Origin of the sequence: Treponema phagedenis, assembly GCF_008153345.1 — a bacterium.
Lineage (GTDB): Bacteria > Spirochaetota > Spirochaetia > Treponematales > Treponemataceae > Treponema > Treponema phagedenis.
Map to the genome: position 1 here is coordinate 576,713 of NZ_CP042818.1, position 115,343 is coordinate 692,055.

At 40.8% G+C, this 115,343-nt stretch carries 85 protein-coding genes, 4 tRNA genes and 3 pseudogenes (1 of these 92 cut by a window edge); 38 read left to right on the plus strand and 54 right to left on the minus strand.

Going from position 1 to position 115,343, the window contains the following annotated elements; all coding sequences use genetic code 11:
• Positions 1 to 770, plus strand: partial view of a DNA mismatch repair endonuclease MutL gene (gene mutL, locus FUT79_RS02545; protein WP_024752072.1) — the final stretch only. Its footprint begins 1,072 nt before the window's first position; the window shows 770 of its 1,842 coding nt (coding positions 1,073–1,842); the start codon falls outside the window, past its left edge; it ends in the stop codon at positions 768 to 770.
• Between the two features lie 15 nt (positions 771 to 785).
• Here the strand turns inward: mutL and FUT79_RS02550 are convergent.
• The 3 genes from FUT79_RS02550 to FUT79_RS02560 form a co-directional block, all read right to left on the minus strand.
• Positions 786 to 857, minus strand: a tRNA-Pro gene (locus tag FUT79_RS02550).
• Positions 858 to 908: 51 nt separating this feature from the next.
• Positions 909 to 982, minus strand: a tRNA-Asp gene (locus FUT79_RS02555).
• A gap of 69 nt (positions 983 to 1,051) precedes the next feature.
• Positions 1,052 to 1,125 (minus strand) — tRNA-Arg (locus tag FUT79_RS02560).
• Positions 1,126 to 1,679: 554 nt separating this feature from the next.
• Here FUT79_RS02560 and FUT79_RS02565 point away from each other — a divergent pair.
• The 3 genes from FUT79_RS02565 (at position 1,680) to FUT79_RS02575 (ending at position 4,742) form a co-directional block, all read left to right on the plus strand.
• Entirely contained in the window at positions 1,680 to 2,597 is a 918-nt protein-coding gene (locus FUT79_RS02565; RefSeq protein WP_002694765.1) for an SPFH domain-containing protein, read from the plus strand.
• Complete coding sequence (locus FUT79_RS02570; RefSeq protein WP_002694763.1) at positions 2,594 to 3,541, plus strand: SPFH domain-containing protein; 948 nt, start codon at positions 2,594 to 2,596, stop codon at positions 3,539 to 3,541. The genes FUT79_RS02565 and FUT79_RS02570 overlap by 4 nt, the downstream gene beginning before the upstream one ends.
• A gap of 319 nt (positions 3,542 to 3,860) precedes the next feature.
• The gene (locus tag FUT79_RS02575) at positions 3,861 to 4,742 is read left to right on the plus strand and encodes an NAD(P)-dependent oxidoreductase (protein WP_024752076.1); all 882 of its coding nucleotides are present in this window, start codon (positions 3,861 to 3,863) and stop codon (positions 4,740 to 4,742) included.
• Positions 4,743 to 4,930: 188 nt separating this feature from the next.
• Here FUT79_RS02575 and FUT79_RS02580 read toward each other — a convergent pair whose 3' ends face one another.
• Positions 4,931 to 6,778, minus strand: coding sequence for a phosphoenolpyruvate carboxykinase (GTP) (locus FUT79_RS02580; protein ID WP_002694756.1), 1,848 nt, complete (start codon positions 6,776 to 6,778; stop codon positions 4,931 to 4,933).
• Between the two features lie 731 nt (positions 6,779 to 7,509).
• Here FUT79_RS02580 and aspS point away from each other — a divergent pair.
• The 4 genes from aspS (at position 7,510) to FUT79_RS02605 (ending at position 13,366) form a co-directional block, all read left to right on the plus strand.
• Positions 7,510 to 9,273 (plus strand): aspartate--tRNA ligase, encoded by a 1,764-nt coding sequence (gene aspS / locus FUT79_RS02585; protein ID WP_044634777.1) that lies wholly within the window; start codon positions 7,510 to 7,512, stop codon positions 9,271 to 9,273.
• Positions 9,274 to 9,835: 562 nt separating this feature from the next.
• Positions 9,836 to 11,101 (plus strand): ABC transporter substrate-binding protein, encoded by a 1,266-nt coding sequence (locus tag FUT79_RS02595; protein WP_148879583.1) that lies wholly within the window; start codon positions 9,836 to 9,838, stop codon positions 11,099 to 11,101.
• A gap of 506 nt (positions 11,102 to 11,607) precedes the next feature.
• A complete protein-coding gene (locus tag FUT79_RS02600) occupies positions 11,608 to 12,519 on the plus strand; it encodes a carbohydrate ABC transporter permease (protein ID WP_002700385.1) in 912 nt (303 codons plus the stop codon).
• A gap of 16 nt (positions 12,520 to 12,535) precedes the next feature.
• Positions 12,536 to 13,366 carry a carbohydrate ABC transporter permease gene (locus FUT79_RS02605; protein ID WP_002700387.1) on the plus strand — a complete coding sequence of 277 codons (831 nt, stop codon included), beginning with the start codon at positions 12,536 to 12,538 and terminating at the stop codon, positions 13,364 to 13,366.
• Positions 13,367 to 14,029: 663 nt separating this feature from the next.
• Here the strand turns inward: FUT79_RS02605 and FUT79_RS02615 are convergent.
• From FUT79_RS02615 to FUT79_RS15860, 3 genes are all read right to left on the minus strand, one after another.
• Positions 14,030 to 15,844 (minus strand): DNA topoisomerase IV subunit B, encoded by a 1,815-nt coding sequence (locus FUT79_RS02615; protein ID WP_148879276.1) that lies wholly within the window; start codon positions 15,842 to 15,844, stop codon positions 14,030 to 14,032.
• Positions 15,845 to 16,169: 325 nt separating this feature from the next.
• Positions 16,170 to 16,469 (minus strand): ABC transporter permease family protein, encoded by a 300-nt coding sequence (locus FUT79_RS02620; RefSeq protein ID WP_425329144.1) that lies wholly within the window; start codon positions 16,467 to 16,469, stop codon positions 16,170 to 16,172.
• Positions 16,444 to 16,620 (minus strand): IS3 family transposase, encoded by a 177-nt coding sequence (locus FUT79_RS15860; RefSeq protein WP_002700397.1) that lies wholly within the window; start codon positions 16,618 to 16,620, stop codon positions 16,444 to 16,446. Before FUT79_RS15860 ends, FUT79_RS02620 begins: the two co-directional genes overlap by 26 nt.
• Positions 16,621 to 16,854: 234 nt before the next feature.
• On the opposite strand from FUT79_RS15860, the gene FUT79_RS02630 reads away from it, so the two are divergent.
• Together FUT79_RS02630 and FUT79_RS02635 are read left to right on the plus strand one after the other, a co-directional pair.
• The gene (locus tag FUT79_RS02630; RefSeq protein WP_024752084.1) at positions 16,855 to 18,387 is read left to right on the plus strand and encodes an AbgT family transporter; all 1,533 of its coding nucleotides are present in this window, start codon (positions 16,855 to 16,857) and stop codon (positions 18,385 to 18,387) included.
• A gap of 418 nt (positions 18,388 to 18,805) precedes the next feature.
• The gene (locus tag FUT79_RS02635) at positions 18,806 to 19,993 is read left to right on the plus strand and encodes a MalY/PatB family protein (RefSeq protein ID WP_148879585.1); all 1,188 of its coding nucleotides are present in this window, start codon (positions 18,806 to 18,808) and stop codon (positions 19,991 to 19,993) included.
• A 311-nt stretch (positions 19,994 to 20,304) separates the two neighbouring features.
• On the opposite strand, the gene FUT79_RS02640 is transcribed toward FUT79_RS02635, so the two are convergent.
• Both FUT79_RS02640 and xseB read right to left on the minus strand, forming a co-directional pair.
• The gene (locus FUT79_RS02640) at positions 20,305 to 21,360 is read right to left on the minus strand and encodes an NAD(P)H-dependent glycerol-3-phosphate dehydrogenase (RefSeq protein ID WP_148889228.1); all 1,056 of its coding nucleotides are present in this window, start codon (positions 21,358 to 21,360) and stop codon (positions 20,305 to 20,307) included.
• 747 nt (positions 21,361 to 22,107) lie between these two features.
• The gene (gene xseB / locus FUT79_RS02645) at positions 22,108 to 22,344 is read right to left on the minus strand and encodes an exodeoxyribonuclease VII small subunit (protein WP_024752087.1); all 237 of its coding nucleotides are present in this window, start codon (positions 22,342 to 22,344) and stop codon (positions 22,108 to 22,110) included.
• 899 nt (positions 22,345 to 23,243) lie between these two features.
• Here xseB and FUT79_RS02650 point away from each other — a divergent pair.
• On the plus strand, positions 23,244 to 24,695 hold the full coding sequence (locus FUT79_RS02650; protein WP_024752088.1) for a carbon starvation CstA family protein: 1,452 nt from the start codon (positions 23,244 to 23,246) through the stop codon (positions 24,693 to 24,695).
• A gap of 250 nt (positions 24,696 to 24,945) precedes the next feature.
• Here FUT79_RS02650 and udp read toward each other — a convergent pair whose 3' ends face one another.
• The 5 genes from udp to FUT79_RS02675 all read right to left on the minus strand — a co-directional run bounded on the left by udp (position 24,946) and on the right by FUT79_RS02675 (position 27,641).
• The gene (udp, locus tag FUT79_RS02655) at positions 24,946 to 25,725 is read right to left on the minus strand and encodes a uridine phosphorylase (protein ID WP_024752089.1); all 780 of its coding nucleotides are present in this window, start codon (positions 25,723 to 25,725) and stop codon (positions 24,946 to 24,948) included.
• A 121-nt stretch (positions 25,726 to 25,846) separates the two neighbouring features.
• Positions 25,847 to 25,930 (minus strand) — tRNA-Leu (locus FUT79_RS02660).
• A gap of 175 nt (positions 25,931 to 26,105) precedes the next feature.
• The gene (locus FUT79_RS02665; RefSeq protein WP_024752090.1) at positions 26,106 to 26,750 is read right to left on the minus strand and encodes a YoaK family protein; all 645 of its coding nucleotides are present in this window, start codon (positions 26,748 to 26,750) and stop codon (positions 26,106 to 26,108) included.
• 34 nt (positions 26,751 to 26,784) lie between these two features.
• Positions 26,785 to 27,135 carry a nitrous oxide-stimulated promoter family protein gene (locus FUT79_RS02670; protein WP_002700416.1) on the minus strand — a complete coding sequence of 117 codons (351 nt, stop codon included), beginning with the start codon at positions 27,133 to 27,135 and terminating at the stop codon, positions 26,785 to 26,787.
• A 32-nt stretch (positions 27,136 to 27,167) separates the two neighbouring features.
• A complete protein-coding gene (locus FUT79_RS02675) occupies positions 27,168 to 27,641 on the minus strand; it encodes a hypothetical protein (RefSeq protein ID WP_148879264.1) in 474 nt (157 codons plus the stop codon).
• Between the two features lie 238 nt (positions 27,642 to 27,879).
• Between FUT79_RS02675 and FUT79_RS02680 the strand changes: the two genes are divergently transcribed.
• A complete protein-coding gene (locus FUT79_RS02680) occupies positions 27,880 to 29,070 on the plus strand; it encodes an acetate/propionate family kinase (RefSeq protein ID WP_024752092.1) in 1,191 nt (396 codons plus the stop codon).
• Between the two features lie 182 nt (positions 29,071 to 29,252).
• On the opposite strand, the gene FUT79_RS02685 is transcribed toward FUT79_RS02680, so the two are convergent.
• Positions 29,253 to 30,614, minus strand: a complete 1,362-nt coding sequence (locus FUT79_RS02685) for an MATE family efflux transporter (RefSeq protein WP_024752093.1) — start codon at positions 30,612 to 30,614, stop codon at positions 29,253 to 29,255.
• 834 nt (positions 30,615 to 31,448) lie between these two features.
• On the opposite strand from FUT79_RS02685, the gene FUT79_RS02690 reads away from it, so the two are divergent.
• Positions 31,449 to 33,986, plus strand: coding sequence for a ribonucleoside-diphosphate reductase subunit alpha (locus FUT79_RS02690; RefSeq protein WP_024752094.1), 2,538 nt, complete (start codon positions 31,449 to 31,451; stop codon positions 33,984 to 33,986).
• Between the two features lie 390 nt (positions 33,987 to 34,376).
• Here FUT79_RS02690 and FUT79_RS15675 read toward each other — a convergent pair.
• The 7 genes and pseudogenes from FUT79_RS15675 to argS all read right to left on the minus strand — a co-directional run bounded on the left by FUT79_RS15675 (position 34,377) and on the right by argS (position 43,227).
• A pseudogene (locus FUT79_RS15675) lies at positions 34,377 to 35,204 on the minus strand (hypothetical protein).
• Between the two features lie 65 nt (positions 35,205 to 35,269).
• Entirely contained in the window at positions 35,270 to 35,764 is a 495-nt protein-coding gene (locus tag FUT79_RS15680) for a hypothetical protein (RefSeq protein ID WP_252714374.1), read from the minus strand.
• A gap of 236 nt (positions 35,765 to 36,000) precedes the next feature.
• Entirely contained in the window at positions 36,001 to 36,939 is a 939-nt protein-coding gene (gene arcC, locus FUT79_RS02700; RefSeq protein ID WP_024752098.1) for a carbamate kinase, read from the minus strand.
• A 9-nt stretch (positions 36,940 to 36,948) separates the two neighbouring features.
• The gene (argF, locus tag FUT79_RS02705; RefSeq protein ID WP_024752099.1) at positions 36,949 to 37,941 is read right to left on the minus strand and encodes an ornithine carbamoyltransferase; all 993 of its coding nucleotides are present in this window, start codon (positions 37,939 to 37,941) and stop codon (positions 36,949 to 36,951) included.
• A gap of 22 nt (positions 37,942 to 37,963) precedes the next feature.
• Entirely contained in the window at positions 37,964 to 39,187 is a 1,224-nt protein-coding gene (gene arcA / locus FUT79_RS02710; RefSeq protein WP_024752100.1) for an arginine deiminase, read from the minus strand.
• A gap of 424 nt (positions 39,188 to 39,611) precedes the next feature.
• Positions 39,612 to 40,808, minus strand: a complete 1,197-nt coding sequence (locus FUT79_RS02715) for an IS630 family transposase (RefSeq protein ID WP_148878912.1) — start codon at positions 40,806 to 40,808, stop codon at positions 39,612 to 39,614.
• Between the two features lie 646 nt (positions 40,809 to 41,454).
• The gene (gene argS, locus FUT79_RS02720; RefSeq protein WP_148879261.1) at positions 41,455 to 43,227 is read right to left on the minus strand and encodes an arginine--tRNA ligase; all 1,773 of its coding nucleotides are present in this window, start codon (positions 43,225 to 43,227) and stop codon (positions 41,455 to 41,457) included.
• A 1,010-nt stretch (positions 43,228 to 44,237) separates the two neighbouring features.
• Here argS and FUT79_RS02730 point away from each other — a divergent pair.
• The 5 genes from FUT79_RS02730 (at position 44,238) to FUT79_RS02750 (ending at position 50,895) form a co-directional block, all read left to right on the plus strand.
• Positions 44,238 to 45,185 carry a PhoH family protein gene (locus FUT79_RS02730; protein WP_024752103.1) on the plus strand — a complete coding sequence of 316 codons (948 nt, stop codon included), beginning with the start codon at positions 44,238 to 44,240 and terminating at the stop codon, positions 45,183 to 45,185.
• Positions 45,166 to 47,427: an HD family phosphohydrolase gene (locus FUT79_RS02735; RefSeq protein ID WP_024752104.1), complete on the plus strand. Its 2,262-nt coding sequence runs from the start codon at positions 45,166 to 45,168 to the stop codon at positions 47,425 to 47,427. The genes FUT79_RS02730 and FUT79_RS02735 overlap by 20 nt, the downstream gene beginning before the upstream one ends.
• Positions 47,420 to 47,890 carry an rRNA maturation RNase YbeY gene (gene ybeY, locus FUT79_RS02740; protein ID WP_024752105.1) on the plus strand — a complete coding sequence of 157 codons (471 nt, stop codon included), beginning with the start codon at positions 47,420 to 47,422 and terminating at the stop codon, positions 47,888 to 47,890. The genes FUT79_RS02735 and ybeY overlap by 8 nt, the downstream gene beginning before the upstream one ends.
• Before the next feature lie 2 nt (positions 47,891 to 47,892).
• Positions 47,893 to 48,681 (plus strand): hemolysin family protein, encoded by a 789-nt coding sequence (locus tag FUT79_RS02745; RefSeq protein WP_002701410.1) that lies wholly within the window; start codon positions 47,893 to 47,895, stop codon positions 48,679 to 48,681.
• Between the two features lie 228 nt (positions 48,682 to 48,909).
• Positions 48,910 to 50,895, plus strand: coding sequence for a tetratricopeptide repeat protein (locus tag FUT79_RS02750; protein ID WP_024752106.1), 1,986 nt, complete (start codon positions 48,910 to 48,912; stop codon positions 50,893 to 50,895).
• A gap of 48 nt (positions 50,896 to 50,943) precedes the next feature.
• Here the strand turns inward: FUT79_RS02750 and FUT79_RS02755 are convergent, their stop codons facing one another.
• Both FUT79_RS02755 and FUT79_RS15865 read right to left on the minus strand, forming a co-directional pair.
• The gene (locus tag FUT79_RS02755) at positions 50,944 to 51,858 is read right to left on the minus strand and encodes a tetratricopeptide repeat protein (RefSeq protein WP_148879587.1); all 915 of its coding nucleotides are present in this window, start codon (positions 51,856 to 51,858) and stop codon (positions 50,944 to 50,946) included.
• 337 nt (positions 51,859 to 52,195) lie between these two features.
• On the minus strand, positions 52,196 to 52,429 hold the full coding sequence (locus FUT79_RS15865) for a DUF5655 domain-containing protein (protein WP_262373117.1): 234 nt from the start codon (positions 52,427 to 52,429) through the stop codon (positions 52,196 to 52,198).
• A gap of 138 nt (positions 52,430 to 52,567) precedes the next feature.
• On the opposite strand from FUT79_RS15865, the gene FUT79_RS02765 reads away from it, so the two are divergent.
• Positions 52,568 to 53,050, plus strand: coding sequence for a hypothetical protein (locus tag FUT79_RS02765; protein WP_002701421.1), 483 nt, complete (start codon positions 52,568 to 52,570; stop codon positions 53,048 to 53,050).
• Between the two features lie 208 nt (positions 53,051 to 53,258).
• Here FUT79_RS02765 and FUT79_RS02770 read toward each other — a convergent pair whose 3' ends face one another.
• Genes FUT79_RS02770 through FUT79_RS02780 form a run of 3 tightly spaced genes read right to left on the minus strand, consistent with a single transcriptional unit; the run spans position 53,259 to position 56,231 of the window.
• Positions 53,259 to 54,266 carry an electron transfer flavoprotein subunit alpha/FixB family protein gene (locus tag FUT79_RS02770; RefSeq protein WP_002701423.1) on the minus strand — a complete coding sequence of 336 codons (1,008 nt, stop codon included), beginning with the start codon at positions 54,264 to 54,266 and terminating at the stop codon, positions 53,259 to 53,261.
• A 15-nt stretch (positions 54,267 to 54,281) separates the two neighbouring features.
• Positions 54,282 to 55,067, minus strand: a complete 786-nt coding sequence (locus tag FUT79_RS02775) for an electron transfer flavoprotein subunit beta/FixA family protein (RefSeq protein ID WP_024752108.1) — start codon at positions 55,065 to 55,067, stop codon at positions 54,282 to 54,284.
• Positions 55,068 to 55,085: 18 nt separating this feature from the next.
• Complete coding sequence (locus FUT79_RS02780; RefSeq protein WP_002701426.1) at positions 55,086 to 56,231, minus strand: acyl-CoA dehydrogenase; 1,146 nt, start codon at positions 56,229 to 56,231, stop codon at positions 55,086 to 55,088.
• A gap of 1,108 nt (positions 56,232 to 57,339) precedes the next feature.
• Here FUT79_RS02780 and FUT79_RS02790 point away from each other — a divergent pair.
• Positions 57,340 to 58,545, plus strand: coding sequence for an NAD(P)/FAD-dependent oxidoreductase (locus tag FUT79_RS02790; protein WP_024752110.1), 1,206 nt, complete (start codon positions 57,340 to 57,342; stop codon positions 58,543 to 58,545).
• 428 nt (positions 58,546 to 58,973) lie between these two features.
• Positions 58,974 to 59,423, plus strand: a complete 450-nt coding sequence (locus tag FUT79_RS02795; RefSeq protein WP_024752111.1) for an Hsp20/alpha crystallin family protein — start codon at positions 58,974 to 58,976, stop codon at positions 59,421 to 59,423.
• Positions 59,424 to 59,523: 100 nt separating this feature from the next.
• On the opposite strand, the gene FUT79_RS02800 is transcribed toward FUT79_RS02795, so the two are convergent.
• The 3 genes from FUT79_RS02800 to FUT79_RS02810 form a co-directional block, all read right to left on the minus strand.
• The gene (locus FUT79_RS02800; protein WP_024752112.1) at positions 59,524 to 60,441 is read right to left on the minus strand and encodes a nucleotidyltransferase family protein; all 918 of its coding nucleotides are present in this window, start codon (positions 60,439 to 60,441) and stop codon (positions 59,524 to 59,526) included.
• Between the two features lie 546 nt (positions 60,442 to 60,987).
• Positions 60,988 to 61,965 (minus strand): UDP-glucose 4-epimerase GalE, encoded by a 978-nt coding sequence (galE, locus tag FUT79_RS02805; protein WP_024752113.1) that lies wholly within the window; start codon positions 61,963 to 61,965, stop codon positions 60,988 to 60,990.
• A 71-nt stretch (positions 61,966 to 62,036) separates the two neighbouring features.
• Positions 62,037 to 62,747, minus strand: coding sequence for a queuosine precursor transporter (locus FUT79_RS02810; protein ID WP_024752114.1), 711 nt, complete (start codon positions 62,745 to 62,747; stop codon positions 62,037 to 62,039).
• A 188-nt stretch (positions 62,748 to 62,935) separates the two neighbouring features.
• Between FUT79_RS02810 and FUT79_RS15870 the strand changes: the two are divergent.
• Both FUT79_RS15870 and FUT79_RS02815 read left to right on the plus strand, forming a co-directional pair.
• Positions 62,936 to 63,154: pseudogene (locus FUT79_RS15870) on the plus strand (transposase family protein); the annotation flags it as partial.
• The gene (locus FUT79_RS02815) at positions 63,114 to 63,713 is read left to right on the plus strand and encodes an ISAs1 family transposase (RefSeq protein ID WP_215905134.1); all 600 of its coding nucleotides are present in this window, start codon (positions 63,114 to 63,116) and stop codon (positions 63,711 to 63,713) included. The pseudogene FUT79_RS15870 and the gene FUT79_RS02815, both read left to right, overlap by 41 nt.
• Before the next feature lie 323 nt (positions 63,714 to 64,036).
• Here FUT79_RS02815 and FUT79_RS02820 read toward each other — a convergent pair whose 3' ends face one another.
• The 3 genes from FUT79_RS02820 to FUT79_RS02830 all read right to left on the minus strand — a co-directional run bounded on the left by FUT79_RS02820 (position 64,037) and on the right by FUT79_RS02830 (position 68,656).
• Positions 64,037 to 66,220 carry a methyl-accepting chemotaxis protein gene (locus FUT79_RS02820; protein ID WP_187426850.1) on the minus strand — a complete coding sequence of 728 codons (2,184 nt, stop codon included), beginning with the start codon at positions 66,218 to 66,220 and terminating at the stop codon, positions 64,037 to 64,039.
• A 397-nt stretch (positions 66,221 to 66,617) separates the two neighbouring features.
• The gene (locus FUT79_RS02825; protein WP_002696734.1) at positions 66,618 to 67,241 is read right to left on the minus strand and encodes a flavodoxin family protein; all 624 of its coding nucleotides are present in this window, start codon (positions 67,239 to 67,241) and stop codon (positions 66,618 to 66,620) included.
• Between the two features lie 527 nt (positions 67,242 to 67,768).
• The gene (locus FUT79_RS02830) at positions 67,769 to 68,656 is read right to left on the minus strand and encodes a LysM peptidoglycan-binding domain-containing protein (RefSeq protein WP_244951124.1); all 888 of its coding nucleotides are present in this window, start codon (positions 68,654 to 68,656) and stop codon (positions 67,769 to 67,771) included.
• A gap of 255 nt (positions 68,657 to 68,911) precedes the next feature.
• On the opposite strand from FUT79_RS02830, the gene FUT79_RS02835 reads away from it, so the two are divergent.
• From FUT79_RS02835 to recR, 6 genes are all read left to right on the plus strand, one after another.
• Positions 68,912 to 69,529, plus strand: coding sequence for a periplasmic-type flagellar collar protein FlbB (locus FUT79_RS02835; RefSeq protein WP_044634692.1), 618 nt, complete (start codon positions 68,912 to 68,914; stop codon positions 69,527 to 69,529).
• Positions 69,530 to 69,532: 3 nt separating this feature from the next.
• On the plus strand, positions 69,533 to 71,002 hold the full coding sequence (locus FUT79_RS02840) for an MBOAT family O-acyltransferase (protein WP_148889230.1): 1,470 nt from the start codon (positions 69,533 to 69,535) through the stop codon (positions 71,000 to 71,002).
• 8 nt (positions 71,003 to 71,010) lie between these two features.
• Positions 71,011 to 72,513, plus strand: a complete 1,503-nt coding sequence (locus FUT79_RS02845; RefSeq protein ID WP_024752121.1) for an SGNH/GDSL hydrolase family protein — start codon at positions 71,011 to 71,013, stop codon at positions 72,511 to 72,513.
• 236 nt (positions 72,514 to 72,749) lie between these two features.
• A complete protein-coding gene (dnaX, locus tag FUT79_RS02850; RefSeq protein WP_044634694.1) occupies positions 72,750 to 74,519 on the plus strand; it encodes a DNA polymerase III subunit gamma/tau in 1,770 nt (589 codons plus the stop codon).
• Positions 74,516 to 74,833 carry a YbaB/EbfC family nucleoid-associated protein gene (locus FUT79_RS02855; RefSeq protein WP_002696752.1) on the plus strand — a complete coding sequence of 106 codons (318 nt, stop codon included), beginning with the start codon at positions 74,516 to 74,518 and terminating at the stop codon, positions 74,831 to 74,833. Before dnaX ends, FUT79_RS02855 begins: the two co-directional genes overlap by 4 nt.
• Positions 74,833 to 75,426, plus strand: coding sequence for a recombination mediator RecR (recR, locus tag FUT79_RS02860; RefSeq protein WP_002696753.1), 594 nt, complete (start codon positions 74,833 to 74,835; stop codon positions 75,424 to 75,426). The genes FUT79_RS02855 and recR overlap by 1 nt, the downstream gene beginning before the upstream one ends.
• Positions 75,427 to 75,498: 72 nt before the next feature.
• Here recR and FUT79_RS02865 read toward each other — a convergent pair whose 3' ends face one another.
• A complete protein-coding gene (locus FUT79_RS02865; RefSeq protein ID WP_024752123.1) occupies positions 75,499 to 76,107 on the minus strand; it encodes a phosphoribosyltransferase in 609 nt (202 codons plus the stop codon).
• Positions 76,108 to 76,704: 597 nt separating this feature from the next.
• Between FUT79_RS02865 and FUT79_RS02870 the strand changes: the two genes are divergently transcribed.
• From FUT79_RS02870 to FUT79_RS02885, 4 genes are all read left to right on the plus strand, one after another.
• The gene (locus tag FUT79_RS02870) at positions 76,705 to 77,391 is read left to right on the plus strand and encodes a phosphoribosylaminoimidazolesuccinocarboxamide synthase (protein ID WP_002696759.1); all 687 of its coding nucleotides are present in this window, start codon (positions 76,705 to 76,707) and stop codon (positions 77,389 to 77,391) included.
• A 26-nt stretch (positions 77,392 to 77,417) separates the two neighbouring features.
• The gene (locus FUT79_RS02875) at positions 77,418 to 81,071 is read left to right on the plus strand and encodes a phosphoribosylformylglycinamidine synthase (RefSeq protein ID WP_148889231.1); all 3,654 of its coding nucleotides are present in this window, start codon (positions 77,418 to 77,420) and stop codon (positions 81,069 to 81,071) included.
• A gap of 146 nt (positions 81,072 to 81,217) precedes the next feature.
• Positions 81,218 to 81,712 (plus strand): 5-(carboxyamino)imidazole ribonucleotide mutase, encoded by a 495-nt coding sequence (gene purE / locus FUT79_RS02880; RefSeq protein WP_024752125.1) that lies wholly within the window; start codon positions 81,218 to 81,220, stop codon positions 81,710 to 81,712.
• Positions 81,709 to 82,992: an amidophosphoribosyltransferase gene (locus FUT79_RS02885; protein WP_002696765.1), complete on the plus strand. Its 1,284-nt coding sequence runs from the start codon at positions 81,709 to 81,711 to the stop codon at positions 82,990 to 82,992. The genes purE and FUT79_RS02885 overlap by 4 nt, the downstream gene beginning before the upstream one ends.
• A gap of 936 nt (positions 82,993 to 83,928) precedes the next feature.
• Here the strand turns inward: FUT79_RS02885 and brnQ are convergent.
• From brnQ to pdxR, 4 genes are all read right to left on the minus strand, one after another.
• Positions 83,929 to 85,278, minus strand: a complete 1,350-nt coding sequence (brnQ, locus tag FUT79_RS02890; RefSeq protein ID WP_002696772.1) for a branched-chain amino acid transport system II carrier protein — start codon at positions 85,276 to 85,278, stop codon at positions 83,929 to 83,931.
• Between the two features lie 255 nt (positions 85,279 to 85,533).
• Complete coding sequence (locus FUT79_RS02895) at positions 85,534 to 86,709, minus strand: aminotransferase class I/II-fold pyridoxal phosphate-dependent enzyme (protein WP_024752126.1); 1,176 nt, start codon at positions 86,707 to 86,709, stop codon at positions 85,534 to 85,536.
• Complete coding sequence (locus tag FUT79_RS02900) at positions 86,706 to 87,200, minus strand: Lrp/AsnC family transcriptional regulator (protein ID WP_044634697.1); 495 nt, start codon at positions 87,198 to 87,200, stop codon at positions 86,706 to 86,708. The genes FUT79_RS02895 and FUT79_RS02900 overlap by 4 nt, the downstream gene beginning before the upstream one ends.
• A 352-nt stretch (positions 87,201 to 87,552) precedes the next feature.
• Positions 87,553 to 88,890, minus strand: coding sequence for a MocR-like pyridoxine biosynthesis transcription factor PdxR (gene pdxR / locus FUT79_RS02910; RefSeq protein WP_024752128.1), 1,338 nt, complete (start codon positions 88,888 to 88,890; stop codon positions 87,553 to 87,555).
• A 107-nt stretch (positions 88,891 to 88,997) separates the two neighbouring features.
• Here pdxR and pdxS point away from each other — a divergent pair, with 107 nt between their 5' ends.
• Positions 88,998 to 89,858 (plus strand): pyridoxal 5'-phosphate synthase lyase subunit PdxS, encoded by an 861-nt coding sequence (gene pdxS, locus FUT79_RS02915; RefSeq protein ID WP_044634698.1) that lies wholly within the window; start codon positions 88,998 to 89,000, stop codon positions 89,856 to 89,858.
• A 1,265-nt stretch (positions 89,859 to 91,123) separates the two neighbouring features.
• Here pdxS and FUT79_RS02925 read toward each other — a convergent pair.
• On the minus strand, positions 91,124 to 93,118 hold the full coding sequence (locus FUT79_RS02925; RefSeq protein WP_002696795.1) for an ATP-dependent helicase: 1,995 nt from the start codon (positions 93,116 to 93,118) through the stop codon (positions 91,124 to 91,126).
• A 274-nt stretch (positions 93,119 to 93,392) separates the two neighbouring features.
• Here FUT79_RS02925 and FUT79_RS02930 point away from each other — a divergent pair, with 274 nt between their 5' ends.
• From FUT79_RS02930 to FUT79_RS15455, 3 genes and pseudogenes are all read left to right on the plus strand, one after another.
• Complete coding sequence (locus FUT79_RS02930; RefSeq protein ID WP_024752132.1) at positions 93,393 to 94,886, plus strand: TIGR02677 family protein; 1,494 nt, start codon at positions 93,393 to 93,395, stop codon at positions 94,884 to 94,886.
• Positions 94,883 to 96,019 carry a TIGR02678 family protein gene (locus FUT79_RS02935; protein ID WP_024752133.1) on the plus strand — a complete coding sequence of 379 codons (1,137 nt, stop codon included), beginning with the start codon at positions 94,883 to 94,885 and terminating at the stop codon, positions 96,017 to 96,019. The genes FUT79_RS02930 and FUT79_RS02935 overlap by 4 nt, the downstream gene beginning before the upstream one ends.
• A 222-nt stretch (positions 96,020 to 96,241) precedes the next feature.
• Positions 96,242 to 96,994, plus strand: a pseudogene (locus FUT79_RS15455) (MvaI/BcnI family restriction endonuclease).
• A 24-nt stretch (positions 96,995 to 97,018) separates the two neighbouring features.
• Here the strand turns inward: FUT79_RS15455 and FUT79_RS02945 are convergent.
• The 3 genes from FUT79_RS02945 to FUT79_RS02955 all read right to left on the minus strand — a co-directional run bounded on the left by FUT79_RS02945 (position 97,019) and on the right by FUT79_RS02955 (position 98,968).
• Entirely contained in the window at positions 97,019 to 97,828 is an 810-nt protein-coding gene (locus FUT79_RS02945; RefSeq protein WP_198283053.1) for a DNA methyltransferase, read from the minus strand.
• A 61-nt stretch (positions 97,829 to 97,889) separates the two neighbouring features.
• Positions 97,890 to 98,783 (minus strand): DNA-methyltransferase, encoded by an 894-nt coding sequence (locus FUT79_RS02950; RefSeq protein ID WP_148889232.1) that lies wholly within the window; start codon positions 98,781 to 98,783, stop codon positions 97,890 to 97,892.
• Positions 98,780 to 98,968, minus strand: a complete 189-nt coding sequence (locus tag FUT79_RS02955) for a hypothetical protein (RefSeq protein ID WP_002696813.1) — start codon at positions 98,966 to 98,968, stop codon at positions 98,780 to 98,782. The genes FUT79_RS02950 and FUT79_RS02955 overlap by 4 nt, the downstream gene beginning before the upstream one ends.
• Before the next feature lie 565 nt (positions 98,969 to 99,533).
• Between FUT79_RS02955 and FUT79_RS02960 the strand changes: the two genes are divergently transcribed.
• On the plus strand, positions 99,534 to 100,727 hold the full coding sequence (locus FUT79_RS02960; protein WP_024752136.1) for an IS4 family transposase: 1,194 nt from the start codon (positions 99,534 to 99,536) through the stop codon (positions 100,725 to 100,727).
• 291 nt (positions 100,728 to 101,018) lie between these two features.
• Here FUT79_RS02960 and FUT79_RS02965 read toward each other — a convergent pair whose 3' ends face one another.
• The 12 genes from FUT79_RS02965 to FUT79_RS03015 all read right to left on the minus strand — a co-directional run bounded on the left by FUT79_RS02965 (position 101,019) and on the right by FUT79_RS03015 (position 114,952).
• Positions 101,019 to 103,139 (minus strand): methyl-accepting chemotaxis protein, encoded by a 2,121-nt coding sequence (locus tag FUT79_RS02965; RefSeq protein WP_148889233.1) that lies wholly within the window; start codon positions 103,137 to 103,139, stop codon positions 101,019 to 101,021.
• A 336-nt stretch (positions 103,140 to 103,475) separates the two neighbouring features.
• The gene (locus tag FUT79_RS14970; RefSeq protein ID WP_187426851.1) at positions 103,476 to 103,622 is read right to left on the minus strand and encodes a hypothetical protein; all 147 of its coding nucleotides are present in this window, start codon (positions 103,620 to 103,622) and stop codon (positions 103,476 to 103,478) included.
• A gap of 23 nt (positions 103,623 to 103,645) precedes the next feature.
• Entirely contained in the window at positions 103,646 to 104,143 is a 498-nt protein-coding gene (locus FUT79_RS02970; protein WP_044634793.1) for a hypothetical protein, read from the minus strand.
• A gap of 429 nt (positions 104,144 to 104,572) precedes the next feature.
• Positions 104,573 to 105,406: a hypothetical protein gene (locus FUT79_RS02975; RefSeq protein WP_024752142.1), complete on the minus strand. Its 834-nt coding sequence runs from the start codon at positions 105,404 to 105,406 to the stop codon at positions 104,573 to 104,575.
• Entirely contained in the window at positions 105,400 to 106,035 is a 636-nt protein-coding gene (locus FUT79_RS02980; protein WP_162147450.1) for a C39 family peptidase, read from the minus strand. Before FUT79_RS02980 ends, FUT79_RS02975 begins: the two co-directional genes overlap by 7 nt.
• Positions 106,036 to 106,136: 101 nt before the next feature.
• Positions 106,137 to 106,739 (minus strand): hypothetical protein, encoded by a 603-nt coding sequence (locus tag FUT79_RS02985; protein ID WP_024751687.1) that lies wholly within the window; start codon positions 106,737 to 106,739, stop codon positions 106,137 to 106,139.
• Positions 106,724 to 107,305, minus strand: coding sequence for a hypothetical protein (locus tag FUT79_RS02990; RefSeq protein ID WP_024751688.1), 582 nt, complete (start codon positions 107,303 to 107,305; stop codon positions 106,724 to 106,726). The genes FUT79_RS02985 and FUT79_RS02990 overlap by 16 nt, the downstream gene beginning before the upstream one ends.
• Before the next feature lie 259 nt (positions 107,306 to 107,564).
• Positions 107,565 to 108,650 (minus strand): HNH endonuclease family protein, encoded by a 1,086-nt coding sequence (locus FUT79_RS02995; protein ID WP_002701562.1) that lies wholly within the window; start codon positions 108,648 to 108,650, stop codon positions 107,565 to 107,567.
• Positions 108,640 to 109,818 carry an adenine-specific methyltransferase EcoRI family protein gene (locus FUT79_RS03000; protein WP_244951126.1) on the minus strand — a complete coding sequence of 393 codons (1,179 nt, stop codon included), beginning with the start codon at positions 109,816 to 109,818 and terminating at the stop codon, positions 108,640 to 108,642. Before FUT79_RS03000 ends, FUT79_RS02995 begins: the two co-directional genes overlap by 11 nt.
• A gap of 175 nt (positions 109,819 to 109,993) precedes the next feature.
• Entirely contained in the window at positions 109,994 to 111,850 is a 1,857-nt protein-coding gene (locus FUT79_RS03005) for a methyl-accepting chemotaxis protein (RefSeq protein ID WP_148889236.1), read from the minus strand.
• A gap of 220 nt (positions 111,851 to 112,070) precedes the next feature.
• A complete protein-coding gene (locus tag FUT79_RS03010; RefSeq protein WP_024751683.1) occupies positions 112,071 to 114,176 on the minus strand; it encodes a methyl-accepting chemotaxis protein in 2,106 nt (701 codons plus the stop codon).
• Positions 114,173 to 114,952, minus strand: a complete 780-nt coding sequence (locus tag FUT79_RS03015) for a cache domain-containing protein (RefSeq protein WP_244951127.1) — start codon at positions 114,950 to 114,952, stop codon at positions 114,173 to 114,175. The genes FUT79_RS03010 and FUT79_RS03015 overlap by 4 nt, the downstream gene beginning before the upstream one ends.
• Positions 114,953 to 115,343: the final 391 nt, after the last annotated feature.

Sequence of the window (115,343 nt, forward strand, 5' to 3'; positions counted from 1 at the left end):
ATCAAATAAATCATGCATGGAGTCAGTCTAATAGAGAGTATACGGACCGTATCGGCGGCAAATTCGGCATCGCTGCGAGAGATTTCACCTATTCTGAAAAACCGATGCCTTCATTTGACACCGTCCAAGATTATCGGGAAAATTATACAAGCGGAAAGGTTTCATCAGATTTTTTCTCAAGGAATATTTTGCCTGAAAACTCTGCCGCGCCGCCGCAGCTCCCTCAATCCGATTTCAAGTTTCTTGGGCAGGTAGCCGGCACCTTTATTGCTGTAGAAAAAAACGATGCCTTATACCTTATTGATCAACACGCCGCCCATGAGCGTATTCTTTTTAACGAATTAAAACAAAGTCTTGGCATCTCTCAAGAGCTGCTTATACCGTATAAAATCGTAACAGAGTCCGACAAGGACGATCAAACAATTCGCAAGGCACAAGAAGCGCTTACGCAAGCAGGGTTTAAATTGATTGATGAAGGCGACGGTATTTGGCAGGTAACAGCGGTGCCGATACGTTGGGTAGGCACGGAACAACAGCTCACAGAGGATATAATCGAAGCGGGAAAAACTTCCGAAGATATTCTGGATCACATCCTCGCAACATCCGCTTGTAGGGCTGCGTGCAAAGACGGTGCCATTCTTGATCCCGTAACCGCAAGAAAACTTGTTGAAAAGACTTTTGCATTGCCTGAACCGCTTTGCCCGCACGGAAGACCATTGTGGATCGTGATCGACAGAGAAGAATTGTTTAAGCGGATAAAAAGAACATAGACCGGAAAAGAAAAATCGGGCAGGGGGGATTTGAACCCCCGACTTCTTGGTCCCGAACCAAGCGCGCTACCCCTGCGCTACTGCCCGTATTTTTAATTGGTAAAGAAAAAAAAGCCCACCGGAATGGTGAGCTTTTAGCGGGAGCGACGGGGCTCGAACCCGCGATCTCCGGCGTGACAGGCCAGCGCGATAACCAGCTTCGCTACGCCCCCGTAAGGATTTAGATAGTATACAAAACCTTAAAAAAAGTCAATAGACTTTATATCTTTTTTTAATTTTTTTGACCCATAGACGATTCGAACGTCCGACCTGCTGCTTAGGAGGCAGCCGCTCTATCCACCTGAGCTAATGGATCATATAATTTCTAATAACACTGCCTCTAATAACACTGCCTCTAATAACACTGCCTCTAATAACACTGCCTTTACTATACTTAAAATGTAAAATTAATTCAAGTAAGAAATTCAATTTTTGCCAGCCACTATAAAAAATTGATTAGCATAACGTATTTCTGATAATCCGTTTTCAATACCTCTTACAAAAATCGCAAAAAATTTTATAAAAAAAAAGAGTCCGACACGGCGCAAGGGCGAGACCTTGGAATTGCTACCTTTGGTTCGCCTACGGTGAGTAATTTACCATAGCCTTTTTTGGTAATACACTATGTAACTACTATCACGTTAATCATGGAACGCTATACTCGCAGCTCAACTGCAAAAAGTTGTTCAAAAGTGCAAAGCCGGTTTTCCGTAAGCTTCAAACCGAATGCCCGTATGAAGAATCTTTTCCTTATGTTCATGCATATGCCAGACAGTTTTTTTCTCTTTCTTTTTATTTTTATTTCTGCTATACTTATTTTACTTAGTGTAATGTCAAATACGACGGCATTATATAGGAGGTATAAAAAAGATGATTAATTATGTGCTTTTATATCTTATCGTGATTGTTGCTATTGCAGTACTTTTTAAGATCGCGGTTGTCGTACCTGAAAAAGAAAGTTATATCGTTGAGCGGCTCGGTAAATATGCCAATACTTTGGAAGCGGGTTTTCATTTATTGGTTCCGTTTATTGATCGTGTTGCCTATAAGCAAACGCTCAAAGAAGAGGCTCTTGATGTTGATCCGCAGGTGTGTATTACAGCGGATAATGTGCAAGTGCAGGTTGACGGAATTTTGTATTTACGAATTTTTGATCCGGTAAAGGCAAGTTACGGTATTGAAAATTATCGATATGCGGTTGCACAGCTTGCAAAAACAACTATGCGCAGCCAAATCGGTAAGATGGAGCTTGATAAAACTTTCTGCGGGCGAGAGGGAATTAATGACAGTATTGTACGGGCTTTGGATGAGGCTTCCGATAACTGGGGAATAAAGGTAACTCGATACGAGATCCGCGATATTACGCCTTCGCATACTATTCTTGAGGCAATGGAAAGTCAAATGCGTGCCGAGCGGGAGAAGCGGGCAAATATTCTTTCGAGTGAAGGAAAACAGCAAGCAAGGATTAATATATCGCTCGGTAAAAAGCAGGAAGCAATTAATAAGGCTTTGGGCGAAAAAGAACGTAAGATAAATATCGCAGAAGGAAAAGCGCGTGCGATTGAAATTACCAGTGCCGCAACGGCTGAAGGTTTGCAGCTGGTTGCCGAAGCACTTGCAACTCCCGGCGGAGAAACCGCAATGAAAATACGTCTTGCGGAAAACTATATTGCACGTTTTAAAGAATTGATGAAAAATAATCGCATTTCTATTTACCCGAAAGATGTTGCGGCGGTCGCCTCTCTTGCAGCAATACTGAAAAAAGCACATGACGGAGGTGCAAAATGAGTTTCGGTTTTTATATTTTACTTCCTTTAGTTCTTGTGATGGTCGCATTTGCGCTCGTCTTTATCTTTACGTTAATTCGCAGTATTCGTATTGTACCGAATAAAACCGCCTTAATTGTGGAGCGACTCGGTAAATATTATACCACCTTGGAAGCAGGGTTTCATATTCTGTTTCCGTTTATTGATAAGGTTCGTTATACGCAAACCTTAAAAGAGCAGGCAATTGATGTTCCAGCTCAGGATTGTTTTACAAAAGATAACGTGCAAGTGCGCATTGACGGTATTTTATATTTGCAAGTATTTAATCCGGTGCATGCAAGCTACGGTATTATGGATTATCGGTATGCAACTATTTTGCTTGCACAAACAACCATGCGTTCGGTTGTCGGACAGCTTGATTTAGATGAAACTTTTGAAGCACGGGACCGCATGAATGCACAAGTTGTAAAAGCGGTAGATGAGGCTTCCGACCCGTGGGGCGTAAAAGTAACTCGCTATGAAATCCAAAACATTCGCGTTTCAAACTCTATTATGGATGCAATGGAAAATCAGATGAAGGCCGAGCGTGAAAAACGGGCGGAAATTGCCCGTTCTGTTGGAGAGATGGAAACGGTTATAAACCTTTCCCGAGCGGCGTATGAGGAAGCGGTTAATATCAGTGTGGGCGAAAAGGAGCGGATGATAAACGAAGCGGAAGGGCAAGCAAAGGAGATTGTTGCCGTTGCACAAGCCACTGCCGAAGGTATTAAAAAAATTGCAGAGTCAACACTGCTGCAAGGCGGTGTGCATGCAGCCAAATTATCGGTTGCGGAAGATTGGATTGCATCTCTTTCAGCGCTACAAAAAAATGCTGATATCATTATGACTGCGGATCTTAGTAGCATTAAAGATATGACGGGTAAGGCGGCAACCGAAATGCTTAATGATGAGACAAAACTTTTCTAGCCGAGAGTAAAATCCGGTGCAGCGTTTGGTAATTAACTTACTGTTATGCAAAAAAAAACAGCGACAGGTAGTTTATGGATTCAGCATTACTGTGGTAAATTGCCCACCGTTGCGCCGTGTCGGACTCTTTTTGATAAAATTTTTTATGATTTGTATAAAATACATTAAAAAAGCGGATAGTATCGCTTTTATTCCGAACTCTGCCTCGCTGCACGGTAGGGTATTCATTGTTATATGAAAAGCGGGTAAAAGTTGTTTTCTGTGTGATACTTGATATAAAATATCGGTTTTATAAAAACGAAGATGGAGGATATAAGTTATGGAAATCAAAAACACAAAAATCGGATTTATCGGGCTTGGTGTTATGGGTAAAAGTATGGCGGAGAATTTAAGAAAATCCGGAGCGGAAATGCATGTATTTACCAGGACAAAAACTTCTGCCGATGAGATTGTTTCAAAGGGTGCTGTTTGGCATGACAGCCCTGCCGACGTTGCAAAAAATTCGGATGTTGTTTTTACTATCGTAGGGTATCCCGCCGATGTTGAGCAAGTATACCTTGGAGAAAATGGACTGATCAAAAACAGTAAAAAAGGAACTATTTTGGTTGACATGACAACCTCATCACCTTCCCTTGCGGTGGAACTTTATAAAACCGCAAAAGAGCAGGAGGTGCAGGTATTGGACGCTCCCGTTTCAGGCGGAGACATAGGTGCTCAAAACGCTACACTTACTATTATGTGTGGAGGAGAGCAAGAGACCTTTGATGCCGTGTTGCCGTTTTTTGAGTGTATGGGAAAAACCTTTACTTTAATGGGAGAGGCCGGTGCCGGCCAGCATACAAAGGCGGCAAATCAAATACTTGTTGCCGCAAATCTCATCGGAGCGATTGAAGCAATTCGTTATGCCGAAAGTTCTGATCTTGATCCGCAAAAAATGATTGAAGCCCTTTCAGGCGGTGCGGCAGCAAGTTGGCAGCTAAGCAATAACGGAAAGAAGGTCATTGATCGTGATTTTGCTCCCGGTTTTTTTGTAAAGCACTTTTTAAAAGATTTGAATATTGCGCTTAAAGCAGCAGAAGAGGTTGATTTAAATCTGCCAATGCTTGAGCTGGCGCAAAGCTGTTTCCACGCAATGTGCGATAAAGGCTTTTCAGATGCGGGTACACAAGCGCTTTACGAATACTATAAACGCTATTTATAATCCGCTTTTTCTGACTACATAAATATAAAGGACGATATCTCTTGAATAGAAAACCTCTTTGAAGCTCATGACCGTAATTTTTAGAGGTTCTTTAGCTTCATCAAAAGAGTCGGCCGAATGCAAAAAAATGCCGGCTCCCTCAAAAGAGAAAGCCGGCTGCCAAAGGAGTTTTACAACTGGTGATATCGCTATTGTTTACAGCAGCAAGAGCCGGAAGCGTTTATACGTTTTTCAAGCGTATCTAAGGCTTCGGTGAGCTCTTTCGGGAGTTTTTTGCCGAATTTCGGATAGTGATTTTCCCGTATGTCTTTGATTTCTTTTTTCCAGCCTTCAACATCAACCGAAAGAATTTCTTTCATTTGTTCTTTGCTTACGTCTAAGCCGTCGGTGTTGATTGCGCCTTCTTTGGGCATCCAGCCGATTGGAGTATCGACCGCATTGTCTTTTCCATCGCAGCGGTCAAAAATCCATGCGAGGACGCGGCTGTTTTCGCCGTAGCCCGGCCAGATAAAGTTATCGTTTTCATCTTTTCTGAACCAGTTTACATAGAAGATTTTCGGCAGTTTATCCGCCGAGGTTTTTTTGCCGATTTCAATCCAGTGTTTAAAATAATCACCCATGTGGTAGCCGCAGAAGGGCAACATTGCAAAGGGGTCGCGGCGCACTTGTCCTACCTGATCGGAAATAACCGCTGCGGTAACTTCGGAGCCGACGATTGAACCGAGGAATACGCCGTGGTTCCAGTCGCGGGACTGATGTACCAGCGGGATTGTGCTGGGGCGGCGTCCGCCAAAGAGGAATGCGTCAATCGGCACCCCTTGCGGGTCTTCCCAGTTGTCCGCAATAACCGGACACTGCCGCGCGGGAGCGGTAAACCGTGCATTCGGGTGAGCAATCTCCTCTCCTTTCGGGCTCTTATCTTTTTCGGGAGCGGGGCGTTTTTTCCCGTGCCAGTCAATCAGCTCACCCTTTGCAGGGTAGCCGATCCCTTCCCACCAAATATCTCCGTCTTCAGTCAAACCGCAGTTGGTGAAAATCGTATTTTCTTTAATAGATTCCATTGCATTCTTGTTGGAAAAGTCTGAAGTTCCCGGAGCAACACCGAAAAAGCCCGCCTCGGGGTTAATTGCATACAGCCGTCCGTCTTTGCCGAATTTCATCCAGGCAATATCATCGCCGACTGTTTCCACCTTCCAGCCCGGAAGAGTCGGTATAAGCATTGCAAGGTTTGTTTTTCCGCATGCGGAGGGGAATGCGCCGGTAATATATTTTACCCTACCTTCGGGGTTGGTGATTTTAAGAATAAGCATGTGCTCGGAAAGCCAGCCTTCATCACGGGCAAGCACCGAAGCAATACGGAGCGCAAAACATTTTTTGCCAAGCAGGGCGTTTCCGCCGTAGCCGGAACCATAGGACCAAATCAAGCGCTCTTCGGGAAAATGAGAAATATACTTATGCTCCATATCCGCACAGGGCCATTGTCCTTCGTCCGTCTGTCCCGGCGCAAGCGGTTTGCCGACCGAATGCAAACAGGGAACAAATTCTCCGTCGGTACCCATCACGTCAAGAACCTTTGTGCCGACTCGTGTCATAATGTGCATATTACATACCACATACTCGGAATCGGTTACTTCAATACCGTTTTTTGCAATATCGGAACCAACCGGCCCCATCGAGAAAGGAATAACGTACATAGTTCTGCCCTTCATACAGCCGGTGTAAAGACCTGTCATGGTCTTTTTTAATTCAGCGGGGTCTGTCCAGTGATTGGTAGGGCCTGCATCTTCTTCTTTTTTAGAAGCAATAAAAGTACGCGCTTCCACGCGGGCAACATCGGAAGGCTGCGAGCGGAATAAAAAACTATGCTTGCGTTTTTTAAGCGGGGTACCCAAACCGGCGTCAACCAGTTTTTGCATTAAACGGTCATATTCTTCCTGAGAACCGTCACAAAGATACACATCATCCGGTTGGCACATCTTTATAACGTCTTCAATCCATGCTTTTGCTTTAGTATGTTTTAAATCGTCCAGTTTCATATTATTTCTCCTTAATGATTTAATAAAAATTAAAATATAGTGTCTTTTTTTACTATATATATCATACCGCATTTTCAAAAAATGCACAAGGAGAAAATAGCGAAAGACAGGGCTTACGCAAGAACAAGGGGCTGCCGTCCCTTAGCCCCCGGATTGCAGTTGCTGCTGCGCAGGGGTTTTTGGCTTATGCTTCGCCGTGATTCTGTCCCTTGCACCCCGCCGTTGATACCGCGATTTTTATAACAGGAAGTTAATTACAAAACGCTACACTAATTATCAATGATGTTTTAAAGCAAAGTAATTTGCAAAGCTTTAAAACTCGAAGGTCAAAATGTTTTTGCAACATTTTCCAAGCAAAAACATTTTGACCCGTGTTAGGCATACGGAGGGCGGCGAAGCATTTTTTCAAAAATGCGAGGCCGGATCCTTTTTGCGCGCCTAAAATAGCGCAAAAAGAGCCGCAGGCGATAGCCGGAGCCCGTAGTACGCCGCCCCTCCGCATGGCGTTGACCAAAAAGCAAAAACGCCATGCGGAGAGGAACACCCGAATAATTTGTATCTATTTATAAAATAAACCGAGTTATAAACCGGCGGTGTGTAACTGTTGCGGCGCGGTCGATTGTGCGAAAAGCTTTGATCCGTGATGCGGTTGTTGTTTACTCGTGCAGGATTTTTTGGGGAGCTTTTTTCTTTTTTCGGGATATGCTATACTCCCGCTCATTATGGAAGAAATGAAAAGAACTCATACCTGCGGAGGGATCCGGAAACAGGATATCGGAAAAAACGTTGTATTAAACGGCTGGGTGTATCGCAAGCGCGATCTCGGCGGAATTGCTTTTATAAATTTGCGCGACCGCTACGGGGTTACACAGGTTGTTATCGATGAGGATGCAAGCGTTGAGCTGAAAGACTTAACCGCCAAGCTTCGGATGGAGTTTTGTATTGCGGTTGAAGGTGTGGTGCGGGCGCGGCCGGACACTATGATAAACACGGCAATGTCCACCGGCGAGGTGGAAGTAAAGGTGAATAAGCTTGAGGTGCTTTCAAAAAGCGAAGTTTTGCCTTTTCAAATTGATGAAAAAACAAACGCAAATGAAGACCTGCGGTTACGGTATCGCTATCTTGACTTGCGCTCCGAATCAATGCAAAAGCATATTATTCTGCGCTCAAGGGTGAGTTTTGCGGTTAGGGAATTTTTTACCAATCACGGATTTCTTGAAATCGAAACTCCTACATTCATAAAATCTACTCCGGAGGGAGCGCGCGATTATCTTGTGCCGTCGCGGTTATACCCGGGAAAGTTTTACGCATTGCCGCAGTCTCCGCAGCTGTACAAGCAAATATTGATGGTTTCAGGTTTTGACCGCTATTTTCAGATCGCCCGCTGTTACCGCGATGAAGATGCGCGCGGAGATCGTCAGCCGGAGTTTACGCAAATTGATGTTGAAATGAGTTTTGTTTCCCGCGATGATGTATTGCGCATTACCGAAGAGATGATGCAGTTTGTTTTCCAAAAAACAATGAATATTACGCTGCCGAAAACATTTGAGCGGCTTTCGTATGACGATGCAATAAACCTGTACGGAACCGATAAGCCCGATTTGCGTTTTGATATGCACATGCAGGACGCCGCCTTTATGGCGCCGCTCGGCTCTTTTTCGGTGTTTACCGATGCGCTTGCCGCGGGGGGCTCAATAAAAGCGCTGGTAGTTCCGGGACAAGCAGAGCAATACAGTCGCAAAAAGATTGAAGAGCTTGAAGCAAGCGCAAAAATCTATAAGGCGAAAGGGCTTGCATGGTTTAAAGTGGGAGAGCAAAAACTTGAAGGCGGTATTGCGAAGTTTTTTGAAGGGAAAGAAAAAGAAATTACCAAAACACTGAATGCACAAAAAGGAGATTTAGTTCTTTTTGTTGCCGACCCAAGCCATAAAACCGCCTGCACCGCACTCGGCGCCGTGCGCAGCAAGTTGGGAAAAGACCTCAACCTGCTTAACCCAAATGAATTCCGCTTTGTATGGATTATTGACTTTCCGCTTTTTGAATGGAATGAGGATGAGCAAAAATGGGATCCCGCACATCACATGTTCTCGGCGCCGCAGGAAAAATACCTTGCCACGCTGGAAACAAATCAGGCTGAAGTAAAAGGCGATTTATACGATCTTGTTTTAAACGGGTATGAACTTGCCTCGGGCTCCATCCGTATCCATGACCCGGAATTGCAAAAACGGATATTTAAAATTGTGGGCTTTGACGAATCCGAGGCGGAAGCAAAGTTCGGCTTTTTAACCGAAGCCTTTAAATACGGCGCACCTCCCCACGGCGGCATTGCTCCGGGGCTTGACCGGCTTGTCATGCTCATGGCGGGAGAAACTTCCATTAAGGAAGTAATCGCCTTCCCCAAAAACACTTTCGCTGTCGGCCCTATGGAAGACTGCCCGAGCCTTGTCGACCAAAAACAGCTTGACGAACTTCACTTACAAATAAAAGACAAATAATAAACACTTTTCCGGGGCAGTCTAAAAAGTTACGCTCTTGCGATTTTTAAAACTGCCCCTTTTTATGATTTATGTAAAATGTATTAAACGGATCGAGTTATCAAAAAAGCATGTAGTGTCTGTGAATCTATGTACTACTTGTGTAGAGTGAAAACGTAAAAAATTTTATAAAAAAGAGCCCGACACAACGGTTTGGTTTTGCCGTCCGTGGCAAAACCAAACCTGCGAGTTTTAAAGCTTTGCAAATTACTTTGCTTTAAAACGTCGCTTCTGCGTGGAACCACCGCCATCCGTGGCGGTTCTGATTTTGACAACGGTGGGCAAACTTACCATAGTGATGCTGAATTCGCAGGCCATTATTGTTGATACTCCGATTTTTATAACAGGAAGTTAATTACAAAACGATATACTACTTGTGTAGAGTGAAACCGTATAGTTTGTGAAAGTGACAAAATTGCGTATAGAGAATAAAAAATTGACAATTAGCCTAAACTGTGAGATACTTAATCCAGATTATTATTAATCTATCACTTTCTTTTTCGTAATTATTTGGAGGCTTATTATGAAAAAAATTATTCTTACCATGCTTACGATTTTTATCGCATTTGCATGTTTTTTCGGTTGTACAAAAACTGAGGATAAAAAAGACGAGCAGGTGGTGTTAACAATGGGCTCATGGCGCGCCGATGATGTTGCTGCATGGGAAACTATTCTTGCCGAGTATAAAAAAATCTCCGGTGTTGAAATTCAGTTTAAACCGACAAACCCGCCGGATTATAATGCAACCTTAAGATTGCAGCTTGATAACGGCACAGGACCGGATTTAATGTTTGCGCGCTCTTATGCCACCGGTGCAGAGCTTTTTGCTAAAGGTTTTTTTGAGGATGTAAGTGATTTACCCGGCTTGCAGGAAAACTTCAGTGCAACCGCAAAGGCGGCATGGCAGGATTCGACAGGCAAATCTTTTGCCGTACCGGTGGCTGCCGTTATCCAAAGTGTTTTTTATAATAAAAATATCTTTAAGCAAGCGGGGATCGCAATACCCGAAACATGGGAAGATTTTTTAGCCGCATGCAAAAGTTTAGCGGGAACAGGAAGAACTGCTCCTCTTGCCAATGGCGTAAGTGAAGAGTGGGATATTAACGAATGCTTTATGATGGGAATCTTACCAAACTTTATTGACGCCGAAAAGGGAAGACTCGCATATGAAAACGGTGAGCGCCCCTTTAATGATGCAGATATGGTTAAAGCTTTTCAAGCAATGGCTGATGTGGCTCAATATTGTCCGAAAGGATTTGAAGCATTAAGTTATAATGATTCAAACGCATTGTTTGCTACCGGAAAAGCGGCAATGTTTGCGGACGGATCATGGACATTGGATACCTTTAAAGACCTTCCGTTTGAGTGGGGCAACTTCGCCTTTCCTCCGCCTAAAGGGAAAACTCCGGCAATTTGCTTCCATGTCGATATGGGAATCGCCATGAATGCAAACGGTAAGCATAAGGAAGAGGCAAAAGCATTTTTGCGATGGCTTTGCACACCCGAAGGTGTTGCGATTGTTGCAAAAGGTTTGCCAGGAGGTTTTTATCCGATGATCCAAGCTGATATTAAAATTGAAGATCCGCACAGTGCCGAACTCTATTCTCTCATAAAAGGACGGGAACAGGATGTCCGCTTTGTATGGCCGAAATTGATGAACGGAGATCCATCCGGATATGTTCTGATGAATCAGGGTGTTATCGCTGTAATGAAAGGAGAAAAAACCGCTCAGCAAGCGGCGGATGAAATGGCGGCAGGACTTGCAAAATGGTATAAACCTTCAAAATAAGGTTTTTCTATACCATGCCGTAAATCGGATTTATCCGGATACATAGTAATTGAACAGCCTCAAGCTATGAGACTATACGGGCTGTTCAATTATTCAAAACGTTTTGAGTGTGATTTGCCTGAATAAATATCCGCAGTATGCGCATGCAAATTCTTTTATCATTATTTTGTGTAACACAGTTTGTAGAGACAGTTTAGTATCCCAGCGCTTAAAAAAGGCTCTTAAGAGCTGAAAGGATGTTTTTCAACGTTGCTTTAATTTCGCTTACGGGGTTTGGAAATTCCGGTTTTATATCTCATCGGGGATGCTTTTAACCATCGTTGAAATTTTCAGTGTTATATGGTCGGTTCCGCTTTCATGCAAGGATGAAAAGTCAATGTTCGAAGCTCCTGTTCATGCATAAACTTCCGAGCAAGTGTCGCTTCAATAATCATTCGATTTACGTAAAGGTCTCTTTTATTTTATGCAGGTTTACACTATACTCATCAAAAAAGAAGGTTTTATATATGCTTAAAAAGAAAAAATTTTCTCAAAGCGGATGGTATCTCTATCTTGTACCTGCGCTTTTCTTCTATACAATATTTATGGCGTATCCGTTAATAGGATCAATCCGCTTAAGTTTTTTTAAAACTACCGGCGGAGAATATAGTTTTGCGGGGTTATATAACTATATCAATCTCTTTACAAACGATGAGTATTCCACGCGTTTTTGGGGAGCCTTTAAAAATACGTGGTATTTTTTCTTTATTCATATGTTGGTTCAAAACTGCCTTGCGGTTACCTTTGCCCTAATGCTCACCGAAAGAACAATGAAATATTCCAGAGTATATCAAACTATTATTTTTATTCCGGTTACTTTTGCGGTGCTTGTAACCGGCTATTTATGGAAGCTTTTATTAAATCCTCAATGGGGCGCGTTTGCCGTTGTGCTTAACAGTCTCGGCTTTGATTTTCTTGTGTATCCGTGGCTGGGTGAACAAAACACCGCATTAACAGCTGTCTCGCTTGTTTCTACCTGGCAGTGGATGGGAATTCCGACTATGATGTTTTATGCCGCCTTGCAAGGGATATCGGACGATATTATGGAAGCATCCGAGCTTGAGGGAACGAGTAAACTGCAAAGAACTTTTTATATTCGCCTTCCGCTCATCTTACCGATTATCGGAATTGTGTCGGTGCTTACGTTTGTCAACAACTTCAATGCGTTTGACGTTGTTTTTGCAATGGAAAATGCAAACGGTGCGCCGCAATACTCAACTGATATAATGGGGACATTATTTTACCGAGTTGGAATTGCGGGGCAGCATCCGGTAGGTATTCCCAATCCGGGACTGGGGGCAGCTATTGCAACAGTTACCTTCTTGCTGCTATTAGCCGGTGCACTGCTTATTCTCAAGTTTACCCAAAAAAATAAATAAGGAGGACAATAAAAAAATGGCGTCTTCACAAAAAAATCTAAATATAAAAAGCCATGCAGTATTGATTTTATGGTCAATTATTGTGCTGGTGCCGATATGGGTTATGATTATTAATTCATTTAAAAGTAAATATGATATTTATCAGGCTCCTTTTAGCCTTCCAAAAAAATGGGTTTTTGAAAACTATACGGCAGTGTTGCGGAGCAGCGAATTTTTAATTTATTTTAAGAATTCCGTTTTAGTAACGGTTTGTTCAATTGTTTTAATTATTTTGTTCGGTTCAATGGCGGGATATGCCATCGTAAATAAAAAGAATAAAATTACAAAATTCTTTTATTTCTTTTTTATTGCGGGGATGATGCTTCCCATCAAAATCGGCAGCATACAACTTTTACATATAATAAAAGGGCTGGGGCTTCTTAACACGCTTTGGGGACTTTATCCCATTTATATTGCAATGGGCATTCCGATAGCTGTTTTTGTTTTAACCGAATTTATTTCCGATATTCCAAAAGATGTTATCGAGGCTACCGTTATGGACGGTGCGAGCAGCCTCACCATATACGGGAGAATTATCATACCGATGATAAAACCGGCAATCGCAACGGTTTCGATTTACAACCTTGTTCCTATTTGGAATGACCTCTGGTTTCCGCTTATTTTTATCAGCAACGAAAAATCAAAAACGCTTTTGCTGGGTGTTACAAGACTATTCGGTCAATACATAACCGACTGGGCGAAAATACTTGCGGTGTTAACACTTTCGGCAATTCCCGTGATTATACTCTATCTTGCAATGAGTAGGCACTTTATTAAAGGTCTTACCGCCGGAGCGGTAAAAGGATAGCGGGGAAATTACACGCAATTTTCCGCTGCAATTTTTGTAGTACCTGCACATAAATCCTCATGTAAAAAACAACGATTGAGCTAAAAACTTAATCGCTGTTTTTTTTAAATATAACTGCAGCTGGTGTTATCCCATCGTTTTTATAAAAAAGAGTCCGACACAACGGCTTGGTTTTGCCTTCCGTGGCAAAACCAAACCCGCGAGTTTTAAAGCTTTGCAAACAGTCTTGCTTTAAAACATCGCTGCTGCGTGGAACCACCGCCATCCGTGGCGGTTCTGTGTTTGACACGGTGAGCAATTTACCATAGTAATGCTAAATCTGCAGTCCCTTATCGTTGATACTCCGATTTGTATAACAGGAAGTTAATTACAAAACGCTACACTACTGTCGCTAATGCTCGCAGGCGAAGTTAAAAGAGAAATGTCGAAACTTCGCCCATTGTTAAGCATTGTACATGGACGTACAATGCTTAACATGCGTGAGGCATACGGAGGGCGGCGAAGCAATTTTTCAAAATTGCGAAGCCGGATCATTTTGCGGCGGCAATTTCCGCCGCAAAATAGCCGAAGCGATAGCGGAGCCCGCAGTAGGCCGACCCGTAGTGCGGCGGTTTGAAGGTTATTGTAAGAAAGCGCCGCACGGAGGGGCACGCCCTGAATCGTTTAGGCATCAATCTCGGCGAGGAGGTTTTTCATAATGAATTCTTTTCGCTGCGGGGTGTTTTTGCCCATGTAAAATTCAAGGATTTGCGGAACTTTTTTGAGGGTTTGTACGGTTACCGGCAAAAGTTTTATGTCTTTGCCAATGAACTGGCCGAATTCCGAAGGGCTTATTTCGCCTAATCCTTTAAAGCGGGTAATTTCCGCGCCGGCGCCGAGCTGCTTAAACGCAATGTCGCGCTCTTTTTCCGAGTAACAATAGATGGTTTCTTTTTTTGAGCGCACGCGGAACAGGGGCGTTTCCAATATAAAGATTCTGCCCGAGGTGATCAGCTCCTCAAAATAAGTTAAAAAGAAAGTAAGCAAAAGATTCCTGATATGAAAGCCGTCGTTATCGGCATCCGTTGCGATAATGATTTTGCTGTAGCGCAGCCCTTCGATATCATTTTCGATGCCGAGCGCCATCATCATATTGTATAGCTCCGCATTTTTGTAAATTGCGGCTCTTTTTTTGCCCTGCATGTTTTCGGGTTTGCCGCGCAGAGAAAAAATAGCCTGCACCATAACATCGCGGCTTGATACCATAGAACCCGAGGCGGAATCGCCTTCAGTAATGAATATCATTGTTTCGTCGCCGTATAGTTTGTCTCCCAGATGAAACTTGCAGTCTTTAAGCTTAGGGATTTTGATTGCGATTTTTTTTGCCGCAGCCCGCGCCTCTTTTTTAACCGCATTCAGTTCCGTGCGCAGCCGCTCATTTGCGACAATTTTTTCTTCCATTTTGCGCGCCGCCTCCGCATTTTTTTGCAGCCATTCGACAACGGCGGCTTTTGTATCGTTGACAATCCAGGTGCGCACCTCAGTGTTGCCGAGCTTGTTTTTTGTCTGACTTTCAAAAATAGGTGCCTGTATTTTTACCGCAACGGCGGCGCATGTGCCTTCGCGCACATCTTCGCTTTTATAATTTTTTCTGAAATATTCGTTAATTCCTTTAAGTAAACCTTCCTTAAAAGCGGAAAGATGCGTGCCGCCGTCGGATGTATACTGGCCGTTGACAAACGAAAAATAAGTTTCGCCGTAATTGTTGGTATGCGAAAAAGCAAATTCAAGCCGGCTTTCTTTGAAATATCCGACATCGTACAAGGTGGAGCCGCTTACGTTGGCGTTAAGCAAATCAAGTAAACCGTTTTCAGATTTGAATTGAGCTCCGTTGAAGGTGAGTAGTAAGCCTGAATTAAGGTAGGCATAATTCCACATTCTTTTTTCAATAAAATCGCGGTTAAATTCGTATTGCCCGAAAATTTGCTCGTCGGGGACAAATTCAACCAATGTACCGTTTTTGATGCTCGGTTTTGTCGCTCCCTGTTTTTGACTTTTTAAGGAGCCTTGCTCAAAAACCGCTTCGGAAAATTTACCGTCGCGTATGGAAACAACCCGAAAATGCGTTGAAAGTGCGTTGACCGCCTTTGTTCCAACGCCGTTCAGTCCGACTGAAAACTGGAAAACCTCATCGTTGTATTTTGCGCCGGTGTTAATAACCGAAACGCATTCCACTACCTTGCCGAGCGGGATTCCCCGCCCGTAATCCCTGACAATTACTTTATTACCGTCAAGCTGCACATCGATTCTGTTTCCGTTTCCCATGATAAATTCATCGATGGAATTATCGATTACCTCTTTCAGAAGAATGTAGATTCCGTCATCCGGATTAGAGCCGTTGCCAAGCCTGCCGATATACATTCCGGTTCGCAGCCGAATATGCTCCAACGAGCTGAGCGTTTTAATTTTTGATTCATCATATGTATTTTTTGCAGCCATACCATTCCTCGCATAAAGATAAGAGTAAATATTGTAGCACATATAAGCCGGCTTGACTATACGCAAGATAATTGAGAGCAGGGTATACGTATGAAAATTTTTGTATTTTTATGGTGAGTTAAGCATTAGTGTAACGTTTTGTAATTAACTTCCTGTTATACAAATCGGAGTATCAACAATGAGGGACTGCGGATTTAAGCATTCCTATGGTAAATTGCTCACCGTTGCGCCGTGTTGAACTCTTTTTTATAAAATTTTTTACGTTTTTGGTAAGATGTATTAAAAAACGAATCGACTTATTAAAAAAACGTTATATTAGTGAATACTACTCTTTTAATGCCCCTTCACCGAAACCTTTGATAAGCTGGGCGTGAAAAATAATATAAAATAAAATCATCGGTACAACACCGATAACCAATGAGGCGTATTGTAACCCGTAATCTATATTTAATCTTCCAGCAAACTGAGTGATGGCAACCGGCAAACTTTTAAGTGCCGCCTTTGTGGTAAAAACAAAGACAAATAAAAATTCATTCCAGTGATGCAAAAATGATAAAATATGTACTGACCCCCATTTTTTGGACACGAAAGTTATTTTTTTAAGCAACCTGCGTTCTAAAATCAACAGGTGACTTCCAACCCAATTTTTTTTGAATTCTTTTTTTGTTAAAGAATTCAATGTACTTACTTATAAGTTCTTCCATCTGTTTATAAGTTAGTAATCCATTTTTCAATGTATCATAATAACCACTTTCACATTTAATGGTTCCAAACACGATGTTTTAAAGCAAAACTTTGCAAAGCTTTAAAACTCGAGGTTTCGTTTTTATAAAATTTTTTGTGCTTTGAATTAAAAGATACGATAAATACGATCGAGTTATCAAAAAACGTTGCAGCAGCATGCCTTTTGATGCTTGACCGGTTAGAGGCGGTTTTATTTTTTTATTAATTTACAAAAAAAATATTTGCATAACCGCTTTTTAGCGTATATACTTGTTAAGGAGGCTTACATGGAAAATAATAAAAAAGAAGTAAAGGGTTTTTTAAAGGGTGTAGAGAAGATCGGTAATAAACTTCCTCACCCTGCAATGTTGTTCATTATTTTGTCGCTAATAGTGATTATCATTTCTCATTTTGCGGCAAAATATGGAACCCCTGTTACGTATTATGATGCGAAATTAAAAAAAGAAGTTACAAAAGGTGCGGTGTCTCTGCTTAATGCGGATGGACTAAGGTATATTTTTAAGTCAGCCACATCTAACTTTACCGGCTTTGCACCGCTTGGAACAGTACTTGTTGCAATGCTCGGTGTCGGTGTTGCTGAATGGACGGGATTATTCAACACATCGCTTAAAAAATTATTGCTAAATGCAAACCCGAAAATTTTAACGCCGATTATTGTTTTTGCCGGTGTTATGAGTAATATTGCATCCGATGCCGGTTACATAATCGTAGTTCCGCTTGGAGCAATGCTTTTTGCAATGGCAGGTCGGCATCCGCTTGCGGGACTTGCCGCCGCATTTGCGGGAGTATCAGGCGGGTTCTCAGCAAACCTGTTGCTCGGAACAACCGACCCGCTGCTCACCAATATAACGAATGAAGCGTTAAAAGCTGCAAGCATTGATATGAACTTACCCGCAACTTGTAACTGGTACTTTTTAGCCGCTTCAACTATTTTTTTGACAATTGTAGGAACTTTTGTAACCGATAAAATTGTAGAAAAGAATTTAGGCGCATATCACGGAACTTATGTTCCCGACCAGGAACCTATCAGCGAGATTGAAAACAAAGGATTACGGAATGCACTCATTGCGCTTGTACTCTTTGTCGTTATCATGGGTATTTTAATGTTTCCGTCAAATGCGTTGTTTAGAGAATTGCAGAAAGATACCAATGAGTACACCTTAAAGTCGTTCCTGCATGACGGATTAATTCCTTCAATGTTGCTGTTGTTTTTAATTCCGGGACTTGTGTACGGTATGACAATCGGCAAAATTAAAAAATCTCACGACCTCGTTACTGCCATGACTGCAGGAATGAAATCGATGGGAGGTTACATGGTGCTTGCATTCTTTGCAGCGCAATTTGTTGCATACTTCGGTAAAACAAACCTCGGAACAATTTTATCGTATCGGGGTGCGGAATTTTTACAAGGAATAGGATTGCAAGGGCTTCCACTGATTCTCCTTTTTATTCTGCTGTCAGCGTTTATCAATTTGTTTATGGGTTCAGCATCCGCTAAATGGGCGATCATGGCTCCAATCTTTGTTCCGATGATGTACCTTCTCGGTTTTAATCCGGCGCTCACACAAGTTGCCTACAGAATCGGAGATTCATCAACCAATATTATTACGCCCTTGATGTCATACTTTGCAATGATAGTGGTATTCATGCAAAAATATGATGAAGATTCCGGGCTTGGAACACTTACCTCAATGATGCTCCCATACTCAATAGGATTTTTAATATTCTGGTCTGTACTGATGTGCATATGGTACGTACTCGGTCTTCCCTTAGGACCCGGAGTTACAATGTTCTTATAAACAAAATCGCAAGATACTTGCCGTCCTTGCCCCCAGTGCAAGGGCGCTAAATATCTCAATTCCGGATAAAGCCGTTATAGAAAAACTGCAACCTTACGGCAAAGTTTTTAATTATGCGCTAACCCTACTGTGTATAGCACGAAGGAGAGAAGCCATGAATAAAATCTTTTTGACAAGGAATCAAAGACAGCGAAAAACAGACTGTCCATTTAATTGAATTAGCATTCTCCCAATAAACTCCGGCGCATAAATCTACTAAACGTATTTATACAGCATCAAATCTAAAAGATAGCTTCCAGGAGCGCAGTTGATAAAAACATTCTTTTCTTCTATCATATGCATAATGCTTGAATATCCGCTTTAGACGGCCATAAGCATTTTTCAATCACCACACCATACTTAAAAAAAGGAAATAAAAATGAAATACGATTTTACAACAAAAGTTAATAGAAAAGGACAGGGCTCATACAAGTGGCAAGACATGTATAAAAAGAACCCGAATGTGAGTGAAGGGGTTGTGCCACTTTCTGTTGCCGATATGGAATTCCTAACTCAACCTGAATTAAAAGCGGGATTAAAAAAAACAATCGATGAAATGATTTTAGGATATACGGGACCAACCAGCGAATACAAAACTGCCGTAATTTCGTGGATGCAGCGGCGCCATAATTTTCATATAGAAGCTGATTGGATTGTAAATACTGCGGGGGTTGTTCCCGCAGTATTTACCGGCATCCGAGAATTCACCAACGAAGGTGACGGCGTTATTATTATGAGTCCTGTTTACTATCCTTTTTACAATGCAATCAAATTACAAAATCGAAATATTGTTGACTGCCCATTGATTGAAAAAGACGGATACTACACAATCGACTACAAACTTTTTGATAAGCTCGCTCGGAATCCTAAAAACAAAATTTTGCTTTTCTGCTCACCGCATAATCCGGTTGGCAGAGTTTGGAAAAAAGAAGAATTGGAAAAGCTTTCTGACCTGATTATTAAAAATGATCTTTTGCTTTTATCCGATGAAATTCATTTTGACTTGGTAATGCCGAATTATAAACACACGGTGTTTCAAACACTCAGTGATGACCTCGCGGAAAAAACACTTACCTTTACCGCTCCTTCCAAAACATTTAATATTGCGGGAATGGGATTAAGCAATGCGATTATCAAAAACAAAGAACTTCGGACTCGGTTCATTGCGGCGCTCGACACTATTTCCGCATCACCGATGACAGCGCTTGGGTTCAAAGCTTGCGAAATAGTATACAATGAATGTGAGCAATGGCTGGAAGAATGTCTGAAAGTAATTGATACAAATCAACGATTACTGCATACATGGTTTAAAGCAAACCATCCGGCAATAAAGGCGCCGCTTATTGAAGGCACCTATTTGCAATGGGTTGATTTTCGTGCGCTCGGACTTGATAATGAATCGTTAGAAAACTTTATGATACACGAAGCTGAATTGTTTTTAGATGAGGGATACATCTTCGGTAAAAACGGTTCCGGCTTTGAACGATTTAATCTTGCCGCTCCAACCAAAATACTTGAAGAAGCACTCGACAGATTGGACAGGGCACTGAAAAAATTAGGAAAATAAAAACAGCGGTTTGACCGGAGCAAGCGGAATAAAAATCTATTGCAAACAAGAAAAGTCTTTTTTATGTTCCCTAATACATAAAATTGAGCTCGACACAACGCAACGGTGGGCAAACTTACCATAGGAATACTGAATCTGTAAGCCGTTACGGTTAATGCTCCAATTAGCATAACAGCAACGTAATTACAAAACGCTCTATTAGTGCATGTAAGCGTCTGCTCAAGCAGTTTTGCTCCGTATCGGAAATACTGCTTTTTGCGGCAAAGGAATTCTGTAATGTCCGCTTTGGTAAAACCGCCGGAGTTGTTCATTTATACCAATATCTTTTCAACAAAACCTTGGGGACTTTCTTCCTTATTTAAGATTGAGTAGAGTCCGGTGCAAATAGGTAGTTTTAAACCGTGGTTTTCCGCAATTATTTTTACATATTTGCAGGCGATAACGCCTTCGGCAAGATACTGCACTTCGGGAAGGCGTTTTATGAGGTCTTCAATATTTTTAAACGGAGAAAGAATGTTTTTGTGAACAATGTCTCTGCCGAAGCGGCGGTTCCGTCCGTATTTACTGCGGCAGGTAACGTCCAAGTCTCCGACGCCCGCAATCGAGGTGAAGGTTTCAGGATGGGTTGCACCGAGCGCTCTGCCGATAATTTGTATTTCGTTTAAGCCCGCCGCCAGCAAAAGGGATTCAGTATTGTCACCGAAAATTTCCGATGAGTCGGTGATGGCGTCCAGAATGCCGAAAGCTACGGCGATAACATTTTTTACGGCGGCGCAAACCTGCACGCCAATCGGGTCTAAGCTGGAATATACTTGCAAACTTTTTGAGCGCAAGAGCTCCCGCACTCGAATTGCCGACATCGGATTATTGCTTGCGGCGATTAAGCCAGTTACTTTGCCTAAAGCAACTTCTTCGCCGTGACTCGGACCTGAAATATATACTAAATGATTTTTGTAAAAATCGGGGAGAATTCTTTCAAGCTCCTGCGTGATAAGTTTCGGTTCTCCGTTTGAATCGGTGACAAAGCCTTTAGTCAAAATTCCGATAGAAGGAAAGGATTCATTGGTAAGATTGCTGAATGCGGCGGTTTTTATCATTTTTTTGACGATGTCCGCCAGATATAGCGAAGGAGGCGCCAGAATAATCAAATCTTTTTTCGCACATACTTTTTCTAAATCGGTTGAGGCTTTTAAGTTTTTCGGCAAGTTTATGCCGGGAAGATATTTCGGGTTGATATGCTCCGCATTGATTAAGCGGCATACCTGTTCGCTGCGCCCCCAGAGTTCAACGGTTTGACCGTTTTTTGCAAGTGAAACCCCGACGGCGGTTCCCCATGCGCCGGCGGATATAATTCCAATTTGAGCCATATGGTTCTCCTCATTATAACTATTTAATAAATGGTTTTGGTAGCCTTTTTAAGTTTGTAAATTACTCTTTCTGTTATGTTCGAATACACAAAAAGCTGCTAATAAAGCGCCGGCACTACTGTACCCAATGTTGAGTAATTTGTATAGTGAACATGTCGATTCTTAGAAGGCTTACGCATGAACAAGGACAGCCACTCCTTAAACCGCGCTTTTAAGTGCTGATCCCAAACAATGTTTAAAAGCATCAATACTGCTTTGTAAAATTGAAGCGTTTAAACTCACAGGTTTAGTTTTTGACAAGGACGTCAAAAATCAGAACGGGCGCGGACGCCCGTGGTTCCAAACAGCAGCGACGTTTTAAAGCAAAAGTATTTGTAAAGCTTTAAAACTCGTGGTTTGGTTTTGACAAGGACGTCAAAACCAAACCGTTGTGTCAAACTCTTTTTTATAAAACTTTTTACGTTTTGGTAAGATGTATTAAAAAACGAATCGACTTATTAAAAAAAACGTTATACTACTGCGATTTTAATTTGATTTTTCGCCGAAGAGGGGTTGCCAGGGCGACCCGATGGTATAACCGGTTTTATAACGATAACCGAACGGAAAGATTTTTTATTCTTTCGCTTATTTTCTTTTGCGGTTTCCCATCTATATTAATAATCTTTTTACAGCGACGATGCATGCAAAAATTATCTTTCGGTTTAAATGTTCAGTAGCGAAGGCAATAACACAAAATTTATAATAAGTTTATTTTAAATCTTCTTGTGAAAAAAGCTCCAATTCCGGTTTTTCGTTTTCTTCTGTCGGCTGATTCATTAAAATTTGAATCTTTCCTTCAATTTTATCAATATCTTTTTCTAAACTTTTTGCAAGTTTAATACCTTCTTCAAACATTGTAAGGGCATCTTCCAAGGGAATATCCGTGTTTCTGATAGAGTTACTTAATTCTTCTAACCGTGAAAGCCTTTCTTCAAATTTTTTCATAGCAACCTCGTTTTGAAGTATACTAAATTTCTTTTTTTTGGTACAGGAGTTTTTATGAAAGAGATAAAACGAAAAAGTATTTTTCTGAATCAAAATTTAGGCAGATAGCAGGAGTTTAAAAATTCTTTATATCGCGATTCTGAAACTTAAAATGACAGAAAGCGGATAAACTACTGTAGCGTTTTGTAAGTAACTTCCCTGTTATAAAAATCGGGGCATCAACAATAAGGGACTGCGGATTTAAGTATTCCTATGGTAAATTGCTCACCGTTGTCAAAATCAGAACCGCCACGGACGGCGGTGGTTCTAAACAGAAACGACGTTTTAAAAGCACAACCGCTTTCAAGTGCTTTTAAAACTCGTTGGTTAGTTTTTGACGCGGACGTTAAAACCGTGTTTAAGCATTCCTATGGTAAGTTTACTCGCCGTTGCACCGTGTCGGGCTCTTTTTATAATAGGGAGTTTTTAAACTCGCAGGTTTCATTTTGCCACGGACGACAAAACTCAGAACCGCCACGGACGGCGGTGGTCCAAACAGAATTGAGTTTGAAAACTACCACAGCGTACTCGGAGTTTTCAAACTCATAGGTATAATTTTGCCACGGACGGCAAAAACTCAGAACGGGCACGGACGCCCGTGGTTCCAAACAGAAACGATGTTTTAAAGCAAAAGTATTTGTAAAGCTTTAAAACTCGCAGGTTTCATTTTGCCACGGATGGCAAAATGAAACCGTTGTGTCAAACTCTTTTTTATAAAATTTTTTACGTTTTGGGTAGGATGTATTAAAAACGAATTGACTTATCAAAAAAACGTTATACTGCTTTATTTTATAAAGAATTTGCGTTTTTAAAAAAACGGGAGTATAATTAGGGTAGATTTCAGTGAGGAGGTTTTGAGTATGCTCACTTTCTTTATTTGTTTGGCAATACTTATCGTTGGGTATTTTCTTTACGGTAAGTATACCGAGATGGTGTTTGGTCCTACTTCTGATCCGACTCCTGCCATGACGATGCAGGATGGGGTGGATTATATTCCTTTGAGTACCCCGAAGGTGTTTTTAATTCAGCTATTAAACATAGCAGGTTTAGGACCGATTTTCGGCGCGATTGCCGGAGCTTTATGGGGTCCATCAGCATTTTTATGGATAGCGCTCGGCACAATTTTTGCAGGCGGTGTCCATGATTATCTTTCCGGCATGATTTCAGAAAGGCATAACGGGGCAAGTATTTCGGAGCTTTCCGGCATTTACCTTGGACCGATTATGAAATTTATTATGCGCATTTTTGCTATTGTGTTGCTTGTCTTGGTAGGAACAGTCTTCATGAAAGGACCTGCCGATTTATTGGCAAAACTGACACCCGAAGCGCTTAATGCAAATTTCTGGCTTATCGTTGTATTAATCTACTACTTTTTAGCAACATTACTTCCGATAGACCAAATTATTGGAAAGATTTATCCGGTTTTCGGTGTTGTTCTCATTATCATGGCGCTTGGTATCGGCGGCGAAATTCTGTTTCATGCATTTAGCGGAACAATGACTATTCCCGAATTCAGCTTTATAAACCCGCATCCAAAAGGATTGCCGCGCTGGCCTTTGCTTTTTATCACCATTGCCTGCGGGGCTATTTCAGGCTTCCATGCAACTCAATCACCATTGATGGCTCGCTGTATTAAAACCGAAGCAGACGGACGAAAAGTTTTTTACGGAGCAATGGTAGGAGAGGGAATCATCGCACTTATCTGGGCAGCAGCCGGTATGACTTTTTATAACGGAACTGCAGGACTTGCCCAAGCTCTGTCAAACGGCGGTCCCGCTGCGGTTGTCTATGACATTTCGTTCAGTTTATTAAAACATGCTGGAGGCTTTCTTGCGATACTCGGAGTAATTGCCTGCCCGATAACTTCCGGCGACACCGCATTCCGCAGCGCCCGATTAACTATTGCGGATTGGTTCAAAGTCGATCAAAAACCTTGGAAAAGCCGGTTGCTTATTTCAATTCCATTGTTGGGAGTAGGAGGACTTCTCACTCGGATAAATTTTGACATTATTTGGCGGTATTTTGCTTGGTCAAATCAAACCTTGGCGATGATAGCGCTATGGGTAGCAGCAATGTATCTTTTCCTCAACAAAAAGAATTATTTCATTGCAGTTGTTCCTGCAACATTTATGAGTGCGGTAAGCATGACCTACATCTTAATAGCGCCGGAAGGGTTCCGACTTCCCCAAACTATCGCTTACCCTGCCGGTATTATTTTTGCAGTAGCCTGTCTTTTAACCTTTGTTATTGTGATAATCAATAAAAAGAAAAAAGGACTTGTGGTGCCACCTACTCCGGTAACAAGCGTATAGCGCAAGCTCAATAGCATGAACAAAAACCCCGCCATATAGAAATTATTCTTATGGCGGGGTTTTTTATTATAAAGCTTTCTCCTGCCATCCGTAAGGGTTACCATAGGGACAGCGAATCCGCAAAGCCTTTGTTGCTGATGCTCCAGTTAAGATAATAGCAACATAATTGCAAAATGCTATAATAAAGATGCAAATATAAAGATACAAAATTAAAAACTAAAACAATTATACTGAAATTTGCTGATAGAAATTATTTTCTTTTATCTGATTTAATAAGAATTTTGACAGCCTCTATCGCCGTTTTAATTGCAGCTTCCGTGTCGTGCACTTGCGTATCTTCCAAACCCTTTTCGCGGCGAACCTGATTTCCTACCACCAAGAGCACCGCCCCGGTGCGTACACGCCGAACGCTGCCCACAATAAAAAGTGCTGCAGATTCCATTTCAGATGCAAGAGCCCCGCACGCAATCCACGCATTCCACTTTTGATTCAACTCATACGAAACCGGCATAGTATCCGGTGAATGCTGCCCGTAAAAATTATCCTTACACTGCGCAACTCCAAGATGATAAGGCAGATTGAGTCCTTCGGCAGCATCCTTTAATGCGGTCGTAACGTCAAAGTCCGCAATCGCCGGATACTCAATCGGAGCGTACTCCTTCGTTGTTCCTTCAAACCGAATTGCACCGGTTGCAACAACCAAATCTCCGGCGAGAATATCTTCCTGCATACCTCCTGCAGTTCCAACACGAATAAAAGTATCCGCCCCGCAATGAATTAACTCCTCCAAACCGATTGCGGTAGAAGGGCCGCCCATTCCGGTTGACATAACCGTTACACGCTCTCCGGCTAAAGTACCTGTATAGGTTGTGTATTCTCGATTTTGACCAACCTTCACTGCCCCGTCAAAATGCTTTGCAATTTTTTCGCTGCGTCCGGGGTCGCCGGGCAAAATCACGTACCGCCCTACATCTTCTTTACTCAAACCTATATGATACTCTTTATTTCCCTGCATATATACTAACGCCATACAACCTCCATATAAGTATATTATTATACAAAGTAAAAAATAAAACAATAGGAAAAATAATTACAATGCGATGAAATTGAAGATAAACCGAGAAAGAATTTGATTGCAAAACGTTAAAATATGCCGGCGAAGGGACTTGAACCCTTACGAGGTTGCCCTCAATAGATTTTGAGTCTATCGTGTATACCAATTTCACCACGCCGGCGAAGATGTTGCTATACTAGCAAAAATTAATTCTTTTGTAAAGAGGTGATTTTTATATTACGCTGGAGTATCAGACAAAACATCGCTTGGAATTGAGCAACGGTGGGCAGTTTACCATAGGGTTGCTGATGGCAAGCCTTAGCCTCGCCTTGTTTCAGTTGTTCTTATGACGCTCCTTATCGTATAAAAAAGGAAAGCACAAAAAGTAAGAAGCTGTCAAACCAGATGGCGTGTACGCCAAGCAGTCTCGAAAGGATGCCACCAATGCCTGCCCCAACTGCAAATATGCAAATAACAAGATAAATGGTCAGCGCTTTGTTTCTGACAGACGGTTCACCTTTATGGTGATAATCGCTTAAGAATTCGGTTGCCTTTCGTAAATTACCAACGCACATGGTTGTGGCAAAGTTCAGCTCGCCGAAAGCGTCAAAGCCGACGGTCTGAAGGGCACAGGCAAAGTTGAGCATAACGTTTGCGAGAATATTATATTCTTGCGGTAGAAAACCAACCAGCAGCATAACAAAGCTTTCAAAAAGCACAATGATTCTTCTGTAATGAATTCTCTGCAGATCTTTGTATCGTCGTTTTATATAACTCGCCGCATACACACCGAGTATGAAAAAGCTGATAGGAAAAATATACCGGAGGATTTTAAGCGCATTCCCTTCGATAATCGCTTGCGCTAAAAATATAATATTGCCGGTTTGCGCATTTGCAAAAACCTTGTCTCTGACAAAATAAGAATAGGTGTCCATAAAGCCGCCGGCAATGGTTAAAAATCCGCCCAATATTAAACTTTCAGCAAAATGACTCTTTTTCAAAAACCACCTCTTTTTATAAATAATGAAACACAGCTCACTTTTGCAATTTTTTCGGCAAGGGCGGCGGGTGCTTTTTGCTTTTCAGCGTACTTATTAAATGTGCAATACTCATAATCGGATGTCGAAAAAGCAAGCGCGGCCCGCTATACCGCATAACCTTTTTTATTTCTTCCCGCATATTTTTTGCGTAACAATGAATCGGACAAACATTGCAAAAGGGTTTAAAATCTTCCTCTTTATAAAGGCAGTGCTCAATCCGTAAATGCGCATAGTTTTTCAGCTCTTCCGCATTGAACTGCGCGCCGCCCTTATGCCCCCTTACGTACATATCAATCATGAGGTCAACCAGTTTTTTTTCTTGCTCGATACGTTTGCGTTTTTTCATTGACGGACTTCCTTGCAATACTGCAAAACAAGTTATGAGGTTTTGCGAGTAAGCATTATTTCAACCTGCTTTTTCATTGCCGTTACTTTTACCGTGAGATTGCATGTTTTTTCATCAAAACTTCCACTTAAAAATGCTGCCTTTTTTGAAGCAAGCACTGAGTAGGTTCCCTGTATTTCTTTTAAGTCATATAGCCCTTCGTCATTACGCTCAAGATTTTCTTTAGGGATGATGAATTTAAATGAAGAAGAAAAAGGCATTTTGCCGAGTTTAAAACTGCCTGACTCTATGAGCAAACTGCCGTCTTCATATTTTTTAAACACAAGCAGGATTTTGTTTGTTGTTTTTTGTTTATCGATTTTTGCATAAATTATTTTTTTCGTTCCGTTTGAGCTTGCAAAAACATCGCTTGTATACTGCCACTCTGCATTTTCCGCATAGCAGGAAAGCACCGAAAAAATAAAGCAGACAGCCATCAAAAAAAGATTTCGTACATGAGTTTTCATAAAGAGAGTATAATAAAAGTACCGGAAAAAGTATATTACCGGAAATCTTACCTACGTCGATTTTTACGGCACAAGGCTTTACGCATTTAATTTTAAAGATTAGATTAAAGGCCGCTAAAACTTGCAATAAAAAAACAAAATATTTATGTGTAAATTCATTGCTTTTATATCTTGAGATAGACTCTTACCGGTTTTTACGATATGATAGAGCGAAAATTCAACTTTTAGGAGAATTAAGATGAAAATTTTAGTTATTAACTGCGGCAGCTCTTCGCTGAAATATCAGTTGATTGATATGTCAAACGAAAGCATTTTAGTAAAAGGTCTTGCGGAACGGATTGGCATTGATGGCTCCCGCCTTAAGCATGAAAAAAAAGGAATGGATGCGGTTGTTATTGAAAAGCCGATGCCGGATCACACAACGGCGGTAAAACTTGTACTTGATGCGCTGGTTGATAAAAATCACGGAGTCATACAATCCATGGATGAGATTGCGGCGGTGGGACATCGAGTTGTACACGGCGGCGATAAATTCAAAGAGCCGGCAATTATTAATGATGCAGTTATGAAGGATATTCGCGCCTGTATTCCGCTTGGCCCGCTTCATAACCCCGCAAATATTATGGGCATTGAAGCATGTATGAAGCTTATGCCGAACACACCGATGGTTGCGGTATTTGATACTGCCTTCCATCAAACTCTTTCACCCGAAAATTATATGTATGCAATTCCGTATAAATATTATGAAAAACTTAAGATAAGAAAATACGGCTTTCACGGAATTTCACACCGCTTTGTTTCTCAAAGAGCTATAGAGATGTTGGGAAATAAGCCGAATTCAAAGATTATAACCTGCCATCTTGGAAACGGTTCAAGCTTAGCTGCAGTAAAAGATGGAAAATGTATTGATACTTCGATGGGACTTACTCCTTTGGAAGGTTTAGTGATGGGCACCAGATCCGGAGATTTAGACCCGGCGATTATCGGTTTTATTATGAATGAGGAAAAAATTTCTGCGGATCAGGTTAATAATATTTTGAATAAAGAATCCGGTGTGCTTGGCATTTCAGGTGTCAGCAGTGATTTCCGCGATATTGATGTAGCGGCGGCCGAAGGAAATGAGCGCGCACAACTTGCGTTGAGCATGTTTGTTAATCAGGTAAGAAAATATATCGGCTCGTATATTGTACAGCTCGGCGGTATTGATGCCTTAGTGTTTACAGCCGGAATCGGCGAAAACGCCGCCGATATCCGCGAAAAAGTTTGCACCGGCTTAGACTTTTTAGGACTTGAAATAGATCCGCAAAAAAACAACATCCGCGGCAAGGAAGCAGTGGTCAGCAAAGATTCTTCGCCAAAAAAGATTTTTGTTATTCCCACCAACGAAGAACTGATGATTGCAAAAGATACCATGTTGCTGGTAAAGTAAAAACTAAACCACGAGTTTGAAAACTCCGAGTACGCTGTGGTAGTTTTCAAACTCAGTTCTGCTTGGAACCACCGCCGTCCATGGCGGTTCTGATTTTGCCGTCCTTGTCAAAACCAAACCTGCGAGTTTTAAAAGCACTTGCAAAAGGTTGTGCTTGAAAGCTCAACTTACCAAAAGAACGGCTACATTAATGTAATATTCCGTATCATTTTATTATACACTTTTTTAAACATAACAATGCTCATAAAAGCTGCCGCTAATTCCGCAATGGGGAATGCCGCCCATACAACGTCGATACTGAAGAGTTTTGAAAATATGTAGGCAAGCGGCAAAATGATTACCAGCTGCCGCATAATCGAAATATACAAGCTGTATCTTCCTATGCCGATTGCTTGGAACAGAGAAGACAAGGTAATACCGATTGCAGCGAGCATAAAGGACAGCGAAATAATACGAAGTGCGGGCACTCCGATTTTGAGCATCTCTTCAGTTGCGGAAAACATACTCAATAATTGTTGCGGCATTACCCAGAATAAAAGCATCCCGATTGCGGTAATAATAACGGCAATAATCAAACCGTAACGCAAGGTTGTCATCATGCGCTGCCTTTTTTTTGCGCCGAAGTTGTATCCGAAAATAGGCATAATACCCTGCATTAAGCCGAACACCGGCATGTACACAAATGATTGCAGTTTAAAATATACGCCGAGCACGGCAACTGCCGCTTCCGAAAGCGCGATTAAAATACCATTTAACATGGTAATTAACAATGAAGCAATAGATTGCATTATAATTGCCGGAAAGCCTACGGTGTAAATTTCTTTTGCAACCGCAAAGCTCCATTTATATTTTTTCATGCTGATATGCACTTCGTGATCCTTCTTCCACAAAATATAAGAAGCAAACACAAGTGCAAAAAACTGACCGATTACGGTCGCTAAGGCAGCTCCCGCAACACCCATCTCGGGACAACCGAGTAAACCGAAAATCATAATCGGATCTAAAATAATATTGGTGATTGCTCCGGTTAATTGAAACAGCATGGGATAAATCATATTGCCGGTAGCTTGTAGAATTTTTTCAAAATTGATTTGTAAAAAAACGGCAAAAGAGCAAATACATACAATCTGCAAATACACGGTTGCATTTTCGCTAATGTACGGATCATCGGTAAACGATGCTATAAAGTGCCTAACGCCGAATATGCCGATGAGTGCGAAAATTGCACTGTTTATTAAACCCAAATACACGCCGTGCGTTGCCGCGAGGTTGGCTTCTTCTTGGCGCTTTTCGCCCAAGCGGCGGGAGATTAAAGAGTTAAGTCCGATTGCAGTGCCCACAGACAGAGCCAGCACAAAAATTTGTATCGGAAAGGCAAGGCTTACCGCCGTTAAAGCTTTGCTGTTGTACCTTGCTACGAATATACTGTCAACCACATTGTAAAGAGATTGAATCAGCATGGAAAACATTGCCGGTAAGGACATTTTTACGATAAGAGGTAATACGGGGGCGATGCCCATTTTATTTTCTTTTACTTGTTCCATATACCCTATAACTTTTATCACTTTTGCGGATATTATGGAAGTGTTCTAAAACTGTAAGCAGGGCTTGCGCATGAATAAGGGGCGGCTGCCCCTTAGACCCTGCTTTGGTGTGCTGCGCACCACTTTGTTGGAGGTTTTGTAAAATTTATTCGCTTATGCTTCGCATGCAGGGCGTTACGGCACCCCTGCACCCCGCCGTTAGGAGGAAGAGGGCACACTTGTTCAGAGCAAGTTTTCCCTCTTCCTCCTAAGACCTCCATCTCCCTTTCAACGCTGCTTAGGGCTCTGCCCTAAGAACCCGTCTTGGTGGCCAATGGTTTGCAGTATCCGCCGTCGAGTAAATAGGTTTTCAGTTGTGGTGGGCACGTAATAGTGGATGTGTATTGTGGAAGTTTTCAGTAGCTGCTGCGCAGGGCTGTTCAGGCTTATGCTTCGCATTAAGGGGCGGCTGGCACTTTACCGCAGAGTATAAGCGAGTAAGCTTTTGATACTATGGTAAGTTTACTCACCGTTGCTAAATTCCAAACGATGTTTTAAAGCATCAACACAAAACGGTAAAATTGAAGCTTTAAAACTCGTTGGCGAAGGTACAGTAAATTTTCAAAACTTCGCCGTTGCGCCGTGTCGGACTCTTTTAAAAAAAAGCGGTAGTTTTTTAACATGAGTTGGGTTAGGCGGGGTATTTTCCCATTTATCCGCAGTTTTAGTTTTTGCCTTGACAATCCCGTATCTTGTGTATATAATCGGAAAATCTTAAATAACACACAATATATAGCGTAATCCTAATGCGGGATTACGTTTTGTTTTGTCTAGTATAAACAGAAAGGACGGAAAATGGAAATTATAAAAAGAAACGGCGAGCGGCGCCCGTATGAGGCGGAGAAGATTGGGCGGGCGATTAGGGCGGCTTTTGACAGTGTGCCCGCTTCTCCGCATACGGATATCGGAAAAATTGTTGACAGTCTGACGATGGAGATTGAAGGCGATATTAAGGATTTAAGCAAAAACGGTAATCTTGTGCAGGTGGAAACTATTCAGGATTTGGTGGAAAAAACTCTGATAGAGCATAATTATTATGCGGAAGTAAAGAATTTTATTTTATATCGGGTTGACCGAACTAAAAAACGGGACGCGCGGAAGACAATCGAACAGAGTTTTCCGACTATCGATGTTCGCAGTGTTTTGCTTGAAGTCCAAAATGATTTTACCGAAGATGAATACAATCTTAATCTCCTTTCGCATAAATTCCATTCGTTTAAAAAAAATGATATGAGTGAGCGGGAGTGTTTAAATTTGCTGATAAAAGCGGCGGTGGAGCTGACCGCACAGGAAGCGCCGCGCTGGGAGCTTATTGCATCTCGTCTTTTGATGTTAAGTTTTACGGAGGAGCTCTCCGTTGAATTGGAAAAGCGAAACATTCACTCTTTTTACGAAAAAATAAGTTATTTGGAAGAGAATGGTTTATACGGCGACTATATCAGAAAGCATTATACAAAAGAAGAGCTTGAGACCGCTTTTTCGTATATTGATACTGAGCGGAATAAGCTGTTAACGTACAGCAGTTTGGATATGCTTTTGCGGCGTTATGTGATCAGGACGCGCGGGCATATTCCGCTTGAAACGCCGCAGGAAATGTTTTTAGGTATTGCGCTGCATTTGGCGATGCTTGAAAAAGAAAAGCGCATGTATTGGGTAAAGCAATTTTATGATATGTTGAGCAAGTTGCAAGTTACAATGGCAACGCCGACTATTTCCAATGCGCGTAAACCGTATCATCAGCTTTCTTCCTGTTTTATCGATACCGTACCCGACTCGCTGGACGGGATTTACCGCAGTATAGATAATTTTGCAAAGATATCCAAATTCGGCGGCGGTATGGGCTTATACTTCGGAAAGGTGCGCGCAGTGGGTTCTCCGATACGGGGGTTTCAAGGTGCGGCAGGCGGTATTATCCGCTGGATTAAGCTTGCAAACGATACGGCGGTTGCCGTTGACCAGCTTGGCGTTCGGCAGGGCTCTGTTGCGGTGTATTTGGATATTTGGCATAAAGATGTGCCCGAATTTTTGCAGCTGCGCACCAATAACGGCGATGACCGTATGAAAGCGCACGATGTGTTCCCTGCCATTTGTTACCCCGACCTTTTTTGGAAAACCGTCCGCGATGATATTAACGCTTCATGGTATTTGATGTGCCCGCATGAAATCCTTTCGGTAAAGGGGTATTCGCTTGAAGATTATTTCGGCGATGAGTGGGAAAAGCGATACAAGGATTGCGTGCAGGATTCGCGCATATCAAAACGGGAAATTCCGATAAAAGAGTTGGTGCGCCTCATTCTTAAATCTGCGGTGGAAACCGGCACTCCTTTTGCCTTTTATCGAGACGCTGCAAACAAAACAAACCCGAACGGGCATAAGGGCATGATTTATTGCTCTAATCTTTGCACGGAAATTGCGCAAAATATGAGCCCGATACAATCGCAAAGTCAGGAAATAAAAACAGTTGACGGCGAAACGGTTGTGGTAACCACCACCAAGCCCGGAGATTTTGTTGTTTGCAATTTAGCCTCGCTGGTACTTGGAAATATCGAAGTTACCGACCGAAAAGAATTACAGCGGATTGTGTATTCGGTTGTGCGCGCTCTCGATAATGTAATTGATTTAAACTATTATCCGGTGCCCTATGCGAAAATTACCAACGGGCAATACCGCGCAATCGGGCTTGGCACCTCAGGTTATCACCACATGCTTGCAAAACAGAATATCGCTTGGGAGAGTGAAGAGCATTTACGCTTTGTCGACAAGGTATTTGAAGATATCAATTTTGCCGCGATTGAAGCGAGTATGCAAATTGCAAAAGAGAAGGGAAGCTATTTGTATTTTGAGGGCAGTGATTGGCAAACCGGTGCGTATTTTACCAAACGAAACTACACGTCCGAGCGCTGGCAAGCCTTGCAAAAAGAGGTGCAGACTTCCGGAATGCGCAACGGGTATTTACTTGCCATTGCGCCGACAAGCTCAACCTCCATTATTGCGGGAACCACCGCAGGCACCGACCCGGTTATGAAGCGCTACTTCCTTGAAGAAAAAAAAGGCGCCCTCATGCCGCGCGTAGCCCCCGCACTTTCGATGAAAACTTTTTGGTTATATAAAAATGCGCACCTTATTGCCCAAGAATGGAGCATGCGCGCCGCAGGCGTCCGCCAACGCCATGTTGATCAGGCGCAATCGGTAAACTTATACATCACCACCGATTACACGTTCAAAAAAGTGCTCGGCTTATACCTGAAAGCTTGGGAAGAAGGCGTAAAATCCATCTACTACGTGCGCAGCCAATCCCTCGAAGTGGAAGAATGCGAAACCTGTAGCTCCTAACCAAACCTACGAGTTTTAACGCTTCTATTATAAGAAGAGCTCGACACGGCGCACGGGCGAAACCTTGGAATTGCTACTATAACGTTTTTTTAATACGTCGATTCGTTTTTTAATACATCTTACCAAAAACGTAAAAAATTTTATAAAAAAGAGTTCGACACGGCGCAACGGTGGGCAATTTACCATAGGAATGGCGAAGTCGGTAAGTAAAAAAGGCTTCCGCTTTTAAAACATCGCTGCTGCATGGAACCGTCGCCATGACGGCAGCGGATGTATAAAAACTAATTAAGGGAGCAAAAAGACAGCGCGCTTATACAAAAAAAGACAGCACCGAGAACTCGGGCTGTCTTTTTTATTGCTTGCAATAAAACGCTTTGACGCTATTTACACTTATTTAAAAATGAGCATTGATGCGCTTAATATAACAATGTTTAAAAGCGCAATAATTATCATTGGTTTTGTTACAAACTTAACCCATGTCGTATAATCTACCTTGGACATTTGCAATCCGCCCATTACTACTCCCGAGGTCGGGGTAACAAGGTTTACAAGACCGCAACCGGCAGAGAAAATCATAATCATAATTTCAGGGCTTAAACCGATTGCTGCTGCAAGGCCTCCCATTACCGGAATAGATACGGATGCCAGACCGGAAGTCGAAGGGATTAAGAACGATAAGAGCAAATAAAGAATATATGATCCGATTACAAAAATAATCGGATTTGTTCCCCTGAGCGCACTTGCCGCTCTATCAAGGATAAGTGCATCAATATGAGTTGACTGCATGAGAACAAACACTGCTCATGAAACTACAATAATAAGAACAACAGAAAGAATATCAGCGGCTCCTGCCATAAAGTTTTTTATAAGCTCTTTTTCATCCATTCCTGCAACGATTCCTATAATAATTTCCATCACAAAGAACCACATAGCAATTTCTCCAAAGTACCAGTTACCGTAATCAGCACCGGTCAGGAACGATGACCATCCGTCAAATACATGCACCCCAAGATCGTTCCACGGAATTAAAGAGCCTATCATTACTATGAAAGTGATAGCAAAAATGATTAAAATTGTCTTATGCTTTCCGGTAAAATCAATCGTTTTGCTTTCGTCAAACTTAAACTCTTTTTCCATATTTTCTACTTCCTGTAATGAAAGCAGTGTGGAACCTTTATCGCGTTGAACTTTTTTGGCATATTTTACGACAACGATCATACAAACGATTACGGTTGAAATCCATAGGATAACGCCAACAGGCAATATTATCGATTGATTACTCGTTATATTATAGACTTGAGCGCATCGTTTGCAGCACCAATTGCGAACGGGTTTACCGTTGAGCCTAAAACACCCGCTCCTGCGCCTAAACAGATTGTACCGACTGCAACAAGCGAATCAAATCCGGCAGCAACCATGGCGGCTGTTACAACGCCGTAAAAGGCAACGGTCTCTTCCGCCATTCCGTAGGTTGTTCCTCCAAGGGAGAACAGTGCCATCAGCGTTACAATTAAAAAGACTTCTTTTCCCTTTGAGTTTTTAACTAATCTTTGAATTCCCGCTTCCAAGGCACCGCTTGCCTGTACTATTCCCAGAAATCCGCCAAGAACCAATACAAATATCGAAATATCTATTGCATCAACAAAGCCATTGTATGGTGACATGAACAAGTTCGCAAATGATGAACGGGCAACCTCGCTCACCGGTTTTTCGGCCCCTTTCGGCACTACCGGCGTAAACGTTTGACCATTCAGAATCCAAGAGATAATAAATATCACAAAAGTATGATAAATAAAATACTAAATGCGCTTAAGGATCTCCTTTTTGATTTCTTTCCCATAATTTTACTCCCATAAAAAGTTTGAAGGAATTATGCAATCCCTAAAAATCATGTGTTTTATAAAACAAAATATCTCAAAACACAGTTAATAAACGATCTTTTGCTACAAAAGCAAAACTCACTAACAATAAACAAGCAGGCTTTTTAGCCTGCTTGTTTGTCACTGTTTCCTTATTATTTGGTAATAACGGTACCGGTATTTCCTTTGATTGCTTCCGCCGCTTTTTCAAGCGATGTAATAATCGCAACCGCATTTCCGCCGCTTTGTGCAACAAATCTTTGACATGCCTCAACTTTTGGAAGCATTGAACCTTTTGCAAAATGCCCTTCCTTAATATACTTGTCTATTTCAGCAAGATTTAATTTTGAAAGGTTTTCCTGATTAGGTTTATTAAAGTTTATTGCCACTTTTTCAACAGCAGTCAAAATGATCAGCATATCCGCCTTAATATCAAGAGCAAGTTTTGCACTTGAAGCGTCTTTATCAATAACGGCGGGAACACCTTCAAGACCTTTATCGGTTTTAATAACCGGTATTCCTCCGCCGCCAACGGTAATTACAACGTTCCCTGTTTTAACCACAGACTCAACCGTGTTAAGCTCCACGATTTCAACAGGCAAGGGAGATGCAACCACTCTTCTATAGCCTCTACCGGAATCTTCAACAAAGGTATAGCCTTTTTCCTTTGCAATTTTCTTTGATTCTTCTTCCGAATAGAATGAGCCGATCGGTTTTGTAGGATTTGAAAAAGCTTTATCGTTTTTATCAACTACTACCTGAGTCACAAGCGTTACACAGGTTTTATCAAGCTTTTGTTTTTTCAGCTCATTTCCTATTGCTTGCTGCAGGTGATATCCGATATAGCCTTGACTCATCGCACCGCATTCGGGAAACGGCATTGCCGGAATCTTTTCGTTCTCATTTGCGGCTATTTCCATCGCAAGGTTAATCATTCCGACTTGCGGACCGTTTCCGTGCCCAATAATAATTTCATAGCCTTCTTTGACAAGATCGACTATTGCCTTAGCCGTATTTTTTACAAGCTCTAATTGCTCTTCGGGAGAATTACCGAGAGCATTGCCTCCGAGAGCAATTACAATTCTTTTACCCATAGAGACACCTTACTTGAGCGTTGCATACATAACCGCTTTAATAGTATGCATCCGGTTTTCGGCTTCATCAAATACCTTCGATTGAGGGGATTCAAAAATTTCATCGGCAACTTCCATTTCGGTTACGTGAAATTTCTTTGCTATGTCAGCTCCGATAGTTGTATTGGTGTCGTGGAATGAAGGCAAACAGTGCAAGAAAATTGCATCCTCATGTGCCATTGCCATTACCTTTTTATCAACTCGATACGGCTCCAGAAGTTTAATTCTTTCCGTCCATACCTCATCCGGCTCGCCCATTGATACCCAAATATCGGTATAAAGGACATGGGCACCTTCGGCTCCCTTTTTGAGGTCATCAGTGAGGGTGATCGTGCATTTATTTTCTTTTGCGATTTCCTTGCACGTCTGAACAAGCTCGTCTTTCGGCATCAACTTTTTCGGACCGCAGGCGGTAAAGTTAATTCCCAGCTTAGAACATACAACCATCAATGAATTGGCAACATTGTTTCTTGCATCACCAAAGAAAGTAAGGTTTAAACCTTTTAAATATCCGAAGTTTTCTTCAACCGTCATAATGTCCGCTAACATTTGCGTCGGGTGAAAATCATCGGTAAGTCCGTTCCAAACCGGCACTCCGGCTTTTGCGGCGATTTCTTCCACAATTTCTTGTGAAAAACCTCGGTACTCAATACCGTCGTAGAATCTGCCAAGTACCCTTGCAGTATCTTCAATAGACTCTTTTTTGCCCATTTGCGATGTTCCCGGCTCAAGATATGTTACATTCATCCCAAGATCATACGCACCGACTTCAAATGAACACCGAGTCCTTGTAGACGTTTTTTCAAATAATAGAGCGATGTTTTTTCCCTCTAAATATCTGTGCGGGGTTCTTGTTCGTTTAAGATTTTTAAAATCTTTTGCCAAATCCAAGAGATATTTAATCTCATCTGTTGTAAAATCGAGTAGTTTTAAAAAACTTCTACCTTGTAAATTTATAGGCATTTTTCCTTCCTTAACCTGGTGTTTAATTTTCTCTATATAACGGCATGCTCATGCATCTCGGACCGCCTCTGCCTCTTGAAAGCTCAGCACTTGGCATTTCAATAACATTAAGCCCTTTTTCGCGTAGAACCGCATTAGTTACCGTATTTCTTTCGTATACAACAATAGTACCCGGCTTAATACATAGTGTATTTGAACCGTCATTCCATTGTTCCCTATCGGCAGCGATTTGATCTCCGCCGCCGCAAAGAATTAATTCGACATCATGACCTACATACTTTTTTAATATATGCTCCAGTGTATCTTCAATGAGTTTGACTTTTACCTCTTCCTCATTATTTGTCTTTGTAATTTCAAACACTTGTAAAGTTCCAAGTATTCCGGGGTGAACGGTAAATTTGTCTGTATCAATTTGAGTGAATACTGTATCTAAGTGCATGAAAGCTCTTGTAGACGGGATATCAAATGCAAGGATTTTTTCAACCTTACATTTTGAATGATAGAAAATATTTTTTGCTAATTGGTCAATTGCGTCAGGTTCAGTTCTTTGAGAAATACCTATCGCTAAAACCTTTTCATTGATATTAAGAATATCTCCGCCTTCGATATGAAATGCATTATTTCTATCGTAAAGAAATTCAACTTGCCCTTTATAGTCTTTATGATGTTTAAAAATGTAGTCGGCATAAATTGTTTCTCGATTGCGTGTAACCGAATACATTCTATTAAGCACTACGCCGTCTCCTACCGAGGCAAAGGGGTCTCGTGTAAAATATAGATTTGGCATAGGATCAAGTACAAGCGTTGAAGGATCGCTTACAAGGTCATCTAAAGAGTTGCTCTTATCAAGTGTAAGCTCGTTTAGGTTAATTCCTTCCATTGTTTTAAGAATAAATTGTTTTGTATCCGTAATTTTATTAAAGAAATCTAATAAAATCTTTTGATACTTTTTAGTATTCATTCCTCCTTCAACAATAAATTGTTTTGTAAACTGTTCCCGTAAACCCTTATTTTGATCAAGAGTTTCGGTAATTAAGTCCTCAAGGTATACAACTTCTACACCGTTGTCCTTGAGAATCTTTGCGAACACATCGTGTTCTTGTTGGGCTGTCTCGAGGAAAGGAATATCATCAAATAGTAATTCTCCCAACCTTGACGGAGTCAGATTCAGTAACTCTTTGCCCGGTCTGTGAAGTAAAACCCTTTTTAAAGGCATTATTTCACTTGTAACGTTAATAACTGCTATTTTAAACCTCCTACATGGTAGTTTAGGTGTAAAACCTATTAGGTAGAGTATATAACAGAATTTCAATATGTCAAGAAAAACTTATGAATTTATTGCATTAGTAAAATTTAGGATGAAAGGAGTCTGCATAAACTTTTTATTTTACACAATTTAGACTTTATTCTTTTGCCCTTTACTTACAGAGTTTATGTTTTGAAATTATGATTACTTTTCAAGCTTTATTATCCCACACTTGTCTAGTGTAGCGTTTTTTAATATTTGATTTTTTTTGTTAATACATCTTATACAAATCAAGACAATTTTATAAAAAAGAGTTCGACACGGCGCAACGGTGAGCAATTTACCATAGGAATGCTTAAATCCGCAGTCCCTCATTGTTGATACTCCGATTTGTATAACAGGAAGTTAATTACAAAACGTTACACTAGTATAACGTTTTGTAATTAAGTTCATATTTGAGAGCGTCGGTTATAACTGCTTCAGAAACATCGAGATCATCAAGATTGTATTTCCAATGGAATACGACTGGCTCTTCATTAATCTCGTCAAAGTATTTATACAGTCGATTAACTAACTCTGTTTTTGATTTTACTCTCATGCCCCGCAACAGTTGTCTTGTTAGTTTGCTGAAAAATCCTTCAATCATATTTAACCAAGAACCATGCTTTGGCGTAAACACAAACTCAAATCTTCCCGGTACCGTTGAAAGATATCGAATGGTTTCTTTGGAGGTATGTACTTTTAAGTTATCCAAAATGATTCTAATTTTATCTTCTTGCGGGTATCGTTCATCAAGTATTTTAAGAAATTGCACATAATCTTTACTGGTGTGACTGTCGCTTACAAGAGGAATGGCATCCCCCGTCTGTAAATCAATGCCTGCTAAAAGTGAGAGCGTGCCAAGCCGTTTGTATTCATAATCACGGCGAATGCATTGATGGGTTTCATCAGCAGGTAAATCATCGCTTGTCGTCGCGATAGCTTGTATGCCGGGCTTCTCATCATACGAAACAACATGGATATTCTTCCCTTCTTCTGTCTGTAATGGCTTATTTTCCTCAAAATAAAGTTCAAGTTGCTTATAAACGAGCAAAACATTGTGCATTTTTCTATCAAAGTCAGGGTCTCTGTTTTCACAGTAATATTCTATTTTGTAAGGTTTAATGTCTGCTTCAGTTAGTATTTTAAATACCGTTGTTTTATGGATAGTAGCGAGCCGTAGGTATCCTGCACTTTCAGCGGTGGTGTTAATATGCTTTGTTAACAGTGCGTAAGTCCATGTTTCTGCAGCATACCCAAAAGTAGTCGGTTTTTGACAAGCGAGATTTATAATCCACGATTTCTCTTCATCGGTAATTTCCGGATTGTTTCCGCGTCCGGGTGCATCGGTGAGAGCATGCTCTACGCCGCCCTGCTTATATTTCTTAAGGCAGAGCGCAACGCTTCTATACGTATAGCCTACCTTGTCGGCTGTTTCCTTAATGGACAGCCCCTTGCTTTTAAGCAAAAGTATTCGTGCACGCGTGAGCGTTTGTGCTTGGATTGTTCGTAAACGAACAAGTGATTCAAGGTACGTGAGCTCTTCAGGATTTAGTTCAAGTTTACTCGGCGGTTTTGGCATGCAATACTCCTTAGTGATAAAAAGCTGTTGAGATAGTATCACAAACCAAAGAAAAATACAATATACTTTTCAGGAAAACGTTATACTAGTGTAGCGTTTTTTAATATTTGATTTTTTTTGTTAATACATCTTATACAAATCAAGACAGTTTTATAAAAAGAGAGTCCGACCCGACGGTTTGGTTTTGCCGTCCGTGGCAAAACCAAACCACGAGTTTTAAAAGCACTTAGAAAAAGTTTATGCTTTTAAAACATCGTTTCTGCTTGGAACCACCGCCGTCCGTGCCCGTTCTGATTTTGACACCGGTGAGCAATTTACCATAGGAATGCTGAATCTGCAAGCTCCAGTTAATGATCCGATTACTAACAGCAACTTAATTACAAAATACTATACCAGTATTGTTGATACTCCGATTAGTAGAATAACAATTAGTTACAGGACGCGCATTGCTCGTTCAGGACTTTCATCGACATTATAAAAGAACCCGTCATACAAAAAACGGCTCTTGTTCAAGAGCCGATTTTTTTACGTACGACGATTTAACCGGTAATTCCGGCACCTTCCCGCAATTACATTCGATAGTATGTAATTGCGGGAAAGTTTATTAATCCGGCATTGTCTGCTGCGGCAGAACAATAACCGTTTTTTACATTACCTCAAGGAAGGGAACCAACACAAGGCGCACCGCATTTTCAAGCACAATTTTTACGGCGCGGGCAAGTTCCAATCTGGTTACCGCCAAGTCCGCATTCCCCGCCGACAATATCGGGCAATCGTGATAAAAGCGGCTGAAGTTTTTGGATAACTCATACAGATATGCCGTTACAATGCTTGAATCGTATTGATCCGCCGCACGGGAAACCTGCTGCGGGAAGTCCTCTATGGTTTTAAGCAGTGTCCACTCCGACTCATGCGTAAGAAGCGCCGGCTTTACCGACCCGCCTGAAATACTTTGCTTCCCTTCTTCGGTTTCGGCCTTTTTTAAGATTGAGGTAATTCGCGCTCCCATATACTGTAAGTAAGGCCCTGTGTTCCCGTTAAACGAAAGGGATTCTTGCGGATTAAAAAGCATGTCCTTTTTCGGACTCACTTGCAAGAGGAAATAATGTAACGCAGCAAGTGCTATCTTTTCCGCAACCTCTTTTGGATCGCCGACTGCCTCGCTTCTGCCTTTTTGTTCTATTTCCGCTAATGCCACATCGCGTAAGCTGTTGATAAGATCATCCGCATCAACAATCGTGCCTTCACGGCTTTTCATCTTTCCTTCCGGAAGGTTTACCATGCCGTATGAAAGGTGGTACAGATTCTTTGCCCAGTCATAACCAAGAAGACCGAGTACATAAAAAAGCACCTTGAAATGATATTCCTGCTCATTCCCTACTACATAAATCAGCCGGTCAAACGGCCAGTCATTATGCCGGAAAATTGCCGTTCCGAAGTCCTGGGTAATATACAAGGCTGTTCCATCGCCGCGCAGCAAGACTTTTTTATCAAGCTTAATCGGACTTAAATCAACCCAAATAGAGCCGTCCTCTTCTTTATAAAAGAGCCCTTTTGCCAAGCCTTCAAGTACTTCTTCCCGCCCCTTCAGGTAGGTTTCACTTTCAAAATAGAGTTTATCAAAAGAAACACCGGTGCGCTCGTAGGTTTGTTTAATTCCCTGAATTGCCCAATCGTTCATTTTCCTCCACAGCTCAAGCACCTCAGGCTTATCTCCCGCTTCCCAGCTGCGCAACAGTTCCTGCGCTTCCTGCTCCGCCTTTTCGGGGTTCTCTTTACTGTAGGTATTAAACTGCACATACATTTCTCCGACAAAGCGATCGGGCTTTATGCCGAGACTTTCAGGCGTTTTACCGTCTGCGAATTTCATATAGGCAAGCATTGATTTACAGATATGCACACCGCGGTCGTTAATAATATTTACCTTATATACGTCAGCACCGCAAAATTCAAAAATACGGGAAATACTTTCCCCGATTGCATCATTCCGTAAATGTCCCAAATGAAGCGGCTTATTGGTATTCGGGCTTGAAAACTCGACCATTATCTTTTTGCCTTTTAAGCTTTCCGTTTTACCGTAGTTTTTTCCCTGCTCAATAACCGCGCGCAAGGTCTTTTCGGCTATCTTATCTTTCGGCAAAAAAACATTGATGTACGGGCCGATAATTTTAACTGTTCCCATATCCTTCAGCGCAGGGTTCTTTTGCAGCAGTGCATGAACATCCGCGGCAATCTTTGCGGGAGCCGCACGGAGAAGTTTTGCAAAGGGAAAAAGAGGGAAGCCGACATCTCCCATCTCGGGATTGGGAGGGACTTCCATTGTAATTTGGTCAGACTGAAGGGGCGCCGAGCCTTCAGGTAAAAGCGAAGACACAGCCCCCGCTACAATTGAGCGCCAGTGTTCTCTTATATCACTCATAACATTCCTCATCTTCGGGCTTATATTTTCTGCAGTATAAAGAAAAAACAAGTTTCTGTCAAAGAGGGGCAAGACATCCTAATGCACCATTTAAGAAAAAAGAGTCCATGTTTGGTTTTGACATCCGTGTCAAAACCAAACCTATGAGTTTGAAAACTCCGAGTATGCTGTGGTAGTTTTCAAACTCAATTCTGCGTGGAACTACGGGCGTCCGTGCCCGTGCTGAGTTTTGACGTCCGTGGCAAAAACCAAGCCCACGAATTTTAAAGCTTTGTAAACCACTCTGCTTTAAAACATCGTTTCTGTTTGGAACCACCGCCATCCGAGGCGGTTCGGAGTTTTTGACGTCCTTGTCAAAACCAAACCATCTGCGTGGAACCGCGGGCGGCGGAATACAGTGGTTAGGCGACGCATAGACAAAAAAATATTTGACGCTATGGTAAGTTTGCCCACCGTTGCGCCGTGTCGAGCTCTCGATTTGTATAAAATGTATTAAAATCCGGTTGAGTTATCAAAAACGTTGTACTAATTGTGGATACTTTTAAACTCGACTGACGAAGTGAAGAAAAACAGTAAAGCTTTGTTTCCGTTCCGTGCGCTGGAATTGATGCAGGTTCTCCTTTTCATTTTATAGATCGCTTTTTATACTGTTTTACACTCGGGTAATGATATAAAAGTTTTCAAGCACATTCCTCAGGACAAGAACACGAAAACCTTATTTTTGTCATTTACGCAGGAATTTGACTCAATTTCGAATAGGTTGCACCTGATTTCAACATATGAGCCTTTAAAATTTATCTCAATGTATAAAAATCTACGTGAGATATTTACCAAATTTAGATTTTATGTGCTTTATTGCAATTTACGAAGCATTAGTATCGGAATAAATATATCCGCACTTTAGAATATTCTTCGTGCTCCTGCCCTCTTGACTGTATCTATTTTTTATCGTTACATTAAAGGTGTATCTTTTATATAAAAGAATATGTTAAAAAACACTTGGAGATGATTTGAATACTGCGTATACAATTGTTTTAGGGAATCAAGAGCTTATGGCTTCTTTATGCGGGGTAAATGATGCGAATGTATCATTATTTGAAGAGTATCTTGGTGCTCCGGTTGTAGTAAGAGGAAATGAGCTGTCCGTACTGAGTAATGATGAAGCTGTTTGCAGAAAGTTTCAGACATTGGTTGACACGGTATTACATTATCCGCGCTTAAATGAGGATAATTCATTTGAAGCGGTACAGTCAGCGGTTGCCGTTATTGAAGATTCAGAAGTGTTTAATGGAGCGCCGGCTTGTATTTATATTCCGCGCGGTATCAGGTCGGTGTATCCGAAAACAAAAAAGCAGGTTGCGTTTATCGGCTCCATCCAAAAAAATTCAATTACTTTCGGGCTTGGGCCTGCGGGAACGGGAAAAACATATATTGCGGTGGCAGTCGCCTTGCAAATGCTTCTTTCGGGGCGGTTTAAAAAGTTGATTTTAACTCGTCCCGTAGTGGAGGCGGGAGAAAATCTCGGATTTTTACCGGGAGATCTTGTGCAAAAAATCAATCCGTATCTCAGACCCTTGTTTGACATTATGGAAACGTTGCTCCCTGCCGATCTTTTGCGCAGTATGGAAGAAAGTAATACTGTTGAAGTTGCGCCGTTAGCTTATATGAGAGGCAGAACCTTGCATTCTGCGGTTGTTATCCTTGATGAGGCGCAAAATACTACGAAAGAGCAAATGAAAATGTTTTTAACCAGAATGGGAGAAGGATCAAAACTTATTATAACCGGAGATCCTTCACAAACGGATATTCCGCTCAAGATTACTTCAGGCTTATCGCATGCCGCAAGTTTGCTTGAGAATATTCCGGATATCGGAATTATACGATTTTCATCATCAGAGGTGCTGCGGCATACACTGGTGCAAAAAATTATTGATGCATATGATAAAGACAAAAACTAATCCTATAAAAATATTTCTTACTCAAGTGCGGGAATATCTTCTGCATAATAAAGTGCTGTTAATTAATATTATTGTTTCTCTTCTTTTACTGCTGCTTGCAACTTATATCAGCATCAGGGAAAGCGGCGGCTTTAATAAATTCAAACTTTATGATTTTGAGCCGGGACGCGTTGCGGATAGAGATGTGGTGGTCAATAAAACTCTTTCATTTATTGATGAGGACGCAACCGCCTTACGTAAAACTGCACGAATGCAATCGGTTAATGCGGTGTTCATCCGCAGTGCGGAAGTTGCCGCGGCGAATATCAGTCTTTACACTGAGTTAACGCACTTTTTAAGCGAATTATACGAAAAAGGTCTTTCCGAAGAATCTTTTTTACTTGCGGTGCAAGAGCGGTATCCTGCGAAGATATCAAACGCTGCAGTGGAAACCTTATTCCATATAGAAGATGTGGACAAATTCCTTTTGCTTTCTTTAAGCTTATTTAAGCAAATTTACAGTAGAGGAGTAGTGGAATTTCCCGATAAGGGTTTGGAAAATTTTAATAAAACCGAGATTACCGTTCTTTCCAAAACGAATACCACGCAAGATTATGCAGTCGTTGCAAAAACAGAGTTGTTAAATAAAACCGATATCCCCGGCTTTATTACCTCAATCGTAAAGAATATAAAGCTTGAAAAATATGCGGAATTGTTTACCGCCTTTGTTGTTCCTTTTATAACACCGAATATTTTGTATGATATGAACGAAAGTGAAAAAGCAATGGACAATGCACTCAAAAAAGTTGAGCCGGTGATGGTAACCATTGAAAAAGGTGAAAAAATTGTACGAAGCGGATTTATCATAACATCTGAAAATTACCAACGGCTTATGGCGTATGCGAAATCCGGAAATTATATTGACCGGCGAGTTTTTACGGCGATGACTCTGTTTCTATGTTTGCTGTACGTACTTGCCATATTCTTATTCGGTAAACGAATAAGCCCTTCGCCGCTTAGCCTAAGCTTTTCTTTGCTTATCCTGTATTCAACGGCGCTTGTCTATGTGCTGGTGTTATTTGTTTCAAAGCTGCCGCTTTTCAGTTTACCGCTTAATCTTATTCCGATTTTGCCTACGGCTTTAATTACCGCCTTAATTGCGACTCTGATTTCCGAGCGAATAGCAGTTATTTCATCCATTATAACCGCGCTCGCTATATTAATTGCCATGGAGTTTAAAATTGAGCCGATGCTTTTTTCTCTTTTTTCAGGCTTTGCAACCATTTCATTGCTGCACATTACCGGACAGAGACTGGATTTAATAAAAACCGCTTGCAGTCTTATGATCGTTCAACCGATTTTTACACTTATACTAATGATAGCCTTTCCGCAATCGTTTAATGATTTGCTATTTATCGCGGGAGGAGCCACAATAAACGGTTTTTTAAGCGGAATCCTTGTACTGGGGTTTTTACCGATTTTAGAAACCCTGCTCAATACAACGACAAGCTTCCGATTAATGGAACTCTCGGATTTAAATTCTCCGATTATGAAAAAAATGCTGGTTACTGTTTCAGGCACGTATAACCATACAATGATGGTCGCTACGTTGGCTGAAAGCGCTTGCAGAGAAATCGGAGCAAACCCTTTACTGGCACGCGTTGGCGCCTATTATCATGATATCGGAAAAATGGAAAACGGTGAGTATTTTGTAGAAAACCAAACAGGCGACAGTAAACATCTTGATTTAAACCCTCGCCTTTCCGCCACTGTCATCAGAAGCCATTTAAAAATCGGCATTGAAAAAGCGCGCCAAATGCATTTGCCGCAAGCGGTTATTGATATTATCGGTGAGCATCATGGGAACAGCATTATTTCCTATTTTTATGAAAAAGAAAAAGCTATCAATCCCGCTGCGGATCCGGAAGACTTTACTTACCCCGGCGTTCCTCCGCGAACAAAAGAATCCGCGGTTGTAATGCTTGCCGACGTAGTAGAAGCCGCATGCAGAACCCTGGAAAAACCCTCAATTCCGAGACTTGAAAAATTCATTGACATGCTGGTAGAGAAAAAAATACAAATGCATCAGCTTGACAACTCTGATTTAACCTTTAAAGATATTAAGACAATTAAGGCAAGCTTTGTTTCGATTCTTGCAGGCTATTATCATTCGCGCATAGAATATCCGAATCAAAAAGATCCTGATGAAAAAGAAACCAAGCCCGCAAAAAAAGAGATTGTAAAGGGATCTGCCAATGCCTAACGAAAATAGGGTTTTTATTTCTACTGAAAATCTGATCGATGATCCGCTCTGGTTGCCTAAAGTTGAATCTTTTTTACTGAAGGTTTTGGAGCGGATGGAAATACAAAACTGGGATCTTTCCGTTGTATTTTGCAATGATGAATTTATCCATACATTAAATAAAACTTACCGCCACATAGATTCTCCTACCGATGTGCTTTCTTTTGAAAACGGCGAAAAATATTTTAACGAAGACGGCGAAGCGCGTATCCTTGCGGGAGACATTATCATCAGTTTAGACAGCGTAAAAGCAAATGCATATGCGTTTTATGTATCAATAGATGAAGAGTTGAGGCGTTTGCTTATTCACGGTGTGCTGCATTTATTCGGCATGGATCATACGGACAACTCACCTGAACAGGAAATGCTTCAGTTACAGGAAAAAATTTTAGCAGAAACTGCAGAGGAATTATATCGAGAATAAATATGAAAATATTTGAAAAATTGAGAAAAAAAAGAGAGGTTTCTCACATGCTTCAAGATGATCTTAATGAAGAGAAAAAAGACATGATCCAAGGTATTGTAGACCTTTCAGACACTTCGGTAAAAGAGGTTATGATTCCCCGTATTGATGTTGATTTTCTTGCTTTGGATATTGAATCCCATGAACTTATCGAAAAGATTGCGGAAAGCGGGCATTCCCGATTTCCCGTATATGACGAATCAATTGATAATGTTGTCGGGGTACTATATGTAAAAGACCTCATTAAGCTTTTCGGTAAACCGGAAGAAATAGCGTTGAGTAAAATTATCAGAAAACCTTTTTTTGTTCCCGAATCAAAACGTATTGACGGCTTACTGCGAGAGTTTAAACGTCGGCATGTGCATATTGCCGTTGCGGTTGACGAATACGGAGGCGTTTCCGGTATTGTTTGTATGGAAGATATTATCGAAGAAATTGTCGGAGATATCCAAGACGAGTTTGACAATGAACGTGAGGATATTTCTCCCTTAGGAGATGATGTCTGGCTCTGTGATGCCCGTATAAATATGGACGATTTATCGGAATTTCTTGAAACGGAATTCCCGTCGGAAGAGTTCGACACGCTCGGCGGTTTTGTCTTTGATCTTTTCGGTAAAATTCCGGTAAAATATGAAAAAGTATCTTGGCATGATTTTGATTTTATTATCCAAGATATGGAAGGTCATAAAATAAATACAGTAAAGATTGTTAAAAAACCGCCGATATCCAAAGAGGCGGAAGCTGAAGAATAAAAAAAAGGCGTTTCTGAAAACACGGTGAGCTTTTAGAACGCGCTACAAACTTTTATCTGAAAGTTTTACCGGCAGCGACTTATAAAAAGCATCGCAAAAAAGTTTAGAGGAAACATCAAAATATTGCCGGCATACGGTTTCCAAAAGCTTTTAGTTTAAAACTATTAATTTTCCTTGCCGAGTATAAACATGTGGTGCTGCGGCAAGAAGCAAACGGGGCGGGATAATATGAAAATAAAGACAACAATAAGTATCTTTTTGCTTATGATTTCTGCAATAGCTTTTGCGCAGACAAGCACGGATTTGTTTGAAAAAGGTAGAAAAGCCCAAGCAAAAGAAGATTGGTATACGGCGATTGAGTTTTATCAGGAAGCATTGAAAAAAAACGCTTCATACAATCTGGTATATCAGGGTATGGCAGAATGTTTTTATGCGCTTGGCGAATACGAAGAAACGCTAAAAAACATAAAAAAAGCGCAAAAATTTATGCCGAATAATGCCGAATTACAAAATATTGAGGGCTTTGCGCTTATCGGGCTTGGCAAGGTCGGGGATGCAAAAAAAGTATTTGCCGAAGTTTTAAAAACTTATCCGAATGATCTTGATTCTCGATTCGGCATGGCGGAAATTGATGTTGTTGCCGGCAGACTTACCGGAGCTTCCATGTTATATAAGGCGGCGCTTGAACGGCAGACCGAAAACAGAAAGGCTCTTTTGTCCCTTGCACTGATTTCTTATGAAACGGGAAACAAACAAGCAGCGGAAACCTATATTCTGCAAGCGCTGCGGTATCACGGCGACTATCCGCAAGTGCATTTTTTTGCCGCTTATCTTACCGCCCTTGACGGAAAATATAGTGAAGCGCAAGTACGGCTTGAAACCGCATTAAAAATACAACCGCATTATAAAGAAGCATCGGAGCTGCTTGCTTCAATTTTATACGCACAAGGGAAATATCAAAAAGTTATTGACATCTGCGATCAACTTATTGCGTATGACAGAAATCAAGCGCACGCATGGTATGTAAAAACGCTGAGCTTACTCAAACTCGGTAAAAACTCGGAAGCTTTGCAAACCGCAAAACTCGGACTCTCGGTAGAACCAGATAATGAGATTATGCGCATCCTCTTAGAAGAAATTGCAATTATTAATCTTGAATTTGAAGATATGTATCGAAAAGAGCTTGCCGATTTCCATGTAGAAAAAGGAAAAGGCTTTGCTCACAGAAACATGAGTTCACAAGCATTATATGAATATCGCCGCGCTTTAAAAGTATATCCGTATGATTTTACCGCGCGAGAATCCTATGCAAAACTGCTTTTACGCTTCGGTTTCCCAGCGCGCCATCTTGAACAACTCAAATTTATACAATCAATTAATAAAAGCAATGCACGAATCAACGACTCGGTAGAGGCATATGAAAAAAAACAGGCATACTCAATTCAAAATCGCTGGAAAATAGATCCGTTGTACTTAGACAAAGCGCATGTCTCTATTGCCATATTTTATCATACCGATCCTACTAATGTATTCCACCCCGAGGCAGAGCGATTTACCGCAATGCAGGTTAAAGACTCTTTTTCATACAACAGACGTTTTAATATTGTCGCAGATACTGAAAAATCCTACTCTTACACCGAAGCGTTTAGAAAAGCGCGACTTGCTGGCAATGATTATTTCGGTATTATTTCAATAAAAGAGAACGACCGGGATATTTGCCTAACGCTTGATTTATATATTGCTTCAACAGGCTCAAAGGCCTCAAGCTTTAAAGTCTATCGATCAGGGAATGACCGTTTTGCCAACTCTTTACGCAGACTTACCCAAATGCTCACGGAAAAACTACCTATTGTCGGCTCCCTCGTGAACAGGTATCAATCGGAATCAGTAATTGATTTAGGCACCGGCGATATTGAAGACTTAAACGAAGCCTCTTTTTTGGTACTCAAAAAAGATTCGGTAACGGTACAAAAAGAAGGCTTGGGACTATTATATCGAGAGCAAGATGTCCTAGGCACTTTTACGGTTACCAAAACTTCTGAAGATTTAAGCGAAGGGCTTTTAAAACGCAAGGGATACTATGATCGCATGAATGCAGGAGATATTGTCATTCGCGAACCGATAAAAGAAAAAGAAGCAAAGGTAGAAACCGACACAGTCTCTCCCGGACAGCAAATGAATTTGCTTTTAGCTCTTTTACGCAGCATTCGCTAAACGGCGAAATGCGTAAAACAACGCAAAGAGCCTGTCTTTTACTCTTGCTCAATTTCCCATTTGCATGAGCGTGTATTGAATCCACTCCTTTGATTGCTTAGGATAGAATTTTTCGGCAGTTAAGAATGCTAACAGCGCAGATTTAAAATCCTCTGTAAAAAAATACGCTTGCCCAAGATAAAAATAACTTCTGGCAGTAATACGCTTCGTGCGCTGTAAGGATAAAAACTGTTGCAACTGTGTTATTGCCTTATCCCAGTGTGCTTGCTGTAATTCTTCAAAAACAATAGTACGCAGGGTTTGCGCATCTCCCGTCGAGGGTGCAGAAACTTCATTTTGAAGTATTTCCACTTTTCGGTATCTACTTAAGTCGGAAAGGTCGGTATACGTATATTTTTTAGCGGTAAGCGATCGCAGAATAGCTTCGGTTTTTGAAGAAAAAAAATGCTTTTCTTTTTTTTCCTGCTGCGGCAGCTGCAAATAAGGGAGCGGAATTGGCCGCACAGGCGGAATAGCCGGTTTTTTTATAATATCTTCGGAAAAAATCTCTATTGCTTCTGACGAAGTGTTTTCTCCCGGTATAAATCTAAACTGACTTGACAATAAATCAGACTCTGAAACGAGTGCATAGTAATACGGGATATGGGGAATAGGATAATCAATGTACGGCATCCCGTTATCGACAAAAGACGCAAGTGGAACGGCGGTTGCAAGAGAGCTCAAATCTCTAAAAGGTTTTATAGATCGATACAAAATAAGCCGAGCATTAGGAATATCTGTCTTCCAGCTAATGATTACCGCATCCCCACGCGGCATCAAAGAAAAAGAAACAACTTTTGCCTGCTGTTCGGCTTCATCAGCCGACACCGTCTCCGGATTTTGCCGGCTGCCGGTATCACTACCTTGCGCAAAAAGAGCGACTAAAAAAAACAGCAGTATCAAAGATAAGGCAAGCTTTCTCATAGTAACATACTGACACTTTTTACCTGAAAAAACAAGTAGGAGCTTGTATTCGAAACATAATAAAAAACACGGTATTGTAACATTCTTTAAAATTTTACAACAAAGAGCTCGACACGGCGCAACGGTGAGCAAACTTACCATAGGGATGCTAAATCCGCAAGCCGTTATAGTTATGGCTTCTTTGCACCATCACTTTATGCTAAACTAACCCGCGCAAGATAGGATACGAAGTGTGAGGGTTTAGGTAGGTCGCGCCTCGGCGGGCTGACAGCCTATAAAACCGCCTGGATGGTAACTGATTGGGAAGCTGGTGCTGTCGGATTCCTATCTTGCGTTTTTAATCGGCTTGGAGGTTATACGACTGTTCGATTAAAGGCATTATGTTATCAATATCAGATGTATGCTCAAAAGATAGTTTAACATCACCATTTCCCCAGTGATCAAGACTTGTTACATCTTTGCATAGTTTATAAGGATCAACAATTTGATCAAATTTCATATTTAAAAAAATACACAGGCGAGACATTTGTATAACAATATCAACAAAGTTTGTATCCAACTTATAAGCAATATACTGTAATTATTTAACTATTTTTTGGTATCAGGACAGTAATAAAAAAAATCATCTTTTTAAAAAAAATTTGAACTTTTTTAAAAGCTATTTATAACATATATGAGGATCTTACAATATTTTTTAAGGAGTTTTAGTATGAGACAAGTTGAAGTAAATGCATTGGATTATGTTCAAACAATTGCTATCATGCCGACAAAAGACGGAGAACCTTTTAAAACAAGGCTGAACACATTTCAGCACGATAGTTTTTTAGGAGAACTGCGGAGGCAAGCAAATAATTGTATTATTTTTAATGCGGATTTTGACTCGTTGCAAAATTTTGCTAATGAGTTCGGTTTTGAGCATTTTGTTTTTGGAAAAAAACTTAACGAAGACGATCTTATCTGGAGGTATTACAAAAAAGATAAGGAAAAATTTAAACACATAATGGAATCATACAGTTTTTGGGAAACTATGACAGGCGGCAATCCTACTTATAAAATGAAAAATTTTGCGTTTTCAATTCCTTTTTTTGAAGGCAAAGAAAAAGAGTTGGAAGACGAATTAACTCAAAAGATAAAAAAATTTATTTATCCGCTTGCTAAGGCTGCCTATTTGAAAAGCAAAAAAACTGATTAAATTTTTTAAAAACAAACCGCAGTTTTTTAATGATCAGGTTGTAATGCACGTTATAAACTGCATAATCCGAATAGTAAAAAATAATACACAGCATGACCGGAAGTGCTAGGAGCGCATAGTATAGCAAAAAATATAAAACGGAACAGCTTAAAAAAATTAAACTGTTCCGTGTATTAAACTAAAGAGCGCATAAGCGCTTTTGGCTAAACTATTTAGAAGCCTTATATTTTTTAATTTCTTCGGTAAGAATCGGCAAAACCTTATGCAGGTCGCCGACAATGCCTAAGTCCGCAACCGAGAATATCGGAGCAAATTTATCCTTGTTTATTGCAATGATAAAGTCCGACTCTTCCATACCGGCAAGGTGCTGAATAGCCCCGGATATTCCGCAGGCAAAATAGACATCAGGACGAACTGTTTTTCCGGTTTGTCCAACCTGTCGGTTATGTGGCATATTGCCGACATCAACCTGAGCTCTTGAAGAGGAAACTTCCGCATTGATTTCTTTTGCCAGGTCTTCCAATACTTTGAAGTTTGCTTTCGGACCAACGCCTCGACCGCCGGAGACAAGAATATGCGCATCGGCGATGTCGATTTTATGTCCTTCTTCTTTTACTACTTCAAGGATTTCAACCTTTAATTTTGAATGGTCAATTTCAACAGGGAAGTCAACAATTTCGCCCTTGCGAGATTCATCTTTCGGCAATTTTTTCATAACGCCCGGTCTGACCGTTGACATTTGCGGCCGGTGGTCCGGGCTCACAATGGTAGCCATCAAGTTGCCGCCGAATGCGGGACGAGTCATCCAGAACTGTTTGTCTTCGGAAATTTCAAGCTTGGTGCAGTCAGCGGTAAGCCCTGTCCGCAATCGAGAAGAAACTCGCGGAGCTAAATCTCTTCCTAGGGTAGTTGCCCCAAAAAGAACAATTTCAGGCTTTTCGGCGGTTATTACCGCATGCAAGGCTTGAGTATATGCTTCGGTGTCATAAAGTTTTAACTCTTTTTTATCAACAACGAAAACCTTATCCGCACCGAATGCAACCAGTTCCGATGCAAGTCCTTTTATATTTTCTCCTAAAAGAATTGCGGAAACAGCGGTGCCTAAACTTTCCGATAATTCTTTTGCTTTGCCAAGCAATTCCAAACCGACATTTTGAAGAACCCCGTCTCTTTGCTCTGCAAAAACGAGAATGCCTTTATAATCATTTATGTTCATATTCTTCCTCCCTCACTAAAAGATAAACTTTTCTTTAAGTTTCTCTAAGATAATATTTGCAGCTTCCCGTGCATCAACTTCATGAAGCACACCGGGCTCTTTTACACCTTTTGTAAAAGCGCGCTTTACCTTTGTAGGGGAGCCGGCAAGACCTATGCAGGCAGGGTCTACATCAATATCATCAAATGACCATACTTCCACTTCGCGATCATAGGTTTCGATAATACCTTTTACGCGCATGTATCTCGGCTTATTAGCCTCGGCAAGTACGGTTATAAGAGCGGGAAGAGTTACTTTTAACAGATAGTATCCGTCTTCTACAGCTCGTTTTATTGTCAAGCTTTTGGAAGATTTATCATAAGCAAGTTCTTTTACATACGATACTTGCGGCAAGCCTAAAAGCTCTGCAATTTCGGGTCCTACCTGTGCGGTATCTCCGTCGATTGCCTGTCTTCCGGCGATAACAAGGTCTGCATCAAGTTTTTTTAATGCCGCCGCCAATGTATAAGAGGTCGCAAGCGTATCCGCTCCGCCGAATTTTCTGTCGGTGAGCAAAATAGCGCGGTCTGCGCCCATTGCATAGGCTTCGCGTAAAATTGCTTCAGCCTGAGGCGGTCCCATCGTAATAACGGTTACATGTGCGCCGTAGGCATCTTTTAACTTTAACGCTTCTTCCAATCCGCCCTTATCATCCGGATTCATAATACTGGGAACGCCGTCTCGAATCAGTGTCCCTTTTACCGGATCAAGCTTAATTTCAGTTGTATCGGGAACTTGCTTTATACAAACTACTATATTCATCTTTATTCCTCCAGCTCCTTATTTTAAAAGATTTCCTGCGATAACCATTCTTTGTACTTCGGAAGTTCCTTCGTAGATTTCGGTTATCTTTGCATCTCGCATCATTCTTTCAACCGGATACTCTCTGGTATAGCCGTATCCGCCGAAGAACTGTACTGCCTTTGTGGTAACTTCCATTGCAGTTTCCGCCGCAAAAAGTTTTGCCCGTGCAGCATCCACCGAGTACGGCAGCCCGTTAGACTCTGCCCAAGCGGCTTTATATACCAAAAGACGAGCAGCTTCTACCTTAACTTCAAGATTAGCAAGCTGGAATTGTGTATTCTGGAAAGCGGAAATAGGTCTACCGAACTGTTTTCGCTCCTTGACATACTTCACGGTTTCGTCCAAAGCCCCTTGTGCCAAACCGAGCGCCTGTGAAGCAATTCCGATTCTTCCGCCGTCAAGGGTCATCATCGCAATCTTAAATCCTTTGTTTACATCTCCCAAGAGATTATCTTTCGGAATTCTTGCATTTTCAAAAATCAGCTCGCAGGTAGCGGAGCCCTTAATACCAAGCTTCTTTTCTTTTTTACCGACTGAAAAGCCGGGCGTTGTCGATTCAACAATAAAGGCGGAAATACCTTTTACGCCTTTTGATTTATCGGTCATAGCAAAAATAATGTACACATTTGCATAACCTGCATTGGTGATAAATATTTTAGATCCGTTCAGCACCCATTCATTGGTTGCCTCATCCAAAACTGCGGTGGTTTGCTGTCCGGCAGCATCAGTACCGGCATTCGGTTCGGTAAGCCCGAAAGCGCCAATCCATTCTCCACTGGCAAGCTTCGGAAGATACTTTTCTTTTTGTGCATCCGTGCCGAATTTCAAAATAGGCCATGTTCCCAACGAGGTATGGGCGGACACCACAACGCCGGTTGAACCGCAAGCTTTTGAAAGCTCTTCAACAGCCATCGCATACATTAAATTATCCCCGCCGGCTCCGCCGTACTCTTTTGGGATGGGGATACCCATGATACCGATTTCCGCCATTTTTTTTACTGTTTCACTGGGGAATCGCTCTTCTTCGTCAATTTCTTCGGCGAGCGGTTTCACTTCTTTTTCGACAAACTCACGAATCATTTGCCTAAAAAGTTCATGTGTTTTAGGTACATTAAATTCCATTGTTTTCCTTCCTCTCCTATGGATTAGTTTTCAAAACTTTCTTACATCATTTATCAATTTAGCCGCATGTTTTATAGTATTGCATACTAATAAAACACGCATCTACTAAATTCCTTATTTTTGCTATTTAATCTTATTATAATTCAGATAAAATAATAGAACAAAAATACTTTTTCTCCTTAAAATACTTAAAAAGTTTATTTCCCGCAGGTAAATATTAAGGTAATTATATATCAATTATTATCCCCCGTCAATCGCTGTAATCATTTAAATTAAAAGAAACACGTCTTTTTCGGAAAATAAAATAAATTTACGATAGCGTTTATTATATACTATTATATAAAATAACGAAAGCCTGCGGAGTCAGATAGTACGACAAGAGCATGAAGAATATCCTAAAGTGCGGATATATTTATTCCGATACTAATGTCTCGTAAATTGTAATAAGGCACATAAAATCTAAATTTGGTAAATATCTTACTTAGATTTTTCTATATTGCGATAAATTTTAAAGACAATCATGTCGAAAACCGCTGCAAACTATTCTAAATTGAATTGAATCGGTGCCTAAATTACAAAAATAAGTTTTTCATGCTCTTGTCCTGGTCAGATAGCCGGTGCGTATTATGCCTGGCAATTTAAAAACCGATATAAGTTTTTGATATCTTTAATTGGTTTTTTAATTCAGCTAAATATGTACTGACTGTTGATACCCCGATTTTTATAACAGGAAGTTAATTACAAAACTCGAGGTCAAGATATTTTTGCAACATTTTTCTAAGCAAAAATATCTTGACCTGCGTTAGGCATACGGAGGGCGGCGAAGCGCTTTTTCAAAAGCGCGAAGCCGGATCCTTTTTGCGCGCCTAACATAGCGCAAAAAGAGCCGAAACGATAGTGAAGCCCGTAGTACGCCGGCGGTTTGGAAGTATTCAACTCCGACAAGGAAAAAATAAGTCGGATAAGAGAAAAGCTCCAAACCGCAACGCCCATACATGTATGATTTTTATTCTTTGTACGTACGCTTCCGGTGAAGGTAAAATTTCCTCTTTACAGAGTTTTAATTAGGGAGTATAGTAAGCCTTTATTAGAAGGGGTGCTAACGAATATGGAAAAGCCACGAATTGTAGTTTTAGGCGCCGGATATGCAGGAATGAGAACAGTCAAATGCTTGCAAGACAGACGCCTGAATATGGAGATTATTCTCGTTGATAAAAACGACTATCACTATGAAGCTACATGTATTCATGAAGTAGCAGCGGGCGATAAAACCGCTGAGCAAATATCGTATAAGATTGCCGATGTAATTAATCCGAAAAGCGTAACGTTTATTCAAGATACCGTTGTTTCAATTTCCGCAAACACAAAATCGGTTGTGTTAGAAAATAATGAGCCGCTCACGTATGACTATTTGGTAGTTGCACTCGGTTTTGAATCCGAAACATTTGGGATTGAAGGGGTCAAAGAACACACCTTGGAGTTGGTCAATTTAAAAACCGCGGAAAGAATCCGCCAGCATCTTGAAGAGCGGTTTAACAGATATGTACTTACAAAAGATGATAATGATTTACATATTATCGTATGTGGCGCTGGTTTTACCAGTATCGAATTTGTCGGTGCGTTGCTTGATACAATCCCGGAGTACAGCAGGCAATATGATTTTCCGCAAGAACGCGTACAAATTACCTGTGTGGAAGCATTGCCGAATCTGTTGCCGATGTTTCATAAAAGATTGATTGATTACGCCATCAAGTATTTGCGCTCGAAGAATGTAACGATCCTTTTGGACGCTCCAATCAGCAAGGTTAACGAAAACGAAGTGCAGTATAAGCGAGGAACCAGAAATGATTCATTGCGTGCAAATACCATTGTTTGGACAACAGGTGTGCGCGGTAGTAGTATAATCGGTAATTCCGGATTTCTTGAAAAACGGGGAAGAGTTTCAATAACTGATTTTCTTACACATCCCGAGCATGAAGAAATCTTTTTTTTAGGAGATGTTGCCGCTTTTATCAATATGGCAACAAACAGACCGTTTCCAACAACCGCACAAATTGCTATTGCCATGGGTGAATCGGCTGCTGCCAATATTGCAAATAAAATCAGGGGAAGATCTTTAAAACCTTTTATATTCCGCTCTAAAGGAAGTGTTTGTTCAATAGGTAACACCGTCGCTTTCGGAGAGGTTTTCGGGATAAATATAAAAGGCTACATTGCTTCCGCGATGAAAAAAATGATTGCAAACATTTCTTTGTTTAAAACAGGCGGTTTAAAAATACTGTTCCAAAAAGGAAGATTTGATTTGTGGCGTTAATATAAAAATTTGCAAAAGAGCTTATCTTTTTACTCCTTGCCGTTACCCCGCCTCCGCACGTTGCAGGCGGGGTTTTGCCTATCTTCATACGCTCTTACTATTACTAAGGCAGCCTAAATGGGAAATTTATGTGATAGGTTGCTTCTTGTTTTATAGCGCATAAAAACTGTTTCATTTTAACACAGTAAATTGTATTATTTTTACACATCGTGTTAAATTTTCCGCAATAAATCTCAACAGCCAGATAAATACTATATAAAGCAAACGACTCTTTTTTAAGTCATTGAATATCAAGTACTTAGCTGTTTGAATAAAACCATTTATTTTGGCATGATATTTGCTTTTATTATAGTGAGTGCTGATAAAAATCAGTACTTCAAAGTTCAAAAACTTTGACATAAACAAATACTTTTATATGGAGGGACAAAATGAAAAACTTAACTCTTTTCAATCCGTCATTTACGGATTCTTTATTCGATGCTTTTGATAAGGGGATTGGAAACGTAGGGGTGTTCGCGCCACTTTCAAACAATCCCATGCCGAATGTCGACGTGCGCGAAACAGAAAAAGCCTATGTTATGGAGATCGATCTTCCCGGTTATACCGAAAAAGATGTTGACCTCAATTTGAAGGACAGAACGTTAACCATCTCCTCGGCTAAAAATGACGAGAAAGAGGAAAAAAAGCAAGAGGGCGGCTCGGAGTATATTATCCGTGAAAGAAGCTCGCATCATTTCAGCAGACGCTTTACTTTACCGGAAGATATCGACACCGAAAATGTTGAGGCATCGTTTAAAAACGGTGTTTTGACCATCGATATTCCTCGAAAAAAGGAAGCGCAGCCGCGGCAAATAACAATAAAACCGCATAACGCATAAAAATCGCGTAAAGCAAAGGCTGTTTTATAAATTACGGAATCGCAAAAAAAAGCTTAACCTTTTTGAAAAGGTTAAGCTTTTTGTATTACAGGACAAGAAATTATTTCCAAAGATATTCAGGATAATAATTCTCATTGATTTTTTTTGTGATTTCTCCTCTGACAATATCTCTATCTTCGGGATATGTCATGCCGAACCAACGCTCAGTGGTGGTATAGCATTTAATACTTCCCACTCCCGCATGAACCATTTCGCCAACCGCATTCGGTAAAAGGCACTCAGCTTTTTCACTTGCAGCTTGTTTGTAGATAAAATCTTTAAAATAACCATCCAAGTATTCAAAAATTTTCGGAGTAAATCCAAAAAAATTCATAGACACTGTTTCTTTACCGGTGAGGACGGTTATCCCTCCGTCAATTTCCGAAATAATCTCCTCTTTTGCCCCTTCGGTTCTGTATGAAATTTTAGTATTTTCCCGCATGGAGACAAGATGCCCGTTCACCACATTGCATACGCCTCGAGAAACGGAGCCCGAGCGGCTCATAGTATTTTCAAGCACATATCCGACCATTGCATGTTGGGATGAATCATTTTCAAGCGTGGATAGATGTGTTGCGATTGTTTGATACGCTGCACGTCCGTAATAGTCATCCGCATTAATAACCGCAAAAGGCTCGCTAATAGCATCTTTTCCGCAAAGCAATGCGTGTACTGTTCCCCACGGTTTTTTTCTGTTTGCCGCCTCTGAAAACTGCTGCGGTGTCAAAAGAGAGTCCAATGATTGAAAAACATATTGTGCATTGCAATTTCGGGCAATTCGGTTAAAAAAACGCTCTCGAAAATCCTTTTCTATATCTTTTCGAATAACGAAAACAACCTTTCCGAAACCGCTTTTCATTGCATCGAAAACAGCATAATCTAAAAGCGTTTCATCATGAATCCCGACCGCTTCTATTTGCTTTACTCCGCCGTAACGACTTCCCATCCCAGCAGCCATAACTAAAAGTGTAGGTTTCATACATTCTCCTTGTTCTCATAAAATTAATACATACCATGAAAAAGTTTATATCTCAAGCCGGTAAAGATTTATTAGTTATTATCGGCAATAATAGCATATTTTATTATTTTTGTCATTATAAAACTTCAAGCTCGCAGGACAAGAGCATGAAGAATAAGTTGGCGTAAATTTGCGAGTCCTGCGGTTTGTTTTTGAAAACATTGTCGGCAAGAAAAGCTTAGTGTAGCCTCGCTCTATAATTACGTTGTTGTTGTACTAATCAGGCAGTAACAATGTCGCTATGCGGATTTAAGCATTCCTATGGTAAGTTTGCTCACCCTTGCTCAATTCAAAACGATGTTTTAAAGCATCAACACAAAATTGTAAAATTGAAGCTTTAAAACTCGTTGGCGAAGTTACAGTAAATTTTCAAAACTTCGGCCTATGGTAAACTACTCGCCGTTGCGCCGTGTCAAGCTCCTTTTTATATAAAATCTATCAAAAGCGAGTCGAGGTATCAAAAAACTGTATACTCAATGTGAAGCAAAAATTTCGGCGGTAAAGCCCTTATTTTTTTGCCGCTTGTTGGTACATGCGCCAAGTAGATTCTATTAAGGTGTCTACATCGGAGTAGCGGGGGGTCCAGCCAATGGTTTCGCGGGCGCGGGCGGAGGTCGCGTAGAGTTCCGCGGGATCTCCTGCGCGTCGTCCGACGTAGCGGGCGGGGATTTCTTTGCCGGTAATTTTTCGCGCCGCTTCCAGCATTTCGGTAACGGTAATGCCGGTTTCGCTGCCAAGGTTTACAATTAAGCTTTCGTTTTTTGCATCGATGTATTGCAGCGCATTTACATGCGCTTCAGCTAAATCGCTGACATGCACATAATCGCGAATGCAGGTACCGTCGCGCGTGTCATAATCACTGCCGAATATTTGCAACTCTTTGCGCATGCCGGCGGCGGTTTCCATAATAATCGGCAAAAGGTTTTGAGGATTTTTTTCCAAGCCCGGCACATCGCCTTCGGGGTCATAGCCCGCCGCATTAAAATATCGCAGCGAGGCAAATTTCAGGTTTTTTAAGCGATCATACCATTGCAAGAATTCTTCGGTTTTCAACTTGGTAAAGCCGTAATAGCTTTCGGGGTTTTTCGGATGTTTTTCGTCTATGGGCAAGTACTGCGGAGAGCCGTATACCGCCGCCGAAGAAGAAAATACAAAACGCAGACAGCCGTATTTCACTGCCGTATTCAGGATATTCATCGTTGCGGAAATATTATTGATTGAATACTTTTCGGGCTTTTCCATTGACTCGCCAACCGCTTTAAAAGCCGCCAAATACACCGCGCCGTCAAAGCCGCGCGCAAAGGCTGCCTCAATATCATCTGCGTGGCGGCAATCGCCTGCAATAAACTCGGCATCGTCAAACAAATTGCAAAGCATTCCGGATGAAAGATTATCAAAAACCGTTACCGCATGTCCGGCTTTCAACATTGCTTTTACCACATGACTTCCGATATATCCCGCTCCGCCAATTACTAAAACTCTCATCCTAAAAACCTCCGCAATTGCATTTCACATCGCAGCACCGCTGAACGGCGCTCATTTTTATACTGCTCAAGTTACCTGCCCGGGAAAGGGCTGTAACTTACGTCATAATCGTAGACATCAAGATCCTCGTGTTTTTTTACAAAATCAATAACCTTATAGGTAATCGGGGTAAAAACCACTTCGATGGCTGTCTTAAATATATAGTTTGAAAAAGCCATAATTGCAAGGACGGTAAAACTGTACACGCCGGCAAAAGCGATAGTAACAAAAATTACGCTGTCCAAAAGTTCTCCGACAAGCGTTGATCCGATAGTGCGCGCCCAAAGGTGTCTGCCCCGTGTAGCTACTTTCATTTTTGAAAGCACAACGGAATTTGAATACTCTCCGATAAAATACCCGAAGGCACTGCCGAGCATAATACGCGGCATTTGCAATAGAATGTTTTCAAAATCCTTTTGAAACGTCCACTCCTGTTCCGCAGGCAGCACACTGACAAGCCAAATATTTGCCGACATAAAAACCAACATAATAAAGCCCGTCCAAATCACTTTCCGCGAATCCTTGTAGCCGTACACCTCGGCAAGCACATCGCCGAAAATATACGAAAAAGGAAAAAGAAGCGTTCCCCCGTCAAACACAAAGGGACCGAGCTGCACCATTTTTGATGCCAAAATATTTGATAACAACAAAATACCGACAAAGAGTCCGGAAATAACCGGCAAGAAATTCTTTTTCTTAGGAGAAACAATCGGTGTTTCCATTTGCATAACTGTGTTTTCCATGCGCAACAGTATAATTAAAAAGTGAAAAAATGAATAGAGGACAAACCATGACTTCACGACAAGAGCTGAGAAAACTCTTCTCATGTACGGCGGATAATCAGGCGATACAAAGTCCAAAAAATATTTTATAAAAAATCACTGTTATTGAAGAGTTGGCAGATACCCGCCAACAATGAAAAGTAAAACATACACTATCCGATATCATTTTTATCGCTCTCGTTGCAACAATCGCAAATGCCGATGAATGGACTGAAATAGAAATGTTTGCACAAAAAAATGAACAGTTTTTTAAACAATATATTGCACTTGAAAACGGCATCCCGACACATGACACCATCCGCCGTGTTATGGCCCATCGGAACACAAATGAACATTGCAAAAATGATAAAAAAAGAGTGCAAAGCTGATTATGTTCTTGCGGTAAAGGAGAATCAAAAAACGCTCTACGATGATATTTCTGACTATTTTCGTATTGACGAAATAAGAGAAAACCTTACAGCGTGCGAAAATTACCGAAGTACATCTGAAAAAGCACACGGACAATTTGAAACAAGAAACTTTTATATAACTGATGACATTGCATGGCTTTCAAATAAGAGCAAGTGGGAAGGCATAAAAAGTATCGGCATGGTAGAAACCGTTATCACAAAAGGAGAGAAAACGACCATCGAACGGCGGTATTACATCAGTTCTTTGGCTACTCATATCGACTTATTTATGAAAGCGGTGCGCGGGCATTGGGCGATAGAAAGTATGCATTGGCATTTGGATGTTACGTTCAAAGAAGATGCGAACACCACGATAGACAAGAATGCCGCAACGAACCAAAACATTATTCGCAAATGGGCACTTGCAATTCTTAAACGGGTAGAACATATCCACGGCAAAAATATTCAGGTGAAAGCTAAGCGCTACGCAATGAGTTTAGACCCGTTCGGCAGTTTAGCACAAGCATTATCAATCTAATTCTTCACGAAACACTTAAAAAAAAGATTATTTTTACTGCAAAGGAAAGAATAAAAATCTTCTTAGCTCTTGTCCTGGGTGCTATCTTTATTTAATTAAGATGTTAGTTTTTCTATGATATTTGAGGTGTTTTTTCAGCTTATCTTTTATGATATTTTTTTTGAACCCACCATAATCAAAACTTCAGAGAAAGGTTTGTCGGACATCTCTAAAAGCTAATCAAGTTTTTAAAAATGTCCGAGTATAAATTTTATTTGTATAAAAGCCAGTATGATTGTATTGATCTAATGTTCTTTAAACCTAAATAATTTTCGGTATACGCTTTATACTTTAAATTTCTTAACCTCATTTGCCAATTTTTCAATACTCTCTTTGTTTTTTTGTGTGATTTCGTTTACTTCCTGTACCGCGTTATTTATTTGAATTGCGCCCGATGCCATTTCATCCATACTGTCGGTAATAAGACGAGTAAGTTCATCAAGTTTTTGCATTTCCAGTGCGACACTTTCTCCTCCCGTAAGCATTTCTGCAGAACCGTTTTTAACTTGTACGGTAACATTGTTAATTTCTTTAATTGCACTTAGCACTTCAATTCCGCTCTGCTTTTGTTCCTGCATAGCTTCCATCAGTCGATTGCTTGTGTCTTTTACCTGTCCGGATAATTCGAAAATTGCATTAAACTTATCTTTTACTGTTTGAGAAGAAATAGATAAGGTTTCAATTTCTCCGGAAAGTGTTTTTAATGTTGTTGTGATGTTTTTTCCTTGTGTGCTTGATTCTTCGGCAAGCTTTCTGATTTCATCGGCAACAACCGCAAAGCCTTTTCCGGAATCGCCCGCATGAGCTGCTTCAATTGCCGCATTCATTGCAAGTAGATTGGTTTGACTTGCAATATGTTGGATAATAGAACTTGCTTCAAGAAGCCCGCCGGATTCATTCGCTATTTGTTGCATCACATGGTTTGAAGTTACAATAGTATCTTTTCCGTCTGCTGTTGCGGATGCAAGTTCTTTGATAGCAATATTCGCCTTTTCAAGGATTTGGGTAATGGATGCAATATTTGAAACCATTTGTTCTATCGACGATGCAGATTCTGCAACGCTTGTTGCCTGACTTTCAATGCTTCCGTTTAACTGCTTAATAGTTCTGACAATTTCTTCAACGGTTGCCGCTGTTTCCGCAACACTCGCCGCTTGAGTTAATGTCTGTTGTTTCACGCCGTTTATATTTGAATTTATTTGATTTACCGCCGATGCCGTTTCCGTCATATTTGTAGAAAGCTTCACTCCTACTTCTTTAAGAGTTATCGTATTTTTATTTACCGCATCAACTGAGTCTCGAATCTTTTTAATTGTTTCATTAAAGTACTGAGATAAATCCGTCATTTCATCATTTCCGATAAGCGGTAAACTTACAGTAAGATCTCCGTCCCCGCGCGAAATATTTTGTAGTGTGGTAACTACCTGTTGTATGGAATGCATAATTGCTTTCATCATGAGTATAATGGCGAGCAAGGCAGTAGCGATAATTCCGGCTGTAATAAAAAAGAGCGTACGTTTCATATTGCCAAGCACACCCATAAACTCCGAGTAAGGAGCGGTAACAACAATCGTCCATCCTGTATGCATTCTTGCCGAAGATGCAATTTGTAAAATATTTTCTTTTTTATAAACATCAACGGTTGGGGTTTCCGATTGTATCGCCTGTTTAATAAATGAAGCAGCTGATGCAAAAGAGTTGTCCGATTCGGCAAGAGCAAAGATATTCATCTTTTCGCTAACTTTTTCTATATCCTTGTGCGCAATTATCGTACCGTCGGAATCTACAACGTAGCAATACCCTTTATTGCCGACAAGAATATCTTTTACTTCATTTGATAAGGCGGTATCTTCTACATCCATTGCGATAACACCGATTATTTTTTGCTCGCCATCATACACAGGGAGAGAAATTGTTATAACCATTTCTTGTGTTGTTATTGAAATATAGGGAGAAGAAACATAAATTGTTCCGGGTATAGCTTTTGTATACCACTCACGTTTTCTCATATCTGAAAGCGAGCCGTCATATGAATGAAAGTATCCTGCTGCATCCACAATCCAAAGTTTTTGTAACACTACATCATTTTGTAATGCCTGTGATTTTTTTCGTTTTGTTTTTTGATTATATGCATCGCGTTCTTCACGTAATAGCAACATTTTTTCAGGGAATGATATATTTCTGTCGCGTATTTGCGGCATTTGTCCTATTCCGTCTAAGAATTGAATGAGTACATTTAATCGTGCGTTAAGTACTTTTGCAATGGTTGCTGCATGATTGATAAAATGCGCATTCACTTCGTTCGCAAGCATTCTTTGTGCTAAAAGAACAGAAGCCGAACCGACAAAAAAACAGCTTAAAAAAACCAAACAACTGCACACTAACAAGATTTTGTTGCGAATAGAAAAGCGTTTAGTTTTTTTTCGTATTTGTGTATAGGGAACATTGTTCTCCGTTTTATAATTCATATAAATAGCTCCTAAAAATTTAAACGCAGTATAACATAGTTTTTTATTACGTGCAAACGACAGCAATGCTTTATAACAGGGGTACGCATGAAAAAAATAACTGACATTAAGAAGAGTAAAAACTATTTACATAATAGAGAATTGCGTTAGGCGGGCGGAGGGCGGCGAAGCGCTTTTTCAAAAGCGCGAAGCCGGATCCTTTTTGCGCGCCTAAAATAGCGCAAAAAGAGCCGCAGGCGATAGCCGGAGCCCGTAGCACGCCGCCCCTCCGAACGGCGTTGGCAAAAACTAAAAACGTCGTGCGGAGGGGAACGCCCGAATGATTTATATTTACTAAAATTTCAGTTGTTGAGTTAAAATCCAAAATCAGAAAATGTTTTAGGACGTTTTAATTATTTTATCTTTTAATAAAATGAGTTCGGACGGTTTGCTCAATTTCAGGAAGAGGTTGATTGCCTTCTTTTATGCTCTTTAACATCCATGCCATGTTATAGCCGAGTGTGCGCATAGTTTGTAAACCTTCCTCATCTTGCATAACATCTTCCGGAGTAAATCCGTGAACTGCATTCCAATAATTAGAGGAAACAATCGGCATTCGACTGATAGTAAAATATTTATTCAGCCGATCGATAGTGGCTGTTGTGCCGGCTCTTCGTGCGCTTGCGACAGCGGCGGAGGGTTTAAATCGGTAAATTGACGGATCAGTTGCGGAATAAAAAATACGATCAAGCAATGTGCACAATGCTCCGTTCGGGCCGGCGTAATATACGGGAGAGCCGACAATAAATCCGTCAGCTTCTTTTAATTTTTGCTGGATTGTATTTGCGGGGTCATCATCGAATATACACTTTCCGAGTTTATAACAGGCATTGCAGGCAATGCAGCCGTGAACCGGTTTGGTGCCGATATGAAAAATTTCATAGTCAACATTATTTTTTCGCAATGCCTTTCCTATTTCGACAAGAGCTGTATACACACAGCCTGTTTTATGCGGACTGCCATTAATCATCAAAACGTTCATACTCTTTTTCCTCCGTCGTTTTTATTAACTCTGATGCATTTTACATTTAGAGATTTCCAATAATTATTATTTACTTTTATAATATACGTAATCATAACCTTTTTAGTTTTTGTTTCCAAGTCTTTTTTAAAATAACGATCGAAACATATATCGGTGTGCATTTACGAAAAGTTATAAATGGAATTCCGGATGAGGTTTTAATTGAGGGCAGAGAAACTATTATTAAAAATGCAAAGTGGAAATCTTTTTCTTATTTTAAAGTGCACAAAAAGAATTGCTAATGCTTTGTTTTCGTGTTGGTTATAAAACTTCAAACCTGCAAGTTTAAAACAAAATTCTGAATTTTCGGTTTTAGATATTGTTTAAAAATGTCTGTGATTCTGTCGGCGGCTTGTAAATATTCAGCGTTGCTGTTTAAGAAAAGCAAGCAGAACTATCTTGATGAGTAATTCAAATAAGCGCTTATTAAAGTGCGCTTAAAAATAGGTATACAAAGTTTTTTAAATAAAAATGAGCAGTGTTTAGAGTCAAATCCCGCGTGGGGCTTTGACGGGGTCAATCGGTTTGTTTTTATTATAAACCATAAAATACAGCAATGATTTTTTAGAAATTGCATCCGATCCGACCGTTCCAATGGATTGCCCAACCTTAATTGGCGCTCCGGCGGAAACCGCAATGCTTTCAAGCCCGCCATATACATATACGTAATTTGCTTTTGATTGAATAAAAACTACTTGTCCGTATCCGCGATGATTTCCTCCATAAACAACTGTTCCCGATGCAATTGCCTTTGCCTGTTCTCCTTTTTTTGCTTCCAGTACAACTCCATATAACTTGCCGTTCAAATAGGAAATTTTTTTAGTTTCTACCGGCCACAGCAATGAAGTATCAATCTTTATATTAGTATAATTTCTCGGATCTTGCAGGGGAATAACAGGGGTCTCATTTTTTTTATTGCTTTCAGCTTTTGACGGTGCGCTTGCAACAACGGTTTTTGAGGAATTGTTTTTTTGAACAATCAATATATCACCGGGACGAATTATTGATTGAGCGCTAAGCCCATTCAGCTTTCGCAATTCATCAATGGAGCAACCGGAAGCGCGCGCAATGCTATATAATGTATCACCTTTTTGCACAATATAGGTATTCGGAATAATAATTTTCTGTCCAATTTTAATCTTTGACGGGTCTGAAATATTATTATGTGCCATCAGCACCGACGGCGGAATCCGATATTTTTTACTTAACCCATACACCGTATCTCCTTTTTGAATGGTATACACTGTATCCGCCGCAAAAATAAAGGAAAAAGAGAAAAGAGAAAAAAATATCGCCGATAAAAACCTATTCATACACTCTTTTATTGTCGGTTTTTTTATAAAAAGCATGAGGCTTTTTGCCATCGGAAATTTCAAGGTTTCTTTGCCTAAGCTCCGACAAAAGCTCGCATACAGCCGGTTTTGAAGAAGCTTAAAACAGCAACACTCATGTAAAGTATTACTTCAATTCTTTATGTATAAGCTTGAAGCTCCCACTTGTAAGAGAGTCCTTAAAAAGAGTATACTTTTAGAGGTTTATTTTCTGTAGTTTATTTGAAAATTTACCGAAATTCTTTGTGTACAATACTAATAAATAAAAAATACAGTGAAAACGGCAAAGGGAGGATCCGCATGAAGGGATCAATCGGACGAATTATTGTTTTACTTTTGTTAATTATTATACTCGCACTTGGCGGGATGTTATGGTTTGACTATTTGGGTATTATGAATGCGCGCGGACTTTTTTCTCCGGTGTATGCCTTATTCGGATTGAAAACACCGAGCGGGATAACTTCAAAACAAAGCGACCGAGCAGATATCGATGCTGATCGATATGCAAAAAGGCTTGAAGCTTTGGAAGTTCGCTCTCAGGAGCTTGATAAGCAAAATGCGGAAATAATAGAAAAGCAAAAAGAGAATGAGCAAATTTCTCAAGAGCTTGATGATCGTTTACAGGCTATTGAGGATAAGGAAAAGTCTTATAATATGCTTATTGCCGAAGCTGATGATCGAAATACAAATATTAAAAAAGTAGCCGATTATGTAAGCGGTATGCGGCCGGAAAATGCGGTTCCTATTTTTCTTAATATGGATGATCAGGATATTATTGCCGTATTTGTTATGGTTGATGAAACGGCAAAAAAGAATAATAAAAATTCAATGGTGCCCTACTGGCTTTCCTTGATGCCGCCCGAACGTGCCGCTGAAATCCAGCGAAAAATGGCAAATAAACCCGCAACTATTCCTTAAGGTATGCAGTTTCCGACACTCTCCTTTGCCTTTTTTTTAGCTGTTGTTTGGTTCTTTTATTGGTATATATTTCGACTGAAAACACAAAGACTCTATCTTTTAACCGTTGCCGGATATTTTTTTGTTTTTTCTTGGGATTGGCGGTTTTGCGTTTTGCTCTTTGCTTCCTCGACTGCGGCGTATTACTTTGGCATTCTTATCGGTACGCAAAAAGACTATTTGCCCCGGAAAATTGTATTGATTGCGGCAACAACGGTGCATGTTTTATTCCTTTGTTTTTTTAAATATTTCTATGAGATTTTAGCATTGCTCAACCAAAAATACCCGCAACTTTATGAAGCCTATCCGTTTCTGGCATCCTTACGTTATTACTCAATTTTAATGCCGCTCGGAGTTTCATATTACACGTTTAAGTGTTTAAGCTATATCTTTGATATTTATCTTTGTAAAATGCGACCGGTGCCGTTTATGCAAGTATTGCTTTACACCTCGTTTTTTCCGCAGATTTCCTCCGGCCCCATTGTGCAAGCGGAGTATTTTTTTACTCAATTACCCAAAAGCCTTTCCGCAGATTTTGACCGAAAAGCTTTACCAATCGCTTTTGACCGCGCCTCGTTATTAATCTTTTCGGGACTGATAAAAAAAACAGTGTTTGCAAGTTTTTTGACGGTGCTGGTTACCGATAAAATTTTTGCATCTCCCGGAATGTATAATACGATAGAACTTTTATTCGGAATCCTTTCGTATACCGCAATTATTTATTGTGATTTTTCAGGCTATAGCGACATGGCAATCGGGATAGCCTTATTGTTCGGTTTTCAAACGCCGAAAAATTTTAATCGTCCGTATATCTCCGATTCGGTAAGCGAATTTTGGCGGCGTTGGCATATATCTTTTTCTTCATGGTTACGAGAATACCTTTATTTTGCCTTGGGCGGTTCTCGGTACGGAACCTTACGCACTCTTTCTGCGCTTTTTATTACCATGCTTGTTGCGGGAATCTGGCATGGAGCTTCTTTTTGTTTTTTACTCTGGGGAAGTTTACAGGGACTTGCACTTTGTTTTGAGTATTTTATATATCCAAAACAAAGCGCAAAGAGGGATGAAGTCGCTACAATGGGGGTAACAACGCACAGTTCAAAGCATAGCACACTGCGCATTATTTTAGTTTTTATCTTTGTGAATATAAGTTGGCTTATTTTTCGTTCCCCCTCTCTTTCTGAACTTCAACTATACTTTTTTTCGTTAAAAAATATTACCAAACCTTTTTTGTTGATACGCCCGCTTACAGTTATTATTTTATTTTTTTCGCTTGCCATACAACTACCGTCTCCTTCTTTGCGAAAAAATATGTTTGGTGTATATAGCAGGCTCCCGCTTATTGTAAAAATCCTATGTGCAACGGCAGTACTGCTCGGTTTATCAACCGTATCAATGTCAGGAATCGCCCCCTTTATTTATTTTAATTTTTAGAGATAGATATGAAGCGACTTGCCCTTTTATATAAAAAAATTAAAAATATTCTCATTCTCATTTTTATAAAAGATAAATCACAGTATACGGCAAATAAAGTGCTGCTTTTCACTTTGCTTACGATTTTTCTTTTCAGCCTTTTAATCGGCGATAAAATAAAACGTCCCGCACTCCAAATCGAAAATAATTATGTGCAAAGATTTTACCTTGCATTGGTAGAACCCCTTGCCGATCTTTCCCGGCGATTGCATACTGCCGACATTCTGCCTGTTACTCGGCGTTTTTTTCTTCGGTTAACCGAATTGGAAAAAGCTCCGCAGTGGGAAGAAGATTTTTTTTATGACAATCCGCAAAACTCGCACGCAGACAGCGTAAGCAATGCTGAAAAACATACAGACAGTGAGGATAAAAAGGGACAAACTAAAAGCGACAGTGAAATTCCCACTGCCGAAAAAATAAAATCATTTGCAAAACAGGATGCCGTTATACCGGCCGGACCCCAAAAAGAAACCATACCAGCTGAACCTGCGGAGAAAGAAACTCCGCCATTGCAAAAAGAAGAACCCGAAATAAAACCGAAACAGGAAAAAGAACCCATAACCATAAAAGAGAAAAAACAAGAATCTCCCCCCAAAAAAGAGTCCGGCAAAAAACAGCAACAACAAAAAAAAGAACTTACCCTAAAACAAACTCCGCAGCAAAAACAAACTCCGAAAATACAAAAACCGGCAAAGCTTAGTCCGCATATTGTTCGCAATTTTTCACCGAATACCGAAACCGCGGACACCGGCGCGGACGAATTTTCCGCATCTCATCCTTTAAGAATTCTCATGATCGGAGATTCGCAAATGCGGTATCTTGCCGGAGGCGCACTACGAATTCTCGGCACCGATTCCGATATACGAATAGATGAAATCTCCGTGCTATCCTCCGGATTTATCAGAACCGATTATTATAACTGGCCTAAAAAGCTTGAAACACTTTTTGCCGCTCAAAAAAACAAAACCGCTTACGGTGCCGCAATTGTAATTTTGGGAATGAACGATAACCAGAGTTTTTACCTTTACGGAAAACCCTACGAGCCCGGCACGGCGGAGTGGGAAAAAAGATATAAAAAAAGAATTAAAAATCATCTTGATGTTTTGCTCACGTACGTTCCGAAAGTATACCTTCTCGGCATGCCCAAAGTAAGAAACAAAGAGTATGACAAAACACTTCACTATATTGAAAAAATGCAGCAAGAGGTTGTAAAAGAGTACGACAAACAAAAGGTTGAATGTATTTCATTAACCGCTATTGCACCGGGAAAAAATGCACTTTATATGGACATGTTTCAAACGCCTTCGGGAAATAAAATTCAGCTGATGAATACCGACGGCATGCACTATACTTTTTCCGGCGGAAAATACATCATGCAAGAGATTTTACAAAAAATACGCAAAGACTTCCGATTTAAAAAGAAAGACAAGACAGCCACTGAAAATCTTAAAAACAACGGAACACAAAACTGAAATGAACCAAAAAAAATCAAAACTTTGCTCCGCTCTATTTTCTCTCTTTTATTAAAACGAGTCCGACACGCCGCAACGGTGAGTAAACTTACCATAGGAAAAGCTTTTTTCTTTACGGCAATTAAGGACTTAGACAACCTTTGCACAGTAGCAATTCAAAAATTTTCGCATTGTATATCTCGAGAGGTTTCTGTTTCCGCTTTTATTTTATACCACTTTGTGTTATAATCCCGTTTATGACATACCAAGTAACTGCGACGCGCCGAAGACCGCAGCGGTTTGAGGACTTGCTTGGACAGGATTTTGTAGCCGCAACTTTGCAGAAATCCATTCAAGCGGGAAAAATTGCACATGCGTATTTATTTTCCGGTCCGAGAGGTTGTGGAAAGACGAGTTCGGCGCGTATTCTTGCAAAAGCGCTCAATTGTGAATCAGGCCCTGCGCCGACCCCTTGCGGAACCTGTACGGCATGCACGGAAATTACCGCAGGGTCAAGCCTTGACGTAATTGAAATTGACGGCGCATCAAATACCAGCGTAAACGATATGCGCCAAATAAAAGATGAAATTTTATTTCCGCCGAATGCAAGCAGATATAAAATTTATATTATTGACGAAGTACACATGCTTTCCACCAGCGCCTTTAATGCCTTGCTTAAAACAATTGAAGAACCGCCGCCCTATGTTATTTTTATTTTTGCAACCACGGAGTTGCACAAAGTGCCAGCAACAATTAAAAGCCGCTGTCAGCAGTTTAATTTTAAACTGGTCAGTGTTGAGCAACTGAAAGAAGCCTTAGCGCAGGCGGCGATGGAATCCGGCATTCAGGCGGATGATGAAGCACTATACTGGATTGCGAATGAGGCAACGGGAAGCGTCCGTGATGCTTATACCCTTTTCGATCAAATAGTTGCTTTTTCAGACGGGCATATCACCTTTGAAAAAATACAGGAAAAACTCGGTCTTACCGGTGTTGATTCTATCGGAAAATTATTAACCGCCTGTGTAGAAAAAAATAGTAATACAGCGCTGTTATTGTTAGATGAAATTCTTCAAAACGGCATTTCCGTTGAACAATTTGTTGTCGACTCGGTGCATTATTTCAGAAGCCTCCTGTTTATTAAACAAGGCATTACAAAAGAAGCTTTAATTGGGCAGCGTGCAGACAGATTCCCCGCTGCGATTGTAAACGGTTGGTCGGTTTTGCAAATTGAGCGCGGGCTTTCGCTTATGTTGGAACTTTTTAAAGACATCCGTTTTTCTGTTGACCCGCGGTATGAACTTGAACTTGCCGTTTCTCGGCTTTCATGGCTCAGTGATTATGTTTCTCCGGTGCAGCTGAAACAGGCTTTTGAAAAGGCGGCGCAAATGCTTAAAGGCGAAGCGGCATCCGCAACTTTACCGCAGAAAAAAAGCCCCGCGGGATTTTCCCACCAGCAAACCGTCGAACCTCATAATAGCAGCATACAGAGCTCCGGGGCGGCGCAAGGTAGGGATAGCTCCCCTTTTCGTAATGCGGGCGGTGTTCAGTCTGTTCGAAATTCTTTTACGGAAGAAGATACAAACGTTTTTTCCGATGCACGGCTGCAAACCGCTGCTCTACAAGAATCAGACAACCTCGCCCGCACAATTGACTGCGAGGTACTAAAAGACACTCTTGTTGACCGATTTCAAACAGAGCAAGGAATGCTTTCCGCTGCTTTAGCCGGCTCGGATGACTGGGAAAGCGAAGACAGCGTTATAACGATATTTGTTAAAACAGGCTATGAAATTTCCATGCTTAACAAAAACAAACGCTTGCTTAGTGATAAGGCTTCAGAGTTGCTAAACCAAAAGGTTAGTTTTCAAATAAAACTTTTATCCGAAAAACAGGAAAAACCTGTTCAAGCGGAAGACGAACTTCCGACGCAGGTGCTGATGATTAAAAAACTTTTAAAAGGAAAAGTGTTAAAAATACAACAAAAACCGACTGTAAGTAAATCCGTAAAAATGGAGGAAGAAGAATGAATTTAAATCCCTTTGAAATTATGAAAAACGCAAAAAACATTCAAGAACAGCTTGAAAACCTTCAAAGCGAATTAAAACAAATAACCGTTGAAGGAGCTTCGGGGGGCGGACTTGTAAAAGTAAAACTTGACGGAAATTTCACCCTCCTTGAAATACTGCTTGACCCGATTGCAGTTGACAATAGAGATGTTCCTATGTTGCAAGATCTTATCCGCTCCGCACATGCCGATGCGATAGAAAAATTAAAGGAGGCTATGAAAGAAAAGCTCGGTCCCTTAGCTTCAATGGCAGGCATAGGAGGGCTTCCGTTTTAATGAATGCACTTGATGATCTTATCGATAACTTTTCCCGCCTTCCCGGAATAGGCAAGAAATCTGCAATGCGGCTTGCCTATCATTTACTCAAAAGAAGTCCGACAGAAGCACAAGCACTTGCGAAAAGTATCTTAATGCTCCATGAAAAAATTCATCCATGCTCCGTTTGCGGTGCTTTTACCGATCAAGACCTCTGTCTTATTTGTGCAGATCCTTTGCGGGATACTTCTACCATTTGTGTTGTCGAGCAACCACAGGATGTAGAAACAGTTGCGGCGGTAGCGGAATACAATGGGCTTTTCCATGTGCTTGGCGGTGTCATCGCACCGCTTGAAGGAGTCGGTCCCGATCAATTAAGAATAGGCGAATTAATAAAACGTATTCAGCAGGGAAATATAAAAGAAATTATTCTGGCAACAAACCCGACAATTGAGGGAGACACCACCGCCCTCTATTTACAAAAAATACTGCAGGATTTTTCATTAACTGTCAGCCGCCTTGCCTCTGGACTTCCCGTCGGCGGCGACCTCGAATACACGGACAGACTCACTCTCGCCCGAAGTTTTAGAGGACGGATTAACTTAAGTTCTTAATACTGTTGCGCAAACTACATCGGGGAAGTCGATCTGCAGGTTCATATAATTAACAAAACCTATGCAAACGTTTTAAAACAATCCTTGTAAAGGTTTAAATACATCGCGCAGTTCGGGGTTTTTTGCATAATAGTGTTTTTCAAGTTCCTCTTCGCTTAAGCCCATAAGTTCATGGCTCATATAGTGAATCCATAGATCATCGGCTTCGGAATGAATATCATGTTTTCTGCACCAATAATCCGGTTGAATGGGCTCGGGCTTTTTATAATGAAAGATTTTATAATCATGAACGGCAATTTTTATATCTCTGCGCGGGATTCCTTTTTCAATTAAGGTGTCAACAAGGTAGTTTATTGTTATCCCCGAATCAAAGATATCATCAACTAAAAGAATCTTTGTTCCTTTGCGTAAATTTTCAGGCGGTAAGGTCCAGCCGTCAATACTGATTTTATCCTGTACCTGCACATTTGAATAAAAGCGCACCACGACGGCAGCATATAAAATAGGTTGCTTTCCGCGGAATGCAACCTTAAAATATTCACTTATTACATTCCCTAAATATGCACCGCCTCGCAGCGAAACATAAATTACATTCGGAATAAATTTATCGCCGATAATTTGCTGTGCCAGTTTAAAACCGTTGTTTCTGATATTGTCATATGAAATAAAATCTTTTATCATTGGATTTGCCTCATCTAAATAAGACTGAATTATATCATTTTTATTTTTTTTTTACAAGAAGATTTTTTTATATTCTCTCGGGTGTATACTTGAAAGAACAACCGCAGAGGGAGAGAAAAATAATAACCAGAACTGTCTCTGAATGTGCACCGGTTCTAAACAGAAACGATGTTTTAAAAGCACAAACTTTTTCCAAGTGCTTTTAAGACTTATGGGTGGTATTTTGATACGAATGGCAAAATAACACCGTTGCGCCGTGTCGGACTCTTTTTGATAAAATTTTTTACAAGTTCCGTGTAAATCGTGGCGTCCAAAAAATTGCAATTTTATTTTTCATGCGTACGTCCTGACAATCGGTTCGGCCCTACTTGACATTTTTTTTGAATTTGCACACACTGAACCCGTGCTCGGAAATTGAGGTGCGACCTTGTATGACCGGCGAAAGTGTACCTAGGGTTCCGAAGGCTGAAGCCTTGTCTGGTCCAAGCGGTACGAGTATTCTTTACTGAATATGACACCTTAGGGAAAAAAGCCCAGGGGGTAGGTTTCGCTTAGAACCTACTCTTGCGGGCATAGAATTTCTCGGAGGTAACTCGTATGCAATTAGTGTACACAGGCAAAACTAAAAATGTTTTTTCATTGGAAAACGGAAACTATCTTTTACAATTCAAAGATGACGTAACCGGCACTGACGGAGTTTTTGACCCGGGTGCAAATCAAGTAGCATTGACGATCGAAGGTATCGGTAAAGAAGACTTACGCGTCAGTACTTTTTTCTTTCAACAAATTAACAACGCAGGATTCCCCACACATTTTATTTCTTCAAATATAGAAGCTGCGCAGATGGAAGTTATTCCGGCTGAAGCATACGGTAAAGGTTTGGAAATGATTTGCCGCTTTAAGGCGGTCGGCAGTTTTATTCGCCGTTACGGATTATACGCAAAGGAGGGACAAGCCCTTGATGCGTATGTGGAATGCACGTTAAAAGATGACGAGCGCGGCGACCCGCTTATCACCTCCGATGCGCTTGAGCAATTAGGCATTATCACAAAAAAAGAATATGAGCGCATGGCGGAGGCAACAAAAAAAATCTCTGTTCTGATTAAAAATATTTTAGCGGAAAAAGGTTTGAGCTTATATGATATTAAGCTTGAGTTTGGAAAAGCAAAAAGCACCGGTGAGTTTTTACTCATCGATGAAGTGTCCGGCGGAAATATGCGCGTCTATAAAGACGGCGTTTATGTGGAGCCAAAAAAACTTTCGCAGTATATTTTAGCCGAGTGATTTTTTTAAATAAGAAGGGAAATTAAATGAAAGAGTTTATACTCGTAACAGAAATTATTGATGAGTTTGATGAAGAATCTAAAAATCTTTATAGAGAGATAAAAAATTTTTTGCAATGCAACGGTGTGCAAAAAGTAAAAGTCTTTCAGCATTATCACATCCAAGTTGAGGATGAGAAAAACTTTGCTGCAATTAAAACACTGTTTAATCAAAACGATACAATTCTTTATGAGGATTTACGTGCACTGAAAAATTACGAAACAGCTTTTCGCGTACAATTTCATGAAGGGCAGTACAACCAGCGGGAAGACATGCTGAATCAACTTGCGGAATTTTCTCTCGGTATTGCGTGTACAATACGCCATACAAAAATTGTAAGCTTGTCCGGCTTATCGGATTCTGAAATTATAAAACTAAAAAGCTATTACATTAACTCGGTTGAAATGAAAGAAATTCCGCTTGATGCCGGTTTTGCGGTTTTATCCGATTCAACTTTAGAAGAGCTTGAGCCGGTGAAAGGTTTTATCTCTTTTGATAAAAATGATTTACAAAAACTTTTGCCGCTGTTTTCAATGGATATGGATGATTTACTGTTATGCCAAGATTATTTTAAAAAAGAAAACAGAAATCCGAATATGAGCGAATTAAAAATGATTGATACCTATTGGTCAGACCATTGCAGGCATACAACTTTTTTAACCGAGCTTTCTTCAATACAAATACACGAAGGCACATACAAAAAACTTTTTGAATCTTGTTTGCAGCAATACCTTGCAGATAAAAAAAAGGTAAGCGCGCATAAATCTGTTTGTTTGATGGATATTGCAACCATCAATATGAAAAAGAAACGTGCGGAAGGCACGCTTGACGAAGTGGAAGTTTCCGATGAGGTAAACGCCGCAAGTGTTTTTATCGACATAACGGTAAATAATAAACCGGAAAAATGGATTTTATATTTTAAAAACGAAACGCATAATCATCCGACGGAAATCGAACCGTATGGCGGCGCATCTACGTGTATAGGCGGCGGTATTCGGGATCCGCTTTCAGGCAGAAGTATTGTGTATCAGGCGATGCGCATCAGCGGTGCCGCAGATCCGCGCACCCCCTATGAACAAACAAGAAAAAATAAACTTTCTCAGCGGAAGATTTGTTTGACAGCCTTGCAGGGCAATAGCGATTACAGCAATCAAATCGGCATGACCGCGGGCTATGCGCGGGAAGTGTATCACCCCGGCTACGAAGCAAAGCGCCTTGAGCTGGGCGCCCTTGTTGCGGCGGCTCCGCGGGAAAATGTTGTGCGCGAGAATCCGGTAGAAGGAGATCTGGTTTTACTGCTCGGTGGTAAAACAGGCCGCGACGGAATTGGTGCAGCGGTAGGTTCATCAAAAGAGCAGACTGCGCAGAGTTTGCAAAAAGCAGGCGCCGAAGTGCAAAAAGGAAATCCGCTTATCGAACGGAAAATAATCAGACTCTTCCGCCGCTCCGATGCAAGTAAGCTTATTAAAAAATGCAATGACTTCGGTGCTGGCGGCGTTGCGGTTGCGGTAGGCGAACTTGCCGACGGTTTAGATATTTACCTTGACAAAGTGCCGGTAAAGTACGGCGGTATGCATGGTGGAGAAATTGCACTTTCAGAATCGCAGGAGCGAATGGCAGTAGTGATTGCACAAAAAGATTTGGAAACATTTCTTAGCCTTGCTGCGGAAGAAGATGTTCCCGCAACGCTTATCGCAAAGGTGCGTTCACATAACAGTATAAAAATGTATTATCATGATGCATTGATTATTGATTTAAAAAGAGAGTTGTTAAATTCAAACGGCGCAAAAAAAACTACCGCCGCAGTTATTACGCAACCTGAAGCATGCAATTATTTTTCTTGCAATAAAAACACTCTGCCGGTTAAAGCCGCGATCCTGCAATGCCTTTCGGATATCTCATCCTGCTCGCAGCAGGCGATGGCGGAACAGTTTGATTCCACTCTTGGACGCGGCACCGTGTTAATGCCCTTCGGCGGTATACACCAAAGAACACCGCAGCTCGGTATGGCTGCAAAACTTCCCGTGCCGCAAGGAAAAACGGATACATGTTCATTGATGGCTTGCGGATACGATCCCGAGCTTTCATCACAGAGTCCTTTTCACGGCGGCTATTATGCGGTGCTTGATTCTATTGCGCGTATTGTTGCGATGGGCGGTGAATATCAAAAAATACATTTTAGTTTTCAGGAATACTTTGAGCGGCTCGGCTCATCTGAACAATGGGGAAAACCTTTAGCGGCTTTGTTAGGGGCGTATAAGGCAATGCGGGACTTTGATCTTGCAAGCATCGGCGGAAAGGACAGCATGAGCGGAAGCTTTGAAGACCTCTCCGTTCCGCCGGGGCTCTTTAGTTTTGCGGTTGCACTCGGATCGGTGTCGACTGTTGTTTCACGCGAATTAAAAGCGCATGATTCAGTTGTTGTCTTGCTGCCCGTATATTTTACCGATGACAAAATAGCCGATGTTGAAAAGTTAAAAGAAAACTTTAGTCTTGTGCAACAGCTTGCGCAAAACGGAAAGATCCGTTCGTCTTCCGTGCTGACAAGCTCCGGACTCATTCATGCAGTACTTGAAATGAGTTTTGGAAATGAAATCGGCTTTGAAGTGCTGACCGAATGCGAAAAGCTTTTTGATTTTTCATACGGCTCAATTCTGCTTGAACTTGCGGAATCTGAATATGAACAACTGCTTGCAAACCGAGATTATCAGTTGGTTGCAAAAACTTTACAAGAACCGATTGTTAAAATTGCAAACGAGACAATCAGTTTATCGGAATGTATTTTAGCATATACTAAAACACTTTCTTCTGTGTATACACCGAGCGAAGAAATTCCTTCGCAAAAAATTACTGCGGTACAAAATAAGGTAATCGCACAGACAAAAACTTTGAGTAAAAATAAGAAAGTGCTTATTCCGATAGTGCCGGGCTCATTCGGTGAATATGATTTACAGGATGCGTTTATGTTGGAAGGTGCAAGGGTGAGTTCCTTTGTGTTTAAAACAAACTCGGCTGACGAGTATGCGCAAAGTGTTAAAGACTTTGCGTCATTATTGCAGGATACGGATATTCTTGCCTTGCCGAACGGCGCCATTATGGCGGATGTTCCCGATGCGCAAGGTAAATTGTACGCGCTCATTTTATCCGAACCGCTTATCTCGGCAGCTATCGAAAAACTTTTAGAGCGAAACGGTTTTATCTTCGGAGTAGGCGCGGGGTTTGCCGGTTTGATACAAAGCGGGTTAATTGAATACGGAAAGGTAACAGGAAAATCTTCAATCTCTTTGCAAAGAAATAATAACGATAAATACATTTGCAGAATAAGAAAGATTCAATTTGTCAATAATAATTCTCCTTGGCTTGCAAATACAGAGACTAAAGAATTCTCTACCGTGTTTTCAACCCGATTCGGAAAGCTTGCATTCAAAAACGGTATGGACAAGTTTGTACAAAGCGGGCAGATATGCACGCAGTTCACCACTTTGTTCGGCGAAGATGAAAACGGCATAGAATCAATGTGCAGTCCTTGCGGAAAAATTTTCGGTTGCATCGGTTCGCCGGAGCGGCTGACAGAGGATATCGCGAAGAATGTGCCGCGTGCAATGGATGTACCTTACATAAAAAATATTTGTAAGGCATGACGCAATTATAAAAAAAAGGGCGAATAAAAACATCGCTGATTGTTTGTATTTTGTAAGACTTGAAATCTTGCTTGTCTTACAAAATACAGGCTAAAAAACTTTTTCGGAATTTGACAATTCCTCAAAATTTTTTTATAGGAGTAGAAATGAAAGCGACGATAATTATGGGAAGTATTTCGGATAAGGAGATTGCGAAGAAATCCGCGCAGGCATTGCACCGATTTGGAATTGAGTATGAAACAAGGGTGCTGTCAGCGCATCGCTCAATCGATGAACTTATTCCGTATGTGCAGAGTTTTGAAGCGAACGGAATTGATGTGGTAATTGCCATTGCAGGAAAGGCGGCGCATCTTGCCGGAGTCATTGCTGGTCTAACTATTCTGCCGGTAATTGCCGTGCCGGTAAAAACAAGTGTGATGGGCGGAATGGATTCTTTGCTTTCGATTGTACAAATGCCTTCAGGCGTTCCCGTTGCGACTGTTGCCATTGACGGCGGAGAAAACGCCGGAATTTTGGCGGCGCAAATATTTTCGTTAAAAGACAGTGCGATAAAAAAACGCTTGCATGAATATAAACAAGAGCTAAAACAAGCAGTGCTTGCAATGCAGCAAGAATTAGATTCAAACGAGAATAAGTTATGAGCGGTATTTTCGGAATTTATTCTGCCGGCGATTCGGGAGATGGCGACACGCATATTGCAAAAAGTATTTACTATGCGCTGTATGCATTACAACATCGCGGACAGAAAGAGGCAGGCATTGCAACACTCGGCAAGCAAGGTTTGTGGAGACACAAGGGAAAGGGTCTTGTAAGCGAAATTTTTACTCAGGAATCGATTGATCGGCTTGTCGGCTCAAAAGGCGTAGGGCATGTAAAGTATTCGTTTGCCAATGAAAAAAAACTTCCGCAAGTCCAACCGTTCACCTACAACTATCCCGGAAAAGAATCCGCCCTTGCGGTTGACGGTGCATTTCTGCATAATGATTTTGTTCCGCAAGACTTGTTACTCAAACTTGACGGCGATGAAAGCGAGCTTCTTGACTATTTGCAAAAGCTGAAAGGTTCTTATGCCATCATTCATATGACGCAGAAAAAAGTAATCGCCGTCAGAGATCCGTGGGGAATAAAGCCCTTGTTTGTCGGCGAGAAAAACGGCATTACTGCATTCAGTTCTGAAAGCTGTGCAATGGATTCGCTCGGTATAAAAGATCGCCGAATGCTTGCACCCGGCGAAGTGTTTATTCAAAAAGGAAATACACAGACCGCACACTTTTTGCCGTCGGGAAAAGAAAACTTCTGCGCCTTTGAAAAAATTTACATTGCAAGACCCGACAGTATTTTCGGAGATACTTCAATTTATAATGCACGATTTCAGATGGGCGCAATGCTTTACGATGAATGTAAAACGGAAGCCGACATTGTTATCGGTGCGCCCGATTCCGGATTAACCGCAGCATTGGGATACGCGCAGCGTTCCGGCATTCAATACCGCGAAGGCATTATGAAAAACCGCTATGTTGGCAGAACCTTCATCGCGCAAACACAGGAAGAAAGAGACCGCGCTGTTTTCATCAAACTTAACCCGATACAAGCAAATCTTAAAAACAAACGCATAATACTTGTCGATGATTCGATTGTGCGCGGCACTACTATAAAACGAACCCTCGATATTTTACGCTCTGCCGGTGCGCTGGAAATACACGTGCGCATTGCATCGCCGCCGGTAATTAAAACCTGCCGCATCGGAATCGACATTCCGGATGAAGCAGACCTCATCAGCAGTACTCACTCTGTTGAAGAAGTTCGCAAAACAATATCCGCCGACTCGCTCTACTTTCTTTCCCTTGATGGTTTGCGCAAAGCCTGCGGCGGCGAACACCACTGCACCGCCTGCTTTGACGGACAGTACCCGATACGGTGATTTTTGTGTAGCGAAAACTTTTCATACGGGGCGGTTCTTTGCGAGAAAATTTTTGCTTTTCTTAAATCAACCCGCTGCGGCTTTACTATTTATTATACGGACGTTGCAAAACGCAAATCACTAACGATGTTTAAAAGCATCAACAGTAAATTATAAAATTGAAGCTTTTAAACTGGCAGACACTGTAAACAGGAATAGCAACCATTACAATCAGCACGGGCACGGACGCCCGTGGTTCCACGCAGAAACGATGTTTTAAAGCAAAGTAATTTGCAAAGCTTTAAAACTCGTAGGTTACTTTTTGACACGGACGTCAAAATCAAAACAAATTCAAACGATGCTTAAAAGCATCAACAGTAAATTATAAAATTGAAGCTTTTAAACTCGCAGACACTGTAAACAGGAATAGCAACCATTACAATCAGCACGGGCACGGACGCCCGTGGTTCCACGCAGAAGCGATGTTTTAAAGCAAAGTAATTTGCAAAGCTTTAAAACTCGTAGGTTACTTTTTGACACGGACGTCAAAATTCAGAACCGCCACGGATGGCGGTGGTTCCATGCAGAAATGAGTTTTGTCCGCACATAAAGTAAATGGACAAAACTCATTGTGAAGCATTGTACACGGATGTACAATGCTTCACATGCGTTAGGCATACGGAGGGCGGCGAAGCGCTTTTTCAAAAGCGCGAAGCCGGATCCTTTTTGCGCGCCTAAAATAGCGCAAAAAGAGCCGAAACGATAGTGAAGCCCGTAGTACGCCGGCGGTTTGTAAGTGTTGCGCTCCGGCAAAGTTTAAGGCAAGGCCGGCGGTGAATAAACTCAAACCGCAACGCCCGAATGGTTTACGTTTATGTAAAACAAAGCCGCTTTCTCAGAACAAATTTAAAACATTGCACGTATAAAAATTTGATTATTTTTACGCGTATGCTCAATTTAATTACATGCTCTTGTTAATTTCTTTTTTCTCTTTAGCATTGCTGCCGGGAGGGTTAAGGCAAAGCCAATTATTGTGGGAAGTACCCAACCAAGTCCGGTCGGATAAAAAGGCAGTTTGTGAAAGGGCGTAAAAAAAGCTCCTCTTATCCCGAGACTTTCCAGCAGCATTACCAAGCTGATAACACCGGCAATCCCGACTGTTGTTCTATAAACAAGTTTATCAGATTGAACCAGTGGTTCAAGAAAGGGAAGAATAATAAGTACGATTGACGCAGGATACAGCACGGTAAGAATCGGAACACTGTATCCAAGTATTACATCTAAACCGAAGTTTGCAAATACAAAGCTGATGAAAGTCCAAATGCCGACAAAAACTTTGTACGGCACTTTTGGAAAGCGCTCATAAAAATAATCGCTGATTGACACAATTAAACCGACACAGGTTGTTAAACAGGCAAGCGTAAATATTGCCGCTAAAATAAATGCTCCGGTAAAACCGAAAATATGATCTGTCATCAACTGCAAAATCTGCGCGCCGTTTTTTGCATCTACAAAAACTTTTTCGCTTATTGCTCCCAAATGCGCAAGCATGGCGTATATGAGTAAAAGGACGCTTCCCGCAATAAGTGCCGCCTTACTGGTGGAAATAAAAACCCTTTTCATATCTTTTTTTGCAGAATCCGTACCTCCGCTGCGTTTATAAATCATGTTAAAAATAACTAATCCGAATACAAGCGATGCAAGTGCATCCATCGTTAAATACCCTTCAAGAAAGCCCTGAACAAAAGCCGGCTTTTGAGCATATATTTCTTGCGGCTGCGGATAAGTATGCGAAGGAAAGAAAAAAGAGCCTGCAAACAGCGCCACAATCAATAAGATAAGTATGGGGGTAAGAATTTTTCCCATATGGTCAATAATTACACCGGGATGCGTACATATCCAATATGACCAACCGAAAAAGATAGCGGTATAAATAAGCCGCGCAACGCTTAGTGAAAAAGTTTCCGGAACATAAGGAGCTATCGCCATTTCAAACGGAACACTTCCCGCACGCGGTATTGCCAAGCCCGGACCAATTGCAAATAAAATAAGAACCGGATATATAATTGAAAAGCGCTTGCTTACCCGCGCACTCAGTGCGGTTATGCCTTCAGTCTTTGCAACGGCTATAACCCCGAGCACCGGTAAAATGACAGCGGTAATTGTAAATCCGAGCATCGCTTCAAAGGTTTTAACGCCTGCAAGCTTTCCAAGCCAAGGCGGAAATATTAAATTTCCCGCTCCGAAAAAAAGCGAAAAAAGCATAAAACCTATCGCCAACAAATCATCATGCTGTTTTTTTTCCATAATTCCAACAGCTCCTTCTTTTAAAATCTGGTTATTTTAGCAAATAAAAAAGATTTAAGAAAACAGTATCATAAAAATAGATGAACATTTTGACATGCAGTCGGCATGCCGAAGTTGCCTATCAACTTGCAAATTTAAAATTGCAAATAGTTTTTGCAAAATATTCATACAAAAACCTATCAGTAATTTTTCTCTCAAATCCTAAAGCAAGCAGGCAAGCCGTAAACCGCTGCCCAAAAGTAAAGGCAAAAACCGTCAAGCAGAAGCAAGCGGTTTACCTTCCACCATCAGGGCAATTCTGCGCAGTGCCTCTTTTATCTTTTGTATGTCGGTGGCATAGCAACACCGAATAAAGCCCTCCGCGCCGGCACCGAAAACGTTCCCGGGAACAACCGCAACCTGATAGTCATAAATAAGCTTTGTTGCAAACTCTTCGGAGCTTAATCCTGTTTTACGAATATCAACAAAAATATAAAAAGCGCCTTCAGGTTTTATATACGGCAAACCGATTTTTGTAAGCTCATGCATCATAAGATTTCTTCGCTGGCGATATGAAGTGCGCATACGCTCCACTTCATCAAACCCGTTGCGCAACCCCTCCAATGCGGCATACTGACTCATAATCGGTGCACAGATTGTCGCATATTGATGCAATTTATGGACTAAGCTCATCAGTTCCGCGGGGCAGGCAACATACCCAATTCTCCACCCTGTCATCGCAAAAGCTTTGGAAAAACCGTTTAAGATAATTGAATACTCTTTCATCGACGGCATTGAACCGATTGACACATGTTCTTTGTCATAATTCAATTCGCAATACACCTCATCCGAGATAACCCAGATTTGATGCTTTTTTACTACTTCGGCAATTTTTTCCAACTCCTCTTTTGGAATCATTGCGCCGGTGGGATTATTCGGCGAGCAAAGCATAAGCGCCTTTGTTGTCGGCGTAATTAATTTTTCTATTGCGGCTGCGGTGGGAATAAAATTATCGGGAGCGGTATCAAGACGAATAAGCTTCGCATCGCAAAGAACCGCCAGCGGCTGATACGAAACATAACAAGGCTCGGCAACAATAATTTCATCCCCAGGATTTAAAATCGCCCGAAGTACGGCATCAAGGGCTTCCGACACACCGATTGTTAACAATATTTCTGTTTTAGGATCATACTGCATATGATACCGCGTAAGATATTCGGCAATAGCTTCCCGCAACTCAAGCAAACCGCTATTTGACGTATACGATGTATGCCCTTTTTCCAAATGATACCAAGCTTCTTCACGAATACTCCACGGAGTTGCAAAATCAGGCTCTCCTACGCCCAAGGAAATAATATCATCTCTTCCGATTATAAGATCAAAAAATTTTCTAATTCCTGACGGTTCAATTGATTGCATCTTATATGAAAACCGATCGCTTCTATTACTCATGCCAGTACACCTTCCCTAAAATCCTTTTTCGGCTCAATATAAAAAATATCATTCTCTTTATATGTTTTTAACACAAAATGAGTCTTCGTGCTTTTAACCCCGTTTAACGTTGCAAGCTTTTCAGATACAAAAAAGGCTACATCTTTTAACGTTTTACCCTCAATAACAACATGCAAATCATAACCGCCCGACATAAGATGCAAAGACTTCACTTGCGGAAACCGATAAATCCTCTCCGCCAACGCATCAAACCCGTGCTCACGTTCCGGCGTTACCTGTATTTCTATAACCGCCCGCACCGCATCCTTTTCGGAAGGAATTTTCTCAGTATTTATCACTGCGGAATATTTTAAAATAACCCCATCATTTTCCAACTTACGAATAATCTTTTTCACCTCATCCTCAGTTTTTCCGGTCATTGAGGCAATATCATAAGCGGTGAGCCGCGCATCATTTTGCAATAAATCAATAATTTCTTGAAACTCGTGCATGATACACTCCTTTAAAATAACTATGCAAAAAGAATATAATCTTTACCCTTCTCTGTCTATACTCTGCTTGATATAAGCAGACCTTAAACAAAATACAGCCAAAACAACACTCGCTATACCTTTTTCTGAGAGCTTTGGGTTTTTAAGTCAATCTCATACAATTTTATAAAAAGAGTCCGACACAACGCAAGGGCGAAACCTTGGAATTGCTACTTTTGGTTCGCCAACGAGTTTTAAAGCTTCAATTTTATAGTTTTGTGTTGATGCTTTAAAACATCGTTTGGAATTTCGCAACGGTGGGTAGTTTACCATACTAATGCTGGTGGCAGTCCTTAATCTGCTTGTTTGCGGCTTATTCCCAGGCTTTTGCCAAAGCATCGATTCCCGCCGCAATGTTCTCATGGCTTAGACCGGCAAAGCCCAGAATAACTGTAGGGCGTTCAGGTTTTACGGCAATGCAGTAATTCGATATGCCGTGAATCAAAATACCTGCATTCCTCGCTAAGCGCACCAATTCTTCTTCCCCTTTCTCTCCCTCCCATTCCAGCAGCGTGTGAAGACCCGCTTCCGAGCCTTCCACCCGCATGTGTGCATGTTTTTGCACCGCATAAAGCAGCGTTTCCCGTTTTTCTTTATAGAGTTTGCGCATCCGATTTACATGGCGTATAAAATATCCTCGCCGTATGAAAAGATCTAACGTTTTTTGAATGAGAATCGGCACGGGGCAGAAGGCATAGGCAGCTTTTTTATGGTATTGCTCCGTCATCTCATCGGGTAAAAGCATATAACTTAACCGAAAGGACGGTGATAATGTGTTAGAGAACGTGCCCATGTATACAACTTTGTCGTGAACATCAATGCTTTTAAGAGCCGGGATTGGTCTTCCCTGATATTTAAATTCCCCGTCGTAGTCATCCTCAATAATCCATGCGTGTTTTTGTTTTGCCCAATCCAAAAGTTCAAGCCTCCTCCGCATAGACATGATTTTTCCGGTAGGGAACTGGTGAGAAGGCGTGATACACAACACGGTAATTCCCGCCGCTTCAACGTCTTTTCGATGAATTCCTTCTGTATCCATCGGCAAAGGTACATAGCTTATGCGATTAGCTTCGAACATCATACTCCATCGTTCAAAACCGGGATCTTCAATTCCAAAATGGGCGTTTTCCCATAGTCCAAAAAGAATTTGGAAAAGATATTCCGTGCCCGCACTGATAATAATATTTTCTTTTTTACCGCGAATGCCGCGGGAATGATAAAGATACTCAACAATGGATGCCCGCAACGCTTCGTCCCCTTGCCGTTGCCCGCGGAAAAGAAGGCTTTTCTTCTCCTTACTCAGCACCTCTCCTGTGAGTTTTTTCCAGATGCCGAAGGGAAAATCTCCTACTCCCTGATAGGAAAAATCAAAACAAAAATCAACAGGCTTTTTCTCTTCCGCTGACTCATTGGCGGCAGGAACACTCAGCAGCAAATCTAAATTCGCTACAAAATAACCTCGCCGCTCCTGAGATTCCACATAGCCTTCGTCTATTAAAAGATTATACGCATTTTCTACCGAGTTAATGCTTATTACCCGCTCTCGTGCAAGGCTTCTTTTGCTGGGAAGTTTACTGTCGGCGGGCAAAGTTCCCTCTTGAATCTTTTCTTTGAACTCCTCATACAGTTCCACGTATAACGGCTTTTTCATTTCGCTTTATCTGATCCCTTAAAAATAATTTATTTTGATACTGTTTATCATATCAGTTCAATCGTATACTGAGCAAAATAAAAACACAAGCGTCAAGGAGTATACTTATGGATAAAAAAACAGAATTAACCAAACAATTTGCAGGTGGCGTAATTATGGACGTTACAACTCCCGAGCAGGCTAAAATTGCAGAGTCTGCCGGGGCGGTAGCGGTTATGGCTTTGGAGCGAATTCCTGCGGATATTCGTGCAGCGGGCGGAGTTTCCCGTATGAGCGATCCGGGGATGATTAAGCGTATTATGGCCGCGGTTTCCATTCCCGTTATGGCAAAATGCCGAATCGGGCATTTTGCCGAAGCCATGATTTTGGAAGCCATCGGGATCGATTATATTGACGAAAGCGAAGTACTTTCTCCGGCTGACCACGTATTTCATGTTGACAAAAGCAAATTTAAAACGCCCTTTGTCTGCGGTGCCAGAAATTTGGGCGAAGCTTTGAGACGTATCCAAGAAGGGGCATCCATGATTCGTACAAAAGGAGAAGCAGGCACAGGCGATGTAGTACAAGCGGTAACCCATATGCGTCAAATTCAAGGCGATATCCAAAAAGTAGCGGCTATGCGCGAAGATGAGCTTTATCACGAAGCGAAAGAATTGAGCGTTCCCTATGAGTTGCTTCACTATGTGCACGAGCATCGCAAACTTCCGGTTCTGAATTTTTCTGCAGGCGGTGTGGCAACCCCCGCAGATGCGGCGCTGATGAGAATGCTTGGCGCAGAAGGTGTTTTTGTCGGTTCAGGTATCTTTAAATCTGGCGACCCCGAAAAGCGCGCCCGTGCCATTGTCAAAGCCGTAAAACACTTCGACGATCCGAACGTATTGGCGGAAGTCTCTGAAAATCTTGGAGCAGCCATGGTTGGCATCAACGAAAATGAAATTGAAGTAATCATGGCGGAGCGCGGAGTCTAACAGCAGGGAAAAACTAACCCTGCGAGTTTTAAAACTTCCTGTTATAAAAAGGAGCTCGACACGGCGCAAGGGCGAACCCTTGGAATTGCTACCTTTGGTTCGCCTACGAGTTTTGCCTGTTTGCAATAAGGTGTCAGGCAAAACATCGTTTGGAATTTTGCAACGGTAGGCAAACTTACCATAGGACGAACCTTTGGAACTTCTACCTTTGGTTCGCCAACGAGTTTTAAAGCTTCAATTTTACAGTTTTGTGTTGATGCTTTAAAACATCGTTTGGAATTTAGCAACGGTGAGCAAACTTACCACAGGAATGCTTAAACACGGTTTTAACGTCCGTGGCAAAAACTAACCCGTCTGCGTGGAACCACGGGCGTCCGTGCCCGTTCTGAAATTTACCTCCCTCCGGTGCAGGAGTTAAGGAGACGCAGGATCGCGGCGAAGCATAAGCGAAAAGCGCCCTGCGCCAGCAGCACGGGCGAAGTGTTGACATTCCGGTTTTCACTTCGCCTGCGAGTTTGAAAACTTCTATATTTATAGCAGCAGTAGTTTTCAAACATCGTTTGCAATTTTCCGGCAGGTTAAGGGCTGCCCAAGCCCTTAATGCGAAGCATACCCTTAAATTCGCCTCCTGCAAATCAACAACCAAATACAAGGCTGAAAAACACACTATTTCCTGTGCCCTACAACTGAAAACCTATTTACTCAACGGCGAACACTGAAATCACTCGTTTTCAGGACGGGTTCTTAGGGCAACGGTTTAGTTTTTGACGTTCTTGTCAAAAACTAAACCACGAGTTTTAAAAGCACTTGGAAAAAGTTTGTGCTTTTAAAACATCGTTTCTGCTTGGAACCACCGCCGTCCGTGGCGGTTCTGATTTACGCAGTGTTGGAACCGGCAGCGTAGCTTCGAAGCAGAGGAAGAGAGAGTCCCAGAGAGAGGAGGAGAAACTTGCTCTGAACAATGGGTTAGTTTTTGCCGTCCGTGGCAAAAACTAACCCGTCTGCGTGGAACCACGGGCGTCCGTGCCCGTTCTGAAATTTACATTCCTCCGGTGCAGGGGTCAAGGGGACGCAGGATCGCGGCGAAGCATAAGCGAAAAAGGCTCTGCGCCAGCAGCACGGGCGAAGTGTTGACATTCCGGTTTTCACTTCGCCTGCGAGTTTGAAAACTTCTATATTTATAGCAGCAGTAGTTTTCAAACATCGTTTGCAATTTTCCGGCAGGTTAAGGGCTGCCCAAGCCCTTAATGCGAAGCATAAGCAGGTTAAGAGCCGCCGAAGCGGGTTTTCATTTGGGCGAACATTTTGGCGATGTCGGCGGCTTCGGCTTGGGCGTCCGGTTCGTGGTAGTGGACAAGGTCGGCGGGGATTTCTTCCAGAAAAGGGGAGGGGGCGCATTCGCGGAAGGTGCCCATTTTTTTTCGGGTGCGGCAGCTGGTTATATACAGTTTTTGCTGCGCCCGCGTGATTGCAACATAAAAAAGGCGGCGCTCTTCTTCAATATCGCCGTCGTTTTCTTCCATGCTGCGCGCATGGGGAATAATGCCTTCTTCGGTGCCGGCAATAAACACCACCGGAAATTCCAATCCCTTCGCCGCATGAATGGTCATAATTTGCACCTCGCCCTTATCCTCTTCGTTCATATCGTCTCTGGTTAAAAGGGTAATACGGTTCAAATAATCGTAAAGATTAACGTCAAAATTATCCGGATTGTGCTCCCACTCCTCAATCGATTGAATAAGCCGCTCTATATTGAGGAATTTATAACGCGCCGCCTTTTCGTTTTTTTGGTATTCCTGAATAAGATAATCAAAATAATTGATTTCCTCGACCAGCTTCCGCACCTTTTGCGCCAACCCTTTACCCGAAAGCAGCAATTTGCGGTGTCGGGAAATAAGGTCTGCAAAACTTTGCACATCGGCAAGCCCCTTATCTTTTATGCTGCCGCCTTCGCTGTTTGCAAGCAGGTTATTAATTGCCGCACGGATTGAGCATTTTTGTTCGGTTGCAATATGCGAAATAATTTCAACTGTTCTTTTGCCGATTCCTCGGCGCGGCGTATTGATAATGCGCAAAAGGTTTATATCATCGTCGGGATTTGCAACAACCCGCAGATAACTAATAACATCTTTTATTTCCTTGCGCTGAAAAAAGCTTGTTCCGCCCGACATTTTATAGGGAATATTTGCGTTTAAAAAAGATTCTTCAATGGCTCTGCTCAAACTATTTGCGCGGATAAGTACCCCAAAATCGGAAAAACTGCGGTTTTCCCGCGCCTTTTCGGTTAGAATCATATCGGCAATAAAATCCGCCTCGACGGTTTCCGTTTCGGGGATAAATATTTCAATGGGCTTACCGGAATCGTTTCCCGACCAGAGCGCCTTTTCTTTGCGGTTGGTGTTATGCGCAATAACGCCGTTTGCCGCCGCAAGGATGGTGCCCGTTGAGCGGTAGTTTTGCTCCAGCTTAATTTCTACCAGCTGCGGAAAATCCTTTTCAAACATTCGGATATTCTCGAAATTTGCGCCGCGCCATGAATAAATAGACTGATCATCATCGCCAACCACGCAAACATTATTTTCCGCAATCAATTTCATAAAATTATACTGTTGAATACTGGTATCCTGAAACTCATCAACCATGATATAGCGGTAGCGGTTTTTATACTCAGCCAAAATTTCCGGATGTTCGGTAAAAAGCTGTATCGGCAGCATAATCAAATCGTCAAAATCAACCGCATTATAAATTTTAAGGCTGTCCTGATACTCTTGATACAAAAGCCGGTATGCGTCATGCTCGCCCCGCCAGCTTTTTCTGCCCATTTTAATATTTGAAAACAGCGCGCCGACGGCATATACATCAAAAGAGTCTTGCGAAAACTTCAGTTCTTTCCCAAGCTCCTTGATAAGTTGATTGCGGTCTGTTTCGTCATAAATGCTGAAATTACTTCTCCAGCCGAGTGCGGCGATATGTTCCCGCAAAATCTTTACGCCGAATGCGTGAAAAGTGCTTACGGTCAGATTTTGCAGTTTTTTGCCGGTGAGCTCTTTAATTCGCTCTTCCATTTCCCGCGCCGCCTTATTGGTAAAGGTGAGCGCAAGAATCTGCGACTGCGGAATACCGCGGTCAAGCATATGCGCAATACGAAACGTTATAACCCTTGTCTTCCCCGATCCCGCACCCGCAATAATCAACACCGGCCCCTCAATTGTAGAAACCGCCTTTCTTTGCTCCGGATTAAGCTTATCAACCATACTCATACGGGGAAAGAGTGTATCAAAAAAGCAAAAAAGAAAAAAGCATTTTTGAATACAACCTTTTAGATAGTATCTAAATCTTTTTCCGTTCAGCATATTGACAGTAATGGTTTTGCGGCTTCAGCATTACTATGGTAAGTTTGCTTGCCGTTGCGCCGTGTCGAACTCTTTTTTATAAAATTTTTTACAATTCGTATTATTAAAGAGTTTTGCACACACGAATGCAAGTACACCATCGCTATATTATTTCGGTTTTTTATGCTACAATTAAAAATCTATGGGACGTATTTCGAAAAAACTGGAGGACTACAAAAAAATATCCGAGGCGGCGTATTTGGCGGCGGCGCAAAACACGGAGCGGTATCGCATTATTTTACGGTATTTTTTTGTGCAGCACGAGCGCATGAAGGACTACAGTTATCCGAATGAGATTCTCGCGCATGTGCGGGGCATTTCGGGAATGGAAGCGTATACGGAAGACGAGTTAACTCAGGATTTAAATCAGTTAGTTGCGTGGAAAAATATTGTCCCGGGTCAGGAAATTAAAAATCCGAGAACTATTGCGGAATTTAATAAAAAGGTTTATCGATATCAAATTACTCCGTACACGGTTGAAATTGAACGAATGCTGGAGCATTTGGAAGAAAGCGAGGAGTTCCGCGGTTCGTTGGATAAAAAAACATTTGAAAAACTGTACAGTGCGCTTCAGGATTTTTTATCTCAAGGATTTGATGAAGAGTTGGCGGAAAAGTGGCACGCAATTATCGACCTGTTTACGGAAGTGCGGCAAAACACTTCGGATTATTTGGCGTATTTAAGCAGCGAGCGATCCGAAGAAATGATGAAGCGCGAAAGTTTTTTAGCATACAAGGATAGGTTTGTTGTTTATTTAAGCGATTTTATTCAAGGCAGTTATCAAATGGCGATGAAAATTCAGGATAGCTTTGAGCACTGCAATGATGAAGACTTAAGGCGCCGGTTTCTGTTTTTGGCGGAAATACCGGACTTTGTTCCGCGCTACGAGGAGCTCGCCTTTGACCCTGCCGTTAAGGCGGAAGAGCTTATGGAGCTTTGGGAAAGTTTTCGCCGCTGGTTTATTAACACCGGCGAGCATTCGTCGGAGTATCAGATTTTGCAGGATAGAACAAATAACATGATTCGCAAAATCACCGGAAGCATCCGGCGCATCGGAGAGCGCACTCAACAAAAACTCAGCAGAAAAAAAGACTACCTCCATGTGGCACAGTGGTTTTTAAACGCGCAAACAATGGAAGAAGCGCACCGGATTTCGGCGACGGTATTCGGCTTAACGCACACCCAGCATTACCTTACCGATGGGCTCGACACGGCAGACATCTATACTGAAATTTGGGATATGAAGCCCCATGAAGTTATCACTCAACCAAAAACAAATAGATATCAGGAGCGGACAAGCATCACGCCGTATGTGATTGACCGCGAAGCAAAACAGGAACTCATTAGAAAAAATCAGTCAAAGCAAAAGCAGCTGAAAGAAGCGATAGCGTCTTACATGGATGACGGGCGTTTAAGCGTGTTTGGCGAAAAGCAAATTTCTTCGGAGGTACGGAAGATATTATTAAAATGGATATCGGCGGCGTTTTTAACCGAAGACGGAATGATTTTAACCGAGTTCGGGTATCGCGTAAAAGTGAAAATCGAAAAAGAGCAAACTACCCTTGTTTTATCTGAAGACGGTGCCATGGAAATGCCTGCCTTTGAAGTAGCGATTTTAAAAGAGGGAAGCCGGTGAACGAACAAATTAGCGAGGGGCTTGTGCTTCTGTTTGAAAACTATTGGATTTTACGCAAAAAATCGCCGCGAGAGTATACTCTGCTTCGGCAAATAGAAAAAGACTTGCGGAAAATTATCAGCGAAAAGTTCGGCTTTCGCTTAACCATGCATACGGATTTTATCAAGCTGGAAAAATTGCCGGTTGATCCTGAGCCGTGGATGGGTATGGAAAATTTTACGCAAACGATGGACTATGTTATTTTCAGCTGTCTTTTGAGCATACTCGAAGGAAAAGAAACGGGTGAATATTTTTTGCTCAGCCAGCTCTGCGAAGAACTCAAAGCTATCTACCCTGAAGGCGGCAAAGTTGACTGGGTGAATTACAATCACCGTAAATCTTTTGTGCGGGCAATGCAGCAAATGCTTGAACTTAATTTGCTGGAAACGGTTGACGGAGACTTAATGCAGTTTGCGCAAAACGAAGATGCGGAGGTGCTCTACCGCTCGACTGTGTACTCCCGCTATTTTATGCGCCCCTATCCTCAAGATATTTACACGTACAATAGCTGGCAGGATTTACTGGAAGACGACAGCGGTGCCGACGCCGAGCAGATTTCTCTTCGGCACCGCGTGTACCGCCGGCTTTTTTTGCAGCCGGTATTATCGAAAGAAAAACTTTCCACTGAGGAGTTTTATTATCTTCGCAATCAGCGGCAAAGCATAATAGACTTTACCGACAAGTACACGCCGTATAATTTTGAGCTCTATTTGGACACCGCGTTTTTATCTCTTTTGGAACGGAATACGCGAATAGCGACTTTTCCGTCGAGGCAGGGTATTGATGATGTAGTTTTGCACACTGCCGCCCTGCTCCGCGAAAAAAATCTTGAGCGCAACGAGGAAGGCAAGCTTGTTTTTTCGCACGATGAATGGAAGAGTTTTTTGCAGGAAGTAAAAGAGCGTTACAGCGCAGGCTGGACCAAACAATATCGCGAAGAGACGGACGCCGAGCAGCTGCAAACCGAAGTGCTTGCCCAGTGCGAAAAATGGGGCTTTGCCTTTACGCGAGGCGATGAGATACTTATCAATCCGGTGATGGTAAGAATTGTAGGCGTTTACCCGGAAGACTTTTGCGAGGGAGAGTTACGGTAGTGGGGGAAGATTTATAAAGAAATAATCATTGCCCTGAAATTTGCAAAGTACGCTATTGCGTATTATATGACGCTTTATCTGAATCAGCCGATATTTATAGCAATAAGGTAATAAAATTTAGCACAATAGAGAAGAGAAAATATTGTGTGATGATCACGATGCTTTATATCAATCAGAACTATGGAGACAAAAATGCGAAATAGTGATTTTGAGCTATTGAAAATGAGGCTTGAGCAGATTAAGGCTTTGGGATGGGTAAAAAATCAACGTCATGGAAATGCTGGCGGTGTTGGAAATACACTGGAGGATTTGCTTGATATAGCCGAGAATAACCTTCAGCTGCCGGACTTTGGTGATTGGGAGCTAAAAACTCAAAGAGCTAATACCGTATCTCTGCTGACCTTGTTTCACTGCGAACCAGAACCTCGAAATGTACGAATAGTCCCTAAAATTCTGTTGCAAAAATTCGGGTGGAAACATCAAGAAGCAGGCATAACATATCCGATAACAGAGCGTAGCTTTCGGCAGACAATAAATGCAAAAAAATATAGTGATAGGGGCTTCAAGGTTACTGTAGACTACGCTGAAAAACGCATATATGTTTCATTTAATTACTACGAAATCGATGAGCGCCATGCAGAATGAAAAGCAGCTATTAAAGAAAAAATTGGAACAGGAGATTTTTCTCCGAAACCATACTGGACATTTGAAGCTATTTCTATGAAGTTGCGTACTAAACTAAATAATTTACTGTATGTTACAGCAGAGACAAAACGAGTTGACGGAGCGGAATATTTTCGATACAACGAAATTGAAGCATATATTGATCCGACACTGAATACATTTTTAAATCTTGTCGAGTTGGGAGATATATATGTCGATTTTGATGCTCGTACCGGGCACAACCATGGCACAAAATTTAGAATAAAATCAGCATCAAAAATCAAGCTATATCAGCAACACATAAAAGTGTAAAAACAAAAATATTTGCACTGCGTTTTATTCTTTCTTTTGAGATTTTTTTGGAGAGGAAGGAAGAATAAAGTCTAATATATACTCAAAGGTGGTACCCATGGTGATGTAGCTGCTTGGCCAACCGAATATTCCAATATTGTTTACCAGATTTCGCCGATCCCAAATAATGGTGTTCCTAAATTCGTAGCCGGCATCCCTCATTGCATTAATAATATTGATGTGTAATGGAACACGTTTCCCATCAATCCAAGCATCGGTAATGTTGATTAGAACATGCGCTTTCTCTTGAAATACCGGTTTCATTTGGGCAAATATTGCCGCGATTGCTTTTTCAAAGTCATCAGCTTCAAGCGTACCAAGGTCGTTAGGATCCTGACTGTATTGTTCTACTTTCCCAAATTGTTCATTTTGCCTTAGATCTCCGCGTCGGCTTTTATTTTTTCTCTTCCTATTAAGAATGTTCGCATATGGAGGAGAAGTAAATGCAAGTTTAACTGTACATGGTGCAATGCGGTTCGCAATATTGCGGGCATCATCACAAATAGCTATTTGCTTGCAGCGGCATTCCGCAGGCGGTGCAGCGATACGAGAATTTGATAAATCCACGTATTCCTGTTTTAAATCAAAGCCTATCGCATTTCGGTTTAAATCTTGAGCAGCAAGAAGGGTTGTCCCTGAACCAACAAAAGGATCTAAAACCAGCTCTCCCCTGTGTGTAAATTGCTCAATTACCCTTTTAGCCATCGCAATAGGGAAAACTGCCGGATGAATTTTTTTATCCCGGATATCTCGCGGTTCATACATAAATTCCCATACGCCAATTTGATTTTTCATCCAATCTTTAGCGGCAATACACGAGAGAAAATTTTGTTTACAATTGCAAAGCCGTGTATTATCAATTGTTACATATTCGGTAGTATTCATCCCCTAATCCTCTGCTTTCGTCAAATCTATTCTGAGCAAACTCAAAGTACTCATAATTGATTTCAAATCCTACACAATTACGTCCCAGCCGATCACAAACTATCCACGTTGTTCCTGTACCAAGAAATGGATCGAACACCGTTCCGCCTTCAGGGCTTGCGCATAAAACAATTTGCTCAACAAGTTTTTCTGGAAAAGTAGCCGTATGATTACCGTTCAGCGGTTGTGTGTTTATAGGCCATACATCGCCGGGATTTTTCATACGACCATTTGCGCCAAGTACCTTTACCTCATCAAGATTAAAGAAGTATTTCTTGTTTAATACAAAATGAAAAACATGCTCATATGTGTTGTTAAAGCGATCTGTTACGCTGGCAGGTATACGGTTAGGTTTATACCAAATTATATCGTCACGCAACAACCAGCCGCGCTCCTGCATTTCAATAGCAAAGCGCGAAGGAATTAACAGTAGCTGCTTGTTTTGATACAATTTTCCATTCTGTTTTATTTTTGGCTGGAGCGGCTTGGTGGTAAAATATTTTTCTTTTCTGTCTTTTTTTGCTTGTGTAATATTACCATCTTCATCCACATACTTACTCCACGCTCCGGCACCTGATCCGAAAAATGTATCTCCTATATTGATAAAAAGGTTGGCGCTTGGTTTTAAATAAGGTTTTAGAGTATCAAAAAAATCTGCAAGATTTTCAACATATGCTTCGGGTGTTTTCTCAGAGCCTATTTCGCCTTCTCCATTATACACACGTTTGGCCCAATACGGCGGTGAAGTAACAAGCAAATCTATAGATTCACGCCGTATTTGTTTTACTAATTCAAGCGTATCTCCGCAAGCGATGATGTGATTCATTTTTTATTCTCCACAGGCATATCGCATATTCTCAGGATTAGTTCATTCTTTTCGCAATCCATATAGATTGCAAATTTTGAAATTCCCTTTTCTACGGGCATATTGGTCAAAATAGATTTAGGTAAACGCACACGCATATCCTGCTGGAGAATATATGTATCTAAATAAACGAGATGATCATCCATAACAGACTCCTTTTGGCTCAATAACAGTCTAATAATAGAATAAAATCAGTCTAAAATCAAGTTTTTTTGCAGAAAAATGTCAATGTTTTATGCTAAAAATAATTATAGCTTGAGTAAATATTATTTTAATTTACAAAGCGAACAAATAGATGTTAGTGCGGCCGATAATCAACCCATTTTCATGCTAGCAAGGAAATTAAAAAAACATTATATATGCTGACAGAGCCTACATCGAAGAAAAGATAAGGGGCTGCCAAATTCAAGTGATAAATTGCAATCAGCCCTCATTATCGCCTAAGACTTGATTTATCGCATAAAACAGGGTATGGTTTAGGCCATAGCAAGGCAGATTAGGCGATGAGAGATTTTAATTACAGTCAATTAAAAAACAAAACATGGGACAATGAAATTTTAGGTTTAATCTCAAAAATTTATGAGTATAAAGGAAGACAGGAGTTATATGTAAACCCACTGCTGTCCAATTAAGTAATAAGATCTTTTAAAGAGTTAAGAGCTGTGTTATAATAGTTTTTGGACAAACATACATACCACAAGGACTTAACTCATGTATCATTGTACTACAATTTTAACACAATTGCTACACCTTACTGACCAACTTGGCTTTAAAAAAATCAGTGCCGAAGAACAAGCAGATAAGCGATATCGACATTTTTCAGCACGTACTCAGCTGTTTACCATGGTCTTTGCACAATTAACAAAACAGAATAGTTTACGTTCAATTGAGCACGCAATATCCAGTGATAATGATTTATATCATGCAGGCATTACCGCAAAAATCACCCGAACAAATCTTGCCCATGCAAATGAATATAGACCAAGTATCATATTTGAAAAATTTTACTTTCATGTGCTTAAGTATTACACAAAGCTCGTAAACAAACCAGTGAATATATTCGGCAAGCATACCAAGCTCATCGATGCAACAACCATCTCATTGAATATTAAGCAATACAAATGGGCAAAATTTAGAAGCACAAAGAGCGGAATAAAAATACATACCCGTTTTGATTATGAAGCAAACTGTGCTGATTATCTTTTTATCACCAATGCGAAAGAACATGAAAACAATACGCTTAAAAACATGCACCTAACAAAACAGGATATTGCTGTTTTTGATCGAGGTTATTTTAATAAGAAACAGTTCTATGAGTTTACAAAGAGTGAAATATCCTTTGTAACAAGACTTAAATCAAATGTTATATACACCGTAGTTGATCGATATGCCGTAAGCGGACATGAAAATGATACGTATAAAATTATCAGTGATGAGAAAATTACTCTGAATGTGAGTATTTCAAAAAAGAAGGAAAGCGTGGTAACACTACGAAAAATCATCTCAAAAGATTTGCAGTCAAAAAAGAAAATAGTATTGCTGACAAATTTGTTTGAAATAGATTCTCTTGAGGTAGCTGAACTGTATAAAAAAAGATGGACCATTGAATTATTCTTCAAGATGATAAAACAGAATCTGAAAATTAAGAAATTTTATGGACATAGCGAAAATGCGGTCAAGACACAGATATGGATTGCCGTTATTACGCATATGCTCTTTTTAATTTTACAAGCTGAAACCAACTATAGGCAAAGGAGCTTTTCATATTTTTGTTCTGAAATTTCTGTCGTACTGTTTCTGCATCGCAGTCTTAAAAAATGGTTTTGTGGTGATCATGAAAAACCAGTTCCTAAATTAATTCACCATCCTAATACCTCAGAGCTTTCTCAAAAGCCTCCAAGTTAATTGGACAGCAGTGATTCTTTTTATATATTAGCCCGCCTTTAGGCAGGTCAACCTAACGGGCGGCGGATAAGCTGCAAGAAGTGAGAAAGCCTTTAGGCTTTTGAACTTCGCCGTCAGCTTAATCCGCATGTTGGACGGCGCTGTGCGCCGAACAGCAGGCGGAGATTCCGCCGCCCGTTGAATGGACGCACAGCGTCCATTCAACATCCGCCGCTTAACCTGCATTTGCGGCGCGTCCGCAATGTCCGGTTGAAGCGGGTGTTAGGTTTCCCATATCCATATAATGTAATCTTATACCTTAAACTTCCCGACCTCCGCGCTTAAACTGTCGATACTCTCTTTATTCTTTCGGGTAATCTCGTTTACTTCCTGCACGGCGTTATTTATCTGCACCGCCCCTGAAGCCATTTCATTCATGCTATCGGTAATGGTGCGAGTCAAATCGTCGAGCTTACTCATCTCATCGGCAACACCCACCCCTCCTTTCAGCATTTCTTCAGAACCGGCTTTTACTTCTACCGTTACTTCATTGATATTTTTAATTGCAGACAAAACTTCTTTACTGCCGTTTTCCTGCTCCCTCATCGCTTCCATCAAGCGATTACTCATCTCCTTTACCTGTTCAGAAAGACTAAAGATTGCATTGAACTTTTCTCCCGCCGTTTTTGATGAAACAGACAGACTTTCAATTTCTCCTGATAAGGTTTTAAGCGTTGCGGTGATGGTTTTACCTTGTGCACTCGATTCTTCTGCAAGTTTACGGATTTCGTCGGCAACAACAGCAAAACCCTTGCCTGCTTCTCCGGCGTGTGCCGCTTCAATCGCTGCATTCATCGCAAGCAGATTAGTCTGACTTGCAATATGCTGAATAACATTGCTTGCTTCAAGTAAGCTCCCTGATTCTTCGGCTATCTTTTGCGTTACGCTTGTTGCACTGGTTATGGTTTCTTTGCCGTCGGCGGTTGCCGTTGCAAGGGTTTTTATCACATCATTGGTTTTATCAAGGGTTTGCGTGATTGAAGCGATGTTTGCTACCATTTCTTCTACGGAGGCGGAAGATTGAGAAACACTCGCCGCTTGTGTTTCAATACTGCCGTTTAAGTTTTTTATCGTACGGATTATCTCTTCAATCGTTGCGGCGGTTTCGGTTACACTTGCAGCCTGTGTCAGCGTTTGTTGTTTTACGCCGTCGATGTTCGCACTGATTTGGTTTACCGCACTTGCTGTTTCGCTCATATTTGTTGCAAGTTCATTGCCTATACCGCTCATAACCTGTGTACTACGGTCAACGGCTTTTATTGAAATACCAATTTTTTCTATTGTCTGGTTAAAATATTCCGACATTTCGCTAATCTCATCATTACCCAAAACAGGCAGACGCACAGTAAGGTCGCCATCACCTTGTGCAATGTTTTTAAGAATGCCGACTGTGTTTATAATTGGTTTTACAATTCTACGTGCACTTGCATATACAACTATCAAAATACTAGCAAGTATGATGCCCCCTAAAATGTATACTGAATTACGCAACACCTGCACCGTACCCATAAATTCTTCTACTGGAGCATAGACCATAACTGCCCAACCTGTAGTTTCCATAGCAGTGTACCCACAGATATATGTTTTTCCATCCTCATTAAAATATTCACAACCGGCAACACTGCCTTCTAGCGCTTTTTTCTCAAGCAACGCCATATCTCTCAAATCAGGATTTGTTTGTGCCTCTTTGGCTGAATTCTCTTGCCGTTTTACTATTTCAATATCTTGATCAGCTATTGTATTTCCAGTTTTGCCTACAATATAACAGCCTCCAGTTTCGCCGACAACTATGTCTTTTATCATTTGTGAAAGTCCAGTGCCATCTTCACGAGCTCTTAAAACTCCCAAAATATTTTTGTCATCATCATAAACTGGAACATTAAAAAAAACAGCAAGCTTGTTTGTGGCTTTTGAATATTCTGGCTCGCTTACCGATTTACCACCTGATAGAGCCAATTTATATCCTTGTTTATCAGAAATATCAAGTTTTCGTCCACCTGCCAAATACACCGTACCACTTTTATCACAGCTTGACAGTGCTTCAAATTCAGGGTTGAAAGTAAGCTCTTTTTCTAAGCTTTCAGTTTTTTGTTCATATGGAACATCTGCACGCAATACCTCAAGACGAGCAAGAGCTTCAAGAGTTTTCCACGATGACCTTATACGCTCATCCATTACCAATGCAGTATCAATCGCTTTTTCTTTAATCATTGCGAACACTTTTTCTTTTACTGCTTTTTTTGCAAAATACATAATCATAACGCCCCCTGTTACATAGCCTGCTATAGTTACAACCCCTAGTATAAGAATCAGTTTCTTTTTAATTGAAAAGTGCTTTCCTTTCTTTTTATTTACTTCGGGGGGGGGGAACATATTCTTTCATTTTTGTCAAGTCTCCTTATTGCTTTTAAAATTGAACTTTTCATTTCAAATATATCACAACATTGAAATATTTTCAATATTACTTTTTCGCGCCGATAGGCGTCTGTCTAACGCCCCGCTTAACCTGCATTTGTGTCTTTGCCGACGCGAAGAGTTAAGGCAAAGTTGGAGCGAAAGTTGCATAAAAAAGGGAGCTGCATTAGCAGCGACCGTACAAGCAACTTTCGTGACAAAACAAATGTCAGGTTGAAGCGGGTGTTAGATTCATTATTAACCAATAGATAGTATATGTAATAATCACGGAACTTATTACTACATATACTAAAATTACTTCTCTTTTTTATTTGGGTTAAGCTGTTCGCCGCGATTACCTTGATTTTGGTCATATTGACGATTTGTACCGGCTGTACCCTTATTCGGATTTTGCATATTTGATTGATTATCAGCCGGTTTTATTGGTTTACCTTTACTCATAGTTATATACTCCTCTTATGCTTTTAATTTATAAAATCAAGTTTAAAGGTATTTCCGTCTAATTTTATGTGGAAAGTTCCTCCTGTATATTGAGTTTTGGATTTACTGTCAAAATCCTCCAGCTTACCCCTATACATAGAACTATCAGATATCACTTTAATGGTAAATCTTGGATTATAGAAGTAGCTTAGATTAGGACTTTTGCCACTTACAACAACATCCTTAACAGTTATGGATTTTTCGGTGCCATCACTAGGTATTTCAGTTTTTAATACAGGCGGAAAATCAAAAGAACTCTCCCAGTTTTCACCATTAGCAATAACTGTTTCTGTAGAGTACGAGCGACCACTTATTTCTACATAACACTTTTTGCCGCTTTCATTCTTAAATTTTAATACAAAATTTTCTTTTGTATATTGAGGTTTTCCTAAAGGTTTATTGGGACACCCTGTCATCATAAATAATGTGCCGATAAGCACAACCAACATTCCAATCATTGAAACTATTTTTTTCTGTTTCATCTTTAATCCTTCCTTCTTGCAGTGTCCTTTTTTTCACTGCAATTATTTTATTTTTTGTCGAAGGAATGTTTTGATTGGTTCCGCACCCGCCTGCCTTTAGGCAGGTCAATCTAACGGGCGGCGGATAAGCTGCAAGAAGCGAAAAAGACGCAAGACTTTTGAGCTTCGCCGTCAGCTTAATCCGCATGTTGGACGGCGCTTGCGCCGGACGACAGGCGGATGTTCCGCCGCCCGTTGAACGGACGCACAGCGTCCGTTCAACTACCGCTTAACCTGCATTTGCGGGCTTGCCCCGCAATGTCAGGTTGAAGCGAGTGTTAGGTTAATTTTTCAACAGTTCATTCAATAAATAGCAGAACCTTTATTCATTGATTTATTAAATCCTGTTTGGCGGTTGTATGCACTCTCAAGTCCTCTTAGACAGTTTTCTTATTTTCCATATAACTCTCTTGTAAACGACAATCCCCAAATAGGAAGAACCACCCCACTGCTATGTAAAAACTCCAATTCACCGGAAATACTCCACTTATTTTCCGTCCAAGAAGCATTAAACTTAACAGATTCCATCAGGGAAGATTGACCGGAAATATAATGAGAGCTTTGTAGAGGACCGCTATCCCAAGAGATTGCAGCTATACAGGAAAGAGATATGTGATGATTAAGTACCGCTGTAACATTTACAGCAGAAGTCAATATACATGGGATCCAGCCGGATTCTTTATTTTTTATTACTGGACTGACAAATGTATATGATACTCTACCTCCGATAACAACAGGGTCTGTTATATAATTTACAGCGAAAAATACTTCTTCACCAAATCTTCCGGAACCTGTAACAAATGAATCTGCATTTTTAGGCACCCAAGGAACAGTCGGAAGAGTTGAAACTAATCCTAATTTGAATCTCCACCGTTGATAAGAAGGTTGCCATGTGAAGCCCAAGACAGTATCGTTAAAAGCTGCTTTTATAGCAAAATTTTTTTCCTTAAACATAGGAGCAGATTCTTTCATTCTGACTGATATAGACTGATTAATTGAGAAAAGATAGTCATCAAATATAATAAAGTTAAATCCTACTTGTGGAAGAAAGTCATATATATTATAGCCTGAAATAAATTGAAATTTCATGCGGTTCGACAATTCCATTTCCATTTTAAAATCTTGACGTTTTTCAATTCCGATTCGGTTATGTTCGGCATCTTCAGCCCATAAAGACGCCATCGTTATACATAGAAATAACAAGAAAAATATTTTTTTTACCATTTCCTTTCTGCAATCCTCTCTAATACTGTATATTTTTGAATAGTATTTGCAATAGCTTTTTTCAATACTGACTTATTTAATATCTGTTCAGGAATTTTTACTAAAAGAACCGTTTTGGACCATTTTTTTTGAAAGTCTTTTGCCGTTTGCATTTCCAAACCTAAAACAGGGTCTGCTACAATAACATAGTCTTTATCAGCTTGCAAAATAAATGCAAAATGTAATTCCGGCTTATCATAATGCACTATAACAGGGGCATAATATTGTACTGCTTTAATAAGATTGTCCATATCGATTTTATATGCTTTTGTCTGATAACCATACGCTTGAAAAATCCGCATCATTTGTGCCATTGTTACCTTACGGGTTGTTTGCAATTCTTCCGCCAGTTGGTTAAGCAGATCAGCTTCGGTTACCGCAAGGTTTAAATATAAATTAAGAATTGACGACACCACAGAAAGTCCGCAAGATTCATCTTCTCCTTGTTCATGAACAAAGGAAAAACGTAATTTTTCCAAAGACTGTACCCCTTGTATGTCAGGGGTAAAAGAAAATATCCACGCTGAAAAAATCAACCCATACACACAAGCAAAAAACATACTTTTTATTTTATATAACTTAATATGCATTATGAGTATTTTCGCCTCTTTTAAAAAACATAAACAGCCGTATATACTTTTACCCATATACGACTGTTATATTTTACCTATTATTTTTAACTTTAAGCTTATTACGGCATTTTTTTTGTTGACTGTTCGGCTACAACAAATACCGCATCATAAAAGCCTGAATAGCTTTCAGGATGAGCCTCTAAATCAGCAAGTTTATCGACCTTTTCGCCTCCGGAGTAATAATTCAACTCAGTATATACACCGACACCATATTCCAGCGTATAGGTAATTTCTTGTTTCACAGGCACATGGCTTATTTCATTCTCATGAAACCACAAGTTAATTCCATGCCAGTTACTTTTCGCTTCTAGATCTTCCTTTACCAAGCTACCACCATTCCAGCTAAGAGTAAGCTTGCAAGGCATCTTTACAACAGAATCCCAATTCTTACGAAATATTGCAGGAAACATTACCTCAAAATTCAATCCCTTATATTTAACATCTTTTGGTAATTTAAAAGTTCCTTGTATCGTTCCTGCCTTCTTAATATTAAAATCCTGTTCAGCATACACCCATAGAAATTCAGACTTAAAACGGGCGTTTTTCACCGTATACTGCAAGCGGCAGGCACTAAAGGTCAATACACACAATACAGTAAACACTACAATAATTGTTTTGTTAAAAAATTTTGCCATTTTTTGTGTCCTTACCATTTTTTCCATCCAGGTACCCTCCACATAGCTTTTGATGGCACTACATAGCCGCCTGAACGTCTAATAATAGTAGAAGTTGTGGTATTACAATTTCTATGGAGTACCAAATAGAGCTTCGGTTTTTCCTGAAAATAGGCTTTTGCTGTTTCTATTACTTTATCATCATAGTCCTTAACCGACATCCCTGCCGGACGGCTTACCGGCTGAAGCTCATAGTACCCGGGATTCTTTTTTATCATGTAAGGTTTATTATAATGTTGCTGTACGTTATATCCTATCCCCCACGAAGCGGAAGAATTACCTTCAGAATTTACACCCGATTCAAAAACAGCACGCACAGTAAAAGATGGATCAGAGATCGGTTTATCGGTTACCACAGTCAGTGTATGGTAATAATGTTTCATAATCGGAGTATATCCGATATACGTTTCACCACCGGAGATAATTTCAGCATCGTCAATACTTAATTCCTGTGCATCAAATCCAGTAAAAATATCTTCTTGTAAGATATTTTCAGCCCCATAAACCATTCCAAAACTGAGAATGATTACCGAAAACATGAATAATTTTTTCAAGTTATCCTCCTGATAATATAATTATTTATCGATAAGCATTATATACTACAATTTTTCAAAAATGTCAATATGTCAACTTCTTGAAATGCGGAAATTATAAGAGATATTATTGAAAAGACATAAATATTTGGATTTTAAAATTTTGAAAGAATGCTTCGATTGGTTCCGTTACCCGCCTGCCTTTAGGCAGGTCAATCTAACATTCGCTTAACCTGCATTTGCGGCTACTCCGCAATGTCAGGTTGAAGCGGGGGTTAGATTATTTATCTGATTTTATTCGATTGCAGTTTTTACAAAGCATTTGTAAATTCTCATCTATTGTCTTGCCTCCATCTTTCCATGGAATGATATGATCGCCTTCCATTTCTTCTATTTCAAAATAGTTGCCGCAATCTTTACATATTCCTTTTTGTTTTTCGTAAGCCTTTTGTTTTTGGCTGTCGGTAAATGCTCTAATTGATAAATATTTTTCATCACGAGTTAAAATATATGGGTAAATTCCTTTCTTTTTTTGAACATCATCATCTTGTATAAGTGTAACTGTTTCTTCTTCTATCTCATCGGTGTTAAAAACTTTATCCTTATAGCTGTTATATAGGCTCCCCCAATCTACACCTTTCATAAATTTTATTCTTTTTTTTGTAAAAGTTCCAGAAATCCAAGTAATGACTGATTGAAAATATTGCCATAGTGCAAGAGCGTTTGCATCGTTTTGATGCAGAGCCATATACGCTTCAATATTACCTTTTGAAATCCACTTTATAGCTGTTTCCAAAAAATCCTGCCGAATCGGAGAACCATCTAAATAATCACTTCCTATGGCATACGCGGGACAACTATTTTTACTAAAATATTTTTTTGCATCTGTTACCCATGGACCAAAATAAACAGCATTTCTTAACTCTTGGTCTGTTAGTTTTTCACCTGCAATGTTTATTGTTTTAAACCATTCCAGTTTTTCACTATCAGTGCCAGTGCAAAAATATACCATCAATTTATAATTTAAGATTTGTTCTTGTTCGTCTTTTTGCAAGTTATGAAAATACCTAAAAAGATATGCAAAATCGCCACTTATATATTGGCAAATAGAAATAGTTCGCTGTTGCCCATCAATTACTTCAAAACTACCATCTTCCCTAACTGCCCAATACATAACATTAAGAGGAAAATCCTTTGTAATAGTATGTATAACAGCATCACGCTGCTTATCTTTGTAAATGAATTCTCTTTGATACGGCGGACGAATGTCCAATTTTCCTCCATAACCTGTAACGCCATCTTCATCATTATCTTTGTATTGGTCAACCAATTCTCTGATTGTAATTTCTTTTAATTCAATTTTCATTTTTTTTCCTTATGGTTATTCTGGCATAAGTTATTTTGTCTCCGATTTTTCCTTCAGCATTTTTAATCATTCCGGGAATTGCGGTTGCAAATTCTTCTGATTGTAATGCGCCTATAAATGTTCTTTCCGTTAAGTATTGGTCTAATAACGTCGTCGTATAAGTATTCTGAAGTATGGTTGTACTCTCTCTCTCTGCAATTTCTATGCCAACCTTTCTATCATTGGCTTTTTGTCTTGATAATGAGTACACTAAATCTTTTCCGTCGTTTCCTTTTCTAAAGGCTACAATTTCAAATTGCTCTGGATTATACTTATCCAAAAAAGTGATGGGTACGCCCATTACCCCGTCATAATCACATGGTATTTCGGCAACTTTATCCACATTAATTGCGTCATAGTTATCATATTTGGGATAATCTGATTCATTTCCGTAATATTTTTTATACATAATAAGTTTTTCGTGCCGTTTATTATGGTCAAGATTTGTATACCAACAAACATTTCCCATACTACGCCATTTTTGCCCTGTTTCATCTTCCCAGTATCTTGTTTCTCGAGGTTTAAAATAGTTAGGAACTTTGAATGACATATCTCCTGATTTATACCCCAACCATATTTTATTTTGGGCAATGAGCGGAAATATTTCTTTGTAGGTTATTGCGTTTTGATTGCCAATGATTAAAAATTTTTTATCGTATTCTATGAGCTGTGCAACATATTCACGGAAAAGCGAAAAGGGCGGATTTGTTACCACAATATCGGCTTGTTTTAAAAGTTCGATGCATTCGGAGCTTCTAAAGTCTCCATCTCCCTGTAAATGCTTAACTCCAATTTGTTCAACGGTCGGTACATTCCCACCATTTTTTTCACCGGTATATTCAAGATAAATAGCTTTTTCACTTGATTGTGTACTAAACAAATCTCTTTCTTGGTTTTTGTAACAGATTGTAATTAAACGCTTTAAGCCTAATTTCTCAAAATTATACGAAAAATAATGAAAAAAATTACTGATTCTCGGGTCATCGCAGTTGCAAAGAATGGTTTTATTTTTAAAGTGTTCTCGATAATGTTTTAACTCGTTTTCTATATCAGAAAGTTGTGTATAAAACTCATCTTGTTTTGCGTCTCTTGCCTTATGCAAATTCTCGTTTAGTGATTTCTTTACCATACCATACGATATTGTACTATTTTTTATACTTAACTTCAAGTATACCATTTATTCCCAATAATACATCTTGCCCGTCAGCGTCAATCTAACATCTTCGCTTAACCTGCATTTGCGGCTTGTCCGCAATGTCAGGTTGAAGCGGGTGTTAGGTTTCCCATATCCATATAATGTAATCTTATACCTTAAACTTCTCTACTTCCGTAGTTAAGTTATCAATTGAATCTTTATTCCGTTGTGTAATCTCATTGACTTCTTGTACAGCATTGCTTATTTGTACCGCACCGCTTGCCATTTCATTCATACTGTCGGTAATGATGCGTGTTAAATTATCAAGATTCCGCATTTCATCGGCAACTTGTTCACCGCCGCGGAGCATTTCAGCAGAACCTGCTTGTACTTCTTGCGTTACGGAATTAATCGCTTTAATCGCAGATAAAACTTCATAGCTGCCGTTTTCCTGCTCTTTCATTGCAGTCATAAGGTTAGCACTCATTGTTTTTACCTGCTCTGACAGCGTAAAAATTGCATTGAATTTTTCTTCGACCGTTTTGGAAGACTTTGCCAAAGTTTCAATTTCCGCTCCGAGTGTTTTCAGTGTTACGGTAATGTTTTTTCCTTGAGCCGAAGATTCTTCCGCCAATTTTCTGATTTCGTCAGCAACAACGGCAAATCCTTTTCCCGCATCTCCTGCATGAGCCGCTTCGATTGCAGCATTCATTGCCAAAAGGTTTGTCTGGCTTGCTATATTTTGAATAACATTACTCGCTTCAATCAGACCGCCTGACTCTTCTGCAATCTTCTGTGTTACACTATTTGAAGTTACGACGGCATCTTTTCCGTCGCCGGTTGCTTGTGCAAGTTCTTTAATGGAATCATCGGTTTTATCAATTGTCTGCGTAATAGAAGAGATATTTGCAACCATTTCTTCAATTGAAGATGAAGAGCGAGCAACCGATGCCGCTTGCGTTTCAATACTGCCGTTCAACTGTTTTATTGTGCGGATAATTTCTTCCATCGTGGCAGCTGTTTCGGTAACACCTGCTGCTTGGGTCATAGTCTGCTGTTTTACCCCGTTGATGTTCTCACTGATTTGATGAATGGAACTTGCCGTTTCTTCTGCATTGGTTGAAAGAATTGTCCCGACTTCGTTCATCGTATTTGTATTATTTTTAATACTGGAAAGGAGAGCAACAGTATTTTTATGGAAAATATTTAACTGCATTGCAAGAATACCGAATACATCCCGACGTTTTATTTCTAATTTATCAACAATAAAATTTCCTACTGCAAGCGTATCGGTAAAATTCATCACTTCGTTTATGCTATTATTTATTCCCGTATACAGTGTATAATTTATAAAAAGAGCACCGGAAAGCGTCAGTATAGCGATTGGAATAATCATTTTCAAAGTCTGTATAAGAGTTAAACCGTTATAAAGCATTCCAATAAACGGATCAATGCACAAAAAAATGAGACCACCAAAAAGAAAAAAACTTACCAGCATATTGCGAAGAATATAGGACATGGTAATATGCTTTTTTTCAAATGGTAAAAATTTCAAATAGGCTTCAAGTTTATGTGTCCACAATATGTAGAAAAAAACCGAAGCAAAATCCAAACAGCCAACAGCACCCAAAACACACGCAATGATTTTTTCGATAGAATGAATGCCCAACCACAATAGCGTAGCAATTGGAGTCGCCAAAGTAAGAATAACAGGAGCGAGCAAACTCACTTTAGAATACAGAGCTAACACTTTGTTTGCTTTATCTACACCGCCGACATCCGTTTTATATGTTTTCAACATATTTATGAACATTCTATATAGCACAGTCGGTATTGTTATATTTAGAATAAGGGTGATAAGCGTAGGAAATGCCGTTAAGAATTTTGCAAGTTCTTCTACCAGAATTATTTTTGTATACCACGCATACAAAAAACCAAATCCAAATAATCCGTTAAAGATTAAAAAATTAAGTATAAATACGGATTTCGGGGGGGGGGGGGGGATAATATAGTTATTTTTGTTCATTTTGTCAAGCTCCTTTATGCTTAAAATTTTTATTTTTTTATATGTTAATATATATTATAATAGTTTTATTATATTTATCTAGCGGTTTACTTGGTAAATACGGAAAGTATTTTTTACTACCCGTATATTTTGTTTACCGCACCGATAGGTGTCAACCTAACATTCGCTTAACCTGCTTTGCGGCTTGTCCGCAATGTCAGGTTGAAGCGGGTGTTAGACGCTACACCTTAAACTTCCCGACCTCCGCACTCAAACTGTCAATGCTCTCTTTGTTCTTTCGCGTAATCTCATTCACTTCCTGCACCGCATTACTGATTTGTACGGCTCCGCTTGCCATTTCATTCATACTGTCGGCAATCACACGGGTAAGATCATCAAGTTTGCGCATTTCTTCCGCTACGCCCTCGCCGCCGCGCAGCATTTCGCCGGATCCCGCTTGAACTTCTGTCGTTACCGTATTAATTGTTTTAATAGCACCGAGTACCTCACGGCTGCCATTTTCCTGCTCCCTCATCGCTTCCATCAAGCGATTACTCATCTCCTTTACCTGTTCAGAAAGACTAAAGATTGCATTGAACTTTTCTCCCGCCGTTTTTGATGAAACAGACAGACTTTCAATTTCGCCTGATAAGGTTTTAAGCGTTGCGGTGATGGTTTTACCTTGTGCACTCGATTCTTCTGCAAGTTTACGGATTTCGTCGGCAACAACAGCAAAACCCTTGCCTGCTTCTCCGGCGTGTGCCGCTTCAATCGCTGCATTCATCGCAAGCAGATTAGTCTGACTTGCAATATGCTGAATAACATTGCTTGCTTCAAGTAAGCTCCCTGATTCTTCGGCTATCTTTTGCGTTACGCTTGTTGCACTGGTTATGGTTTCTTTGCCGTCGGCGGTTGCCGTTGCAAGGGTTTTTATCACATCATTGGTTTTATCAAGGGTTTGGGTGATGGAAGCGATGTTTGCTACCATTTGCTCCACCGCACTGGAAGATTGAGCGACACTTGCTGCTTGGTTTTCAATACTTGCATTGAGCTGCTTTATAGTTCTGATGATTTCTTCCATTGTTGAAGCGGTTTCGGTAACGCTTGCACTTTGCTCAAGCACCTGCTCTTTTACGCCGTCGATATTCGCGCTGATTTGGTTTATCGAACTTGCAGTCTCACTCATGTTGCTTGAAAGATCGGAGCCGATTTCGCTCATCTTATCCGATGATGAGCGGACGTTCTTTATGAGGTGTCCGATTTTCTCTATCGTTTTATTGAAATAAAGCTGTAAATCCGTAAGCTCGTCGTTTCCCGTTACGGGAAGGCGCACCGTAAGGTCGCCCTCTCCTTCGGCAATGTCTCGAAGCAATGCTACAATTTTCAAAATCTGCTTTACAATTATTCTGATAATTAAAGCCAGTGTCGCCGACGCAATGGACAAAATAATAACGGAGCCTATGATATAAAGCCTAGTAAGAACGCTGAGCTGCTGTTCGAGTTCCGCCTGAGTTACCGTGTAAACTAAAAGCCACGGCGTGCCCTCTATAGCGGCAAACCCTGCAGCCATGCGCCTTTTTCCGTCGCTGTAACTTCCGAACGCCGTTTTATTTTCCTTTACAAGCGGCTGTAAAAACTCCCCGAGTCGCCTCTTTTCATCAGGAATATCACGGCTTTCAAAAAGATTTATTTCTTTTGCCACATCATCCGCGTCGGCGCTTCCGACAATTCGTCCCTCTTTATTTATGATGCAGGCTTTGCCCGTCTTTTTATTCTTGATGTTTTTCGCTATCTGTGAAAGAAAAGATGCGTCTAAATGTCCTTGAAAAACTGCAATGACTTTTGTGCGTTCAATGTTATAAATAGGAACCATGTAGCTTACTACGGGAGTTTTTGCAATCCCGCTTAGGCGAACGTCGCGAAAGTTCGTGTTGCCTTTCATTGCGTCTATAAAACCCTGTTTTTTTGCAACGCTTGCAGGTTTTGAGTTTTCGGCGAACTTGATGGTGTTTCCGTCGGTCTCGGAATAGCTGAAGTACGTATATCCGTTGCGTTTTGCTTCCGTCTTGAAGAAGGCAATCTTTTTTTCAAACGGAATAGTCGTGTCGGTGATAAGAAGATTTTGCGCAAGACCTTCCAGATAATGCGTTTCGTTTTTGAATTTATCTGCAATACCCGCGCTCTCCCGTGCTAGCGTGGAAGCCATATCTTCCTTTATGATTAAGGCAAGGTCATGTTTACCTCGTAGGGAAAAAACAATTCCCAAAATCAATTCGGCGCACAAAAATATAGCGAGAGTAAAAAGTGTGAGCTTTTTCCCGATCGAAAATCTTTTTTTATTTTTCATATATATACTCCTTTTAATAAAGTTAAAATTTTTGCCTGTGAAGTAAGTTTTGTTTTGGAAATCTTATTTTCCGCTGTATTGCTTTTAAGAATATCTTGGATGACAGCTGCAACTTGTGCGTGCTGCTTGTTTGTTTTTGCATCCTCAATAGGATTATACATATTTTTAACTAACTCACGGTTCCTGTTGGCTATATTTATTCCCGATTCTGAAATAATAAAGCAGCCGCCTGTTTTACCGACTTTAATAAGATCCCCCATATTTGAAAGCGTATATCCGTCGAAAACAGCAGCCAGCACACCCATGAGCGTATTATTTTTTCCCATAATGGGAACGACTGCTTGTGCAATGAGATTTCCCGTCTCTACGTCTCTAAACGGCTCGGAAAAATATCTTTTTGTGCCGCCTTGCGACTCTTGAAACCACTTTTGACCGGAAACATCAAACTGCTGTCCGTCAGGCAAATGATATATTCCTTTCGGATCAATTATTGCAAAAGCAATAACCTCTGCTTCGTCTTTTGAAAGTTCTTCGAGTATACGAGCTTTTTCTTTCCAGCTTATGTTTTCATCGTGTAAATCGTCTTGAGAAGCAATACCGTCAAGATACTCAAACCACTGTTTTATCTCACCGTCAAGTATAGCGGCGGTATCGGCGGCTTTGTCAAACAGGTGCGCCTCGACTTTTTCCAAAACCGCTTTGCGTGCAATGCGCACCGCAATGAACGTCATCAGCATCAGTCCGGCAATGGCAAGCGCTCCGAAAATAAGCACCATCCTCGTTCGGATGGAAAACCGTTTTTTTGATTTTACAAAACGATGTCTACTACTCTCTAAATTTTTCGGGGGGGGGGGTAACATATTCTTTCATTTTTGTCAAGTCTCCTTATTGCTTTTAAAATTTAACTTTTCATTTCAGATATATCACAACATTGAAATATTTTCAATATTACTTTTTCGCGCCGATAGGCGTCCGTCTAACATTCGCTTAACCTGCATTTGTGGCTTTGCCGACGCATAGCGGCGGCAAAGTTGGCGCGAAAGTTGCATAAAAAGGGAGCCGTAGGCGATCGCCCAAGCAACTTTCGTGACAAAACAATTGTCAGGTTGAAGCGGGTGTTAGATTTTAGTCCCATTTTGTTATACAATTATTTATCACTATTACGAC

Coding starts and splice junctions, on each gene's coding strand:
- FUT79_RS02565 (WP_002694765.1), top strand. CDS start 1,680: ATGATTAATTATGTGCTTTTATATCTTATCGTGATTGTTGCTATTGCA.
- FUT79_RS02570 (WP_002694763.1), top strand. CDS start 2,594: ATGAGTTTCGGTTTTTATATTTTACTTCCTTTAGTTCTTGTGATGGTC.
- FUT79_RS02575 (WP_024752076.1), top strand. CDS start 3,861: ATGGAAATCAAAAACACAAAAATCGGATTTATCGGGCTTGGTGTTATG.
- FUT79_RS02580 (WP_002694756.1), bottom strand. CDS start 6,778: ATGAAACTGGACGATTTAAAACATACTAAAGCAAAAGCATGGATTGAA.
- aspS (WP_044634777.1), top strand. CDS start 7,510: ATGAAAAGAACTCATACCTGCGGAGGGATCCGGAAACAGGATATCGGA.
- FUT79_RS02595 (WP_148879583.1), top strand. CDS start 9,836: ATGAAAAAAATTATTCTTACCATGCTTACGATTTTTATCGCATTTGCA.
- FUT79_RS02600 (WP_002700385.1), top strand. CDS start 11,608: ATGCTTAAAAAGAAAAAATTTTCTCAAAGCGGATGGTATCTCTATCTT.
- FUT79_RS02605 (WP_002700387.1), top strand. CDS start 12,536: ATGGCGTCTTCACAAAAAAATCTAAATATAAAAAGCCATGCAGTATTG.
- FUT79_RS02615 (WP_148879276.1), bottom strand. CDS start 15,844: ATGGCTGCAAAAAATACATATGATGAATCAAAAATTAAAACGCTCAGC.
- FUT79_RS02630 (WP_024752084.1), top strand. CDS start 16,855: ATGGAAAATAATAAAAAAGAAGTAAAGGGTTTTTTAAAGGGTGTAGAG.
- FUT79_RS02635 (WP_148879585.1), top strand. CDS start 18,806: ATGAAATACGATTTTACAACAAAAGTTAATAGAAAAGGACAGGGCTCA.
- FUT79_RS02640 (WP_148889228.1), bottom strand. CDS start 21,360: ATGGCTCAAATTGGAATTATATCCGCCGGCGCATGGGGAACCGCCGTC.
- xseB (WP_024752087.1), bottom strand. CDS start 22,344: ATGAAAAAATTTGAAGAAAGGCTTTCACGGTTAGAAGAATTAAGTAAC.
- FUT79_RS02650 (WP_024752088.1), top strand. CDS start 23,244: ATGCTCACTTTCTTTATTTGTTTGGCAATACTTATCGTTGGGTATTTT.
- udp (WP_024752089.1), bottom strand. CDS start 25,725: ATGGCGTTAGTATATATGCAGGGAAATAAAGAGTATCATATAGGTTTG.
- FUT79_RS02670 (WP_002700416.1), bottom strand. CDS start 27,135: ATGAAAAAACGCAAACGTATCGAGCAAGAAAAAAAACTGGTTGACCTC.
- FUT79_RS02675 (WP_148879264.1), bottom strand. CDS start 27,641: ATGAAAACTCATGTACGAAATCTTTTTTTGATGGCTGTCTGCTTTATT.
- FUT79_RS02680 (WP_024752092.1), top strand. CDS start 27,880: ATGAAAATTTTAGTTATTAACTGCGGCAGCTCTTCGCTGAAATATCAG.
- FUT79_RS02685 (WP_024752093.1), bottom strand. CDS start 30,614: ATGGAACAAGTAAAAGAAAATAAAATGGGCATCGCCCCCGTATTACCT.
- FUT79_RS02690 (WP_024752094.1), top strand. CDS start 31,449: ATGGAAATTATAAAAAGAAACGGCGAGCGGCGCCCGTATGAGGCGGAG.
- arcC (WP_024752098.1), bottom strand. CDS start 36,939: ATGGGTAAAAGAATTGTAATTGCTCTCGGAGGCAATGCTCTCGGTAAT.
- argF (WP_024752099.1), bottom strand. CDS start 37,941: ATGCCTATAAATTTACAAGGTAGAAGTTTTTTAAAACTACTCGATTTT.
- FUT79_RS02715 (WP_148878912.1), bottom strand. CDS start 40,808: ATGCCAAAACCGCCGAGTAAACTTGAACTAAATCCTGAAGAGCTCACG.
- argS (WP_148879261.1), bottom strand. CDS start 43,227: ATGAGTGATATAAGAGAACACTGGCGCTCAATTGTAGCGGGGGCTGTG.
- FUT79_RS02735 (WP_024752104.1), top strand. CDS start 45,166: ATGATAAAGACAAAAACTAATCCTATAAAAATATTTCTTACTCAAGTG.
- ybeY (WP_024752105.1), top strand. CDS start 47,420: ATGCCTAACGAAAATAGGGTTTTTATTTCTACTGAAAATCTGATCGAT.
- FUT79_RS02745 (WP_002701410.1), top strand. CDS start 47,893: ATGAAAATATTTGAAAAATTGAGAAAAAAAAGAGAGGTTTCTCACATG.
- FUT79_RS02750 (WP_024752106.1), top strand. CDS start 48,910: ATGAAAATAAAGACAACAATAAGTATCTTTTTGCTTATGATTTCTGCA.
- FUT79_RS02755 (WP_148879587.1), bottom strand. CDS start 51,858: ATGAGAAAGCTTGCCTTATCTTTGATACTGCTGTTTTTTTTAGTCGCT.
- FUT79_RS02765 (WP_002701421.1), top strand. CDS start 52,568: ATGAGACAAGTTGAAGTAAATGCATTGGATTATGTTCAAACAATTGCT.
- FUT79_RS02770 (WP_002701423.1), bottom strand. CDS start 54,266: ATGAACATAAATGATTATAAAGGCATTCTCGTTTTTGCAGAGCAAAGA.
- FUT79_RS02775 (WP_024752108.1), bottom strand. CDS start 55,067: ATGAATATAGTAGTTTGTATAAAGCAAGTTCCCGATACAACTGAAATT.
- FUT79_RS02780 (WP_002701426.1), bottom strand. CDS start 56,231: ATGGAATTTAATGTACCTAAAACACATGAACTTTTTAGGCAAATGATT.
- FUT79_RS02790 (WP_024752110.1), top strand. CDS start 57,340: ATGGAAAAGCCACGAATTGTAGTTTTAGGCGCCGGATATGCAGGAATG.
- FUT79_RS02795 (WP_024752111.1), top strand. CDS start 58,974: ATGAAAAACTTAACTCTTTTCAATCCGTCATTTACGGATTCTTTATTC.
- FUT79_RS02800 (WP_024752112.1), bottom strand. CDS start 60,441: ATGAAACCTACACTTTTAGTTATGGCTGCTGGGATGGGAAGTCGTTAC.
- galE (WP_024752113.1), bottom strand. CDS start 61,965: ATGAGAGTTTTAGTAATTGGCGGAGCGGGATATATCGGAAGTCATGTG.
- FUT79_RS02810 (WP_024752114.1), bottom strand. CDS start 62,747: ATGGAAAACACAGTTATGCAAATGGAAACACCGATTGTTTCTCCTAAG.
- FUT79_RS02815 (WP_215905134.1), top strand. CDS start 63,114: ATGAACATTGCAAAAATGATAAAAAAAGAGTGCAAAGCTGATTATGTT.
- FUT79_RS02820 (WP_187426850.1), bottom strand. CDS start 66,220: ATGAATTATAAAACGGAGAACAATGTTCCCTATACACAAATACGAAAA.
- FUT79_RS02825 (WP_002696734.1), bottom strand. CDS start 67,241: ATGAACGTTTTGATGATTAATGGCAGTCCGCATAAAACAGGCTGTGTG.
- FUT79_RS02835 (WP_044634692.1), top strand. CDS start 68,912: ATGAAGGGATCAATCGGACGAATTATTGTTTTACTTTTGTTAATTATT.
- FUT79_RS02840 (WP_148889230.1), top strand. CDS start 69,533: ATGCAGTTTCCGACACTCTCCTTTGCCTTTTTTTTAGCTGTTGTTTGG.
- FUT79_RS02845 (WP_024752121.1), top strand. CDS start 71,011: ATGAAGCGACTTGCCCTTTTATATAAAAAAATTAAAAATATTCTCATT.
- dnaX (WP_044634694.1), top strand. CDS start 72,750: ATGACATACCAAGTAACTGCGACGCGCCGAAGACCGCAGCGGTTTGAG.
- FUT79_RS02855 (WP_002696752.1), top strand. CDS start 74,516: ATGAATTTAAATCCCTTTGAAATTATGAAAAACGCAAAAAACATTCAA.
- recR (WP_002696753.1), top strand. CDS start 74,833: ATGAATGCACTTGATGATCTTATCGATAACTTTTCCCGCCTTCCCGGA.
- FUT79_RS02865 (WP_024752123.1), bottom strand. CDS start 76,107: ATGATAAAAGATTTTATTTCATATGACAATATCAGAAACAACGGTTTT.
- FUT79_RS02870 (WP_002696759.1), top strand. CDS start 76,705: ATGCAATTAGTGTACACAGGCAAAACTAAAAATGTTTTTTCATTGGAA.
- FUT79_RS02875 (WP_148889231.1), top strand. CDS start 77,418: ATGAAAGAGTTTATACTCGTAACAGAAATTATTGATGAGTTTGATGAA.
- purE (WP_024752125.1), top strand. CDS start 81,218: ATGAAAGCGACGATAATTATGGGAAGTATTTCGGATAAGGAGATTGCG.
- FUT79_RS02885 (WP_002696765.1), top strand. CDS start 81,709: ATGAGCGGTATTTTCGGAATTTATTCTGCCGGCGATTCGGGAGATGGC.
- brnQ (WP_002696772.1), bottom strand. CDS start 85,278: ATGGAAAAAAAACAGCATGATGATTTGTTGGCGATAGGTTTTATGCTT.
- FUT79_RS02895 (WP_024752126.1), bottom strand. CDS start 86,709: ATGAGTAATAGAAGCGATCGGTTTTCATATAAGATGCAATCAATTGAA.
- FUT79_RS02900 (WP_044634697.1), bottom strand. CDS start 87,200: ATGCACGAGTTTCAAGAAATTATTGATTTATTGCAAAATGATGCGCGG.
- pdxR (WP_024752128.1), bottom strand. CDS start 88,890: ATGAAAAAGCCGTTATACGTGGAACTGTATGAGGAGTTCAAAGAAAAG.
- pdxS (WP_044634698.1), top strand. CDS start 88,998: ATGGATAAAAAAACAGAATTAACCAAACAATTTGCAGGTGGCGTAATT.
- FUT79_RS02925 (WP_002696795.1), bottom strand. CDS start 93,118: ATGAGTATGGTTGATAAGCTTAATCCGGAGCAAAGAAAGGCGGTTTCT.
- FUT79_RS02930 (WP_024752132.1), top strand. CDS start 93,393: ATGGGACGTATTTCGAAAAAACTGGAGGACTACAAAAAAATATCCGAG.
- FUT79_RS02945 (WP_198283053.1), bottom strand. CDS start 97,828: ATGAAAAATCAAATTGGCGTATGGGAATTTATGTATGAACCGCGAGAT.
- FUT79_RS02950 (WP_148889232.1), bottom strand. CDS start 98,783: ATGAATCACATCATCGCTTGCGGAGATACGCTTGAATTAGTAAAACAA.
- FUT79_RS02955 (WP_002696813.1), bottom strand. CDS start 98,968: ATGGATGATCATCTCGTTTATTTAGATACATATATTCTCCAGCAGGAT.
- FUT79_RS02960 (WP_024752136.1), top strand. CDS start 99,534: ATGTATCATTGTACTACAATTTTAACACAATTGCTACACCTTACTGAC.
- FUT79_RS02965 (WP_148889233.1), bottom strand. CDS start 103,139: ATGTTCCCCCCCCCCGAAGTAAATAAAAAGAAAGGAAAGCACTTTTCA.
- FUT79_RS14970 (WP_187426851.1), bottom strand. CDS start 103,622: ATGAGTAAAGGTAAACCAATAAAACCGGCTGATAATCAATCAAATATG.
- FUT79_RS02970 (WP_044634793.1), bottom strand. CDS start 104,143: ATGAAACAGAAAAAAATAGTTTCAATGATTGGAATGTTGGTTGTGCTT.
- FUT79_RS02975 (WP_024752142.1), bottom strand. CDS start 105,406: ATGGTAAAAAAAATATTTTTCTTGTTATTTCTATGTATAACGATGGCG.
- FUT79_RS02980 (WP_162147450.1), bottom strand. CDS start 106,035: ATGCATATTAAGTTATATAAAATAAAAAGTATGTTTTTTGCTTGTGTG.
- FUT79_RS02985 (WP_024751687.1), bottom strand. CDS start 106,739: ATGGAAAAAATGGTAAGGACACAAAAAATGGCAAAATTTTTTAACAAA.
- FUT79_RS02995 (WP_002701562.1), bottom strand. CDS start 108,650: ATGAAAATTGAATTAAAAGAAATTACAATCAGAGAATTGGTTGACCAA.
- FUT79_RS03000 (WP_244951126.1), bottom strand. CDS start 109,818: ATGGTAAAGAAATCACTAAACGAGAATTTGCATAAGGCAAGAGACGCA.
- FUT79_RS03005 (WP_148889236.1), bottom strand. CDS start 111,850: ATGAACAAAAATAACTATATTATCCCCCCCCCCCCCCCGAAATCCGTA.
- FUT79_RS03010 (WP_024751683.1), bottom strand. CDS start 114,176: ATGAAAAATAAAAAAAGATTTTCGATCGGGAAAAAGCTCACACTTTTT.
- FUT79_RS03015 (WP_244951127.1), bottom strand. CDS start 114,952: ATGGTGCTTATTTTCGGAGCGCTTGCCATTGCCGGACTGATGCTGATG.